The sequence below is a fragment of the Leeuwenhoekiella sp. ZYFB001 genome (assembly GCF_011784865.1).
Taxonomy (GTDB): Bacteria; Bacteroidota; Bacteroidia; order Flavobacteriales; family Flavobacteriaceae; genus Leeuwenhoekiella; species Leeuwenhoekiella palythoae.
Genome location: NZ_CP050460.1, coordinates 235,172 through 350,514 on the forward strand (window position 1 = coordinate 235,172; position 115,343 = coordinate 350,514).

Annotated in this window: 100 protein-coding genes, 2 tRNA genes and 2 pseudogenes (2 of these 104 running past the window's edge); 65 read left to right on the top strand and 39 right to left on the bottom strand. The window is 39.8% G+C overall.

Annotated features, from left to right (window positions below):
* The 6 genes from HCN54_RS00905 to HCN54_RS00930 form a co-directional block, all read left to right on the top strand.
* Positions 1 to 683, top strand: the 3' portion of a protein-coding gene (locus tag HCN54_RS00905; RefSeq protein ID WP_167596198.1) for a formimidoylglutamase. Its footprint begins 484 nt before the window's first position; 683 of the gene's 1,167 nt are visible here — the last part of the coding sequence; its start codon lies off the left edge, out of view; it ends in the stop codon at positions 681 to 683.
* Between the two features lie 107 nt (positions 684 to 790).
* Positions 791 to 2,164, top strand: a complete 1,374-nt coding sequence (gene gldK, locus HCN54_RS00910; RefSeq protein ID WP_167596199.1) for a gliding motility lipoprotein GldK — start codon at positions 791 to 793, stop codon at positions 2,162 to 2,164.
* Positions 2,165 to 2,228: 64 nt separating this feature from the next.
* Positions 2,229 to 2,867 (top strand): gliding motility protein GldL, encoded by a 639-nt coding sequence (gldL, locus tag HCN54_RS00915; protein ID WP_167596200.1) that lies wholly within the window; start codon positions 2,229 to 2,231, stop codon positions 2,865 to 2,867.
* A gap of 47 nt (positions 2,868 to 2,914) precedes the next feature.
* Positions 2,915 to 4,447: a gliding motility protein GldM gene (gene gldM / locus HCN54_RS00920; RefSeq protein ID WP_167596201.1), complete on the top strand. Its 1,533-nt coding sequence runs from the start codon at positions 2,915 to 2,917 to the stop codon at positions 4,445 to 4,447.
* Between the two features lie 12 nt (positions 4,448 to 4,459).
* Positions 4,460 to 5,350, top strand: coding sequence for a gliding motility protein GldN (gldN, locus tag HCN54_RS00925; protein WP_084673177.1), 891 nt, complete (start codon positions 4,460 to 4,462; stop codon positions 5,348 to 5,350).
* A 67-nt stretch (positions 5,351 to 5,417) separates the two neighbouring features.
* The gene (locus HCN54_RS00930; RefSeq protein ID WP_167596202.1) at positions 5,418 to 6,473 is read left to right on the top strand and encodes an NAD(P)/FAD-dependent oxidoreductase; all 1,056 of its coding nucleotides are present in this window, start codon (positions 5,418 to 5,420) and stop codon (positions 6,471 to 6,473) included.
* Here the strand turns inward: HCN54_RS00930 and HCN54_RS00935 are convergent.
* The gene (locus HCN54_RS00935; protein ID WP_167596203.1) at positions 6,448 to 6,864 is read right to left on the bottom strand and encodes a DUF983 domain-containing protein; all 417 of its coding nucleotides are present in this window, start codon (positions 6,862 to 6,864) and stop codon (positions 6,448 to 6,450) included. The genes HCN54_RS00930 and HCN54_RS00935 overlap by 26 nt on opposite strands.
* A gap of 119 nt (positions 6,865 to 6,983) precedes the next feature.
* Here HCN54_RS00935 and HCN54_RS00940 point away from each other — a divergent pair, with 119 nt between their 5' ends.
* The 6 genes from HCN54_RS00940 (at position 6,984) to HCN54_RS00965 (ending at position 15,213) form a co-directional block, all read left to right on the top strand.
* Positions 6,984 to 8,897 carry an ABC-F family ATP-binding cassette domain-containing protein gene (locus tag HCN54_RS00940; protein WP_167596204.1) on the top strand — a complete coding sequence of 638 codons (1,914 nt, stop codon included), beginning with the start codon at positions 6,984 to 6,986 and terminating at the stop codon, positions 8,895 to 8,897.
* Between the two features lie 86 nt (positions 8,898 to 8,983).
* Entirely contained in the window at positions 8,984 to 10,114 is a 1,131-nt protein-coding gene (locus tag HCN54_RS00945) for an efflux RND transporter periplasmic adaptor subunit (protein ID WP_167596205.1), read from the top strand.
* Between the two features lie 4 nt (positions 10,115 to 10,118).
* Complete coding sequence (locus tag HCN54_RS00950; protein WP_167596206.1) at positions 10,119 to 13,316, top strand: efflux RND transporter permease subunit; 3,198 nt, start codon at positions 10,119 to 10,121, stop codon at positions 13,314 to 13,316.
* On the top strand, positions 13,303 to 14,640 hold the full coding sequence (locus HCN54_RS00955) for a TolC family protein (RefSeq protein WP_167596207.1): 1,338 nt from the start codon (positions 13,303 to 13,305) through the stop codon (positions 14,638 to 14,640). The genes HCN54_RS00950 and HCN54_RS00955 overlap by 14 nt, the downstream gene beginning before the upstream one ends.
* Position 14,641: 1 nt before the next feature.
* A complete protein-coding gene (locus HCN54_RS00960; protein ID WP_167596208.1) occupies positions 14,642 to 14,824 on the top strand; it encodes a CPXCG motif-containing cysteine-rich protein in 183 nt (60 codons plus the stop codon).
* 29 nt (positions 14,825 to 14,853) lie between these two features.
* Complete coding sequence (locus tag HCN54_RS00965) at positions 14,854 to 15,213, top strand: STAS/SEC14 domain-containing protein (protein ID WP_167596209.1); 360 nt, start codon at positions 14,854 to 14,856, stop codon at positions 15,211 to 15,213.
* Here the strand turns inward: HCN54_RS00965 and HCN54_RS00970 are convergent.
* Positions 15,210 to 16,775, bottom strand: coding sequence for a DUF748 domain-containing protein (locus HCN54_RS00970; RefSeq protein WP_167596210.1), 1,566 nt, complete (start codon positions 16,773 to 16,775; stop codon positions 15,210 to 15,212). The genes HCN54_RS00965 and HCN54_RS00970 overlap by 4 nt on opposite strands.
* Positions 16,776 to 16,903: 128 nt before the next feature.
* Between HCN54_RS00970 and HCN54_RS00975 the strand changes: the two genes are divergently transcribed.
* From HCN54_RS00975 to HCN54_RS01090, 24 genes are all read left to right on the top strand, one after another.
* Positions 16,904 to 16,976: transfer RNA gene (locus HCN54_RS00975), tRNA-Met, on the top strand.
* Between the two features lie 267 nt (positions 16,977 to 17,243).
* Entirely contained in the window at positions 17,244 to 17,663 is a 420-nt protein-coding gene (locus tag HCN54_RS00980) for an HYC_CC_PP family protein (RefSeq protein ID WP_072985097.1), read from the top strand.
* A 142-nt stretch (positions 17,664 to 17,805) separates the two neighbouring features.
* Complete coding sequence (locus HCN54_RS00985; RefSeq protein WP_072985099.1) at positions 17,806 to 21,591, top strand: efflux RND transporter permease subunit; 3,786 nt, start codon at positions 17,806 to 17,808, stop codon at positions 21,589 to 21,591.
* Positions 21,588 to 22,805 (top strand): TolC family protein, encoded by a 1,218-nt coding sequence (locus tag HCN54_RS00990; protein WP_167596211.1) that lies wholly within the window; start codon positions 21,588 to 21,590, stop codon positions 22,803 to 22,805. Before HCN54_RS00985 ends, HCN54_RS00990 begins: the two co-directional genes overlap by 4 nt.
* Positions 22,806 to 22,807: 2 nt before the next feature.
* Complete coding sequence (locus tag HCN54_RS00995) at positions 22,808 to 23,374, top strand: helix-turn-helix domain-containing protein (protein WP_072985102.1); 567 nt, start codon at positions 22,808 to 22,810, stop codon at positions 23,372 to 23,374.
* A 74-nt stretch (positions 23,375 to 23,448) separates the two neighbouring features.
* The gene (locus HCN54_RS01000) at positions 23,449 to 25,821 is read left to right on the top strand and encodes a multicopper oxidase domain-containing protein (protein ID WP_167596212.1); all 2,373 of its coding nucleotides are present in this window, start codon (positions 23,449 to 23,451) and stop codon (positions 25,819 to 25,821) included.
* 36 nt (positions 25,822 to 25,857) lie between these two features.
* A complete protein-coding gene (locus HCN54_RS01005) occupies positions 25,858 to 26,382 on the top strand; it encodes a DUF3347 domain-containing protein (protein ID WP_233430666.1) in 525 nt (174 codons plus the stop codon).
* Positions 26,383 to 26,399: 17 nt separating this feature from the next.
* A complete protein-coding gene (locus HCN54_RS01010; protein WP_167596213.1) occupies positions 26,400 to 27,017 on the top strand; it encodes a DUF3347 domain-containing protein in 618 nt (205 codons plus the stop codon).
* Positions 27,018 to 27,470: a heme-binding domain-containing protein gene (locus HCN54_RS01015; protein WP_072985110.1), complete on the top strand. Its 453-nt coding sequence runs from the start codon at positions 27,018 to 27,020 to the stop codon at positions 27,468 to 27,470.
* A 20-nt stretch (positions 27,471 to 27,490) separates the two neighbouring features.
* The gene (locus tag HCN54_RS01020; protein WP_167596214.1) at positions 27,491 to 28,045 is read left to right on the top strand and encodes a DUF3347 domain-containing protein; all 555 of its coding nucleotides are present in this window, start codon (positions 27,491 to 27,493) and stop codon (positions 28,043 to 28,045) included.
* Positions 28,046 to 28,501 (top strand): heme-binding domain-containing protein, encoded by a 456-nt coding sequence (locus tag HCN54_RS01025; protein WP_072985114.1) that lies wholly within the window; start codon positions 28,046 to 28,048, stop codon positions 28,499 to 28,501.
* A gap of 565 nt (positions 28,502 to 29,066) precedes the next feature.
* Positions 29,067 to 29,714: a DUF2231 domain-containing protein gene (locus tag HCN54_RS01030; RefSeq protein WP_167596215.1), complete on the top strand. Its 648-nt coding sequence runs from the start codon at positions 29,067 to 29,069 to the stop codon at positions 29,712 to 29,714.
* Positions 29,715 to 29,723: 9 nt separating this feature from the next.
* Positions 29,724 to 31,223 carry an FMN-binding glutamate synthase family protein gene (locus HCN54_RS01035; RefSeq protein WP_072985117.1) on the top strand — a complete coding sequence of 500 codons (1,500 nt, stop codon included), beginning with the start codon at positions 29,724 to 29,726 and terminating at the stop codon, positions 31,221 to 31,223.
* Positions 31,224 to 31,225: 2 nt separating this feature from the next.
* Complete coding sequence (locus tag HCN54_RS01040) at positions 31,226 to 31,774, top strand: ion channel (RefSeq protein WP_167596216.1); 549 nt, start codon at positions 31,226 to 31,228, stop codon at positions 31,772 to 31,774.
* 17 nt (positions 31,775 to 31,791) lie between these two features.
* Entirely contained in the window at positions 31,792 to 32,268 is a 477-nt protein-coding gene (locus HCN54_RS01045; RefSeq protein WP_072985120.1) for a nuclear transport factor 2 family protein, read from the top strand.
* Between the two features lie 9 nt (positions 32,269 to 32,277).
* Positions 32,278 to 33,504, top strand: coding sequence for a permease (locus HCN54_RS01050; protein ID WP_167596217.1), 1,227 nt, complete (start codon positions 32,278 to 32,280; stop codon positions 33,502 to 33,504).
* Between the two features lie 11 nt (positions 33,505 to 33,515).
* Positions 33,516 to 33,809: a hypothetical protein gene (locus HCN54_RS01055; RefSeq protein ID WP_041495861.1), complete on the top strand. Its 294-nt coding sequence runs from the start codon at positions 33,516 to 33,518 to the stop codon at positions 33,807 to 33,809.
* A 1-nt stretch (position 33,810) separates the two neighbouring features.
* The gene (locus HCN54_RS01060; RefSeq protein WP_167596218.1) at positions 33,811 to 36,333 is read left to right on the top strand and encodes a heavy metal translocating P-type ATPase; all 2,523 of its coding nucleotides are present in this window, start codon (positions 33,811 to 33,813) and stop codon (positions 36,331 to 36,333) included.
* Positions 36,333 to 37,043 carry a PepSY domain-containing protein gene (locus HCN54_RS01065; RefSeq protein WP_034260690.1) on the top strand — a complete coding sequence of 237 codons (711 nt, stop codon included), beginning with the start codon at positions 36,333 to 36,335 and terminating at the stop codon, positions 37,041 to 37,043. The genes HCN54_RS01060 and HCN54_RS01065 overlap by 1 nt, the downstream gene beginning before the upstream one ends.
* 21 nt (positions 37,044 to 37,064) lie before the next feature.
* The gene (locus HCN54_RS01070) at positions 37,065 to 37,553 is read left to right on the top strand and encodes a DUF305 domain-containing protein (RefSeq protein ID WP_034260688.1); all 489 of its coding nucleotides are present in this window, start codon (positions 37,065 to 37,067) and stop codon (positions 37,551 to 37,553) included.
* A gap of 31 nt (positions 37,554 to 37,584) precedes the next feature.
* On the top strand, positions 37,585 to 39,327 hold the full coding sequence (locus tag HCN54_RS01075; RefSeq protein WP_167596219.1) for an efflux RND transporter periplasmic adaptor subunit: 1,743 nt from the start codon (positions 37,585 to 37,587) through the stop codon (positions 39,325 to 39,327).
* A 256-nt stretch (positions 39,328 to 39,583) separates the two neighbouring features.
* The gene (locus HCN54_RS01080; protein ID WP_240924921.1) at positions 39,584 to 41,380 is read left to right on the top strand and encodes a ParB/RepB/Spo0J family partition protein; all 1,797 of its coding nucleotides are present in this window, start codon (positions 39,584 to 39,586) and stop codon (positions 41,378 to 41,380) included.
* A 261-nt stretch (positions 41,381 to 41,641) separates the two neighbouring features.
* On the top strand, positions 41,642 to 41,803 hold the full coding sequence (locus HCN54_RS01085) for a hypothetical protein (RefSeq protein ID WP_167596220.1): 162 nt from the start codon (positions 41,642 to 41,644) through the stop codon (positions 41,801 to 41,803).
* A gap of 17 nt (positions 41,804 to 41,820) precedes the next feature.
* Positions 41,821 to 42,657, top strand: coding sequence for a DUF932 domain-containing protein (locus HCN54_RS01090; protein WP_072985130.1), 837 nt, complete (start codon positions 41,821 to 41,823; stop codon positions 42,655 to 42,657).
* Between the two features lie 97 nt (positions 42,658 to 42,754).
* Here the strand turns inward: HCN54_RS01090 and HCN54_RS01095 are convergent, their stop codons facing one another.
* Genes HCN54_RS01095 through HCN54_RS01100 form a run of 3 tightly spaced genes read right to left on the bottom strand, consistent with a single transcriptional unit; the run spans position 42,755 to position 45,499 of the window.
* Positions 42,755 to 43,399 carry an HmuY family protein gene (locus HCN54_RS01095; protein WP_240924922.1) on the bottom strand — a complete coding sequence of 215 codons (645 nt, stop codon included), beginning with the start codon at positions 43,397 to 43,399 and terminating at the stop codon, positions 42,755 to 42,757.
* A gap of 12 nt (positions 43,400 to 43,411) precedes the next feature.
* Positions 43,412 to 43,690, bottom strand: coding sequence for a TonB-dependent receptor (locus HCN54_RS17455; protein WP_240924923.1), 279 nt, complete (start codon positions 43,688 to 43,690; stop codon positions 43,412 to 43,414).
* On the bottom strand, positions 43,691 to 45,499 hold the full coding sequence (locus HCN54_RS01100; protein WP_240924924.1) for a TonB-dependent receptor plug domain-containing protein: 1,809 nt from the start codon (positions 45,497 to 45,499) through the stop codon (positions 43,691 to 43,693).
* A gap of 123 nt (positions 45,500 to 45,622) precedes the next feature.
* On the opposite strand from HCN54_RS01100, the gene HCN54_RS01105 reads away from it, so the two are divergent.
* The 10 genes and pseudogenes from HCN54_RS01105 to HCN54_RS01150 form a co-directional block, all read left to right on the top strand.
* Positions 45,623 to 46,531 carry a DUF6607 family protein gene (locus HCN54_RS01105; protein ID WP_072985132.1) on the top strand — a complete coding sequence of 303 codons (909 nt, stop codon included), beginning with the start codon at positions 45,623 to 45,625 and terminating at the stop codon, positions 46,529 to 46,531.
* A 2-nt stretch (positions 46,532 to 46,533) separates the two neighbouring features.
* The gene (locus HCN54_RS01110) at positions 46,534 to 48,033 is read left to right on the top strand and encodes an ankyrin repeat domain-containing protein (protein ID WP_167596221.1); all 1,500 of its coding nucleotides are present in this window, start codon (positions 46,534 to 46,536) and stop codon (positions 48,031 to 48,033) included.
* A 1-nt stretch (position 48,034) separates the two neighbouring features.
* On the top strand, positions 48,035 to 48,520 hold the full coding sequence (locus tag HCN54_RS01115; RefSeq protein WP_072985136.1) for a DUF2271 domain-containing protein: 486 nt from the start codon (positions 48,035 to 48,037) through the stop codon (positions 48,518 to 48,520).
* A gap of 9 nt (positions 48,521 to 48,529) precedes the next feature.
* Entirely contained in the window at positions 48,530 to 50,725 is a 2,196-nt protein-coding gene (locus HCN54_RS01120) for a PepSY domain-containing protein (RefSeq protein ID WP_167596222.1), read from the top strand.
* Between the two features lie 724 nt (positions 50,726 to 51,449).
* Positions 51,450 to 51,794 (top strand): single-stranded DNA-binding protein, encoded by a 345-nt coding sequence (locus HCN54_RS01125; RefSeq protein WP_072985139.1) that lies wholly within the window; start codon positions 51,450 to 51,452, stop codon positions 51,792 to 51,794.
* Between the two features lie 77 nt (positions 51,795 to 51,871).
* Positions 51,872 to 52,321: a JAB domain-containing protein gene (locus tag HCN54_RS01130; protein ID WP_072985141.1), complete on the top strand. Its 450-nt coding sequence runs from the start codon at positions 51,872 to 51,874 to the stop codon at positions 52,319 to 52,321.
* Between the two features lie 11 nt (positions 52,322 to 52,332).
* Positions 52,333 to 52,530 (top strand): hypothetical protein, encoded by a 198-nt coding sequence (locus tag HCN54_RS01135; protein WP_072316413.1) that lies wholly within the window; start codon positions 52,333 to 52,335, stop codon positions 52,528 to 52,530.
* A 433-nt stretch (positions 52,531 to 52,963) separates the two neighbouring features.
* Positions 52,964 to 53,344 (top strand): BfmA/BtgA family mobilization protein, encoded by a 381-nt coding sequence (locus HCN54_RS01140; protein ID WP_008613719.1) that lies wholly within the window; start codon positions 52,964 to 52,966, stop codon positions 53,342 to 53,344.
* Between the two features lie 11 nt (positions 53,345 to 53,355).
* The gene (gene mobB, locus HCN54_RS01145; RefSeq protein ID WP_008613720.1) at positions 53,356 to 54,387 is read left to right on the top strand and encodes a MobB family relaxase; all 1,032 of its coding nucleotides are present in this window, start codon (positions 53,356 to 53,358) and stop codon (positions 54,385 to 54,387) included.
* 9 nt (positions 54,388 to 54,396) lie between these two features.
* Positions 54,397 to 55,338 (top strand): annotated as a pseudogene (locus HCN54_RS01150) (type IV secretion system DNA-binding domain-containing protein); the annotation flags it as partial.
* A 66-nt stretch (positions 55,339 to 55,404) separates the two neighbouring features.
* On the opposite strand, the pseudogene HCN54_RS17545 reads toward HCN54_RS01150, so the two are convergent.
* The 24 genes and pseudogenes from HCN54_RS17545 to HCN54_RS01270 form a co-directional block, all read right to left on the bottom strand.
* Positions 55,405 to 56,007: pseudogene (locus HCN54_RS17545) on the bottom strand (RteC domain-containing protein); the annotation flags it as partial.
* A 489-nt stretch (positions 56,008 to 56,496) separates the two neighbouring features.
* Complete coding sequence (locus HCN54_RS01160) at positions 56,497 to 57,318, bottom strand: universal stress protein (RefSeq protein ID WP_008613722.1); 822 nt, start codon at positions 57,316 to 57,318, stop codon at positions 56,497 to 56,499.
* 54 nt (positions 57,319 to 57,372) lie between these two features.
* On the bottom strand, positions 57,373 to 57,729 hold the full coding sequence (locus HCN54_RS01165) for an STAS/SEC14 domain-containing protein (RefSeq protein ID WP_008613723.1): 357 nt from the start codon (positions 57,727 to 57,729) through the stop codon (positions 57,373 to 57,375).
* An 18-nt stretch (positions 57,730 to 57,747) separates the two neighbouring features.
* The gene (locus HCN54_RS01170) at positions 57,748 to 57,924 is read right to left on the bottom strand and encodes a hypothetical protein (protein ID WP_008613724.1); all 177 of its coding nucleotides are present in this window, start codon (positions 57,922 to 57,924) and stop codon (positions 57,748 to 57,750) included.
* Between the two features lie 30 nt (positions 57,925 to 57,954).
* The gene (locus HCN54_RS01175) at positions 57,955 to 58,128 is read right to left on the bottom strand and encodes a hypothetical protein (RefSeq protein ID WP_008613725.1); all 174 of its coding nucleotides are present in this window, start codon (positions 58,126 to 58,128) and stop codon (positions 57,955 to 57,957) included.
* Positions 58,129 to 58,130: 2 nt separating this feature from the next.
* Positions 58,131 to 59,129: a sodium:calcium antiporter gene (locus HCN54_RS01180; RefSeq protein WP_008613726.1), complete on the bottom strand. Its 999-nt coding sequence runs from the start codon at positions 59,127 to 59,129 to the stop codon at positions 58,131 to 58,133.
* Between the two features lie 51 nt (positions 59,130 to 59,180).
* The gene (locus tag HCN54_RS01185; protein ID WP_008613728.1) at positions 59,181 to 59,972 is read right to left on the bottom strand and encodes a cation transporter; all 792 of its coding nucleotides are present in this window, start codon (positions 59,970 to 59,972) and stop codon (positions 59,181 to 59,183) included.
* Between the two features lie 29 nt (positions 59,973 to 60,001).
* On the bottom strand, positions 60,002 to 61,375 hold the full coding sequence (gene nhaA, locus HCN54_RS01190; protein WP_167596223.1) for a Na+/H+ antiporter NhaA: 1,374 nt from the start codon (positions 61,373 to 61,375) through the stop codon (positions 60,002 to 60,004).
* A 97-nt stretch (positions 61,376 to 61,472) separates the two neighbouring features.
* Positions 61,473 to 62,876: a dihydrolipoyl dehydrogenase gene (gene lpdA / locus HCN54_RS01195; protein ID WP_167596224.1), complete on the bottom strand. Its 1,404-nt coding sequence runs from the start codon at positions 62,874 to 62,876 to the stop codon at positions 61,473 to 61,475.
* Positions 62,877 to 62,966: 90 nt separating this feature from the next.
* Positions 62,967 to 63,395 (bottom strand): Fur family transcriptional regulator, encoded by a 429-nt coding sequence (locus HCN54_RS01200; RefSeq protein ID WP_167596225.1) that lies wholly within the window; start codon positions 63,393 to 63,395, stop codon positions 62,967 to 62,969.
* Positions 63,396 to 63,430: 35 nt separating this feature from the next.
* Complete coding sequence (locus HCN54_RS01205) at positions 63,431 to 65,959, bottom strand: heavy metal translocating P-type ATPase (protein ID WP_093026604.1); 2,529 nt, start codon at positions 65,957 to 65,959, stop codon at positions 63,431 to 63,433.
* A 1-nt stretch (position 65,960) separates the two neighbouring features.
* Positions 65,961 to 66,392 (bottom strand): MgtC/SapB family protein, encoded by a 432-nt coding sequence (locus HCN54_RS01210; RefSeq protein ID WP_228249894.1) that lies wholly within the window; start codon positions 66,390 to 66,392, stop codon positions 65,961 to 65,963.
* Positions 66,393 to 66,407: 15 nt separating this feature from the next.
* A complete protein-coding gene (locus HCN54_RS01215) occupies positions 66,408 to 67,298 on the bottom strand; it encodes a bestrophin family protein (protein ID WP_008613747.1) in 891 nt (296 codons plus the stop codon).
* 57 nt (positions 67,299 to 67,355) lie between these two features.
* The gene (locus tag HCN54_RS01220) at positions 67,356 to 67,610 is read right to left on the bottom strand and encodes a zinc ribbon domain-containing protein (protein ID WP_008613749.1); all 255 of its coding nucleotides are present in this window, start codon (positions 67,608 to 67,610) and stop codon (positions 67,356 to 67,358) included.
* A gap of 5 nt (positions 67,611 to 67,615) precedes the next feature.
* Positions 67,616 to 68,377 carry a helix-turn-helix domain-containing protein gene (locus HCN54_RS01225; RefSeq protein ID WP_009778859.1) on the bottom strand — a complete coding sequence of 254 codons (762 nt, stop codon included), beginning with the start codon at positions 68,375 to 68,377 and terminating at the stop codon, positions 67,616 to 67,618.
* A gap of 57 nt (positions 68,378 to 68,434) precedes the next feature.
* Positions 68,435 to 68,626, bottom strand: coding sequence for an SHOCT domain-containing protein (locus HCN54_RS17550; protein ID WP_041250021.1), 192 nt, complete (start codon positions 68,624 to 68,626; stop codon positions 68,435 to 68,437).
* Between the two features lie 57 nt (positions 68,627 to 68,683).
* A complete protein-coding gene (locus tag HCN54_RS01235; protein ID WP_009778857.1) occupies positions 68,684 to 69,043 on the bottom strand; it encodes an STAS/SEC14 domain-containing protein in 360 nt (119 codons plus the stop codon).
* A 26-nt stretch (positions 69,044 to 69,069) separates the two neighbouring features.
* On the bottom strand, positions 69,070 to 69,492 hold the full coding sequence (locus tag HCN54_RS01240; RefSeq protein WP_008613756.1) for a Fur family transcriptional regulator: 423 nt from the start codon (positions 69,490 to 69,492) through the stop codon (positions 69,070 to 69,072).
* 15 nt (positions 69,493 to 69,507) lie between these two features.
* Positions 69,508 to 69,846, bottom strand: a complete 339-nt coding sequence (locus HCN54_RS01245) for a P-II family nitrogen regulator (protein WP_008613762.1) — start codon at positions 69,844 to 69,846, stop codon at positions 69,508 to 69,510.
* Between the two features lie 96 nt (positions 69,847 to 69,942).
* Positions 69,943 to 71,193 carry an efflux RND transporter periplasmic adaptor subunit gene (locus HCN54_RS01250; protein ID WP_008613764.1) on the bottom strand — a complete coding sequence of 417 codons (1,251 nt, stop codon included), beginning with the start codon at positions 71,191 to 71,193 and terminating at the stop codon, positions 69,943 to 69,945.
* Between the two features lie 22 nt (positions 71,194 to 71,215).
* Positions 71,216 to 75,649, bottom strand: a complete 4,434-nt coding sequence (locus HCN54_RS01255) for a CusA/CzcA family heavy metal efflux RND transporter (RefSeq protein WP_167596226.1) — start codon at positions 75,647 to 75,649, stop codon at positions 71,216 to 71,218.
* A 119-nt stretch (positions 75,650 to 75,768) separates the two neighbouring features.
* Positions 75,769 to 76,161 carry a hypothetical protein gene (locus HCN54_RS01260; RefSeq protein WP_225597729.1) on the bottom strand — a complete coding sequence of 131 codons (393 nt, stop codon included), beginning with the start codon at positions 76,159 to 76,161 and terminating at the stop codon, positions 75,769 to 75,771.
* 68 nt (positions 76,162 to 76,229) lie between these two features.
* Positions 76,230 to 77,438, bottom strand: coding sequence for a site-specific integrase (locus tag HCN54_RS01265; protein WP_008610523.1), 1,209 nt, complete (start codon positions 77,436 to 77,438; stop codon positions 76,230 to 76,232).
* Between the two features lie 375 nt (positions 77,439 to 77,813).
* Positions 77,814 to 78,743 (bottom strand): sugar phosphate isomerase/epimerase family protein, encoded by a 930-nt coding sequence (locus HCN54_RS01270; RefSeq protein WP_167596227.1) that lies wholly within the window; start codon positions 78,741 to 78,743, stop codon positions 77,814 to 77,816.
* A 163-nt stretch (positions 78,744 to 78,906) separates the two neighbouring features.
* Between HCN54_RS01270 and HCN54_RS01275 the strand changes: the two genes are divergently transcribed.
* Positions 78,907 to 78,981 (top strand) — tRNA-Val (locus tag HCN54_RS01275).
* A gap of 353 nt (positions 78,982 to 79,334) precedes the next feature.
* On the opposite strand, the gene HCN54_RS01280 is transcribed toward HCN54_RS01275, so the two are convergent.
* Both HCN54_RS01280 and gldJ read right to left on the bottom strand, forming a co-directional pair.
* On the bottom strand, positions 79,335 to 80,654 hold the full coding sequence (locus HCN54_RS01280; RefSeq protein ID WP_317171990.1) for a UDP-N-acetylmuramoyl-tripeptide--D-alanyl-D-alanine ligase: 1,320 nt from the start codon (positions 80,652 to 80,654) through the stop codon (positions 79,335 to 79,337).
* Positions 80,655 to 80,696: 42 nt separating this feature from the next.
* On the bottom strand, positions 80,697 to 82,394 hold the full coding sequence (gene gldJ, locus HCN54_RS01285) for a gliding motility lipoprotein GldJ (RefSeq protein WP_072984195.1): 1,698 nt from the start codon (positions 82,392 to 82,394) through the stop codon (positions 80,697 to 80,699).
* Positions 82,395 to 82,587: 193 nt separating this feature from the next.
* Here gldJ and porU point away from each other — a divergent pair, with 193 nt between their 5' ends.
* The 10 genes from porU to HCN54_RS01335 all read left to right on the top strand — a co-directional run bounded on the left by porU (position 82,588) and on the right by HCN54_RS01335 (position 96,050).
* A complete protein-coding gene (gene porU, locus HCN54_RS01290; protein WP_167596228.1) occupies positions 82,588 to 86,487 on the top strand; it encodes a type IX secretion system sortase PorU in 3,900 nt (1,299 codons plus the stop codon).
* Between the two features lie 37 nt (positions 86,488 to 86,524).
* Positions 86,525 to 87,697 carry a type IX secretion system outer membrane channel protein PorV gene (porV, locus tag HCN54_RS01295; protein WP_167596229.1) on the top strand — a complete coding sequence of 391 codons (1,173 nt, stop codon included), beginning with the start codon at positions 86,525 to 86,527 and terminating at the stop codon, positions 87,695 to 87,697.
* 8 nt (positions 87,698 to 87,705) lie between these two features.
* On the top strand, positions 87,706 to 88,188 hold the full coding sequence (gene cdd, locus HCN54_RS01300) for a cytidine deaminase (RefSeq protein ID WP_167596230.1): 483 nt from the start codon (positions 87,706 to 87,708) through the stop codon (positions 88,186 to 88,188).
* Between the two features lie 231 nt (positions 88,189 to 88,419).
* Positions 88,420 to 89,421: a pyruvate dehydrogenase (acetyl-transferring) E1 component subunit alpha gene (pdhA, locus tag HCN54_RS01305; protein WP_072984187.1), complete on the top strand. Its 1,002-nt coding sequence runs from the start codon at positions 88,420 to 88,422 to the stop codon at positions 89,419 to 89,421.
* Positions 89,422 to 89,425: 4 nt separating this feature from the next.
* Entirely contained in the window at positions 89,426 to 91,114 is a 1,689-nt protein-coding gene (locus HCN54_RS01310) for a pyruvate dehydrogenase complex dihydrolipoamide acetyltransferase (RefSeq protein WP_167596231.1), read from the top strand.
* 72 nt (positions 91,115 to 91,186) lie between these two features.
* Positions 91,187 to 92,239: a M28 family metallopeptidase gene (locus HCN54_RS01315; RefSeq protein WP_167596232.1), complete on the top strand. Its 1,053-nt coding sequence runs from the start codon at positions 91,187 to 91,189 to the stop codon at positions 92,237 to 92,239.
* Positions 92,232 to 92,918 carry an SDR family NAD(P)-dependent oxidoreductase gene (locus HCN54_RS01320; RefSeq protein ID WP_167596233.1) on the top strand — a complete coding sequence of 229 codons (687 nt, stop codon included), beginning with the start codon at positions 92,232 to 92,234 and terminating at the stop codon, positions 92,916 to 92,918. The genes HCN54_RS01315 and HCN54_RS01320 overlap by 8 nt, the downstream gene beginning before the upstream one ends.
* 3 nt (positions 92,919 to 92,921) lie before the next feature.
* Entirely contained in the window at positions 92,922 to 93,518 is a 597-nt protein-coding gene (locus tag HCN54_RS01325; RefSeq protein ID WP_167596234.1) for a SprT-like domain-containing protein, read from the top strand.
* A 9-nt stretch (positions 93,519 to 93,527) separates the two neighbouring features.
* Positions 93,528 to 94,619, top strand: coding sequence for a mannose-1-phosphate guanylyltransferase (locus tag HCN54_RS01330; RefSeq protein WP_167596235.1), 1,092 nt, complete (start codon positions 93,528 to 93,530; stop codon positions 94,617 to 94,619).
* A gap of 6 nt (positions 94,620 to 94,625) precedes the next feature.
* Positions 94,626 to 96,050, top strand: a complete 1,425-nt coding sequence (locus HCN54_RS01335) for a DUF389 domain-containing protein (RefSeq protein ID WP_167596236.1) — start codon at positions 94,626 to 94,628, stop codon at positions 96,048 to 96,050.
* On the opposite strand, the gene HCN54_RS01340 is transcribed toward HCN54_RS01335, so the two are convergent.
* Both HCN54_RS01340 and HCN54_RS01345 read right to left on the bottom strand, forming a co-directional pair.
* Positions 96,044 to 96,814, bottom strand: coding sequence for an ABC transporter ATP-binding protein (locus HCN54_RS01340; RefSeq protein WP_167596237.1), 771 nt, complete (start codon positions 96,812 to 96,814; stop codon positions 96,044 to 96,046). The two genes, HCN54_RS01335 and HCN54_RS01340, sit on opposite strands and share 7 nt — an antisense overlap.
* Positions 96,814 to 97,551 carry an MlaE family ABC transporter permease gene (locus HCN54_RS01345; protein WP_167596238.1) on the bottom strand — a complete coding sequence of 246 codons (738 nt, stop codon included), beginning with the start codon at positions 97,549 to 97,551 and terminating at the stop codon, positions 96,814 to 96,816. Before HCN54_RS01345 ends, HCN54_RS01340 begins: the two co-directional genes overlap by 1 nt.
* A gap of 115 nt (positions 97,552 to 97,666) precedes the next feature.
* On the opposite strand from HCN54_RS01345, the gene pafA reads away from it, so the two are divergent.
* From pafA to HCN54_RS01370, 5 genes are all read left to right on the top strand, one after another.
* Positions 97,667 to 99,310: an alkaline phosphatase PafA gene (gene pafA / locus HCN54_RS01350; RefSeq protein WP_167596239.1), complete on the top strand. Its 1,644-nt coding sequence runs from the start codon at positions 97,667 to 97,669 to the stop codon at positions 99,308 to 99,310.
* 440 nt (positions 99,311 to 99,750) lie between these two features.
* Positions 99,751 to 100,800 (top strand): BF3164 family lipoprotein, encoded by a 1,050-nt coding sequence (locus HCN54_RS01355; RefSeq protein WP_167596240.1) that lies wholly within the window; start codon positions 99,751 to 99,753, stop codon positions 100,798 to 100,800.
* Positions 100,793 to 101,326 (top strand): hypothetical protein, encoded by a 534-nt coding sequence (locus tag HCN54_RS01360; protein WP_167596241.1) that lies wholly within the window; start codon positions 100,793 to 100,795, stop codon positions 101,324 to 101,326. Before HCN54_RS01355 ends, HCN54_RS01360 begins: the two co-directional genes overlap by 8 nt.
* On the top strand, positions 101,313 to 102,197 hold the full coding sequence (locus tag HCN54_RS01365; protein WP_167596242.1) for a GLPGLI family protein: 885 nt from the start codon (positions 101,313 to 101,315) through the stop codon (positions 102,195 to 102,197). The genes HCN54_RS01360 and HCN54_RS01365 overlap by 14 nt, the downstream gene beginning before the upstream one ends.
* Positions 102,198 to 102,288: 91 nt before the next feature.
* Positions 102,289 to 104,910 (top strand): TonB-dependent receptor, encoded by a 2,622-nt coding sequence (locus HCN54_RS01370; protein ID WP_167596243.1) that lies wholly within the window; start codon positions 102,289 to 102,291, stop codon positions 104,908 to 104,910.
* Here the strand turns inward: HCN54_RS01370 and HCN54_RS01375 are convergent.
* Together HCN54_RS01375 and HCN54_RS01380 are read right to left on the bottom strand one after the other, a co-directional pair.
* Positions 104,907 to 105,755, bottom strand: coding sequence for a glycosyltransferase family 2 protein (locus HCN54_RS01375; protein ID WP_167596244.1), 849 nt, complete (start codon positions 105,753 to 105,755; stop codon positions 104,907 to 104,909). The genes HCN54_RS01370 and HCN54_RS01375 overlap by 4 nt on opposite strands.
* Positions 105,752 to 106,273 (bottom strand): methyltransferase, encoded by a 522-nt coding sequence (locus HCN54_RS01380; RefSeq protein WP_167596245.1) that lies wholly within the window; start codon positions 106,271 to 106,273, stop codon positions 105,752 to 105,754. The genes HCN54_RS01375 and HCN54_RS01380 overlap by 4 nt, the downstream gene beginning before the upstream one ends.
* A gap of 218 nt (positions 106,274 to 106,491) precedes the next feature.
* On the opposite strand from HCN54_RS01380, the gene HCN54_RS01385 reads away from it, so the two are divergent.
* Positions 106,492 to 107,043, top strand: a complete 552-nt coding sequence (locus HCN54_RS01385) for a sigma-70 family RNA polymerase sigma factor (protein WP_072984163.1) — start codon at positions 106,492 to 106,494, stop codon at positions 107,041 to 107,043.
* Positions 107,044 to 107,281: 238 nt separating this feature from the next.
* Here HCN54_RS01385 and HCN54_RS01390 read toward each other — a convergent pair whose 3' ends face one another.
* Complete coding sequence (locus HCN54_RS01390) at positions 107,282 to 108,079, bottom strand: hypothetical protein (protein WP_167596246.1); 798 nt, start codon at positions 108,077 to 108,079, stop codon at positions 107,282 to 107,284.
* A gap of 123 nt (positions 108,080 to 108,202) precedes the next feature.
* On the opposite strand from HCN54_RS01390, the gene gcvP reads away from it, so the two are divergent.
* Complete coding sequence (gene gcvP / locus HCN54_RS01395; RefSeq protein ID WP_167596247.1) at positions 108,203 to 111,055, top strand: aminomethyl-transferring glycine dehydrogenase; 2,853 nt, start codon at positions 108,203 to 108,205, stop codon at positions 111,053 to 111,055.
* A gap of 55 nt (positions 111,056 to 111,110) precedes the next feature.
* On the opposite strand, the gene HCN54_RS01400 is transcribed toward gcvP, so the two are convergent.
* Together HCN54_RS01400 and HCN54_RS01405 are read right to left on the bottom strand one after the other, a co-directional pair.
* Positions 111,111 to 111,539: a hypothetical protein gene (locus HCN54_RS01400; RefSeq protein WP_167596248.1), complete on the bottom strand. Its 429-nt coding sequence runs from the start codon at positions 111,537 to 111,539 to the stop codon at positions 111,111 to 111,113.
* 105 nt (positions 111,540 to 111,644) lie between these two features.
* On the bottom strand, positions 111,645 to 112,151 hold the full coding sequence (locus tag HCN54_RS01405) for a GbsR/MarR family transcriptional regulator (protein WP_072984153.1): 507 nt from the start codon (positions 112,149 to 112,151) through the stop codon (positions 111,645 to 111,647).
* Positions 112,152 to 112,329: 178 nt separating this feature from the next.
* Between HCN54_RS01405 and HCN54_RS01410 the strand changes: the two genes are divergently transcribed.
* A complete protein-coding gene (locus HCN54_RS01410; protein WP_167596249.1) occupies positions 112,330 to 113,559 on the top strand; it encodes a glycosyltransferase family 4 protein in 1,230 nt (409 codons plus the stop codon).
* Between the two features lie 318 nt (positions 113,560 to 113,877).
* Here HCN54_RS01410 and HCN54_RS01415 read toward each other — a convergent pair whose 3' ends face one another.
* Positions 113,878 to 115,343, bottom strand: partial view of a M3 family metallopeptidase gene (locus tag HCN54_RS01415; protein WP_167596250.1) — the 3' portion only. 565 nt of this gene lie beyond the right edge of the window; the window shows 1,466 of its 2,031 coding nt (coding positions 566–2,031); the start codon falls outside the window, past its right edge; it ends in the stop codon at positions 113,878 to 113,880.

Genomic DNA, 115,343 nt, shown 5'->3' on the forward strand with positions numbered 1-115,343 from the left:
CGCACAAATCTTTTGTAGGTAAAATAATCGTAGATCAGCCTTACAATTTGTTCAATTATTCCAACTTGGGGTATCAAACCTATTATAATAGTCAAGAGGAAATTGACTTGATGGAAAAACTGTATTTTGACTCGTTTAGGTTGGGAAATACGGTGTCTAATTTAAGTAGTGTTGAGCCTGTGATGCGAGACGCTGATGTGGTGAGCTTTGATCTTTCTTCTATTCAAGTTGAAGTTTTAGGAGGAATGCACCCTGAAAAGGTAAATGGTTTCAACGGAAGAGAAGCTTGTGCCATCACCAGGTATGCGGGACTTAGCGATCGTGTAAGTGTTTTTGGGATTTTTGAATATCTATTAGAAGGAAACACAGAGACCGCTTCGGCATTGGTTGCACAATTAATTTGGTATTTTATAGAAGGTGTAAATTACAGAATGACTGAATCGCTAACTGATAGGGATACAGATTTTCTGCATTACAATGTTCCGGTAGATGATGAGCTGTTGAGCTTTTATAAAAGTACCAAGTCAGAACGATGGTGGATAGAAATACCTTTCTTAGAAGGTGTTAATAATAAATTAAAGCGACATACGTTATTACCTTGCACGCAAGAAGATTATGAGAACGCCTGTAATCAGGAGATTCCCGAGCGATGGTATAAGGCAAAACGCAAGAACGAAATTTAATTAACAAAAATTTCTGGGTTTGAATGTTATTTTTATCAAAAAATTGCTTTTTAGCATTTTTATAGATAGGTTTACTGTCTCAAATCTAGATTTAACCTAATTTACTTATGAAGAAGTTTATTGCATTTATTGCGATGGTAAGCTTATTAGTGAGTTGTGGTCGCAATGACCGTGGCGAACTTGTGGGAGTAAAAGGCAAAAAATGGAATCCTGAAAAACCCTACGGAATGACGTTAGTCTCTGGTGGGGCTTTTATCATGGGTAAAAGTGATGATGATATCGCAGCCATCAAGAATGCCCCAACTAAAACTGTTACTGTTCGTTCATTCTACATGGACGAAACCGAAATCACCAATTCAGAATACCGTCAATTTGTAAGCTGGGTGCGAGACTCTGTTATTCGTGCTCGTTTAGCGATCGAAGCTGATCTTATGGGAGAAACCCCGGGGACCGGTGGGATAGGTGAATATGCGTTTCAGGATTATGATCCTGATAATATGACACCTTACGAGCAATATATGTATGATAACTACTATAGCTTAAGTGATGACTATAGTGACCGTAAGTTAAACTGGAATGTTGATCTCATCGAAGATCCTATGGATTACCCTGATGAGTATTACGTTTCCGTGATGGACACGATGTATATTCCTTTAGAAGAAGCGTATAACGGGCAGCGTACGGTAGACGTAGAAAAGCTTGTTTTTAAATACAAGTATCTTGATATGGAGGCTGCGGCCCGCCAAAAGAAAGGTTCTAGAAAAGATTTTATCATTACTGAAGAAACCAAAATTTATCCTGATACTACAGTTTGGATCAAAGATTTCGCTTACTCTTATAATGAGCCTATGCATAATGATTACTTCTGGCATAGTGCTTATGATGATTATCCTGTAGTTGGAGTTAGCTGGCAGCAAGCAAAAGCATTCTGTCAATGGCGAACAGATAATAAGAATTCATATAAGAAACAACGTGGTCAAGAACTTGTAAACCGTTTTAGACTTCCTAGTGAAGCAGAATGGGAATATGCCGCGCGTGGTGGTTTAGAAGGAGCGACTTACCCTTGGGGTGGTCCTTACACTAAGAACGATCGTGGCTGTTTTATGGCAAACTTTAAGCCCTTGCGTGGTGATTATGCAGCTGACCAAGCATTGTACACGGTAGAGGCAGATTCTTATGAGCCTAATGATTACGATTTGTATAATATGGCAGGAAATGTTTCGGAGTGGGTAGGATCATCATACGATCCTAATGCATACGAGTACATTTCTACAATGAACCCTAATGTAAACGATACTAAAAATGAGCGCAAAGTGGTGCGCGGCGGCTCTTGGAAAGATGTTGCTTACTTAATTCAAGTAAGTACACGTGACTATGAATATGCAGATTCTGCACGTAGTTACATCGGCTTTAGAACCGTTCAAGACTATCTTGGAGTAGATCAAGAAGTCAATATGAGAAAAGGCCCGTCTCGACGCTAACCTCTAATATATTTCCCCAAAATATATCTTAACCTAATTTCACAAAAACAAAAAATCTATTAAAATGGCAAAAAAAGGAAAACTTTCAGTGACTAATATGATTTACGGTCTTGGAGCGGCAGTGGTAATTGTAGGAGCACTATTTAAAATTCAGCACTGGCCCGGAGGATCTGAGATCTTAACACTAGGGATGGTTGTTGAAGCTTTGGTATTTGGCTATTCAGCTTTTGAAAGACCAGCCCAAGAATTAGACTGGTCGTTAGTTTACCCTGAACTTGCCGGAGACGCTCCAGCGGTTAAAAAAGCTAAACTTGTTGAAGAGCCAACAGAAGCTAAAGGTTTACTTTCAGAAAAACTAGATGCGATGCTTAAAGATGCACGTATTGATTCTGAATTGATGACCAGCTTGAGCACAAGTATTAGAAGCTTTGAAGGAGCAGCTAAAGGGATGGCTCCTACTGCTGAAGCGATGAACTCTACAAAAAAATACAGCCAAGAAATGTCACTTGCTGCTGCGCAATTAGAATCTTTAAACAGCTTGTACAAAGTACAGGTTGAAGCTGCAGGTCGTCAGGCAGAAATTAATAATGAGGTTGCTAACAACGCCGGAAGACTTAAAGAACAAATGGAAAGTCTAGCGACTAACCTTTCTTCTCTTAATGGCGTTTATGGTGGAATGCTTTCTGCAATGAATAAGCGCTAAGCTGAATTCTTGAAACTAATTTAATAATTCAGTAGAAAAACCACACTATGGCAGGAGGAGGACAGTCGCCAAGACAGAAAATGATCAATCTTATGTATCTCGTTTTTATTGCGATGATCGCGATGAACGTAGATAAAGAGATCTTAAATGCGTTTAAAATATTTGACGTCAAATTCACTAGTTCAAATGCGCGTTTAGAACAAGACAATCAACTGGCAATGGCTGGTTTAGAAGAAAAAGCTACCGAGCAACCGGCTAAGTATCAACCGTTGCTAGGAAAAGCGAAAGAGGTTAAAGAAATATCAGATGAATTCTTTAACTACTTAGGAAGCATAAAGGACACGCTTACAGACGGTATCGATACCAGTAGCTATGCGAACTTAGATAAAACCGCTGTTCTTGATGAACTATGGTTTACCGGAGATCGTTATACAAAACAAGGTGATGCGTTCTTAGCTAAAATCGAGAACTATAAGTCAGAAATGAAAACTGCTTTGGGTCCGGAGTTTAGCGAAGTGAATGCTATTATCGAACGCACATTTGCAGTGGAGCCGCAAACTAACAAAGACGGCAAAAAGATTGATTGGTTGCGCTATAACTTTTTAGGATATCCATTAGCGGCATCAATCACGCGTTTTACTCAGATGCAGAATGATGTACGTACCGCAGAATCTGAAGTGTATTCTTCGCTTTTACAAGGACAGCTTAGTAAAGACGTTTCGTTAAGTAACTATCAAGCTATCGTAATTCCTGAAAAAACCGCTTTTTTCTCTGGTGAGAATTTTAAAGGAAAAGTCGTTTTAGGACGTTTTGATAACTCTTTAAACTTTGATAAAGTTGTAATTAACGGAAATGAGGTAGACAATTTACAAGCAGGTCAAGTTGTTTTAGATTTTCCTGCAGGAAACGTTGGAACACGTAAAATTTCAGGAGAACTTGTATATACCGAAGAAGGTGAGCCAAAATCAATTCCGATTAACAGTGAATACGCGGTAATAAACAAGCCTAATTCAGCTACGATTTCTGCTGATAAAATGAATGTAGTTTATCGCGGGGTTGCAAACCCAATGACTATTAGTTTTGCTGGTGTTGCTGATAATAATGTTAGTGCTAGTGCTCCCGGACTTTCAAAAGGTTCTGGTAGTAGCTATGTGATGAATCCTGGACAAGGTCGTGAAGTAACCATTAGCGTTTCTGGGACATTGGCTGACGGCACTAAAGTAAGTGACTCCAAACAATTCCGTATTAAAGATATTCCAAGTCCTATTGGTGCCGTGCGCGGGGAAGATGGGATACTAAAGATGCAACGTAATTCGTTAGAGATATCTGAGGTAAGTGCAAAACTACCTGACTTTGATTTTGAATTGAATCTAAGAGTAACCGGTTTCAAGTTTAACGTTCCGGGACAGCCTACCGTGCAAGTGAGCGGTAACAAACTAGATTCGCGCGCAAAAGATGTATTACGTAGAGCGCAACGAGGATCTACCGTTCAGATATTTGATATTGATGCTCAAATTGCAGGAAACAGCAGTTACAGACTTAAGAAAGTTTCACCTGTACTGATTGAGCTTACTAATTAAAAAAGAGATTGTATGAAAAGCCAGATGCAAGCTTTTAGCATATTATGTTTGATGATTTTAGGAGGTGCTGCTTCGGCACAAACTAATATTCTCAATGCTAAAATGCCTGGTGAAATGTTTGAGAAAACAGAAAGCCAGATTCAGCTAGATAATGATAAACCTTTGCCTTATGGCTATGTTGATAGCCGTGATGTTTTATGGGGTAAGAATACTTGGGAAATCGTTGATCTTGATGAGCGTGTAAACTTCCCATTGTATTATCCGGTAGATACCAATAATATTGGTTCTGATAGAAGATCATTATATGATGTTCTTGTCAAAAATGTAAAGGAAGGAAAGCTTGATATCTATGCAGATTCATACTTTAATCAAAAAATCGAATTGAATGATATTGCTGCAGCAATGTCGCGTGTAGATACTACAGATCTTGGGATCGAGCAAATCAATGCCGGTTATGAAGTTGATGAGCAATACATTGATCGCAGAGATATTTCAGCAGCTGATATTGAGCAGTACTGGATTCGTGGGTATTGGTATTTTGACAAGCGTCAAGGGGAGTTAAAGTATCGTTTAATTGGGTTGGCTCCTGTGGCACCTGATGTGAACTTTATCGATGATGAAGATCCTGTAATGGTACCATTATTTTGGGTTTGGTATCCTACTGCTCGTGAAGTTTTACACGAAGCTAAGGTATTCAATCCGCAAAACTCTGCACAGCCTATTTCATTTGATCACATCTTGAACTCACGACGTTTTAATGGTGTAATCTATCAAGTAGATAACATTCAAGGAGACAGACAGGTTAAAGAGTATATCGCAGATAATGCGATGATGCAATTGTTAGAATCGCAACGTATCAAAGAGCAAATAAGAAATTTTGAAATCGATATGTGGAATTATTAATTTCACATTCGAGATAAAATAAAAACGCCTTTTTTAAAGGCGTTTTTTTATACCCTATTTTTACCAGATGAAGCAAGTTGATTACATCATTGTAGGTTTCGGTCTCGCCGGGATGGCTTTTGCTGATCTCTTAGAACGCAAGGGGCACACTTTTACTATTATAGATAAGCAAACCGAAGCTGCAAGTCGGGTTGCTGCCGGTTTGATCAATCCGGTGATTCTAAAACGCTATACGATGCCGTGGCAGGGCGAAATGCAATTTGATTTAGCGAATACCTTTTTTAATGATTTGGCTTCCCGATTACAGGTTGAAGCAGTAAAGCGACTCCAGGTGTATAAATTGTTTTCTTCGGTTGAGGATCAGAACAATTGGTTTGAAGCTTCAGATAAACCTATTTTATCACGATTTCTCAATTCACATTTAAAAAGTGATGTTGCGCCTCAAGTGGAGGCAAAGTTGCACTGTGGTGAAGTACGTGAAACCCTGAAGATTGATATTCCGAAGTTATTAGATGTGTATAAAGCATATTTGGAAACCATAGGAGCTTATGTTCAAGAGAATTTTGAGTACGAAGCATTACAATTGCTAGGGGAGCATCAAGTGCAGTATAAAGAGATTTTGGCTAAGAAAGTCATTTTCGCCGAAGGCTACGGAATTCATAAAAATCCTTTTTTTAACAAGCTTCCGTTAGTGGGGAATAAGGGAGAATATATAGATATTCACGCGCCGGGTTTAAAACTCACTCAAGCTGTGAAAGCTTCATTTTTTATAATTCCATTAAGCAATGATATGTATAAAGTAGGCGCGACTTTCAATTGGAAGGATAAAGATTCGATACCCACAGAAGAGGCGCGAAAGGAACTTATTGAGAAATTAAATAAGGTGCTCAAATGTGAATTTGAGGTCGTAGCACAACATGCTGCTGTGAGACCAACGACCGGTGATCGCAGGCCGCTTTTGGGCGTGCATCCACAGTATAAACAACTCGTGCTTCTTAATGGTTTAGGAACTCGCGGAACAATGATGGCACCTTACCTTGCGCAGCAACTTTATGCGCATCTTGAATTGGGTGAGGCGCTAGATGAAGAACTATCAATTATGCGTTTTCCGAAGAAGTTCTAGGTGCTTTATTTGTTTTTTCCGGATCGTAATCAAAGAAAAAATTAATCCAGATATTTCGACTTAGACGCATAATAATAGGTGCAAAAATAAATAGCGTGCCTATGATGGCGAAAAAAGCGGTTACTAAGCCTGTGCCTATAAAAAAATAAGAAATAACAAATGCGGCCACCGCAAAAGCAATACCCACGGCGTAACTCACATACATAGCGCCGTAAAAAAATGAAGGTTCAATTTTATACTTTGTGTGACAATGCGAGCAGCGCTCGTGCATCTTTAAGGTAGAAGATAACTTATACGGATTGCTTTTTACATACATACTTTCCTGTTGGCAAACCGGGCAGCTGCCTGTAAAAATGCTATAGAGCGGATTTCCTTTGAAGATATTTTTCATACGGTAAAAATACGCACTTTCAAAGATTCTATACGTAACACGAGTTACCAAAACCGATTTTATTTAATGCTTTAAAGTCTCTTATTTAATGATAACTTTGCGCCTTAAAATTATGCAAGATGCTTAACATACATAACCTTTCTGTTTCATTTCAGGGAGAATATTTATTTGAAGAAGTAACCTTTAGATTAGGAGAGGGAGACCGCGTAGGACTCGTGGGTAAAAATGGTGCAGGAAAGTCAACAATGTTACGCATTATTTCTCGAGAACAAGAATATGACACGGGCCAGATCGCTACAGATAAAGATATTCAGATCGGGTTTTTAAAGCAGGATATAGATTTTGTAGAAGGTAGAACGGTGCTTGAAGAATCATATCAAGCATTTGAACTGATCAAAACTTTAGAAAAACGACTCGAAGAAATTAACACGCAACTTGCAGAGCGTACCGATTACGAAAGTGAATTTTATCACGACCTGATGGTTGAGCTTAATGAAGTACAGCAGCAATACGAGATTCACGGCGGGTATAATTATCAGGGGGAGACTGAGCGTATTTTGATGGGGCTTGGTTTTAATCGCGAAGATTTTAACCGAATCACCGATACCTTTTCCGGGGGATGGCGTATGCGTATTGAACTCGCAAAGTTGCTGCTTCAAAACAATGATGTGTTACTTCTTGATGAGCCAACTAACCACTTAGATATAGAGTCTATAATTTGGCTTGAAGGTTTTTTACGAAACTATGCCGGGGCAGTGGTGATCGTATCGCATGATAGAATGTTCTTAGATAATGTGACTAATCGTACAATAGAAATTTCTCTAGGTAAAATTTACGATTACCCAAAACCGTATTCTGAATATTTGGTTTTGCGTAAGGAGATGCGCGAGCAGCAAATGGCAGCGCAGAAGAATCAGCAAAAAGAAATTGAGCAGACCGAAAAACTCATCGAGAAGTTTAGAGCAAAAGCTTCAAAAGCAACGATGGCACAGTCACTGATCAAAAAGCTCAATCGCATGGATGTGATTGAGGTTGATGAAGATGATAACAGTGTGATGACGCTCAATTTTCCGGTTTCTGTGGTTCCCGGAAAAGTTGTGATCGAAGCAGACGGAGTTAAGAAAAGTTACGGTGAGAAAAAAGTACTTGATGGCATAGATCTTCTTGTAGAGCGTGATAGTAAAACCGCTTTTGTGGGGCAAAATGGTCAAGGAAAATCTACACTCGCTAAAATTATTGTTGACGAAATCACTCACGAAGGGACGCTAAAACTGGGTCATAATGTGCAGATAGGATATTTTGCTCAGAATCAAGCAGACCATCTTGACGGAAGCAAAACCGTGCTCGACACGATGATCGATGCGGCTAATGAAAAAAACCGAAGCAAAGTGCGCGATATTTTGGGTTCGTTCTTATTTAGAGGGGACGAGGTTGAAAAATATGTACGCGTGTTGTCGGGGGGAGAGCGCAATAGATTAGCGCTAGCAAAACTTATGCTTCAGCCTTTTAATGTGCTGGTGATGGATGAGCCTACCAACCACTTAGATATAAAATCTAAAAATGTACTGAAGGAGGCTTTAAAACGTTTTGAAGGTACCTTGCTCATTGTGTCGCATGACCGTGATTTTCTTCAAGGTCTAACAAACACGGTATACGAATTTAGAAATCACAAGATCAAAGAATACCTAGGGGATATTGATTATTATCTTGAAAAAAGAGCTGTTGAAAACCTTAGGGATTTAGAGAAAAAAGATCCGAAAGCAAAGGTTAAGGCAGAAACCACTGTTACCAAAGATTCCTATAAAGATCAAAAGAAAATCAAGTCGCTAAGTAATCAATTGAGCAATATAGAATCTGAAGTGAATAAGCTGGAGCGCCAGATGAAAACTATGGATGATGAGCTTGCTGCAGATTACGAGAAAACGAGTTCAAACCCTGACTTTTTTGATAAATATCAAGCCAAAAAGAAAAAGGTAGAGCAGCTTATGGAAAAGTGGGAAAGCGTATCAATAGAATTGGAATCCTATAGCTAAAATTGCTTTTTATGCTTTTTTTAACTATTCGACTCGATTAGTCGGGTATTTTTGCGAATAGTTAATTTTTTCATAAAAGGATATAAATGCTTCAAGCTGTACGCGCTATCGTTGCTATTCTCATATTGGGCATAGCAGTCATCATAGGTTATTTTATCGCAACGCGCGATAAAGAAATGCCTACCGAAATCGTTAAAGAGGTTAAAACGGTTTTTGTAAAGGAAGTTCAAAACCGCACGGTACCCATAGTCATTCCGGCAAATGGTAATCTCACAGCCAAAAATAGACTTGAGCTTTATGCAGAAGTTCAAGGTGTTTTTAGATCTAGCGCTCACGATTTTAAACCCGGGCAGCAGTATAGCAGAGGGCAAACTTTACTCAACTTAGATGCTTCAGAATATTACGCTTCGGTGCAGGCGGCTAAAAGCGAATTATTCAATTTGATCACTTCCATAATGCCGGATTTGCGGTTAGATTATCCGGATTATTATGAGAAGTGGCAGCGTTATCTTGATGGTTTTGATATCAACACAAGTACGCCGGAACTTCCGGAAACCGCTTCTGAGAAAGAACGTTATTTCATAACGGGCCGCGGTATCTTTTCCTCTTACTATAACGTGAAAAACTTGGAGCAACGCTTGGGTAAATATCGCATCGTAGCACCCTTCTCGGGAATCTTAACGGAGGCCTTGGTCAATAAGGGAACTTTAGTGCGCTCAGGTCAAAAGCTAGGAGAGTTTATAGATACTTCGGTGTATGAACTTGAGGTTGCTGTAAGTAAGCGCTTTAGTGATTTACTCGAAATAGGAGAAGAAGTGCGTCTTTCTGACCGAAATGACATCGAAAATTTTATGGGTAAAGTTGTGCGCATCAATGGTAGGGTAGATCAGGCTACACAAACTATAAGAGTTTTCATCGAAGTCAAAGGTTCAGAAAAGCTTAAAGAAGGTATGTATCTTCAGGCTAATCTTGAAGCAAGAGATGAACCTGATGCGATAAGTATTCCGCGTCAATTGCTGGTTGATAACTCGCAGATCTATGTAGTGAAAGATAGTGTGCTGGATCTGGTAGAGATAAATCCGGTGTATTTTTCAGATAAAGAAGCCGTGATTAGTGGTCTTCCTGACGGAACAAAATACCTTTCTAAATCGGTTCCCGGTGCTTATGCAGGAATGCGGGTTAAGATTTTTGAAGATCAAGCAACACCATCAGAGTAGGCTTATGAAAAAAATTATAAGCTATTTTATAAAATACAGTGTTGCCGTAAATGTGGTGATACTCGCATTTGTGATTTTTGGAATCATCGGTATACTACGTATGCGTTCCTCTTTCTTTCCGCTTATCGATTCACAGATCATTACGATCAGTGTAGCGTATCCGGGCGCTGCGCCTCAGGAAATTGAAGAAGGAGTCATTCTGAAAATCGAAGATAACCTTAAAGGACTTGTTGGGATAGATCGTGTAACCTCTACTTCTCGTGAAAATGGAGGGAGCGTCACGATCGAAATTGAACAGGGCGAGGACATCAATGTTATTCTTGCTGAAGTGAAAAATGCCGTAGATCGTGTTCCTAGTTTCCCTACAGGAATGGAGCCTTTGGTAGTCGCCAAACAAGAAGCCATACGGGAAACCATTAGTTTTGCGGTAAGTGGAGCTACGCTAGATTTAGCTACGCTGAAGCAAATTGCTCGATCTATTGAGTACGATTTACGGGCGATGGATGGAATTTCTCAAATTGAGATCACCGGTTTCCCTGAAGAAGAAATTGAGATCGCCGTTAGTGAGAATGACTTATTAGCTTACGGTCTAACTTTTCAAGAAGTGGCTCAGGCGGTTTCTAGAGCCAACATCCTGACTACAGGAGGAAATATAAAAACCGAAACGGAAGATTATCTTATTCGCGCGAATAATCGTGCGTATTATGGTAAAGAGCTTACCAATCTTATCGTTCGCGCAGATGCTGATGGCTCTCTTGTGCGTCTAAGCGATGTAGCTATTATTAGAGATCGTTTTTCAGAAACACCTAATGCTTCTTATTTCAATGGGAATTTGGCTGTAAACGTTGAGATCAGCAATACGAATAATGAAGATTTACTTCCCACAGCTGCGAAAGTCAAAGAATATATAGAAGATTTTAATGCGCGTTATGAAGCGGTACAGCTTGATATTACTTCAGATTCTTCGGTGCGTTTAGAGCAGCGTACCAAATTATTGGTGGTTAATGGAGCCGAAGGAATTTTGCTGGTACTGCTGTTTTTATCCTTTTTTCTTAATACGCGTCTAGCATTTTGGGTAGCTGCCGGTATTCCGGTAGCGTTTTTAGGAATGTTCATTTTTGCAGGAGGATTCGGAGTTACCATAAATGTGCTTTCCTTATTTGGGATGATTATCGTGATCGGGATTTTAGTAGATGATGGGATCGTGATTTCCGAGAATATCTATCAGCATTACGAGATGGGTAAAACACCTATTCGTGCTGCGATTGATGGTACTTTAGAGGTGATTCCGCCTATTATCTCAGCGATCATTACTACAGTGTTGGCGTTTTCAACATTTTTATTTTTAGATAGTAGAATAGGTGAATTTTTCGGCGAAGTTTCCACGGTGGTTATTCTTACATTGGTCGTTTCGCTAGTCGAGGCTTTGATTATTTTACCGGCGCATATTGCGCACAGTAAAGCCTTAGTTCACGAGTCTGAAATTGATATCGCATCAAAAAAAGGCATTGACAAGTTTTTGTATAAGCTGCGTTTCTTCAATGAAAAAGGAGATCAGTTTATGAGCTATATGCGTGATAAGCTCTATGCGCCTACATTGATGTACGTGCTGAAAAATCAACTGCTTGCGTTCTGTATTCTTTTAGCAATGCTGGTACTGACCATAAGTTCAATAATGGGTAGTGTGGTAGGAGTGACGCTATTTCCTAGTGTGGCGAGTGACACAGTTAGGATCGAATTACTTATGCCCGAAGGAACCAATCCAGAGCGCACAGACAGTATTATCACGATGGTTGAGAACGCTGCTTGGAGGGTAAATGAAGATTTTACCGCTAGACAAACAGATCAAATGCAAGTGGTAGAAAATATCATAAAGCGCGTAGGTCCCGGAAATAATAAAGCTTCTTTACGTATCAATTTGCTTCCCGGTGAATACAGAGATTTTGCATCACCAGATATTACTAATGCGATTCGGGATGAAGTAGGGCCTGTTTTTGGTGTAGAGCGGCTAACCTTTGGTTCTGGTGGAAATTTTGGAGGAAGTCCTATTTCGGTTTCTTTGTTAGGCAATAATACGGAAGAACTTGAAGCTGCAAAAGAAGAATTGCGAGCGCAGTTAGAGGATAATATTTTACTTAGGGACGTAGTAGATACAGATCCTGAGGGAATTAAAGAAATCCAAATTCAACTGAAAGAGACTGCTTATGCACTTGGGCTTAATCTAAACAGTGTGATGGGGCAGGTGCGTAGTGGATTTTTTGGAACGCAAGCACAGCGTTTTCAGCGTGGTCAAGATGAGATACGGGTTTGGGTGCGTTATGATCGCAGTGATCGTAGCAGCCTAAATGATCTAGATGATATGCGTATTGTGACTCCAACGGGAGATCGCATCCCATTGCGTGAGATCGCGACATACACCATATCAAGAGGCGATGAGTCTATTAGCCATTTAGAAGGACAGCGTGAAATTCAAGTCAATGCAGATATGGCTGATCCTAACGGAAGTGTAACAGATATTATGGCTGATATTCAGCAAAATGTAATGCCTGAGATACTCTCAAAATATCCTACGATTTCGGTTTCTTATGAAGGTCAAAATCGCGAAGCAGAAAAATTGAGTAATTCGGCTAATAAGGTGGTTTGGGTGATTCTATTCTTGATTTATGCAACCATTGCGTTTACCTTCCGCAGTTATAGTCAGCCGTTCTTATTGCTTTTTATGATTCCGTTCAGTATCATAGGAGTTGCTTGGGGACATTACTTTCACGATTTTCCTATCAATGTGCTTTCAGCATTAGGGATTATCGCTTTGATCGGGATTATGGTTAACGATGGTCTCGTGCTCATAGGTAAATTAAACGGTTCGCTTAAAGCGGGAGTCAAATTCGAAGAAGCCTTGTTAGATGCCGGTAAATCACGTTTTAGAGCTATTTTCTTGACGAGTATTACCACTATTGCAGGTTTGGCGCCGCTGCTTTTAGAAAGGAGTAGACAAGCCCAATTTTTAAAGCCTATGGCAATCTCTATTTCCTACGGAATAGGAGTAGCGACAATTCTAACATTACTTATGCTGCCGTTATTGCTTTCTATCTCAAATACGATCAAAACTAAAGCAGCTTGGATACGCACCGGAAAAGAACCAAGCAGAGAAGAAGTAGAACGAGCTATAAAAGAATTAAAAGAGCAAGATGAAGCGCACTAGATTACAATTTACATTGCTTTCCTTGTTATTCGTTTTACAGGGAGTTGTTGGAGTAGCTCAAGAGCAAGTATTGTCTAAAGCAGAAGCAATAGCACAGACTTTAGAAAATAACTATAACATTGCGGTTGCCGGTAATTCGGTATTAATCGCTGAGAATAATGCAGATCTTCTGAATTCAAATTATCTACCTACGGTTTTTGGACTGGCGGGAACTAACTATAGCGTGCAGGATCAAAGTACAGATAGAGATGATGGTGGTTCTTTTGACCTAAATAATGCAAAGTCAGAAACGTATAATGCTTCGGTGAATTTGGAGTATACCTTGTTTGACGGTTTAGGGCGTTTGTATAATTACAGAAGTTTAAAGGAGACTTATAACCTCTCTAAGCTTGAGGCTAGAGAAACCATTGAAAATACGGTGTTGCAGTTGTTTTCTGTGTACTATGAAGTAGCCCGATTGACTAAAAATGTTGAGATTTTAGAGCAGACTCTAGAGATCTCTCGTAATCGTGTGAAGCGGGCGGGTTATCAATTTGATTATGGCCAGAACACGAAGCTTGAGGTGCTGAATGCTGAGGTAGATGTGACTAATGATAGCATCAACCTAATGAATACACGACAGCTCTTACAAAACACTAAACGAGATCTAAATGTGGTTCTTGCCCGGGACCTTAAGGAAGGTTTTGCGGTAGATACTAATGTGGTGTTTATTCCTAAAATTCAGTTAGAATCGTATATCGATATGGCTGAAGAGAACAATGTGCGCATTCTTCAAAGTGAATCTGCAATAACCTTAAGTGAATATGATATTCAATCTTCTAAAGCGCGCTTTTTACCAACGGTAGGTTTGAGCGGTTCTTATGGCTGGAATCAATCTATCTCTCCTGCTTCGGCATTTTTTGGAGGAAGTACACGTCAAAATACAGGCTGGCAAGGTGGGTTAAGCTTACGATGGAATCTTTTTGACGGTGGTACAAGTATCACGCAGTTTAAGAATGCTAAAATTGCTAAAAACAATCAGGAATTACTTAAGCAGCAAATCAAACTAGAAGTGGCACGTGATGTTGCTAATGCATTGGGAAATTACGAAAACCTAGTGGAAGTGTTTGAGATTCAAGAACAGAATGTAATTACCAATAAAAATAATTTTGAGCGGTCTAAGGAGCGTTTCAATCTTGGACAGATTACTTCGATCGAATTTAGGCAGGCACAGATTAATTTGATCAACGCACAAACCAATAAAAATTTAGCTAAATATGAAGCTAAATTTGCCGAACTTCAGCTACTACAACAGATTGGGCAATTGCTCAATATTGAATTTTAAAATGGAAGAACATTTTTTTCAGTGTCCGTATTGTTGGGAAGAAATATCGATGTTATTAGATACTTCAGTACGGCGTCAAGTGTATGTAGAGGATTGCGAAGTGTGTTGTAATCCTATCGAACTTACAGTAGATTATGAAGAAGGCGTCTTGATGACTTTTGAGGCAGCAAGCATTGAACAATAAATTTCTATATTTGTTTAAAACCCCTCTCTGTGTTATTTGATTTCAGTCTTTCTGATAATTCTATTGGTTACATCGTAGAAGGTACGATGGATTATAAGGCCGTTCAAGAACTTAAAGGAGCAATCCTTGATAAGTTTAAAAAGCACGACAGCATCAACCTGTATTTAGAAGATAACAATATTGAGCGTTTCAGTCTCGACGCGGTTTTTATTGCAGGAATTTTCCCGATGCAACACAAAAATCAATTGAATAAAGTAGCCATGGTAACCAATCGAAAATGGATTCACGCTATTGCGAATTTCAATAAAGCGGTCATAGGTAAAGATCTGCGCAACTTTACCATCGATCGCCGTATGGAAGCTATGAATTGGATAGCGAGTCAGGATTAGTCTAGCGCGGTAACGGTTTTAAGCATCCCTTCCTTTAAATTGAGCCATAAATAATTAAAGAATGATTTGTTCTGATCTCTATTTACGTCGCCAGAACCTTCTTTAAAGCCTCCTTCTTCATTTTTACTGGTCTTGGCAATAAAGATATTAGCAAGTGTTGAAACCAGCCATTTCTTGCGTTTCTTTTCCTTGTTTAAGATGCTAACTTTAAAATCATCGTAGGTCATTTGCATATCAATATGCGAACTATAATCTGTGCCATAAATGGTAAAATACGTGCGTGCAACATTTCCTGTCATTTCTACGCCTAGATTAGGGCCGGTAAAAGCTTCAAGTTCGTTTGCCGGTAGATGAGACAAGGTGCCTATCAATTTGAATTTATCTTGAGGATCGTTGATGTCAAAATCCCAGTCGATAGTGATGGGAGCGTGCTGCATAAAGCGCGCATCAATAGCGATAGCGGTCTTTTTTTCGCCCGAATTGTATGTGTTACCTACATTGGTCAATGTCGCATTAAGTTGATCAAACTGAAGTTGGCCTGCTTCGGCTTCGTTATTAACACGTTCAGTATATAAGATCGCACCGTTTTGAATTTTAATCGTGTCAATCATCAAATCAAATTGCAACTCCCGAAGCATTTTAGAATACAAGGGTTTGGTGGTGTAATCATCAGCCACACGTTTGTCGCGGTAAATATTTAAAGCCGGAGTGTCAAGGGTTAATTTTGGGCTGTTAAAAAAGAATTTACCCTCGTTCTGACCGTATTTTAAATCCTTAAAATGAAGCCTTTTTATTTGAAAATTGACGTGATCTCTTTCTTTATCTATGAGCTCGCTCAGCCTACTGCGGGAGACCTCTGTGAGTAATTGTGTTTCCAGTAATTCTAAGGCGGTGCCATTCCATTCCAGATGACCAATCTTTAATGCATCAAAGGCATTTATTTTAAAGTAAAGTGAGTCGGTCTTGATCAAGACATCTTCATATTCAAATGGCCGAAGAATACGCTGGGATTGAGCCGGAGTCACGTTTTTTAAACTGAAATCAAAATGTGCCGTACGCAAGGCTACTTCTGCAGATTCAGGTTTTAAGATCTGTATATAATCTGCGGTAAGCTGAAAATCTTTGATTTTAAATTTTCGATCTAATTTTTCAGCAGCAATAGGGTTGTTAAGGCTGTCATTGTCTTTAGACTTCTTTTGTTCCTTCTTTTTGGGTTGTCTGTAGTGTGTAAGAGTGTCGGCGTGAATCTTGACCTCGTTAAAGTAAATGTCTTTGCTTTTAAAGTATGTCCAATGATTAAAACCGGTAAGTTTTACGGTGGCATTCTTTACTTCGCTTTTAGGTACAGTATCCGTAATATTTATACGCACCGTGGCGTTGCTCAAACTGGCATTTCCTTGCCAGCTGTCTATTTCTAAATCTTTATATTCTAAAGAAAGCGATTGCGGTAATTCATTTTCAATTATTCCTTTTAATTGATTTTCTAGATACGTGTTGAGGTAAATTGCAGCCGCTCCCAGCAGTACAATTAAAATTAAAAGGCCAATTAAAAATTTTTTCATCTTGATAAAGATATCTAATAGTCAGCCTACTAAATGTTATTGAAACGATAATATTACAGGAGTGAAAAAAAACTTTTCAAAACCCCTTGTGAGAACAAAAAAAGGGTTGTATATTTGCCGTCCAATATCGCGGGATAGAGCAGTAGGTAGCTCGTCGGGCTCATAACCCGAAGGTCACTGGTTCGAGTCCAGTTCCCGCTACTAAGCAGAGTAAGGCTTTCGAGAAATCGGAAGCCTATTTTTATGCATTGGGTACAACATAGGTACAACATTTTACAGTTTTCCAGTCCCTAATTCATAATGATACTATACGGTATCAAATGAATATAAAGAACATTTTTTATGCCTTATTTCCATAGCATTTATAGCTTCTAATAAAGAATAAAAGCGTTTTCTTGCCCTACATTAGCAAAACAAATAAATGTTAATCTTAATAATAATTGTTAAATTTTTGTAATTTTGCAATAAATGAAACAAACTATCCACAAATCAATGGCAATGGTAATGGCTGTTGTGGTTCTACTGACCACAATGTCATTTACTGTGGATATGCACTATTGTGGGGATACGTTAGTAGATTTTTCATTCATCCAAGATGTTCAGACTTGCGGAATGGAAAAAGCTGAACCTGCTAAGAGTTGTTCTAACTCAATGATTTCTAAAAAATCTTGTTGCTCAGATGAACAATTAATTATTGAAGGTCAGGACGATTTAAAACAGGATTTTATACAACTTACGTTTGAGCAACAAATATTCGTTGCCTCTTTTGCTTACTCATATATTAGTCTCTTTGAAAGAACTGAATCTAAAGAGATTTCTTTCTCAGATCACTCGTCCCCATTCATTAGGCGGGACTTGCAGGTATTGCACCAGACATTCTTAATTTGATTTATTAAACAGCACCAGTAGCAGTCTAATTGCAACTGGAAAAGCCCAGCGATACATTCGTTTTGGGCCCGTTTTGTTGTTTCTCATTTGTACTGTGAGCAAACCAAAGCATATTTCTATAACTGTTTAATAATCATATCGTATGCTAAATAAGAGCATAAAATTTCTCATAGAAAACAAACTTGTTGCCGTTATACTACTCGCCCTATTCGTAGGTTGGGGCATTGTCAATGCACCCTTCAATTGGGAAACAAGCATTTTACCAACTGATCCTGTAGCGGTTGATGCCATTCCAGACATCGGCGAAAACCAGCAAATCGTTTTCACAAAGTGGCAAGGGCGTTCACCGCAGGATATCGAAGACCAGATTACCTATCCACTTACAACTTCATTGTTGGGAATTCCTGGGGTCAAGACCATCCGAAGCTCTTCAATGTTCGGTTTTTCAAGTATCTATATCATTTTTGAAGAAGATGTAGAATTCTATTGGTCACGTAGCCGTATTCTCGAAAAACTCAATTCCCTTCCCGCAAACTTATTGCCCGATGGTGTAAACCCTGCATTGGGTCCGGATGCTACGGGATTAGGTCAAATTTTTTGGTACACGCTGGAAGGTCGTGATAAAGATGGCAACGTAACTGGCGGTTGGGATCTACAGGAATTACGAAGCATACAGGATTACTACGTAAAATATGGTCTGTCTTCGGCAAGCGGTGTTTCTGAAGTAGCATCAATCGGTGGTTACGTCCAGGAATACCAAGTGGATGTTGACCCTGAAAAAATGCGACAATACAACATCGGCTTGACCGATATTGTAAAAGCTGTCAAGGAAAGTAATCAAGACATCGGTGCGCAGACTTTGGAAATTAATCAAGCTGAATATTTGGTTCGTGGTCTGGGATACGTGAAATCGGTTTCAGATATCGAAAATGCGGTGGTCACTTCTGAAAATTTCACTTCTATCCGAATCAAGGACATCGCAAATGTTCATTTAGGACCACAAACGCGACGTGGTATTTTGGACAAAGAAGGTGCCGAAGTGGTAGGCGGTGTGGTGGTAGCTCGCTATGGCGCAAACCCATTGGAAGTCATCAATAATGTAAAAGATCAAATAGCCGAATTATCATCTGGACTACCCACAAAAACCTTGGCAGATGGTCGTACTTCACAAGTGACTATCGTTCCCTTTTATGACCGCACGCAACTTATACAGGAAACACTTCACACGCTCAATGAAGCCCTTACACTTGAAATCCTGATAACCATTTTGGTCATCATCGTAATGGTGTTTAACCTACGTGCATCCATTCTAATCTCTGGTCTGTTGCCTGTTGCCGTTTTAATGGTTTTCATAACAATGAAACTCTTTAATGTAGATGCCAATATTGTTGCCTTGTCAGGAATTGCCATTGCTATCGGTACGATGGTGGACGTGGGCGTCATACTCGCCGAAAATATGATTAGGCATCTGGAAGATGAAAAATTACGCTTTCGCGAAAGCGGAATAGAATACACTACAAATGAAATCATCTACAACGCCACTGCGGAAGTTTCTGGTGCAATTTTAACCGCTGTGCTCACAACGATTATCAGTTTCCTACCTGTGTTTACGATGATAGGTGCTGAAGGAAAATTATTTCGACCACTCGCATTTACAAAAACAATGGCACTTTCTGCATCGCTTGTAATCGCGCTATTTTTAATACCGCCATTTGCCGCGTTCCTTTTCAGAAAAACAAACATTCGCCAGCGATCTAAACTGTTTTTGAATGGTCTTTTAATCGCACTCGGTATCACAGCACTTGTATTTGGTTACTGGCTCGGGTTGATTTTGATAGCTTTTGGATGTAGTGGTTTATTCTTTTCGCTTAAAGCGAAAAAGGAATACAACCATACCATTGCTGGCTACAGGCTCAACATCAATCAAAATGTAGTAAATATCATCATTTCCTGTATTGCTATCGTCGTGCTGTTAGCCGAATACTGGCGACCACTTGGTTTTGACCGCAGCATTCTAATGAATTTGATTTTTGTAGCAATTATCTGCTTTGGACTGCTTGGTGTGTTTACTGTTTTCCGAAGATACTATGACAGCATTTTGCGCTGGGCGCTTCAAAACCGGTACCTGTTTCTACTAATTCCAACCACGGTGTTGATTTTAGGCGTGGTCATAATGCGTAACACAGGTAAGGAATTTATGCCTGCACTTAATGAAGGTTCATTTCTTTTGATGCCCACATCCTTACCGCACGCAGGTGTCGAAGAAAACAAGCGTGTACTGCAACAGCTTGATATGGCTGTGGCGAGCATACCAGAGATTGAAACCGTGGTGGGGAAAGCGGGTAGAACAGAATCTGCTCTTGACCCTGCGCCACTCTCGATGTATGAAAATGTCATTCAGTACAAGTCTGAATATATGCGAAATGAAAATGGCGAGAGACAACGCTACCGTGTAAACGATGATGGCCTATTTGTTCTGAAAGGTGACAAGTTCATTATCAACCCAAATAATGAAATCGATGATGATGCAAACTATGAAGCGTCACAACTCAAAACAAGTGCAACACGCAATGATTTGATTGAAGATAGCGATGGGGAATATTATCGAAACTGGCGCCCCGAAATAAGCAGTCCTGATGACATTTGGAATGAAATCGTAAAAGTGACCAAATTCCCAGGCGTGACTTCTGCGCCCAAGCTGCAACCCATTGAGACGCGACTCGTGATGCTACAAACAGGTATGCGAGCACCTATGGGAATTAAGGTCAAAGGGCCAGATTTAAAAACCATAGAAAACTTTGGATTGCAATTGGAAGACATCCTAAAACAAGCCGAAGGTGTTAAAGAACAAGCCGTTTTTGCAGACCGCATCGTGGGTAAACCCTATTTGCTAATTGACATTAAACGAGACCAGTTGGCACGCTATGGGATTTCAATAATGGATGTTCAGGAAGTGCTTCAAGTAGCTGTGGGCGGTATGCCACTTACCCAAACAGTAGAAGGCCGTGAGCGCTATGGTGTGCGTGTACGCTATCCACGTGAGCTGCGTGCAAATCCAGAAGACTTAAAAAGTATCTATGTGCCTGTGTCAACTGGAAGTCCGGTTCCTTTGGGCGAACTGGTCGATATTCGTTACGAGCAAGGCCCACAGGTCATTAAAAGTGAAGACACCTTCTTGATTGGGTATGTGCTGTTTGATAAGCTCGATGGCTTTGCTGAAGTCGATGTGGTGGAAAATGCACAAGCGCTCATTCAACAGAAAATCGATAATGGCGATTTGGTCGTGCCACAAGGAATCAGTTACCGATTTACAGGAACATACGAAAATCAATTGCGAGCAGAAAAAACGTTATCGGTAGTTGTGCCACTTTGCTTGCTGGTCATTTTCTTGATTTTGTATTTCCAGTTCAGGTCGGTTTCTACGTCGCTAATGGTTTTTACTGCCATCGCTGTAGCCTTTGCAGGTGGTTTTATAATGATATGGTTATACGGTCAGGATTGGTTTTTCAATTTCAGCTTTTTTGGCGAGAACCTACGGGACTTGTTCAATATGAAAACCATCAATTTAAGTGTGGCCGTGTGGGTCGGTTTTATTGCCCTTTTCGGTATTGCGACAGATGATGGTGTTGTAATGGCAACCTATTTAGACCAATCATTTAAAAGCAACGAACCAGACAGTAAAAAAGGCATACGTCTCGCCACATTAGAAGCCGCAGGAAAACGCATACGTCCTTGCTTGATGACCACTGTGACCACAGTTTTGGCATTGTTGCCAGTACTCACATCTACAGGAAAAGGAAGCGACATTATGATACCGATGGCCATCCCCATTTTTGGCGGAATGATAATCGACGTCACATCCTATTTCCTCTTACCAGTATTATATAGCTGGAAAAAAGAATACCAACTTAAAAGAGCAAACAAATGAAAAATATAAAAATCATAATCTGTCTTTTGTTTGTTTCCGCTTTCGCGAAAGCGCAACAATTACAATCCTATATTGATGAAGCAGAAAATAATAATCCAGAGATTCAGGCTTTTGAATTGCGCTACAATATTGCCGAAGAAAAGGTCAATGAAGCAAACTGGTTACCCAATACTGAAGTAAGCGCAGGCTATTTTGTAAGTGAGCCAGAAACAAGGGTGGGCGCACAACGAGCACGGATAGGCGTAAAACAGATGTTGCCTTGGTTTGGCACCATTAGCGCACGTGAAAATTATGCGACTTCTATGGCCGAAGCTGAATACGTGGAAATCACAATCGCCAAACGGAAATTGGCGCTTTCAGTAGCGCAATCCTATTACAGATTGTATGAAACAAGAGCAAAGCAAAAGGTGCTTGACGAGAACATTCAACTATTAAAAACTTATGAGCGTCTTGCCCTGACTTCGGTAGAAGTAGGCAAGGCATCTGCGGTAGATGTATTGCGGTTGCAGATTCGTCAAAATGAATTACAGCAGCAAAAAGAGGTGTTGGAAGAAGAATTCAATTCAGAACAAACAACCTTTAATAATCTTCTCAATCGGGATGAAAATAGCACGGTTGAAATAGTTGCAAAAATGGAAATTCCAGAGGATGACCCCACATACGGAACAGACGCACTATCGCTCAATCCTGAACTGCTCAAATACGATAAATTGTACGAATCCATAGCACAATCAGAATTGCTCAATCAGCGTGAGAGCCTACCTATGATTGGTTTTGGTGTTGACTACCTGCCAGTTACAGAACGTAGCGATGTCAATTTTAGCGACAACGGTAAGGATGTGTTGATGCCAATGGTTTCGGTTTCCATACCCATTTTTAACAATAGGTACAAGTCCATTTCAAGGCAAAATGAGTTGCGCCAACAGGAAATTGAGACGCAGAAATCACAACGATTGAATGTTTTGGAATCCGCTTTCGCGAAAGCGATATCTCAACGCAACCAAGCCCGAATTAAATTTAATACCCAGACTATGAATTTGAAACAAGCCAAAGATGCCGAGCAAATTCTAATCAAGAATTATGAAACGGGAACGATAGATTTCAACGATGTGCTCGATATACAGGAACTGCAATTAAAATTTCAGATGAATCAAATAGAATCGGTTCAAATGTATTACGTGCAACAATCCATAATCAATTATTTAATTCAATAGCAATGGTAAAAGATTTTTACATAAAAAATATGGTGTGCGACCGTTGCATCAAGGTCTTAAGAGATGAATTGCATAAGGCAAAGATTAGTCTGTTGGATATTGAGTTGGGAAGACTTCGATTGGATATGAATGAAAAAGAACAATTGAGCATACTTACCGAAATTTTAAAAAGAAATGGATTTGCACTCATCGCTTCTACAGAGGATAAATTGACCGAGCAAGTAAAAATTGAATTGATAAAGTTATTGAAAGTAATACCGCTTGAAATTGATGGGAAACTATCAGATTTTCTTGCGGATAAATTACAAAAGGACTATTCCAAAATCAGCAAGGTGTTTTCTATAATCGAGGGCATCACTATTGAAAAATATTTTATCAAACTGAAGATAGAAAAAGTCAAGGAACTTATCCAAACACCTGATTATAATTTCACAGAAATAAGCCAATTGCTCGATTACAGCAATGTCAATCATCTAAGCAAACAATTTAAAAGTGAGACAGGGATGAGCCTAAGCGATTATAAGGATGGTCATAAAAATTTTAGAAATCCTTTAGACAAGATTATATAGATATGAACCAGAATTATAACACAACAAACTGAATATCAATAATATTTTTGTTAAACAATAACAATAAGAAAACTATGAAAATGCTAAGAATTATTACATTACTGCTATTTTCTTCAACAGTATTTGCCCAAGTGGGAACTAACGGACAAGACAGAAAAGAAGAAGGAAGACCTGTTAAAGAGTACAACCTTACCATTGAAGAAAATGAAATGACACTCGCAGGTGTAACCGCTAAAGGAATGACTATCAATGGTAGTATTCCTGGACCGGTTTTGGAATTTAACGAAGGCGACCTTGCCATCATTAATGTAACCAATAAAATGGATGAAGAAACCTCAGTACACTGGCACGGGTTGATACTTCCCAACTTTTATGATGGCGTACCGTATTTAACAACACCGCCAATAAAGCCCGGTACAACATTTCAATATAGAATTCCTATTAATCAATCAGGAACCTATTGGTACCATTCCCATACGATGCTACAGGAGCAAAGCGGTGTTTATGGTTCAATAGTCATTCAACCTAAAGAAAAAACATTGGATTATGACAAAGATTTGATAGTTGTTCTATCTGATTGGACCAACGAGGACCCAATGAATGTATTGCGAAACCTTAAAAGGGGGAATGAGTGGTATCAAGTTAAAAAAGGAACAGCAGTTCCATTAAGTAGAGTCATCAAAGAAGGTGCCTTGGGAGCACAATTTAAGTTCTGGCGCGATAGAATGGAAGGTGCTGATATAGCAGACATTTATTATCCCGCATTCTTGAGCAATGGTAAATCACTTGCCGAATATCCAGAATTTAAACCAGGAGAAAAAGTACGTCTTCGCTTTATCAATGCCTCGGCTTCTACTTACTACTGGGTAGATTTCGGTGGTGGTAATCCATTGTTAGTTGCAAGTGACGGTGTTGATGTGCAGCCCGTTTCTAAAAGTAGATTTCTCTTTGGTATAGCTGAGACGTATGATGTTATCGTTACTATTCCCGAAGGTACTTTAGAGGTTACCGCTACGGCTCAAGATGGCTCTGGTCATACTTCTATACAATTAGGTAATGGCACTCTCTATCCAGCCAAAAGAATTGATAGACCTGATAAGGTAGCGATGATGAAGCAAATGGCCAAAATGGATATGAAAATGGGTGCACCTGCAATGGTAGGAAACAAAAAAAAGAATACACCTGAAGTTTTAATGCAGAAGTATGGAATGAAGATGAATATGAAGGACGGCGAGATGAAAATGGGGATGAACGATAAGATGTCGATGAAAGATGGTAAAATGAATGACCAGATGGATATGAAGATGGATGATGCAATGGGAATGAAAATGGATTCAATGGCAATGAATCACAAAGGAGATTCAGATAAAATGAAAGACCATATGCAGCACGATATGTCAAAGATGCAGAAGGATTCTTCCTCATTTGATTACGAAACTCGTAAAACCTATTTTAATTATGATTTTTTAAAAGCAAAAGAGAATACTACTTATAAAGATGATTTGCCAGTAAACGACATCCTGTTGAACCTAACCGGCAATATGCAACGCTATGTTTGGAGTTTGAACGGTGTGCCATTATCAGAAACCGACAAAATTAATATAAAAGGAGGTGAAGTAACCAGAATTACACTTAATAACCTCACGATGATGCACCATCCAATGCACTTGCACGGCCATTACTTTAGGGTCATCAACGAAAATGGTGAACGTTCCCCATTAAAGCATACGGTAAACGTACCGCCAATGCAGAAAGTGGTCATAGAATTCTATAACGAAGAATATGGAGATTGGTTCTTTCATTGCCACGTACTATACCATATGATGGGTGGTATGGCGCGTGTGTTTAGTTACGATACCCCAAGGGACGAAAGAATGAAAGATTATCCAGTTCAAAAGCTTATCAATGAGACAGACCATTACTATTCTTGGGGATTGTTGCGTGCAGGCTCAAATTTTAACGAACTCTTTTTGATGTCAAGCAATATCAGAAATGGATTTGGTTTAAGGGCAGAGTTCGACTATGACAAGAACCTTGAGGCCGAAGTGAACTATGATAGATATCTAAATGATTGGTTGCGTCTCTATGTAGGGGTAAATACAGAAACAGAAATACCTAATTCCTTCGATGAGTTCAATACTGTAGGATTGGTCGGTGTAAAGTACTTTACGCCATATAGATTTTATGTAGATGTGAGTATGGACCATCAACTGCGCCCAAGAATTCGTCTGGACAGGGAAATCTTGATTTTTCCAAGAATTTTTCTGGAAGGCGAATATGAATATAGGGCAGACTTTGGATGGGTAAATGATATAGGGAATAGCTCTTATGAGAGTGAAACCCAATGGTTGGTTGGACTTTCCTACATCCTATCAAGAAATTTTTCAATACAAGCAAACTATAACAACCGATATGGCTGGGGTGGCGGCTTATTAGCCCGTTTTTAATGTTTAATCAAATACTATATACAAATGAAAACACTAATGAAAACAACAATCGCAGCTTTTGCACTTATAGCGTTTATAGGCTGCAAGGAAAAACAAACTGTAGAGATTAACACACCTGAAGAGGTAAAGACCGCAAAAGAAAACACTGCAGATGTGGCAGACCAAGGCTTTATAGACGGGATGACTGGGAAGGTGTGGCACAATTACCTTGAAATCAAGATGGCGCTGGCAAAAAGCGATGAGAGCCAAGCAAAATCCATTAGCAAGGATATGGCCGCATCATTTGGTGAAGAACGAATGGAGATGAAACAGCTCGCACATCAAATGGCAGATGCTCAAGATATAGAAGAGGTAAGGGAACTTTTTGCACAGTTCACGGAAAAGGCGGGGCCTATGTTTGAAGATGCCTTATCTGAAGGAACCATATACAAAAAATACTGCCCAATGGCATTTAACAATGAAGGAGCCTATTGGTATGCAGCGGTAAAAGAAATTACCAATCCCTATTTCGGAGAGAAAATGCTGAAGTGCGGGTCGGTCAAGAAAACCATTAATAAATAACCCTTAAATATATAATTATGAAAATGATGAAACAAAATGTAATGATTGCCGGACTGGCATTAGTTCTATTAAGTGCTACTGCCTGCAAAGACGGAAACAAAAACGAACCCGCAGCGCCTATGAGCAATGAGATGCATCAAGAATCGATGGATGATATGATGGATGATAAACCAATGAATGAAGATGATGAAATGGCAATGAACAATGGTCAAGACGCAAAAGCAGAAGCTATTTTGACCGACTATTTTAAACTTAAGGACGCTTTGGTGGCTGATGATAATGCCAAAGCCAAAGAACTTGGGGCAAGCCTCGCAACAACCTTAGGAAAGCTCGATATTTCAGAATACACCGATACGCAGCAATCAGATTTAAAGGACATCGTTGAGGATGCGGTAGAACACGCAGAGCACATTTCAGAAAGCGATATAGCACACCAGCGAGAGCACTTTAAAGTATTGAGCAAGGATGTAACAGATATGGTTGCTATTACGGGAACAGAAAACACCTTGTACCAACAGTTTTGCCCAATGTATGATGGCGGTAGCGCTTGGTTGAGCACGAGCAAGGACGTGAAGAATCCGTATTATGGTAGTAAAATGTTAACCTGCGGTAAAGTTCAGAAAGAAATCAACTAAATGAAGATTGTAAAAATCATAGCGGGAATTTTTTTGGTGGCGCTTGTGCTCATTCAGTTTATTCCAGTGGACTATAACCAAAACGATACCGTGCCCCAAACAGATTTTATGGTGGTGCATAAGGTTCCGGAGGCTATTCAGAAAAAGATACAGGTTTCCTGCTATGATTGTCACAGTAACAACACCCAATATCCTTGGTATAATCGAGTTCAACCAGTTGCTTGGTTTTTGGAAGACCACATTAAAGAAGGTAAGGCAGAGCTCAATTTCAACGAATGGGATTCATTGTCAAGTCGCAGAAAGACAAGTAAATTAAGGTCTATCATCAAGCAAATTGAAAGTGGTGAGATGCCCTTGGATTCATACACCTTAATTCATAGAGACGCCAAGTTCTCGAAAGAAGAAACGGAAGAAATCATCAATTGGGTAACACAATTAAAAGACAGTTTATAAATAACCTAAAAATTAGAATTATGAAAAAGATAAAAATGAGTATAGCAGCAATGCTATTGTTAACGGTTTCTTTTGCTTATGCACAGGAAAAAGATAAAATGGACTACAGCAATATGAAAATGGACCATAGTAAAATGATGGATACCAAGACTGATGCAAAGGCAGAAGTGATTTTAAATGACTATTTCAACCTAAAAGATGCCTTGGTGGCTGATGATACCAAAAAAGCGGCACAATTAGGCACTACATTAGTGGCTTCCTTAAAAGCATTTGACAGCAGTCACTATACAAAAGAACAACAAAGCGAGCTGGCAGATATTATAGAAGATGCCACCGAACACGCCGAGCATATTGCCGAAAGCGCCATAGACCACCAACGCGAACATTTTAAAACGTTAAGCAAGGATATCACGGATATGGTGGCCATTACTGGAACAAAAAATACACTGTACCAACAATTTTGCCCAATGTACGATGGTGGTACAGCTTGGTTGAGTACAAAAGAGGAAGTGCGTAATCCCTATTATGGTAGCCAGATGTTAAAATGCGGTAAAGTACAACGAGAAATAAACTAATTGAAAGTTTTAAAAATCATAGCGTGGATAGCATTAATTGCTTTTGTGGTCATTCAGTTCTTTCCGATGGATTATAACCAGAGTGAGACTTTACCGCAAACGGATTTTATGCTTGTCAATAAAGTACCTGCAACGGTCGAGAAATCGTTGCAGGTTTCCTGCTATGATTGCCATAGCAACTATACAAAGTACCCTTGGTACAATAAGGTACAACCCGTTGCTTGGTTTTTGGAAGACCACATTAAAGAAGGAAAAGCAGAATTGAATTTCAATGAATGGGACACCTATTCAGACAGAAGAAAGAACAGTAAACTGCGCTCTATCATTAAGCAGATAGAAAATGGCCAGATGCCCTTGGATAGCTACACGCTTATTCATAGGGATGCCATTTTATCAAAAGAGGAAAAGGAAGCAGTATTGAATTATATGAAAACTTTAAAAGATGATTTAGAGTAAAGTCCTGATACGGGAAGGGAATTTTTTCATTGATGGTTGGTTAGTTAGAACCCCTTCCCATCTCAGGCAAATATTAAGTCCTAATAAGAGAGAAGGCTCATATTTATGATTAGTTACATAACGCCTTTTCTCTTAATTAGGCACAATAAATTTATTGAAAAAGAAAAGTTGATTTGGTTAATAGTAGCCCGAATATGGAAGAGACGATGCATCAATTAGTGATGATGAAGCTCTTCCCTTTCGGGGCAAAATAGAGGATTATTGAAAAAGAGAAGTTTAGTGAAGATTACTTGATTTTGGGAGGTGAGCATTTCAGATTGGTTTATTGGTTAATACCAGTTGGTCTCTCATTTTCAAGTATAGCCTAATAATTTCAGTTCCATAATTTCAAGCTGAAAAATAAATAAAGTTGATGAAGGATTGCTGCAATACAAATAATGGCAAAGCGCAAAATAAAAGTCCATTAAAGAAGTGGACTAACTATATAGTGTATACTATTATTGCTGTCATAGTTATAGGAGCATTGGTGTTGCAATTATCAGGTAAAAATTAATAACCGTAACAAATGAAAACAATAAAAATCTTTTCAATTATTTTGGTCATTGCCTTTTCAGGCAGTTTCACCAATGTTTTTGCCCTAAATGAAAAACGAAACGATTCAGATAAAATTGAATTATCGACTAACATAACATCAATTGCACAATCGGATGACGTAAAAGCAGATTTTGATGCGTTTCCCAACCTGCATCCTATGGTGGTACATTTTCCTATCGTACTGCTCATTATTGCAGTTCTCTTGCAGCTCATACAGCTTTTTACATTGAATCGAACAATGGATTGGGTTATCCTTTTAATGGTAGGGGCAGGGTTTATAGGCGCATATGTAGCCAGCACTTTGGTGCATCCGCACACTGCAGAATTGACCGAAATAGCCCAAAGAATATTAGACCAACACGATAAATATGCGGAATGGACACTGTGGTCCAGCGCTCTTGCTGCGATTTTAAAAATAGTAAGTCTGTTCTGGGTCAAATTAAAGCGCGGTTTCGAAATAGCGGTTTTTTTGGTTATGGCATTTTCGGCATATTCGGTTTCTGAAGCGGGACATTATGGTTCGCAGCTGGTATATATAGAAGGAGTTGGTCCACAAGGAAAATATATCGAGATTGAAAATGAAGAAAGCCAAGGCGAAAGTAACGAACATTCACATTAAACAATACCAATGAGAAGAGGATTTATTGTTACGAGCATCATCTTGATTTTGGCATTAGCTGCCATAATCATTCTATACCCACTTTTGTGGTGGTTGGCTTTGATACTACTTCCAATCCTCGTTTTGGGTCTAATAGATTATTTTCAAAAATCCAACAATATAAGACGTACCTATCCTTTGCTGGGAAGAATTACCAATCTATTGGAAAAACAACGTCACGTCGTTCAAGAAACGGTTTTATTGAATAGAACAGAGGGAAAACCTTTCAATTGGATACAGAAAGAAATTGTTTATAAACGTGCCGAGGACGCGGTCAAAAACCAACCCTTTGGAACGCAGATTCCGTATGACGAAGTTGGTCGCGAATGGTTTACCCATTCCACGTATCCTGCAAAGGAAATCAAAGATGATTTTAGGGTTACCATAGGGAGTTCAAAATGCTCAAAACCCTATTCAGCGAGTATTCTAAATCTGGCAGGGATGAGCTATGGTTCCATAAGCAAAAATGCGACCCTTGCCTTTAATGGCGGTGCAAAAATCGCAGGCTTTGCCCAAAATACTGGCGAAGGTGGATTTACGCCCTATCATCAGGAATATGGAGCCGATGTTATTTTTCAGTTTGGTACTGGATATTTTGGATGTAGAACAGAAGAAGGGGATTTCGACCCTAAAAAATTTGCTGAAATCGCATCCAATGAGGTGGTCAAAATGATTGAGATAAAAGTCTCACAAGGTGCAAAACCCGGTTTTGGGGCCATTCTTCCTGCCAAAAAAAATACCGAGGAAATCGCAAAGTACAGGGACGTAGAAAAAGGAACCGAAATTCTATCGCCACCACATCACGCCGCATTTAGCAATGATTCGGAAATGATTGCCTTTATACAAGAATTACGAAAACTTTCTGGAGGAAAGCCCATAGGGATTAAAATGTGCATCGGGCAGAAAGACGAATTCGAACGAATGGTTCGCACTTTTGCTGAAAAGAAAAACTATCCAGATTTTATAGCCATAGACGGTGCAGAGGGTGGTTCCGGTGCTGCACATATGGAATCGCTACATTGGGCCGGGCTTCCCATAATCGAAGCGATACATTTTGCAAACGGCATCCTTAAAAAGTATGGATTGCGCGATGAAATAAAGGTAATGGCGGCAGGAAAAATAATATCGGCTTTTGATATCTATAGAATGTTGGCACTCGGCGCAGATACTTGTTATAGCGCAAGAGGGATGATGTTTGCCTTGGGCTGCGTACAATCCTTAAAATGCAATCTGGATACCTGCCCTACGGGAATCACCACAATGGAACCTTCAAGGGTCGCATCATTGGTAGTAGAAGATAAAAAGACCAAAGTAGCCAACTACCATAAAAACACCATTGAAGCTTTTAAGGAGCTGCTAAAATCAATGGGGATTGAAAATAGAAGAAGTATCGACAAAAAGTATATAATAAGAAGAATAAATGAGAACGATACAAAGACGTATGATGAGATTTTTATAGATAACAAATAAGAATGGATAAAGAAAAAGACATAGAAACCACAAGGGCGTTTTATGGGCAGCTTTTCAACAGCTCAAGGTATGTTCTATTGGTGCTGCTTATTGCTTCAGTAATCGAACTGTTTGCTCTACCAACTTTGGAAGGGTCTTATGCTATAATTATCCTTCTGGCCCTAACATTACTAAAGATAGGATTCATTATAGCCTTGTCCTTTAACCAACTAATGAAGATAATTGGTCAAAGCCATCTATTGAGCCACGTACTGGTTTTGTTCGGATACCTGATTGTGTCGATAGTTTTCTCGTTTGCAATAGATTACACAGCGTTGCAGTTTGTGGATGCTATTCATTTTAAAATGAACAACAGTATTGGCAATGATGGACTGTCGGTATTTTTTGATTTATCCTATTTCAGTTTGATAACATTCTCATCAGTAGGATATGGTGATATAGTGCCCATTTCCCTACCTGCAAAAACCTTGGTGGTACTTGAAGTGGCACTGCGGTTTTTCGTCCTTGTCTTTGGTATAGCAAATGTGAATAGAATTCGGGTAAATAAATAACCCTTAAAACTTAAAGAATGAAAACAATAAAATTAACTACGGTGGTAATGTTGCTCATAATAGCGACAAGCCCACTATTTGGACAAGATGCAAACACGGAAAAAGAAGCAGTGCTTACAGTAATGAAAACCTATAAGGGTGCCCTACAAAACCTTACGACCGATGGAACTTTCGAATTATTTACCGAGAATTCCGAGGTTTTTGAATCGGGAGGTGTCGAGGGTACGTACAGCCACTATATAGAGCATCATTTAGGACCGGAATTAGGTCATTTTGAAAAATTTGAATTTACAGATTATGAAATCAATGTAAAGGTAGATGTGCCCTACGCCTTTACTACCGAAACGTATATATATACAATTGTCCTTAATCCGGACGATAAGGGAAATAACCGGACTATAAAGAAAAAAGGGGTAGCAACGTCAATCCTTGAAAAAATAGATGGAAAATGGAAGATTACAAAAATGCATTCGTCTTCCAGAAACGTGAAATAAATTGAATATATGACTGATTTCCTAAAACAATGGGGCGAAGCCGCCTATACGACTACCGGATTTTTCTGGATGGCGCTTTGGGCATTCATTTTGGGTTATATCATCAGTAGTATGATACAGATTTTCGTGACCGAAAAGAAGATGCAAAAAACAATGGGCGAAAACGAAGGCAAAAGTGTGCTTTTGGGCACGTTTTTCGGCTTTATAAGTAGCTCGTGCAGTTTTTCTGCTTTGGCAGGTACAAAATCCATTTTTAAGAAAGGGGCAAGTTTTGTGTCTTCCATTGCCTTTCTGTTGGCATCGACCAATCTCGTCATAGAATTGGGGATTATCATTTCCATCTTTTTGGGTTGGCAGTTCGTGGTGGGCGAATATGTAGGTGGTATTCTCCTGATTGGTATTTCGTGGATTCTGATACGACTCATCAATCCTAAAAAACTCATCGAAAAAGCCCGTAAGAATCTCGAAAATGAAGATGATGATGAGATGGACGGTTCCAAAGATTGGAAGAAACAAATCAAGAACGAAGACAGTTGGGCGCGTGTTGCCAAAAAATATAAGATGGAATGGCAAATGGTCTGGAAGGATGTAACCGTAGGTTTTACCGTTGCGGGTATTACAGCGGCTTTTGTGCCAGATTCGTTCTTTCAGACCTTATTTATCAATAGCGGTCAAGGCAATACAGATTTTACTTTTCTCGAAATTCTGGAACATATCGTGGTCGGTCCAGTTGCCGCATTTTTGACTTTTATCGGTTCAATGGGTAACATTCCGTTAGCAGCGTTACTATTCGGAAAAGGCGTGAGTTTTGCTGGCGTAATGGCCTTTATTTTTAGCGATTTGGTGGTTTTTCCAGTACTGGGAATCAATGCAAAGTATTATGGTTGGAAAATGTCATTGTTTATCACGTTTTTATTGTTTACAGCATTAATTGGTACGGCATTGGCACTTCATTATGGATTTGATTTATTGAATATGCTACCAGATTCATCACAAGTGAAGATTCAGGATAGCGAATTTTTCAAGATTGATTATACCTTTTTCTTGAACGTTGCTTTTCTCATCATTTCGGCCTATCTCGTTTATCTGGGTTTTTTCAAGAAAAAAGATGTAGAACATTCAATGAGCGAGATGGCACCCAAAAGCCCTTTACTCGAAAAGATTTTAAAATATGCAGCCTTCATCTGTTATATATGGCTCGCTGGAGGACTGATTGTAAAATTTTTAGTGAACTAAAATTAGTGGCTATGAAAACATTCGATACCCTTTCCCAAACAATGACCCACTTGCAAGAGCAAGGTTATACTTATGATTTTAATTTATGTTCGGGACACATTGAATGTAATGCGCTAAAGCTAAAATTACATCCAGAGGATTTCGATGTAGATGAGATGCATCGTTATGAAGGAATGAGCAGTACCGATGACAACAGCGTTCTCTACGCTATTTCATCAAAAAATGGAATTAAAGGATTATTGGTCGATGCCTATGGCGTCTATGCAGAGAATATTTCTGAAGCAATGCGAAAAAAATTAAGATAAAATGAAACATACCTATCACATACACGGAATGACCTGCAAAGGTTGCCAGAATCACGTCGAAAAAACCCTTTCCAATATAGAGGGAGTAACCAGTGCATCGGTCAATTTGGAAAAAGCAGAAGCCACCATCGAAATGGAATCTCACATTCCTATCGAGACTTTTCAAAAGGTATTAAATGATGACGGCGGTACGTATTCTATCCACAAACCGGGCGAGCATCATCATAAAGATGATTCCGCTTCCGCGAAAGCGAAAAAACCACAACCCAAAGGCAAAGGAACAGGAACCTTCTACTGTCCAATGCATTGCGAAGGAGATAAAACCTACGACAAGCCAGGCGACTGTCCTGTCTGCGGAATGGATTTAGTCGAGGAACAAAATTTAACCGCCACCACTTCCGAGCAATGGACCTGCCCTATGCACCCTGAAGTTGTTAAAGACGGACCTGGAGACTGCCCTATTTGTGGGATGGACCTGGTGCCGATGGAACCAGACCTATCGGCAGAAGAAAAGACCTATAAAAAATTGCTCAAAAAGTTCTGGATAGCAGTCTCTTTTACATTGCCTATATTTTTCATAGCAATGTCAGAAATGCTGTCAGACAATCCCTTGGAAAGTATTCTCGAAATAAAATACTGGAACTGGATTCAGTTTGTGCTTTCCCTTCCCGTTGTTTTCTATGCCACGTGGATGTTTTTTGAACGTGCGTATCGCAGTATCGTCACCTGGAATCTAAATATGTTTACGCTCATTGGGATAGGTACCGGAGTGGCTTGGGTTTTTAGTGTTTTCGGGATGCTGTTTCCGCAGCTTTTCCCCCAAGACTTTTTAACCGAATCAGGAACTGTATTTGTTTATTTTGAGGCGACCACAGTTATTTTAACGCTGGTGCTACTCGGACAGGTACTTGAGGCCCTTGCGCACAGTAAGACCAATTCTGCGGTCAAGGAACTCTTAAAACTTGCGCCCAATAAAGCTATTAAGGTAGTCGATGGAAATGAAGAAGAAGTTTCCATCGACCAGATAGAGAAAGGAGATATACTACGAGTAAAACCAGGAGATAAAATTCCTGTTGATGGCAAAATTACCGAAGGAGAAACTACTGTAGATGAATCGATGATTTCGGGAGAGCCCATTCCAGTTAATAAATCTGTAGATGACAAAGTAAGTAGCGGTACCATAAACGGCAACCAGTCGTTCTTGATGGAGGCCGAAAAAGTAGGTAGCGACACATTACTTTCCCAAATCATCAAAATGGTAAATGATGCCAGTCGCAGTCGTGCCCCTATCCAGAAATTGGCCGATACGGTTTCAGGCTATTTTGTGCCAATAGTCATATTTATTGCGGTCATAACCTTTATCGTTTGGGCAATCTGGGGTCCGGAACCCGCTTATGTCTATGGGTTTGTGAATGCCATTGCCGTATTGATTATCGCCTGTCCGTGTGCATTAGGATTGGCAACACCGATGTCCGTTATGGTGGGTGTTGGTAAAGGCGCTCAGAATGGCGTACTTATCAAGAATGCCGAAGCCCTTGAAAAAATGGACAAGGTAGATACCCTTATTGTTGATAAGACCGGAACAATTACCGAGGGAAAACCCACGGTGGAGAAGGTAGGTTCTTTTGATGATAAACAATTTAGCGAAAGCGAAATTCTACATTTTATTGCATCTCTAAACAGTTCCAGCGAGCATCCATTGGCCGAAGCTACTGTGAAATACGGAAAGCAGCAGAATGTTGAACTATCAAAAACCGAAAATTTCAGCGCAATAACGGGAAAAGGCGTAGAAGGTACTGTTGATGGCAAGAAGCTCGATTTAGGAAACGGTAGGATGATGGAATATGCCAAGGCTACTATTTCATCTGCTATGAAAGATGAAGCACAATCCTTTCAAAAACAAGGGAAAACCGTTTCGTATTTAGCTATTGATGGTAAGGTTTCAGGCTATGTCGTGATAGGCGACAAAATCAAGAAAACAAGCGCCAAGGCCATCAAGGAATTACAGGACAAGGGGATTGCCGTGATAATGCTCACGGGCGATAACCACGATACAGCACAGGCCGTAGCATCAGAGCTAAACCTTGCTGACTTTAAAGCCAGTATGTTACCTGAAAATAAGTTGCAGGAAGTTGAAAAATTGCAGAATGAAGGGAAGGTGGTCGCAATGGCAGGTGATGGCATCAATGATGCACCAGCACTGGCAAAAAGTAATGTGGGAATCGCTATGGGGACAGGTACAGATGTAGCCATAGAAAGTGCGATGATAACCTTGGTAAAAGGTGATTTGCACGGTATCGTAAAAGCTAAAAATTTAAGCCATATGGTTATGCGAAATATCAAGCAGAATCTCTTTTTCGCTTTCATCTATAATACCTTAGGTGTGCCCATTGCGGCTGGAGTCCTATTTCCGTTTTTCGGTTTGTTATTATCACCTATGATTGCAGCTTTGGCAATGAGTTTTAGTTCCGTATCGGTTATTACAAATGCCTTACGATTACGTACCAAAAAAATCGATAGCTAATGGTCAATAGAAAAACAGCAAAATGGATTCGAAAAGCCCACCGCTACTTGGGTATCTTCCTGGGTATTCAGTTCCTGATGTGGACGATTAGCGGGATGTATTTTAGCTGGACGGATATTGACGAGATACACGGCGACCATTTCAAAAAAGAGATTCCTGAACAAACTGCATTTTCAGGTTTGGTGGGAAGTTCTCAACTAAATATTCAGGAACCGATTAAGTCATTAGAATTACTTGAAATAGCGGATGCGCCCTATTATTGGATTAATGAGACTGTGCTTTATAATGCACTTACAGGAACAAAGAAAGACGAGCTCACAGAACAAGAAGCAATCAAAGTGTCAGAACGCTATATGTTGGCAGATTTAGAATTTGACCAAATACGAAGAATTGAATCTGTTGGCGACCACCACGAGTACCGCGGACGACCATTACCTGCTTATGAGATTTCATATAAAACCGATGAAAATCTAAAAGCCTACGTGGCGATTGAGAATGGCGCTTTCCAAACCGTACGTCATCGCGATTGGCGCTGGTTCGATTTTTTATGGATGACCCACACAATGGATTATCAGGGAAGGGATAACTTCAACACTATTGTTTTAAGAGCTTTTTCACTGTTAGGCTTGATAACAGTATTGAGTGGCTTTATCCTTTGGTATATTTCATCACCAACTCTTAGAAAATTAATTAAAAACAATCGTAAATAAGTAACATTAAAATCAACTATTATGGAAAATTCAATGGAAAACAAAAAGAAAAATCAATACACAAAATTTGTAGGAATGCTCGCTGCATCCTTCGTGGCTATGTACATCACAATGTACCTAAACACTTATGAGTGGGATCACGTATGGTTTAGCCTAACCCGCTTTTATATGGTCTGTTTAGGGATTGCAGCGATGGCCATTATTATGTTTGTTGCAATGCGCGGGATGTACAAAAACAAGAAAAAGAATATCGCAATTGTTTTAGGAAGTATAGTATTGTTTGTAAGTGCTTTGACCTTGGTGCGTGAACAAAAATCAACTGTGGGCGATGTGCTCTGGATGAAAGCAATGATACCGCACCATTCAATAGCAATTTTAACAAGTAAAAGAGCAGATATCAAAGACCCTGAAGCTAAAAAATTGGCAGAAGAAATTATTGAGGCACAATTACGGGAAATCGCACAGATGAAAAAAATAATTTACAGATTAGAAAACGAAAAAGAGGAATAGTACGAGTACTAATTTCTATAAAATTATTATTATGAAAAAGAACATTAATTATATAAGTATTGCAGTTATCGCAGGCTTATTGGCAGGATATCTCATATTCGGAAATTCAGGAACAGAACAAAATGCTGTTAAGGATTTATCCGATATGTCAGATACCCACGACCATTCCGGCGAGTCGGAAAACCAAATGTGGACCTGCTCAATGCATCCACAAATTATGCAACCCGAACCTGGCGACTGCCCTATATGTGGAATGGACTTGATACCTGCTGAATCTGGTGCAGATGGTCTTGCAATGAATGAGATTAAAATGACAGAGAACGCAATGGCGCTGGCCAACATTCAAACTACTATTGTGGGTAATGGCTCTATGTCAGAAGATGATGGAATGATTTCGCTTTCGGGCAAAATCGATACCAACGAAGAAAACAATGCCGTACAAGCAAGCTATTTTGATGGGCGTATCGAACGTTTGAATGTCAATTATGAAGGCCAAAAAGTAAATCGTGGTCAAACATTGGCCACCATTTATGCACCAAATTTGGTCGCTGCACAGCAAGAATTGCTCACAACAGCTTCACTAAAAGAATCGCAGCCTGAACTGTATAAAGCAGTGCGCAACAAATTGAAAAATTGGAAGCTTTCCGATAACCAGATTGATGCCATAGAATCCTCTGGAAACGTGCGCGATAATTTCCCTGTATATGCCACCGTTTCAGGAACGGTTTCAGAAGTGATGGCACGTGAAGGGGACTATGTAAAACAAGGTCAGCCCATTTTGAAGGTAAGCAATTTGAATTCGGTTTGGGCAGAATTTGATGCCTATGAAAATCAAATTTCAGATTTAAAAGTAGGTCAGAAAATAAAGGTAGTAACCAATGCCTACGCCAATAAAGAATTTGACGCCACTGTTTCGTTTATTGACCCCATACTCAACAATGCGACGAGAACGGTTACCGTTAGAGCAACACTTAAAAATACAGATGACCTCTTTAAACCAGGAATGTTTGTAACGGGTAAACTCAAAGGGGAAATGATGATGACCAACGAAGTTATAACAGTTCCTGCAAGTGCCGTAATGTGGACAGGCGAACGCTCATTGGTCTATATAAAAACCAATCCCAACGAACCCGTTTTTGAAATGCGTGAAGTAACCATCGGAAACCGAAATGGCGAAAATTATGCTGTAACAGAGGGCTTACAAAATGGCGATGAGATTGTGACCAACGGAACCTTTACAGTAGATGCAGCAGCACAGCTACAAGGCAAAAATTCAATGATGAATCAAGAAAAGAAAGAGGATGCTATGATGCCAATGTCTGAAATGAATATGGAATTTTCAGAGAATTTTCAGAAGCAATTTAAAAAGGCGCTCAAGCCTTATTTACAGATGAAAGATGCTTTGGTAGCGAGCGATGCAAATCAGGTTTCCGCTTTCGCGAAAGCGACATCAACAGCCTTAAAATCCGCAGATATTAAAAGCCTCGGTAGTATGGAACAATCACATATCAAGAAAAGCATCGAAATGCTCGATGCCATCGCGGAAAATGACATTCTGGAAAATCAACGTGACCATTTCGTGATATTAAATGAAAATATGGTGCCCATTGCGATGAGTGTAAATGGAACCGATGCGATGCTATACGTTCAGAAATGCCCAATGGCAAATAATAATAAAGGCGCGGTCTGGCTAAGTGCTGAAAAGGACATACGCAACCCCTATTATGGCGATGCGATGCTCACGTGTGGTAGTGTGATTGAGGAAATTAAGTAGTTTTATTCCTTTAGTATTTTAAGAAGCTAAATACCGAAAACCTTTAAGATACTTTTCAATTTTTTTATAACCCCTTTCGATAGAGAGGGGTTTATTATCATACAATATTCCCGAAAGTTAAACTCGTAAAATACTTCCATCAAAAGACTACGGCATAAAGCCATCGCTTCTGCCACTACTCATTTATTCCGTTTCCTTTTGAGCCAAGATTTTATCTTCCGTTTGGTTTCTGCTCAAATATTGTTTAATCAAAAATTTGAGTATTATTACAACAAAAGCGAGTACCACAAAGAAGCGCAGTAGAGCGAAATCTACTGCCACGAAAGAAGTAAACGGAAAGAAATCACCCGTACTTCAAATTCAGAACTTACCATTGGGCAAAATTAAGACTGACCCTGAACAACCAAGAAAAACTTTCAAAAAAGATGCATTACAGCAACTTTCTGAGAGTATCGAAGAGCACGGTGTATTGCAGCCAATCACGGTAAGGCAGTTAAATGGCCATTATGTCATCGTGATGGGCGAACGCCGGTATCGTGCAAGCAAGCTGGTAGGAAAAAAGACCATACCCTGTATCGTGAGGACTTATGAGAACAATGATGTTTTGGAAGTTCAAATCATAGAAAATCTACAAAGACAGGACGTTGAACCTACAGAAGAAGCTGAGGCGATTGCCTACCTAAGCGAGAAATATACACCCACAGAAATTGCGAAACGATTAGGAAGAACCGACAACTTTGTAAGACAGCGTTTAAAATTAGCAGGTTTGATTGACGGTTTCAAACACTTTATCCGCAATGGCGAAATGACCATTTCTTTAGGTGTAGGTGTCGCACTTTTTGCACCAGAAGAACAACAAATGATGTTGGAAACGATGGGCGAAGACTTTAATGCGCATCAAATAAACAGAATGATTAAAGACCAGACCTACGACTTGGAAAAAGCATCTTTCGATGTAACCGATAAGAAATTGGTACCGAAGGCAGGGTCTTGTGTAGAATGTCCATTTAATGCAGCCAATCAAGGCAATCTGTTCGGCGAGGGTAAAATGGTCTGCACAAAATCAGCTTGTTTTGAAACTAAGAAAACAAAATCGTTCTTGAACTTGATTGAAAAGGCTAAGAAGCAAAACATCCTACTAATTCCTGAAATACGACAGTATTGGGCAGATGACGAAAACAATCAGCTCATTATTTCACAGTTGGAAAAAAGTGGCTTGAAGGTCTATCTGCTGGATGATGTTGAAATCATTGAAAACCCGATTAAGCCAACAATCGAAGCCATCAGGAAAGAGTATCAGCATTACGACTATTCCGAAGATGAACTAAAAGCTGAATTTAAGGAAGCCATTGAGAACTACGAAGAAGAGTTGAAAAATTACAATTCAGCTTCGGACAATGGATTTGTAAATGGTATCGTGTTTCATCCAGACACGTATCAACACAAAACAGTTTTCGTCAAGATAATCGAGAAATCAAAACATAAATCGAGTGAGTATTCAGCACCATTGGCCAACAGAAAAATGGCAGATTGCACACCTGAAGAACAGATAATTAAAATCAACGAAAGAGAAATCCGCAAGAAGCAAATTGAGAACAACAAGCATTTTGAAGAAGTTGTTGAAATGATACGAGAGACCAAATATATAGCTACGAAGAAGACACTTTCGACAGATGAAATGGTGGCATTCTCGATATCGCTCTTTGAAAATAATGTGGACTATATGAGCCAACAAAAGTATTTCTCAAAGTTCTTGGGCGACACTTCCAAAATGACCAAAGTTGAAATGGTCGAGAATTTTAAAAAGAAGTTCAAAAAGGAAGTCTTTCACAAGTTGATACGCTATATGATTACAAAACAAGTGCATTTTGGCGAAAGCAATCACTTAAATAACCTGACGAACATTTCATTCTACAATGCGATGCAAGGATATTACAAATCCAAGATTGCCAGTATTGAGAAAGAATATACCGAGAAGAGAGAAAAGCGTGAAGCACGTTTGAAAGAGCGAATTGCAGTTCTTGAAAAGAAAGTCAAAGAGCTTAACAAGTAGCTTTTGTTGTTTGAAGAAGAGTCGGCATTCGTGCTGGCCCTTCTTCTTTTTTATGATAGTGCCTAAAAATGTATTTACGAGGAAGGGGTTATCAATCAATAGATAGCGCAAAGGTAAACTCGTAAAATACACCCATCAAAAGACTACGGCATAAAGCCGTTGCGCGCATTCCACTTCTCATTTATTCCGTTTCCTTTTGAGCTGAGATTTTAGCTTCCGTTTGGGTACTGCTCAAATATTGTTTAATCAAAATATATCATTATGAAACGAGTATCTGAAAAATCTAAAATTTCGCCACAGGAGGCTGAAATACATTATCAATCGAGTAAAGAAAATTACAACATCGAAGGTGCGGAAAGTCACTTGGCTTATTACAGAGAAAAGCATCCAATCTATTATGCGGTGTTATTACAAAACGTTTAATCTAAAATTCAAAAGCTATGTATTTACAAAATTTGCAACAGGATGAAATCTTCGTTCCATCAGAAATGAAATCCTTAAAAAGTCTGACACAGATGGAATCCCGAAGAGGGCTTGAAAATGCCATCATCTCAAACGGTAAAATCGTCAATGTGGTATCGAACAGCTATGGCCACATTCCGAACCAATTGTTCTTCAAGAAAGCCGAAGAAATGCTGACCGATGCACAACTGAACTTCCACAAGCGTACCATCAACAAAAATGACAGGTCGTTCATTACAGATTTCATTATTGACGATAAGAGTCAGTTTTCTGTAAAAAATAAAGAGGATTTGATACTGCCGATGCTTCGGTTTAAGAACTCGTATGACGGTAGTGAAAAGACCTCTGGTAATTTTGGGTTTTATAGAAAAGTATGTTCCAATGGCTTGCACGTTTCTCAGGCAGAAATTGAGTTTTCCATCAAGCATAGTAAGAACAATACACACCTCATTATGCCAAGACTGAACAACTTGTTCGATAAGTTTCTGGACAACGAGTTTTATACCATCACAAAGAAATTTGACAAGATGAAGGAATTTAAAATCATCGATACCAAGGAATTTGTAAGAGCCATTCTCGACAGAACAAAGCTGTTCCGCTATGAATGTAGCGACAAGAACAACGACCCGTCGAAGAAGTCCCGTGAAGTTCTTGAAATTCTCAATTACGAAGCCCTGTTACTTGATGAGCAACCCAATCTTTGGTTAGGTTACAATGCCTTCAATTCGGTATTGCACAATGTCTTGAAAAAGAGCTTTTGCCAACAGGAACGATTGGACAAAAAACTGTTCGATGAAGTGTATGCCCTGGCATAGATTAAAAAGGTTTATCCAGTACCTTAAACTGGATTTTTAATAAAACAAAGCCCCTTCAACAAAGAAAGGGCCTTGCAATTAAACTAACTCAAACTAACTACTCAAACGAAGTTTCCCCTTCGTTAGGGTTGTATACATAATTAAAAGTATAGTAACGGCTCTCATCGGTCTGCGGGTCCGGTTGCGAGGGGTTGTCCTTATAGTAGCTTAAAATCTCAACCTTGGCATATCGTCCGTCACGGGTGCGGAACACCAAGACCTTGCCCGGAATGGGTGTAACGACATTGACCATCGGGTTGTAATTGTACCAGCCATTGTCACTTCCAGTTGGGATGGCAAAACTTCCATCGGCATCTTGGTCAAAGGTCAAACCTTCCGCAGTCGTTACACTGGCAAAAGTACCCGTAACAATAGTTGCACCAGCTTCGCCATTTCTTGCAGGCTCGTCGTCTGTTCCCGTAACCGTTCCACCATTTACGGCAATGGTCGTACCTCGAAAAGCAATGTCCCAATCCGTATCGCTGGTAGTCTGCATTCCCGTTTCAAAATCGAATTTTGCAAATTCGCCACCTACGGGCTGTCCCTGCCCACCTGTTTGGGGCGCAAATAGATTACTGACCAACTCGGCTTCAATCGGGTCTGGGGTTGGGGTATTGTCATCATCGCTGCTACAAGATGTGAATGCTATACATACCGCAGCAAGCGCGATGGTTTTAAGTGTGTTCATTGTTTTAATTTTCATTGTATTTAAATTTTAAAATTGGTAATTGAGTTTAACGTATCCTTGAATTCCCGGTAAGGTCGGGATGTTGTTGTCCGTATAGTCCAAGAGGTTGTTGGCACCTACCTGTAAAGTGAAATCGTCATAAAAGGTCTTGCTGGCCGCTATATTCGTGGTTACATACCCATCTATAAAACTGGTGTCGTAAGTGTCGATAAGTCCATTTCCGTTTGTATCGAATTGGGCATATTTACTTCTGTATAGCAGACGTAGATTTATGTTCGCTTTCGCGGAAGCGATATCATAGAACACCTAAAAGTTGGCATTGTGCCGTGAGCGGTTCACGAGCCCGAAATAATCGGACTGCGTGACCGCCACGGTCTGATTTGTCGCCGGGTCGCGGGCAAATACCTGACCATCTTCTACTTCTTGTTGTTTCTTTTTATCGTAGGCATATAATAACTGATAGCCTGCACTCAAGTTCAAAGCATTAGTAATTTTATAACCTGTGTTTATTTCAAATCCCGTAGTGTAGATTTCATCGAAATTGACATAGCTGAAAACATTCTGACCATTGGTCTTACGAGCAATAATTCGTGTGTCAATGAGGTTTTTAATATCATTTCTAAAGAAATTCAATTCGCTGTTCCATTTCCCTTCTTTAAAAGTCAATCCTACATTATATCCTACGGAACTTTCCGCTTCCAGCGGATTGTTCAAATCGTCTTCTGAAACCACTACATCGAGGATTTGCCCTTGTTCCCGAAGTTCCCGTAGTTTATCCAACGCCACATTATAGCCCAAAACAGTATACCCCACGGCCGAATTGGTAAAATCGAAATAGAGCTGCCTGAAATCTGGTGCTTTAAACCCATAACCTACTGAACCCTTTACAGAAATGGCATTTGTCAATTTGTAGCGCATCGCCAGTTTTGGACTGAACTGATTGCTGTATTCCGAATGGTTGTCAAAACGGGCACCGGCGATGACGTTCAACCTTTCGACAGGGTTAAAATCATATTGGGCATAGGCATATTGCGAATTGAAACTTACCGTCTCGTCAAAGAATGTCCTGTCGAGCTCATCGTATTGAAAGCCGAATCCCGCTGTGAGCGTTCCTGCATCAGCAAAAGCATAATTCCCGCGAATTTCAGGACGAAACAATTTCTGGTCAAAATCACTATCGCTCAAAACATCTTCGGAAATGGGGTCGGCCAACCGCTCGTTGGCCGTATAGTTGGTATAGTAAAGCTCGTAGGACGTGTCCAACCTATCGTTCCATTTCTGGTCTATCCTTGCGTGGGCGTTCCATTCCCGTTCCTTACTATCGCCTTCAAATGCGACATCATTAAATGTGAACCCGGCGTCTTGCACCTGGTCATAAAATCGAGCGGACGTGAACAGGGACAATTTGTCATTAAAATCATAGTAGATACGCCCATTGACCGTGTAGTTCTCGAACGGATTTACCGTTTGCCCATCCACATCGGGATTGAGGTCATAGCCCTCACTCGAAAAACGATTGGCAAAAAAGACGTAGCGTAATTTTTTGTAGCGTTGTTTGATATCAACATTGATATCCTGTTGGGTAAAACTGCCGAAGCGATAAGATGCATTTCCGTGCAGTTCTTCTGATTTTGGTTTTTCGGTAATAATATTGATGACACCGCCCAAAGCTTCAGAACCATAAAGACTGCTCGATGGTCCTTTGACCACCTCAATCTGTTTGATGTTGCCAACGGTCAGACGGCTCAAATCAAAATTCCCTGCGCTTCTTCCCACCAAGGGTACGCCATCTATGAGAATCAGGATATAGTCCGATGCGATACCTTGAATCTGTACCCCTTCAAAACCGCTTTCGTCCGTCACGGTAATGATACCTGTTTGCTCGTTCAATATTTCATCAAGGCGTATGGTACCCGATTGTAAAATCTTCTTTTTGGAAATTAATGTTACCGGTAATGGTAAGGAAGAAAGTTGTCTTTCGGTACGTGTGGCGGTCAATATGACTTCTTCCAGCTTCTCTACTTTCAGGGAATCCCTAACAGTCTTTTGCTCGTTCTGGCCAATCGAAGTTTGGTAACAAAAAGTGAATAGTATGAAGCAAAAAGTTAGGCGCAAAATCGAGATTATTATTTAGATTCATTCTTAATACGGTGCAAATATATATATGTTATTTTTATTCAATCTAAATAAAAGTTATTATTTTTGTCGAAGAAATTTAATAACGTAAAACCAAAAAAAATGAAAACACCCGCGTACATCGTATTGGCACTGTTATTTTCAATAAATGCCATTTCCCAACCCTCAAAAAAGCAAGAAGACAGGGAAGCCATCAAAAAAATGTGTGGCTGTTACGAAGTGACCTTCAACTTTGCAGAAACCTTCAATTACAGCAATGATTCCCTGTATAAACCATCCAAAACGAAAGTCGATAAAGGATTGGAATGGGCACAGTTGGTTACCGATGAAGACGATAAAATCCAGATTCAGCATTTATTGCAAGTAGGCAATCCGGCCGACCCACATATCGTAAAGCATTGGCGACAGGACTGGCTTTTTGAAAACACCGATTTGTACACGTACAATGCCGACAATGAATGGACTTTTAAAAGAATGCCTGCTTCCGAAGTAGAAGGGCAATGGACACAAAAGGTCTATCAGGTAGATGACAGTCCACGTTACGAAGGTTCTGCTACTTGGGTACACGTGGACGGGAAAAGCTATTGGGAAAATACCACACCTGCACCTTTGGCACGACGGGAATACACCACACGTAGCGATTACAACCTGTTGATGCGAGGCAACCGTCAGGAAATTACGGATTACGGTTGGTTGCACGACCAGGACAATTCTAAAATCATCCGCGAGGATGGTAAGGAAGATGTACTATTGGCAAAGGAAAAAGGCTATAACACCTATAAAAAAGTAGATGACAGCCGTTGTGCCGCCGCTGAAAAATGGTGGCAGGAAAATGAGGAAAAATGGGCAAAGGTACGTGCCAAATGGGACGAAGTATATGGTCGTAACAAAGACCTTGTGCTCGAAGAAAAAGTAGACAACAAGGTGCTCTACAAATACCTCTTTGATGAGGGATATGAAGAAGTGGCCAAAATTGATGAAGTCATAGAATCCTTTGTAAAAAGACCTTGATAATGAAACACCTAACCATTATATGGCTGTTTCTTGCCCTGCTGCTCTCGGTGGGGCAGGTTTCGGCCCAAGAAAATATATTTCTTGACCGTTCCTTTTGGAAAGGGAATCCCGATTTGGAAACCGTAAAACAAAAAATTGTCGAAGGGAACGACGCCACCGCACTCAACCAATTCGCCTTTGATGCCACCATCTATGCGATGCTTGAGAAAGCGGATGATGATATCTTGAAATATCTACTGTCCCTGGAAGGTAACCCCATCGATAAAAACACCCACGACAGCCGAATCTATTTGCATTGGGCCGCTTATGCTGGACTTACGGATATTGTTGAACATCTCTTAAACGAAGGCTCATCGGTAACCAAATTGGACAGCCACGGCTACACACCCCTTGCCTTTGCCGCAAACGCTGGACAGACCAATCCCGAATTATTCGAGGCTTTTGAGAAGTACGGTATAAACCTTTTGGAAGAGAAGAACGACAGCGGTGCCAACCTTTTATTGTTGGCGGCACCGTCATTATCCAATGAGGCTGAACTGGATTATTTTCTCGAGAAAGGTTTTGAACTGGGCAGTAAAGATGACATAGGCAACGGTATCTTTAACTATACCGCAAAAAAAGGAAATGCCGAATTTCTTGATTTGCTCATAAAAAAAGGCGTGGACTATAAATCGTTGAATGCAGCCGGCGGGAACGCTTTCTTATTTGCCGTTCAAGGCGGTCGGGTATATAGTAATCCCCTTTCGGTTTATGAATATCTGCGAGACCTCGGTATCGAACCGAATGTCGTGACCAAAGAAGGCTACACACCGTTGCATCGTCTGGCCTACAGCAATACCGACCCAGCGATTTTTGAATTTTTCTTAGCTGCCGGTGCAGATGTCAACCAAAAAGATGCTGACGGAAATACGCCGTTTCTCAACGCAGTCTATCGCAATGAGTTGGCTATGGTGAAACTACTTTCCAAAGACGTAAAAGATTTCAACATCGCTAATAACAATGGCGAGACCGCCTTGATGCTTGCTGTACAACGTAACAGTCCCGAAGTAGTCAAATTTCTTTTGGATAAGGGCGGTAACGCTTTCGCGAAAGCGGAAAACGGTAACACCGTTGCCTATTATCTTCTGGAATCTTTTGACAGTGGCAATCCTTCAACATTTATTGATAAGTTGAAACTGCTTCAAGACAAAGACGTTCAATTTAATACAACCCAAGCTGAGGGGAATACACTATTGCATCTGGCTGCCAAAGCAAATGATTTGGAACTTTTAAAACGTATTGCTGCTTTTGATATCGACATCGACGCCAAAAATGATGAAGGACTGACCGCATTGCACGTTGCAGCAATGAAAGCTGCAGATGACAAAATGATGAAATATTTAATCTCAAAGGGTGCCGATACCAAGGTAAAAACCGATTTTGAAGAAACGGTCTATGATTTGGCCATTGAAAATGAAATGTTGCAAAAACAAAATACCTCATTGAATTTTTTAAAGTAATATGAAGAATTTATTTAAAATCATTCCTGCAATCGCATTGGCAGGATTCTTACTCACAGCATTTACAACTTCCAATTCCAAAGCCGTAAAATGCCTGATACAAATGACCAACTACACGGGCGAAGGTGCTTATGTAGTAGTATCCTTATTAACCCCGGAAGGGGAATATGAAGAAACGCTTTATGTTCAGGGAAAGGACAGCGAATGGTATAGCGAAATTCCAGAATGGTGGAAATTCTACGGAAAATACCGCCCCGATATCGATGCGATTTCCGGTGCGACCATAAGTGGTGGCGAGCGTACCGTGACGGTATTGCAAATCCCAGAAGATAAAATTGATAAAGGCTACAGCCTGCGTTTTGAAACTTCAGTAGAGGACCAAGAATATTATGCAGACGATATACAGTTTGAACTCACCACCGAAAACCTAAAAGCCAAAAAAGAGGGAAAAGGGTTTATTCGTTATGTACGAATGCTTCCAAATTAACGATGGCCTATGACCCTTTCCATCTGGCGATATAGTCACCTAATACTTGCTGTTGCTTCATCCCTGTTTCTGCTCATTGCGGCTATAACAGGTTGCATTCTGGCGGTCGAGCCCATTTCGCATCAAGCAAAAGGCTATGCCGTGCAGGACTTGGACCAAGTCTCATTGACAACCACCATTGACGCCTTAAAGTCAAGCTACGACGAAGTTTTCTCGCTCGAAGTAGAATCGTCAGGATATGTAAAGGCTTCGGTGCTTACTTCGGAAATCGAAACGCTGGACATTTATGTTGACCCGAAAACGGGTGCGCAATTGGGCGTGGTCAAAGAACGACCCTTTATTTACAGTTTTGCCACCAATCTGCACCGCTCGTTATTTTTGAAAAGCATCGGGCGGTTTTTTGTCGGCTTGATTTCGTTGTTGCTATTACTCATTGCAATTACGGGACTATTGCTTTTGGCCAAACGGCAGGGCGGCTTTAAACGCCTGTTCTCAAAAGTCCAAAAAGATTATTTTGAGCTGCGGTATCACGTGATTTTAAGCAGATGGTTCTTTGTTCCCATTGTTATACTTGCATTTACGGGTGTATATCTTTCTGCGGAAAAGTTTGAGTTACTGCCTGACGCTTCGATTGCACATCAGGAAATCGAAAGTTCCAATGAAACCCAAAATTTTGAAAGCCTCAAGGATATCCCATTTTTCAAACAAACCACCCTTAATGAAGTCCGAAAAGTGGAATTCCCGTTTTCCGAAGATCCTGAAGACTATTTTCATATTGCGCTGAAAGACAAAGAAGTGAGGATCAATCAACAGTCGGGACAGCTCATCAGTATTGCCGAATATCCTTTTGTGCAGTTGGTTTCCCGGTTGAGTTGGGTGTTGCACACAGGGGAAGGAAGTGTGCTGTGGTCCATCGTGCTTCTGCTTGCAAGTGTATCCATCCTGTTCTTTATGTATTCGGGTTTTGCGATGACCTTGAAGCGCAGGAAAAAAGTAATCACAACCGCAGCAATGCCGGATAAGGACGATTGTGAATTTGTGATTTTGGTAGGTTCGGAAACAGGAACGACCTATGATTTTGCCAGACGATTTTACGATAGCCTGACAACCGCAGGCAAAAAGGTGTTTCTGACTGAATTGAATGAATATTCCGCTTTCGCGAAAGTGAAATATATCATCATCTTAACTGCAACCTATGGGGAAGGCGAACCACCTACGAACGCCCGAAAATTTACCACCCTCTTCCCGAACATCAAGCAGCCGAATAAAATTCAATATGCCGTGGTAGGTTTTGGTTCTTTGGAATACCCGGATTATTGCAAGTTTGCGATACAAACCGATGCCTTGTTACAATCCGATTCGAATTTTCAGCCGCTACTGCCACTTTACAAAATCAACAACGCGACCGCAGCAGATTTTAAAAATTGGGTCAAACAATTCAGCGAACGATTGGGGATTCCACTATCTTTTGAAGTCCCAAAAACAAAGAAGTCAAAGAATAAAAAATTCGCTTTTGAGGTAATGGAACGTACCGAATTAAATACAGACGACACCTTTTTAATCAGACTCAAAGCTAAGCGAGACATCAAATTTACCTCAGGCGATTTATTGACAATATTTCCTGAAGAAACCGAGGTTGCCCGTCAATATTCCATCGCAAAAATGGATGATGAAGTTTTATTGAGTGTCAAAAAGCATCCCTATGGCAAAGGGTCGTCATATTTGTTCAATTTGAATACGGGCGACACTATAAAAGCAGTAATTGATGCCAATACTCATTTTCACTTTCCAAAGAAAACATCTTCCGCAGTATTGATTGCCAATGGAACAGGTATCGCACCATTTTTAGGAATGATGAAAGCAAATAACAATACCAAAATCAATCTGTTCTGGGGTGGCCGCACACACAATTCAGCTGACATATATGATGCTGTCTTAAATAGACTGCCTTCTCGATATCAAAATGGGATTGTCCACAAATGTTATTCAAGAGAGGAACAGCGGCAATATGTACAAGATTTAATAATAGACAAAAAAGAGATTGTTCTTGATACAATTGACAACAACGGGACGATTATGATTTGTGGCTCATTGGCAATGCAGCACGATATTCTGGATGTATTGGAAAGCCTGCTCAATGGACATAACATAATCAGATTGGATGAGCTTCAGCACAATGGACAGTTGAGGATGGATTGTTACTAATATAAGCCTGATATTCATAACCCCCTCAGCACATTCCCCTGCATTCCGCGCTTGCCTGCCGAAAAGGCAGGCAACCACTTCATTTCGGGAAAAGAGCTTCACTACAAATATCTTGGACACAATCCCCAATTTCAGCTTTCCATTCCGTTAACCCTTCCCGATGCTCTGGGAAGGAACACTTCATTCCCGAGCCAAAATTGGGAATAGAGTCCGCTTTCTCATCGGAAAGCCATCACTTCGGTTTTCTTAACGATATTTTCGGCGAAGCCTTCTTGAGCCCTCACTCGAAAATCCTTAAAAACCGAACCGCTGTCTTACACATTTTAAGGGGTTTATAATGGATAAAGCCTTTGTTGTTTTTCGGGTCGTCGAAAAACAGGCACGACATAACCAATTCTACATTAAACCCAGCTACTCATTTCGCTTAACTGTCGGTACGCTCAAATCGTAACCGGTTTTAAAATAATTGCTAATGCCCTTATGGAACTTGTCAAGACTGTACGAGTTTTAGTGAAAAATAAGGTATCTACTTCCTTGAATCCGCCTATGGCGTGATTACTACGTCGCAAACACACCTGATTTATTCCCTAAAAGTCTTGACAAAACCCACTCTATCCATTGTGCGATGCACGAAAGAAAAGAACAAACACCCCTTAAAATTTAATCTGAATTGAAAAGGGAAATATTAATCAAGCCTAAAAAGGGCATTTAAAACCATTGTATTATGAGTACTATTAGAAATCACGTACAGTTAATTGGAAACGTTGGTCAAGAGCCAACCGTTACGAACCTTGAAAGCGGAAAGAAAGTAGCCCGCTTCTCACTCGCTACGAACGAGTATTACAAAGACAGCAAAGGCGAAAAGCAAACGGACACCAATTGGCATACCGTTGTGGCTTGGGGCAAGACCGCTGAAATCGTTGAGAAATATGTCGAAAAAGGCAAAGAAGTTGGGATTACGGGAAAACTAAAGACCCGAACCTACACCACCGACGATGGAAACCAACGCTATGTTACCGAAGTGGTAGCCGATGAAATCCTATTACTTGGAAGTAAAAACGACAAGTAATCTTCAAAATTAAAGAGGGCGTTACCCTAGAAAGATGCGCCCTCTTTTTCATTATTCACACATTAAATATATGTACAATGAAAGCACAAGTTAATGAAATAAAGATTAGCTACAAAGGTGGTTTAAAATCATCTATGTGGAAAAAAATAGGTAATTCAAAAGATGCAGCTGAACTGCTTTTTGAAGATTGGGATAAAGACACCATTGGTATTCAAGAAACATTTAAGGTAGTCTTACTAAACAACAGTAACAAGGTTAAAGGGGTGTATCAACTTTCGCAAGGTGGAATTACAAGTACGTTGATAGATATACGTTTATTATTTGCGGTAATTCTAAAATCTTTGTCAGTAGCCATTATTTTAACGCACAACCACCCGAGCGGAAAATTAGAACCGAGTGATGCAGATAAGAAACTTACAAATAAGATAAAAAAAGCATCCAAACTTTTTGATATTACGATTCTCGACCATTTGATATTTGCGCCTGATGGGGATTATTATAGTTTTTCAGATAACGGAATTTTATAAAACCGAAAGCTATGGTATATCTCAATTTTACAGACTTGAGCGAGGAAGCTCAAAACCGACTTTTGGAAACGTCCAAAGAAGATGTGAAACGAAAATTTGGCGATAGTATCCGCAAATATGTAAAAGAAAATTATGGCTGTTTTGAAACGATGATTGAAGAGGAAGCACTTCGGAATTTATATTCCTATACCTACGTTTTCAATATATAGTTTTCAGCAAAAATGAACCAAGCACCTCTATAATTTTAGGGGTGTTTTTGTGTGTAATTAAACCTACATCAAGAAAAAATTACTATCTTTATTTCGCTGAAATTCAGCATTCAAATTAAAGTAAGGCTATCCACTTTTCGACTTTCGCCGATAGCCTTACACATCGAAAAATAACATATCGGAAAATCATTTTCCCTGAAAATGGTAATCGGCTTTTTAGCCGGATTGTATGGATTTTTGTCACGCTTGCGCGTGACGAAAAGGAATAGCAAGAGGGTAACACGCGATGCGATGTTAAGCACTCCTACTTCTTGTTAATCACTTGATTTTTAGTTAATTAAAAATCAAGTGATTATTTGGATTTCTACAATTTGCGACAAATGCCCTGTGAGCGCCCATTTTTAGGGAAGGATTTGCGACAAATCGGCGAATTATGGACTCATTTATCGGCATTAGATTCAAAAAGGAAACCGCCAAGCGTTTCCAGCAATTTTCAAGAGCACACTTCAAATCGCATACCGAGGCAATGGCGGTGATGCTCGATTTTTTCTTCTACAATGAAATCTCGCCACGGGAAAAACTGGGCCCGACCGGGAGGACGATAGAGGCCAATTTAAAGAAACGGATCAATGCGGTAATCGCCATAATGCGGAATATGGAAAAGACCCAGACCAAACCCACCGTGGCGATGATCGAATCCCTTTTTCAGACCGAAGAACCCAAAAAGAAACCGCTGATCTTGGAGAAGAAATTTGTGAAAGAAAAGAAGGAAGTGCATTTTCAAGAAAAACGAAATCTAAATAACGAACTCTAAATTTTTGAGCTATGTATATCACGATCACACCTCAAAAATTAGGAGGAAATTATTCACAAAGTTCGGGCGATTTTGTGGGCTATCTGGAAAAGGAAAATCAAAGTTTGGAACAGGAGGAAATGGAATATTTTTTCAACCAATATGACGATGAAATCTCGGCCGAGGAAGTGGTAAAGGATATTGATGGGAACGGTGCCAAACTGAAAAAGAAAGAGCCAAAATTCTATTCGATTACGGTCAGCCCTTCCAAGTATGAACTGAACAGATTACAGAACAGTAGCGAAGATCTGAAAAAGTACACCCGCGAGCTGATGAAGGATTATGTGGGATCGTTCAACCGGGAAATTAATGGCCGACCGGTAACTATTGACGATATAAAGTATTACGCAAAAATCGAGCACCAACGAACCTTCAAGGGAACAGACAAACAGATCAAAGAAAACCAACCCTTTGCCTCCAAAATATTGCAGCTAAAAAATGAGATCCGAAACATAGAAAACGGCTCGATGGAAGGAAGTGCCAGAAAGCGGGAACGGGAAATTGCTAAATTAGAAAAGCAGGCCCCGCACCAACAGGATGGGAAACGTATTGTCCAGGGAATGCCCAAGGCCGGCAACCAAAGTCATATCCATATTATCGTAAGTCGCAAGGATGCTTCCAATTCGTTCAGCCTTTCGCCGGGGAGTAAATACAAGGCTTCCGATGTCGAGATGAGAGGGAAACAGGTTAAACGGGGTTTTGACCGGGACAAGTTTTTTGAACAAGCAGAAAAAACCTTTGATAAGACTTTTGGCTACCAACGGAACTTTGCCGAAACCTACAAAGCCCGGAAGAATTTCATTAAAAACCCAAAAATCTACTTTGCCTCCCTGATGAAATTGCCGACCAATGAAAAGGCAATCGCTTTTAAACTGATGCGGGAAACGGGCATCCCGATAATGCCAAGTATCCCGACCAACCAGGCGCAGCTTGCCCTAAAGGTTTTCAATAAGCTGCGCAAAGGTTTGGACGTGGCCATCAAATCAAGTTCCATCGGAATCTAAATCTTTGTTATGCAACTGGACAACCTTACAACGACACTCTTAATTATTGGTTTAACAAGTGCGCTATTTTATATGCTGTACAGGTTGACCCGTTATGCCTTTTTTTTAAACGTGGCTTTGCTCGGTGCTTTGGTATTTTACCTATCGAGCAACAATGGACTTATTTTGATTTCATTGATCCTGGTTTGTCCGCTGATGCTGATTAATACAGGACTGTATGTTTTTTTGCACAAAACGGACGAGCCAAAAAATAGAGATAGTAAATATCAGGTTAGTTTTGCAACGAGCAATGGAAACTTTAAACTGGAAAACGTAAAACGTGGGGCATCCATCATCGGATCTGCCGGAAGTGGCAAGACTGAAAGCGTAGTTTATGGTTTCCTAAGGCATTTCCGAAAAGAAGGCTTTTGCGGGATCATCCACGACTATAAGGATTTTGAGTTGACGGAAATGGCGTATCCGCTTTTCAAGGATAGCGATATTCCGTTTAAGGTCATCTCCTTCGATAAGATTATACATAGGGTGAATCCCATCGCTCCACGCTATTTAGAGAACGAGGAAAGCGTAAACGAGGTTTCAAGGGTATTGATCGAGAACCTATTGGAGCAAAGGGAATCCGGCACGAGCGGAACGACCAATTTTTTCAATGATGCTGCGGAAGGATTGATCGGCGGGTTGATCTGGAAATTGAAAAACTCTTACCCCAAATTTTGTACCCTGCCACATTTGATCGCCATTTATCAATATCTGGACACGGACAGCCTTATTCAGTTTTTAGAAACCAATACCACATCAAGGGCAATGGCGGATGCGTTTATTAGCGGAAAAGATTCCGAACGACAAACGGCAGGTGTAAAAAGTACGCTGGCCAATGCGCTCAAACGAATCAGTACCCAGCGTATCTTTATGGCACTTTCCGCAGAGAATTGTGAATGCGAGGTCGGTGACGACCTCCATTTGCACTTTCATTGCAACAACTGTAATGAGACAGTCTGTTTTTGAAGCAGTCCAACTCAGTCGATCGCCGGTGGCCAAGGTGTTTAATTTTCGTGATTTTCCATAAGATAAATTCCTTAAATCGTCCAATTCCTGAATATAGTGGTTGACCAAAAGATCATACGCCATAATTTTGGCAACGGCATTATCGTGACTTGTAGAAAATTCTGCATCGGTATAAAAGTGAGAGGTGTCTGAAACCAAACTGATTTTATCTTTTCCCCGCAAAAAATAAAACTCATCGAGAACGGTAGATCCCTCCCTATAATACTTTATAAAATCCAAATGGCGGCGATTGCTTTCCTGAAGTTTTTTAATCTCATCGTCTATAAACAATTGTTGTGATTTAATCGTTCCGGCCGGCCGATTAATCAGAAAGTTGTAGAGCTTAGCGTAATATTTCAAGCGACTGTAAATATAAGGCTTATGCTTTTTGAAAAATATGATTTCTTCCTCTGGATTTTTGAACTCATTTTCCCTTACGCATACTCGTAATTTCTGTAGATACTGTCTGGAAATCGATATCCCATTTTCAACGATACTGAAATCATTGAGGTTTGATTCTTCTACGGGTTTTATTTCTTTTTTGTAATCGTTTATTATCTTGAGTAATTGTTTTTTCAAATCTGATTTGGGTTTATATGTTAATTAAAATAAAACCCACATTATCAACAACTACAATTTTGGGGTTTAAGAAATTAGGTGGTTTTTTAGTGAGCGAACACATCAAAATTCAATGCTTATGAATGTTCCCTTTTAGCACAAAAAAGTAAAGCGAAAATGAGGCTATGACCAAGAGGACAAGTACGATAATTCCCTTGACCTTATCCTTTTTTGAGATTTGACCTTTCGATGGTTTTTGAGCTTTTTTCTTTCTTCTATTTCTTCTACTTTGGGACATCTTGTTGTACTATTTCCAATCCATTTTCTGTAATTAACTCCAAAAGCACCTAAGATCAGCAGCAACTTAAACACCAACGACAGAGCGATATTGTGCGAAAAGTTTTTTAGCTTTTCTAAAAACATGACCTTTTAGAAATTTAATTTTACAGAAAATAATATTTCGACAGCCTTATAAAATCTATATATTTTATAAAAAAAAGAACTCTGTCATTATTTTAAAATAAGTACAGGTGCTTCTGATTTAAAAATCATTTTTCTTCTCAAACCAAGTTCAGTTAATTTTTCTATAAAATCATGTTCCCTGTATAATAGAGCCAAAACATCGATTATGTTTTCCTTCAGAAAATTGGTTATATTCTCTTCAGTTTTTCCGTCGGAAAAAAGGTGAACAGAAATATTCTCCAGGTTAAAAAACTGCTTATAATAATCTTTAACCTCCTGCTCATTAATATTTTCATCTTTACTTTTAGAAGAATGAAAAATAAAAAGACTGGCATTAAATGCCATTAATAGATTAGCAAGAATACTTAATTCTCTATCAGGCCTGAGATTATCTGAATCCAAAGCGAGACAAATTCTTTTTAAGCCAAAAGTTTCTAAATCTTCAGGTACAACCAGCACGGGGCAGGGCACGTCCATGCTTATTTTTTCACTGGTAGTTCCTGCAAGGTAACCTTCTACCTCACCCGCACCTTCCGTACCCATGATTACTAAATTGACTTTTTCTTCTGTTGCTAATTGAAAAATTATATCCGAAGTTCTTCCAGAGGTTACAATACTCTTATATTTAATTGTGGCCAGACGCGGAAAATTTTCGAGAAATTCCAGCATTTTCTCTTTGTATAAATCCTGGTAAGAACTAAAATTATCGGGGACCGGATAGGCTATAGCTCCATATCCGGCATATTGATAACCTCCAGAGTAGGTATGTACAAAAATGATTTCCGAATTTAAAGATTCGGCCACCTTTGTTGCATACTCTACTCCAATTTTTGAACTTTGACTAAAATCGATCGGAACTAATATTTTCATGATTTTTTAATTTTAATTACACATTCAGTTTTCCATTGTTTAATTTTAAAAAAGTTATTTTTTAATCCATTTTTTTGCAGTTTCTCTATCCTCTAGATCATAATATTTCACTTCTGCATTGGTGAACGGTTTCATAAACTGAGTTATCCAATCCTGCCATTTTTTACCTCCAACCATCACAATTTTTTCATAATCCTGAGCGTGTGTGGTATCTATTTTCAGGTCTTCCCAGAATCCAGGAAGATCCCAGCCCGTAAAGTCTTCCATTTCAAAATACCAGCGTACCTTCATTCCTTTGTCCAGTATAGCGTGGATAAGCGGATGGATTTTTTCCATATCCTCTTTTTTTAATTTACCTGAAGCTTTTGTTGCTATGATATTCCCCCCTGTTAATTCAATTATCTGTAACATACTTTTGTGTTTTAATTATTATCCTCCTAAATCGTAAAACCATTCCTCAGCTTTTACAATAGCCTCAGATATAGCCTTTTTTTCCATGTAATTTTTCTCCTTAACTAATTGCCCGGCAATTTCCAGCGCCTTTTCCCTAACCCTTGGGTCGAGGGAATCAAGATCGGATTTGAAATCTTCGAACATCCAGTCCATCTTGTTATTGAAGTGTTTTTATTATTACGGCTAAATTTTTCTGTTTTCCATCTCTGCTTTTACAATACCACGCTCCAGGGCTTCCTCCTTTGAACATTGGTTTTTTCTATAGTGTTCTTCAGCATATTTTACTGCCAATTCACGGATATTTTCATCCAGAATATTGAACCTTTTTGTGTAATTTTTAAAAAGTCCATCTTTCATCTTCAAAATAGTTTTAGTACGAAAAAAATCATTACCAGCAAATAGACAATGTATGCCGCATCAAACACAAAAATTTGCCAGCGGGAGAAACCGTGCAATTCCTTACTTTGGTGCACAAACAAGATGTATAGTAGTGGCATAAGCCCAACAAAGGCCAGGTTAACCCAAAACAACTGAAAATCTTCGATTGGGGTAGTTACCAGTGCCAATGGAAAAAATGCCACCGTCATCGTGACTGCATTGTCTGCAATAACACTGGTGGTGCCCGCCGTCACCTCTCCTCCTTTTACCACGCTCCAGGTCTTGAAAATTTCCGGTGCCGTGGTCATTATGCCCGTGATGAAAAGACCGCCCACGATTTCCGAAATATTTAAGGCCGCAACAATATTTTCGGTTGCCTTTACAATAAAGAAGGCACCTACGGCTATTGCCAGGGCACCAGCAACGGAAAGGGCTATCTTTTTCTTGTTCCAGGTTACCTTTTCACCCTTTTTTCTTCCTTTTACTATGGCGTGGGTCAAAAACACTCCATATGCCGCCAGCATAATCCACCCGTCTATCGGTTGGAGACCCCGCCAGGCTTTAGGTAAAGTCAAAAGGGCCACAAGGGCGATAATACTTAGATATGGTAGGGAAAGAACGGAAACAGAACGTTTGTTCAATGCCAGAATGTTTTTCTCCAGATGTTTTTGGTGGGTTTTATTTTTTTTGAAGTGTCTCCGGGAAGCGAAATACGCAATGGTTACCATCAGGGGAATTGAAATAATATTGGAACCTAACAAATTTCCAAGCCCAATGTCGGAAACACCCCGTGCAGCACTTGTAATGTTGATGGCTACTTCAGGGCTTGCCGTGACAATGGCAAGGAAAGCAGCACCTGCAGAAGCGGTAAGCCCCCATTGTTTACGGAGCATTTTTAAAGGAGCCAATAACTGATCCGCACCCCAATGGGCCGCCCAGGCGGCAATTCCCAATACTATTATCCAAAGCCAGACATTCATATTTTAAATTTTAATTAATTACTCTCCCATCCATAAATTTTTTGATAAGATCTACTTTGATAATTTTAATATCCTTATGGCCCCGCGCATTACGAAAGTGAACACGATTCCACCAATAACTAAATCTGGCCACTTACTATTTAAAAAATAAACCAGGATTCCCGCTAATATGACACCTCCATTCACTATTATATCGTTGGAGGTAAAGATCGCACTGGCCTGCATATGCGCTTCCTTACTTTTGGCCTTGCTTATCAGCCAAAGGGAAACAAGGTTTCCAATAAGGGCAAAAATGGAAACAATGATCATCCATTGGAATAGCGGTGTTTCGCTATTGGTAAAAAACCTTCTCAATACTTCAATAAATCCAAGTGTCGCTAATGCCATCTGGAAGTATCCGCTGAATTTCGCCACTTTCTTTTTTCTGGCAATAGCACCGCCAACCGCAAAGAGGCTTAACGCATACACAATAGAATCTGCCAGCATATCCAACGAATCGGCAATAAGGCCCATAGAAGAAGAAATCCAACCTGTGGTCATCTCGATGACAAAAAAGCCAAAATTGATTGCCAAAACCCACCGAAGAATTTTTTTTTGTTTGGATTGGTCTTCTTTTACAGGAGGTTCTGCTTCTTCGGTTCCCTGAAGTGTTTCATTGAACTTTAATGCTGAAATTGATGAACGTATCTCTTCGACCGCATCTAAATGGTAGACTTCCAACGTTCTGTTAGGTATATCAAAATCCAAGTATTTAACCTGGGCATAGGCCTCCAATTTCATCCGAATCATTTGCTCTTCGGAAGGACAGTCCATTTTATTTATTATAAAAGTACTTTTCTTCATTTTTGGGTTATTTCGTATTAAATATATTCTCACATAACACCAGGACTAAATTCCTCAACTTCTTTTTTGATTTTTCTTTTGTTAGAAGCTAACAGCAGGATAATTGCACCACCAAGAGCTGCAAGTAAAGAAGCTATTAAAATACTTATCTTTGAAATCTTAATTATTGATTCGTCACTGAAGGCTAGATTGGTTATAAAAAGGGACATTGTAAAGCCAATTCCTGCAATCATACCAATTCCAATTATATGTTTCCAGTTTAGTGTAATATGTAATTCGGAAACTCCAAGTTTTTGCCCAATCAATGTAAAAATACCAATCCCTGTTACTTTACCAATTGCTAATCCCAAAAGGATCCCCAACCCTAAAGAACCGGAAACAACCTCAATTAAATTTACATCGAGCTTTACTCCCGCATTCGCGACTGCAAAAACAGGAATGATAAAGAAAGCATTAAAATCAACAAGGGAATTTTCCAGTTTGAGCAAAGGAGGCCTTGAATTCTCAGTATCTGTTTTAATGGCTTTTAAAATTTTTCGTTGTTTTATATCCTGAAGAGGATTTAATTTTTCTAACTCTGCTTTCTCAAGATCAGTAACGTTTGTGGCAGTCCTTTCTTTGAATTTTTTACTGTCTAATTTGGGCACTATTGGGATGGTAATGGCAAAAAGTACTCCCGCAATTGTTGGATGGATACCTGAATTAAGGAAGCAATACCATAAGATGATACCTATAATAATATACCAAATCAAATTTTTGACCCCAGTCCAATTCATTAATAATAATAACCCAAATGCCCCCATGCCCGATCCAAGGTATATCCAGCTCAACTCGTTGCTATAAAACAATGCTATCACCAATATGGCACCTATATCGTCAGCAATAGCGAGGGCTATTAAAAATGTTTTTAACTGCCTGGGGACATTTTTCCCCAGTAGGCCAATTATCCCTAGTGAATATGCGATATCGGTAGCCATAGGGATGCCCCAACCCTTTATATTTTCAGTGCCTAAATTTAGGCTAATAAAAATGAGGGCCGGAACTGCCATACCACCTAAAGCTGCCAACAAGGGGGCTGAGGCTTTTTTAATTGAAGATAATTCCCCCACCATAACCTCCCTCTTCAATTCAAGGCCGGCAACCAAAAAGAAAATTGCCATTAGGCCATCATTGATCCATTCTTCAATTATTAGCCCAAAACTAAGATGCTCGGAAAATTCAAAAAGCAATTCATCACCAAGAAAATGATGATAGGCACCTGCCCACTGTGAATTAGCTAAAAGAAGGGCAACTATAGTAGCAATTATTAAAAAAATCCCCCCAGCTGTTTCCCTGTCGAGGAACTTTGTTGCCGTTTCCCTGATATACCCAATAGTGGATTGATTTCGAACTGATTGCCCCATTTGATCTTATCTATTTTTTGAGTTTATTACTTAAACCTTAATTTTTCAAAAAGCTCTGTAGCGTCTTAATTTTTAAGAACTTACTGTTAGGTCAACTTTAAATATGCAACGCCCTGTCTTCGGTAGCTGCCAGACAGGCCTCCTTAAAGGTCTCGGAAAATGTGGGGTGCCCGTGTGACATTCTTGCTATGTCTTCGGCAGCTGCCCTAAATTCCATCGCTACCACCGCTTCAGTGTAGCTGTCTGCAATGCGAGGGCCTATCATATGCACGCCCAGTATCTCATCGGTTTCCTTATCTGCGATTACCTTGATAAAACCGTCAGTGTCCATACTTATCTTTGCCCGTGCGTTTGCCTTATAGGGAAAAGAGCCCGTTTTTATACTTCTATTGGTCTTCTTCAGTTCTTCTTCCGTTAAGCCTACACCGGCAACCTCGGGTTGGGTGTACACAATATTTGGGATGAGCGAATAATTGATATGGGGCTTTTGGCCAACAATCCGTTCGGCTACAAAAACGCCTTCTTCGCTGGCTTTATGGGCGAGCATTGCCCCTCGGATTACATCCCCAATGGCATATACATCCTTGACGTTTGTTTCAAGGTTTTTATCTACCGTTACCTGTCCTTTCTCATTGGTTTTTACTCCTATATTTTCAAGGCCTAAACTGGCGATATATGGCTTTCGGCCAATGGCCATAAGACAGTAATCGCCTTCTAAACTCATTTCTTCTTTATCCGAAAGGTTTTCCGCTTTCAATTCTACTTTGCCGTCAGTTGCCGTTGCATTGGTTACCTTATGTTCCAAATAAAAATCAATTCCCTGTTTTCTTAGGGAACGGTGCAATTGATGTCCCAGTGCGCCGTCCATAGTGGCGATTAGGCTATCAAAATATTCTACTATAGAAACCTTTGAACCCAGGCGGGCGAATACGGAACCTATTTCAACACCGATAACGCCACCGCCAACGACCATTAAATGCTCGGGAATTTGGCCTAAGGCAAGGGCTTCGGTAGAAGAGATGATCCGCTTTTTATCGATTTCAATATTGGGCAGTGAAGCGGGTTTGGACCCTGTGGCAATGATGATTTTATCGGTTGCTATGGTTTCCGTTTTATCTTCGCCCTTAATCTCAATCGTGTTTTTATCCCTGATGGTACCGTGACCTTCATATACGGAAACCTTGTTCTTTTTCATCAGATAGTCAACGCCATTGATGATTTCCTGTACCACATCCTGAACCCTTTGGTTCATCTTTAGGATATCTACATTGGCCTCTTTAACATCAATTCCAAATTTTTCGAATTGATGTTTGAGTTTGTAATAATGCTCAGAGGCTTCCAACCAGGCTTTTGACGGGATACAGCCCACATTAAGACAGGTACCGCCCAACGTGCTGTACCTTTCAACAATGGCCACTTTCAATCCCAATTGGGCGCAACGGATCGCACTTACATACCCGCCCGGGCCAGATCCTATTATAGTTACATCAAATTTTTCCATATTCATATTTTTTTTAAGTTAGTTACGGTGGAAAAAACCTTAAGCTTGACCATTGGGGGCTGGGATTCAGGCTTAAGGCACTCCCACCTATTATTTTTTACTACAATTTTTACAAATCCCTTTTAAAACCAGGTTCACATCGTTCACCTCATACTGGTCTGGCAAACTCTCTTCCGATATTTTATTTGGTAAACAGATTGTTTTCTTACAATCGGTACAATGAAAGTGCATATGTAAATCTGTACTGTGTTTAAAATTGGTGTTTTCATCAGAAAGCGCATATTTTGCAAAAGCAGTTCCATCGTCAATTTGGTGCACCATGCTTTTTTTCTCAAAGAGCTTTATCGTCCTGTAGAAAGTGGTCTTATTGGCCGTTTTGATATTTTTATTGATAAAGACTTTTTGCATTTCATTTAAACTTACTGCATAAGTTTTCCTTTTGAGGTATTTGTAAATTTTCAACCTCATTTCAGTGGGACGTATCCCTTTTGACGATAATTTTTTTTCCGTTTTTGTCATTTTATATTCTTTCGAAAAACAGTCTAAGTCCGGATCTAATCTTTTTTATAAGCCAAAAGCCTTAACGCATTAAAAACCACCAGAAGCGTCGAACCTTCATGGATTACTACAGCCACTCCAATATTTGCCAAGCCGAATATGGTTGAAGGTATAAGCAGGGCCACAATACCAAGGCTAACCCAAAGGTTTTGCCTGATAATCGCCTTTGCCTTCCTGCTTAAGCCTATGGCAAAGGGCAGGGTTTCCAACTTATCGGCCATTAGCGCAATATCCGCCGTTTCCAAGGCTACATCACTTCCCGCAGCACCCATAGCTATGCCTACAGTGCTGTTTGCCATGGCAGGGGCATCATTAACGCCATCGCCCACCATTGCCACCTTGGATTCCTTTTCTTTTAATTCTTTTATAGCATCCACTTTTTCTTCCGGCAATAGGCTCCCCCAGGCATCGGTCAATCCTATTTCTTCTGCTACAGCGTCTGCTACCTTCTGGTTATCTCCGGTAAGCATGATCATTCGTTTAATGCCGATTTCTTTTAATTTTTTGAGGGTTCCCTTGGCGGCTTCACGAGGGGTATCCATTAATGCAATGATGCCTATATATTCTTCATTTTTTCGTATAAGCATTGTTGTATTTCCACCACCTTCAAGACCACGCACTTTCGTAGCTATTTTTTCGGAAGGTGTACTCTCATCAAGCCCTTCGTACAGGTCGAGGTTACCTATATAGATTTTATCATTGCCAAACGATGCTTTAATCCCTTTACCCAGAACTGCCTCCAAATTAGAGGCATTTGGGATTTCCTCGCCTTCCAGACGCTCTTTTCCATCACGAACTACAGCTTTGGCCAGGGGGTGATCACTCAAACTTTCCACAGCTACTGCTATTTTGAGAAGTTCGTTTTCAGATATATTTCCAAGTGGCACCACTTGGGTAAGTTTTGGCTTTCCTTCCGTTAGAGTTCCGGTTTTATCAAAGGCGAGGGCGGTAATAACCCCCAGGTCCTCCAGAGGGCGCCCTCCTTTAATTAATACCCCGCCACGGGCAGCTCTGGCCACTCCACTCAATACAGCACTTGGGGTCGAGATTGCCAACGCACAGGGACTTGCAGCTACCAGTACCGCCATTGCCCGGTAAAAGCTCGCGCTAAAGGGTTCGTCAATAACTAAAAAAGCGAACAAAAGAATCCCGACCAAAATAAGGACGGACGGCACAAAATATTTTTCAAATTTATCGGTGAGCAACTGGGTAGGTGATTTTTGGGTCTGGGCCTCGTTAACCAGTTTCACCAATCGGGAAAGCGTTGAATCTTTGGCTGCTTTGATCACTTTAATTTCCAAAGTATTGTTCCCATTGATCGTTCCGGCAAAAACGCGGTTTTCATCCTTGATATCATCTTGCGCCGAATAATCCTTGTCAACATCTTCTACGGGAACTTTATCTACCGGTACACTTTCCCCGGTAATCGGAGCTTGGTTGACACTGCTTTTTCCGTTGACCACAACGCCATCGGCAGATATTTTACTGTTCGGCTTGACCACGATAATATCGCCTATACCCAATTTTTCGATACCCACCTCTTCGGTTTTGCCATCTTTTTTGAGCAAAGCTGTTTTTGGTGCGAGATCGGCAAGGGCCGCTATGGACTTTCGGGCCTTGTTCATTGCATAGTGTTCCAGGGCGTGGCCAAGGCTGAACAGGAACAGCAAGAGTGCACCTTCGGCCCATTCTCCCAGAACAGCGGCACCTATGGCGGCCACCAACATTAAAAAATCGATTTCAAAACCACCTTTGGCAACGGTCTGTATGGCCTCTTTTGCCGTAAAGTAACCCCCAAAAAAGTAAGCACCTATGTATAAAGTAAGACTGACCCAATCTGGGATGGATGCAACATAGGAAAGTCCGAAACCTATCCCGAGAAGGGCGCCGCAGATAATAGAAAAAATAAGCTCCGTATTTTTACCGAAAATCCCACCGTGGGCGTGCCCTTCTCCTTCCTCGTGGGTCTCGCCCTCTTTGTGCTCGTGCCCCTCTGTGGAAGTTTGTTCTTTAGTATCTTCCTTCTTTGAACGCTCCTGTTTTTTGGATGCTTTGGTGTAATCATTTTCGTTTGAAGAACTCCGCTGAATCTGAAGGTATTCTTTTTCAATTTGTTTACTTATTTCATCAAAATTCGTTTGCTTTTTATCAAATTCAAGTCGTACCATTCCAGAGCCTGAAACGGAAACTTCCAAAACTCCATTGATTGCCAAAAGGCTTTTCTCGATGGAACGAGCGTGCCTTGTATGTCTAATCCCCTCAACCTCTAAAAGAAGATGACCATATTTTTCTGTAATTTCTGCCCCGGCATTTTCCGCCAAAGATTGAATTCGGTCAATAGAGATAATGTCCGGATCATAATGAAAGCACAGTTGCGGCACCGTATCTTCCTGATCATCTACTATATGTACTTTTTCAAGACCCTCTTTGGCCTCTAATTCAGCAATGAGCCTTTGCACACAAGTGTCTTTTTCATTTGGCACCTGAGGTAACAGTACCGGAATTTTCAGTTGTAATTTTTTCATTTTAGGTGTTGTTTATTTTATGTTTTTTCAAAAAAGGGAAATGATGTGAAACCAATAATAGAATAAGAAAAGCGGATGTAACACTTCCAATGAGGTACATACCAAACCCAATTGATATACCAACCGCGGCAGTGGCCCAAATTGTAGCTGCGGTAGTCAAACCGGAAATTAAATTTTTCGCGCTATCCCTAAAAATAATTCCTGCACCAAGGAACCCAATACCGGAAACAATATTGGCGACAATGCGGGTTTGGTCAGTTACTTCAATATGAGTATTGATTATTGTAATTAATGCGGCCCCAAGGCAAACGGCTGCATACGTTCTAATTCCTGCCGCATTTCCGTCAATTTCCCTATCGAGTCCTATCAGGACACCTAGTAAAAGAGCGACAAATAATCTCGGTATCAGTGTTATTTCAGTTTGAAAATCCATTGTATTCATCTTGTATTATAAAATATAATAATCTGTTGGCTCTTTCTTTACAGGAACATCTGTTTCACCTATCATTTGTTTAATGTTTATTTCTATCGTTTCGGCCAAATCAGTCATGGGTGTATCCAAAGGGTCGTTTTCAAAGGGATCCTGCATGAGTATGGATGTTTTTTCAATGGCAATGAAAATGACTGGTATAATAAATGTTATAGCGATTTCAACTGCTATATTTTTATCGTCCAATCCAAAAGGCAACATTGTAGCAAAAACGTAGATGATCAAATGAATCAATAAGCTGTGTGCTTTGGGGAAGACAGTATTTTTTATACGTTCGCATTTGCCCATTGAATCACATAACCTGGCTATAGTACTGTCTATCTGTACCTGCTGAAAATCATTGACCATACCAATTTCTTTTGCCTTTAACAAAGTTTCAGAGTGTTGTGACAATAAAGCATTAGGAATATTAAATGCTTTAATCCCATAGGATTCTGAGTATACCTTAACCCGAGTGGAAAAGGGTAGTTTCCTCAACGATTCCCCTAGGGCATAGCACCAGATTACCTGACGATCGGTCATCTCTTTCACCATCTTTTGATAGCCTCCTTGATCCCTTGCAAAAAAAGACACACACTGCCTGACCAGTGTTCTGGAATCATTGACAATAGCCCCCCAAATAATACGGGCTTCCCACCACCGTTCATAGGCTTGATTGGTTCGAAAACCCAAAAGTAGAGCCACCGCAGTACCAAAAACGCCGGTTATTGCAATTGGAATAGAGATTTTTGACAAAAAACCATATTGGTCCATATAGCCAACCAGAATTGAATAACTACCGATAAATATCAGGTCAAATTTTATGGTTTTCAAGAAGTCAAAAATTGATATCCGCTTATTTAAGAGCATATTTAAAAATTATTTAAGTCCGTTCAATAAGTTGTTTGCTTATTCTCATAATGTAAACTATACTTCATTGCCACATTTAGAACAAAATTTTGCATCCATAGGTATTGGTTCTTGACAACTTATGCATTTTACTTTACCTAAAGGCTCGCCATAATGTTGACAAAAAGAAGCATTTTCAGGATTGTCTTTGCCGCATTTTGTACATCTCACAACAACCTTGGGTTCATTAAATCTTGGGTCATTATTTTTACGTTGATGCTTGTTGGAATGATGACCATAATTTCCTCTTAATAAATGTTTTAAAAATCCCATATTGTTTAGTTTAAGTATGTTTCCATATATTCCAACGCCTCGGGCATATCCAACTCGCGGGTTCCGTTCCCTGTTCTGATAAAGAAATGCGAACGATCGCCCAAATTCAAATACACAGGTTTTTGTGATTTGTGAACCCTTACATAACAGATATCCTTTTCTTCAAATTGGTGAAAAGACACTTTAACCAAAGTGCAAAAATGGGTACCCAACTTGAGGGACACCAATTGCATTATATATTGCTCAAACCCGTCCTTGCCAGGTTTTTTTAAAGTACCATAATCCTGTTCCAGCCCCAGAATACTACCTTCATCATCAATTCCGATAATTAAATGCCCTCCTTGGGTGTTCATAAACCCGGCAATTGTTTTTGCTATTACGTCTTCCAAAGCCTTATTCGGTTTAAACTGCCTCAAATCCCATCTCAAGGTAGATTTAAATTCTACTTGCTGGTTTTCTCCTGCCGCAATCAGCTCTCTGATCTCCTCCAGCTTATCTTTTCTTCCGGTCAATTGAAATATTCTTTGCCTGACCATAAACATAAGCGACAAGGCAATGCCCAGCAGTCCAAATAGCAATTTGATTATGGCTTGATCCAAATCCCATACTCTAAATTCCTGCTGATATGAAGCAAGCAGAGATTTCCACCATTCGCCATTATCTCCCTGCATGTCATACATGTGGAGTGAAATAGCCAGGGGCTGTATTATAAATAAGCCAAGGGCTAATCCAATGAATATAAAAACAAATACTTTCCGTTTTTTCATTTTTACCTTCTTTTATATACCATAGGTGCCATCGCTTTCGATGCCTGTGCCTTATAACTACTTCTTCTTATCCTGAAGGACTTTCTTCTTTTGTTCAAATTCCTCATCGCTTATCTCGTCCCGGGCGTATCGATCTCTCAGGGCTTCCATAGCCTTATCCTTCCGTCTGTTTTGTCCCGGGGTGGGATAAGGAATTAAGAATATCCAAAAGATAAGGATTATCCAAAGCCCCCACCATATCCAGTGCATTCCCCCAAAATATCAGTCGTCCATCATAATCTTTCTGTTTAAATTTATTTAACTTTTTTAATGATTTCCTTTCTCCATCCATTCCTTGGCCAAATCTTTTTCTTCAGGGCTAAAGAATTTAATATGTGTCCTTGTAAAGGGAATCAAAACTTCCGTAAACTGTTCCTTCCATTTTGTATTTCCCACCAATGCAACCTTTTTAACGCGTTCTTCATTCGGAAGTTTCAGTTCAATGCCCTTCCAATACGCACTTGCGGTCCACCCCTCAAAATTTTCCATTTCAATATACCAGTACACTTTATGGTTTGCCTGTATATGGTTTTTTAATTGAGATATCAAATTGTCATAATCGGTAGCATCCAATCTATTTTGAGCTACCATATATACCTTGCTTTCTTTCTTATAAATTTTCATCATTGTTCCAATTTTTTAAATCAAAAAACTTAATCCAAGTCATTGCTACATTTCTCACAGACTCCCTTGGCCACCAGATTGATATCCTCTGCCACATAGCCTTCGGGCAGGTTTATCTGAGGGATTTTGTGCTCTGTAAGGCACACGGTTTCCCCGCAACTATTGCAATGAAAATGTAAGTGAAGGTCGTTGCCAACCTCGCATTCACAATTGTCTTCGCACAGGGCATATTTAATGATGCCGGTGCCATCCTCAATTTGATGCACGATTCCTTTTTCTTCAAATGTCTTCATAGTACGGAAAAGCGTACTCCTTTCCGAGCTTTCGAAATCCTTTCCAAGGTCGCCTAAGCTAACGGCCACATTCAGTTGTGCCAGCCGTCTATAGGTCATCAAGCGCATTGCCGTAGGGCGGATGCCTTTGCTTTCCAACTTTTTTACTATTTTTTCCATTTGCTATAAAAGTATTTAGGGGTCGTAACGCTTTATGGATTCCCCGGTTTTTATCTGGAAGGCATCTTCAATATCGGAAAGATAAATTATTCCGTCACCGGGTTCAGTTGTTTTTGCATTCTCAAGGATAATATCTATTGCTGATTGTGCTTCTTCGTTTTGACATACCAGTTCTAACTTTACAACCGGACTGTCTGTTACACGGAAATCTAAAGAAGGTGATGCGCCTTTTGCTTTAAAAGCCCCGGTACCTTCCCCCTGGGAAAGCGTCATACTTTTGAATCCACTTTCACTAAGGGATTCTATCACTTTTTGAACTCGTTTCGGTTTTATAAATGCTTTTATTTCTTTCATTGCTGTAATATTAATTTTAGTATTAAGGATGAACCCTCTGGAATTTTAATTAAGACAAACATTTAACAGAGAGTCCATCCATCTAATTTTTTTAATTTAATGACCATGGGAAGTCTGGCTTTTCTGCATTTCAGAAACCAGATAATAGGCATTATTATAGGCAACCAACGTACCTTCAGGCAGAGGCTCCAGCAGTTTAATTTCAACCCAACCATCTTCATTTATTCCCGTTCTAACCTGCACTGGTTTCAATTCCCATTCGGTTTCACCATCTTCCTGGTGTTTTTGGGCCGTAAAGATGTAGGGATTTCCTTCTTCTTCAATTATTGCTTCTTCCGGTAAGGCAGGAACAGCTTCTTCACCGGTCCTGATTTTTCCGTTTATATACATCCCCGGAATTAGAAAATCTTCTTTATTATCGATTTCTGCATGTACATGAACCGCTTTGGGGTTTTGTTCAAATTGTTTCCCCACTGAATAAATTTCCCCGGTTAAATTACTGCCTGGAACCGATTCCAGTGTAAACGCAATCTTTTGGCCTTCTTTCACCTTATAAATATCTTTTTCAAAAACCATTAGATCGGCATGAACATGTTCAGTATCAACTACCATAAACATACTGGTCTGAGGGTCTACATATTGTCCTACCTGTACCAGTACTTTTTCAATATAACCTCCAATTGGGCTTACTACCGGAATATATTCATATAATTCACCGTCTCTAACCTGGGAAGCATTTAGGTTTAACTGGCGCAATTGCGATTCGTACCCCCGCACTTCACCTTGTACAGACTGGTAATCTGATTGGGTTTGTTGAAAAGATTTTCCAGATCCTACCTCTGCTTCATATAAACGTTTCTGTCTTTCAAATTCCTTTTCCAAAAATTGCATCCTACTATATGCATTAATATAATCAGACTGCATTCTGGTTAAATTTGGGTGAGAAAGATAAGCCAACACCTGACCTTTATTTACCTTATCCCCCTCAATAACCTTTATAGAAGTTATATTACCGCCTAAAATTGCCGTAACGGTAGCTTCATATTGTGGCGGCACTTCTAACTGGCCATTGGCTTCCACAATACCCGACAAAGCTTTTTTAGGCAAGGTATCTACTTTAATCCCCAGACTATTGAATTTCATTTCTGAAAGATGTACCGAACGCATCCCACCTTCTTCTTCACCGTGTTCTTCATCTCCTTCCTCACCGTGATTTTCACCTTCTTCGGTATTAGTAGTTGCAGTTTCACTGGAAGCATCTTCCCCTGCCGCAGGATTTTCTTTACATCCAAAGAATATGCTGAGCGTTAAGGCAAGCATTAGAATATTTATTGATCTTGTATTCATATCGATTTTCTTATTTTAATTTTTAATTTGAATTCTTAAGGTAATATTCCAGTTGGTAGCGGCTGTCGAGATAATCGTTAAAAGCACTCCAGGCATTTACCTCGATTCTAATGGCATCTCTTATATTTTGGAGAAATGTCACATAATCGATAGCGCCTTCCTTAAAGGCCAGCACTGATCCACCTTGTTGCTCTTTGGCCAGCGGAAGTGCTTCATCCCTATAATAATTCCATGAGTTTCTCCATTTGATGTAGTCTTCACGCATATTTTTATAGGCGGTTTCCAGTTCGATTTTATCCTGATAAAAGTTTTGCTCTGCAATCTGTCTATTTACTTGTGCTTCCTGTGTACGGCCTAATTCCGGCCCAAAAAACAGCGGAATTTGAATTCCTATTTGATATTGGAAGAAACCCGATTGCCCGGCTATTTCCTGCCTACCGTACTGACCCTGAAATTTGGGCAAAAATTCAGATTTTCGTTCTCTGGTAACCGCTTTGGCAACATCTATCCTTTGTTCCGAAACCTGTAGCAACGGATGATTTTCAAGCGACTCTACCAGAAAGTTTAAAGGTTCGTCTAAAGTTTCAACAGGCAAATCTGGTACATCATAGATTGTGTCACTAACGAACCATAGGTTTAAACGCTGTATTGATTTCAGGTAATCTCGGTACGATTGTTCCAGCTGTATTTTAACCTCATTCCCCTGATTTGAAGTAGCAAGATACTCCAGTTTAGAGGTAGCTTCTGTTTCATACCTGATTCGTGCTGCTCTTTCAATGTCTTCAAAAATTGAATCCATTTTCTTATATACCCGATACCTCTTTTTACTTGTATAAACTGAAGCCCAGGCCCTGCTTACTTCACGTTCCACTTCTAAGGTATTTAGTTCTAAAGCATTTTCAGCAAGGGCCACCCTTTCTTTCTGTAATTTCAAACGGGGAGCTATTCCAAAAACATCTATGCCTTGTTGTTGAACACCAATTTGGGTATAGATCCCATCAGAGCCATTTCCTACTTCTTCTTTTCCTGTAAAGATTTGGGTATTCCCAAAATCATAGGCGGTTTTACGCAATACTTCCTCACTTTCAATTTCAAGTTGGGCAGCTTTTAATTGTGGAAAGTTTTGGATTGCCATTTCTTTAGCCTCTTCCAAACTAATAGTTTGTAAAGAATCCTGTTGTGAATATTCAGATGACATTGCATCAGATTGTGCATTTACGGAAAAGGTTCCGCCTAAAACAAAGCCAATTATCAAAATTGTGGCTAAAGATCGTGAATTGGAAGAACCAAGCTTGTTCTGTTCCTTTTTCTCTCGTCTCTTCTCTACAAATGTATAAAGGACAGGAAGAACCACCAGCGTAAGTAAGGTAGCCGTAAGCATACCACCTATAACAACTGTAGCAAGTGGTTGTTGAACTTCTGCACCGGCAGATGTGGAAAATGCCATTGGTAAAAAACCGAAAATATCTGTTGTTGCTGTTAACATAATGGGACGTATTCGTTCTTTGGTTCCTGTAAAAATTCTATCTTTTATACTGGTTACCCCTTCTTCTTTTAAGGAATTAAACCTGTTAATAAGCACCAGCCCGTTTAAAACGGCAACCCCAAACAATACAATGAAGCCTACACCAGCTGAAATACTAAACGGCATATCTCTTAACCAAAGAGCAAATATTCCTCCAATAGCCGCCAGTGGAATGGCTATATAGATCATAATTGATTGGGAAAAAGATTGGAGTGCAAAGTACAGAAGCACGAATATCAGAAATAGAGCGATGGGCACTACTATTTGTAAACGCCCTTTTGCTCTTTGAAGGTTTTCAAACTCCCCACCATAAGTAATGTAATATCCTGGAGGTAAATCTAACTCTTCATCCAATTTTTGCTGGATGTCATTTACCACAGATTCCACATCCCTCCCGCGGGCATTAACTCCCACATAGGTTCTTCTAAAGGTGTTATCCCTGGAAATTTGCATAGGACCCGGTACATAACTAATATCAGCTACTTCCTTAATCGGAACCTGGGTTCCATCCGGCAGATCTATATAGAGGGTACGTAAATCATCAATGCTTTGGCGGTGCGCCTCATCAAAACGTATTACCATATCAAACCGCTTTTCCCCTTCAAAGATCACTCCGGCCGTTCCTCCGGCAAAAGCTGCACTTATATAATCGTTAATCTTTTCAATGTCCAATCCATATTGCGCAATTTTTTTACGATTAAACCGCACCGTCATTTGTGGAAGACCAGATGTTCGTTCAGGGTTCACATCTCCTACGCCCGGTATAGTCTGTATTATTTCAGCCATTTTATCAGCTTTTTCAGCAAGAAGGTCTAAATCTTCGCCATATAATTTTACCGCAACATCTTCCCTGACCCCGGTAAGCAGTTCATTAAAACGAAGCTCTACAGGCTGGCTAAAAACCAGGTTGACTCCCGTAAGTTCTTCATTAAGTTTCTCTTTGATCTTTTCTATCAATTCCTCTTTAGAACTTGCCGAAGTCCAATTATCCATATCCTTCTCTAATACAATAAACATATCGGCAATATCCATAGGCATTGGATCAGTAGGGATATCGGCAACCCCAATCCTCGCTACGGCGGTTTCTACTTCCGGGAAATTCTCAAGAAGGATATCTTCTATTTTTGTGGAAACATCGATTGTTTCACTCAACCCACTTCCAGGCCTGATTAACGCCTGCATGGCGATATCCCCTTCATCAAGTTGAGGGACAAATTCCCCTCCCATTCTGGAAAAGATAAAACCGGCTACTATAAGTGAGACAACCGCAGACCCCAATACTATGAACTTCAATCTTAAAGCTCCTTTTAATAAAGGCATGTATCCTTTTTGAATCCCTCCAATAATTTTATCACTAACTTTTTCCAGCCAGCGTTCAAACTTTCCAAACCAGTTCTTTTTATTCTGAATTGGTTTCATAAATAAAGCAGACATCATAGGGACATAGGTAAGGCATAAGAAAATAGCACCTATCATGGCAAAACCAAAAGTAAATGCCATTGGCCGAAACATTTTCCCTTCTACCCCCGTTAGAAAAAGAATGGGCGCAAATACGATAAGAATGATAATTTGTCCAAAAAAGGCGGAACCCATCATCGTACTTCCGGCATCATAGGCTACTTCATCCATTTTAGCCTTATTAAATTTTATTTTGCCGGAACGCATCCGTTTTTGTATTTCATATACCGTACCCTCAATGATGATCACAGCACCGTCTATAATAATTCCAAAGTCAATAGCTCCCAAACTCATTAGATTGGCCCAGACATTAAATTGCTTCATTAATATAAAAGCAAAAAGAAGTGATAAAGGAATGGTAGTCGCTGTTATAAGTCCACCTCTTAAGCTACCTAATAGTATCACCAGGGCAAAAATCACGATTAAAGCACCTTCCAGAAGATTCTGGGTCACGGTACTCGTAGTTCTTTCAATTAAAACACTTCTGTCAAGGAAGGGTTCTATTGATAAACCTTCAGGCAAAGATTGTTCTACCGTCTCCATACGATCCTGAACATTTGCAATTACTTTATTAGGATTTGCACCTTTCAACATGAGCACCATACCGCCAACAGCTTCACGGCCGTCCTGGGTAAAAGCACCATAGCGTACCTGGCTACCAAACTGGACCTCTTCAGCTGCATCTCCAATTGTTACAGGTACTCCATTTTCATTCTTGATAACAATAGATTTTATATCATCTAGTGACCTGATTAAACCCTCACCACGGATAAAATTGGCCATATTATTTTTTTCTATATATGCACCGCCTGTATTAACATTATTTTTTTGCAGGGCATCGAAGACTTGGGAAATAGAAACGTTTAACGCATTCAGTTTTTCGGGATTAATGGCAATTTCATATTGTTTTATAGAGCCCCCAAATGAATTTACCTCTACTACACCTTCGACGAGGGTCATTTGACGCTTTACGATCCAATCCTGGATGGTACGCAATTCCGTAGGGGAATAAACAGTGTCATACTCTTTTTGGGGCTTTATCGTATATTGATAAATCTCACCCAAACCTGTAGTAATGGGCCCCATAGCGGGACTTCCAAATTTTTCAGGTATTTGGTCCCTAACTTCGTTCAGTTTTTCCTGGACAAGTTGACGGGGTTTGTAAATGCCCATGTCGTCTTCAAAAACAATGGTAACTACTGAAAGTCCAAACCGGGAAACAGATCGTATTTCGGTAACCCCGGGTAAATTACCCATAGAAAGTTCTACAGGATATGTTACAAACTGTTCTATATCTTCTGTAGCCAGATTAGGGGATTGGGTAATAACCTGGACTTGATTGTTAGTAATATCTGGTACCGATCCCAGGTTTACGGTAGACATGGACCAGATACCCGTACCTATAAGCGCTAAGGTAAGTAGCCCAATAATAAATTTATTATTAATGGAAAATGAAATGATTTTGTTAATCATAGAAAAAGTATTAATTCAGTTTAAACTGCGCAATGCGAATAGATGCAATGCGTTTATGATGTAATGCTTACTTTAAAAAAGCACCAAGTTAGGACATAGCTATCCTTAAAATAACTGAATTATACTTGAGGGGGTTGGAAAAGCGCTTCCAGATATCTGGAATGGAAGTTGATTTTATAGAAGTTGTTCTGTTTTTCATTTTCAATCTTTAATCGATTGAATAGAGGTATATTGTTGTTAGCTATTAATAATACAGGATGACAACATTGATGATGGGAATGGACTGGCATATTCTCCTTATCCTGATCGTTATGATGCCCTTCATTTTTTGAATCATTATCGATGTAATCTTCAACTACATATTCAAGGAAAGAGTCGCCATAAACTTTATGGTCTTGATAATGGGTAATAACGTTTGAAATTTCTTTAATTGGTCCACAAAAGTCCATATCAATGCTAATTCCCTGAAAAAAGAATAAAATTGACATTGATATGGAAAAAAATATTTTCATAAAGTTTGACAAAGATACAAATTAATCGATGCACAGGTTGTGCAAAAAAAATGCTTGGCGGGTAAAGCTTAAAAGTTGATTACACTATCCAATGCCTTATCCGCATCTTTGTGAATAAAGTTTGCTTGGTAATTTATAGTTGTAGTGATGGATGAATGACGGTAAAGTTTTTGGAGCATTTGAATAGGGATTTTATCGCCTGAGATATTACCAAAACTATGTCTTGCAATGTGCATACTCATCTTTTTGGTTATGCCCAGTTTTGTAGCAACTTTTTTCAAGTGTCTGTTTAGGTTTCGCGTTATGGTCTGTGTTCTTACAGAGACCTTCTGCGAATCGTCTAAATCGATATCTTTAAGGTAATGAAAAATTAAATCGTTATCAAGACTATATTTCTCTCGATATCTATTAAGTATTGCACTCGCCTTGTCGGGTGTTTTAAGCGTAACCAATTTACTGTTTTTGTTCATACGATAAACTAACCTGCCATCATTAAAGTCAGACCATTTTAATTTTAAAACATCGCCAACCCTTATCCCAGCGAAATAAAAACTAATGAGCCATACGTGAACTGCGTTCTGTTGAGCCTCGGTTAAGTCTGTGGCATTTTCTAATTTCTGAATTTCTTTGCGGTTCAGTCCAATCTTTTGTGATTCAGGGATTCTTATCTGCACTTTCCCTTTTCCGAATGGATATCTGCCCCGGTCAACTAAAGATTCAGATATGGCGAGGTTGTAAATAGTTCGTATTAGAATCAGATAGTTCACTACCGTTCTCGGCGAACGTTTTTTATCATGAAGCAAGTAGGTCTCGAATTTTTTGAGAAGTGGGACATTAAGCTCATTAAACGATAACTCATTTTTTCTGAGAAAACTCTTAAACTTTTTAAGACGACCTAGCTCAGTATCGTATTGGTGATGCTTTTCCCTATTCTTTAAGTTTTCAAGATGCATATCTGCCACGGCAAAGAAATTAATTTTTTTGTTTTGCCTAATTTTTTTCTTGATCGCATTGACGGTTTGATAATCTTCGTTATTTTCAGCTTCTAAGACTTTTTTATTTGCCTCAGCAATTTTAGTAATTAAAAAGTTATTGATGATGTTGGCATTGGGGTGGGACTTTCTAATACATCTATTTTTTTCATCCCAATGCTTTTCCTCAATATGTTGCCCGGTTCCCAAATAGGAACTTTTTCTGTCTTTGGTGATCCTGATAGCTATCGGATAACAACCTTCCGGATTTTTTTTCTTGCGGAGTACTGCTTTAACTGTTGCCATAATAATTGCTTTAGATTATAAAGATAATAAAAACAGGTACAACATAGGTACAACATTTTATGCTTTTAATTGATATTATTTGGTTGCATATATTATTAAAAGTAGGTTAAATAATTGGTTATCAATGTTATTGTATATTGTTGATGTTATGCGGTAAAACACTCATAACCCGAAGGTCACTGGTTCGAGTCCAGTTCCCGCTACTAGCAAAGACAAGGCTTCACAGAAATGTGAAGCCTTTTTGTTTTTGGTTGCGCTCTAAACTAATACGACGTTGGGATTTGCTTTGAGAACTTGTTTTTGGGATTCTGGCGGAATTAAAATAAAAAAACCTGCTCGCGAAAGCAGGTTTTTTCTTTAAGTGTTGCTTATGATCTATTCAAAACCAAGTTCTCCTAAAGCCTTGTGGCTGATTTTGATCGCTTCTAGCGGCTCGTGATTGAAGGTTTGATCTTGTTCTACAAAATAGTATTCCATCCCTGATTTTTCCTTATTGGCTAAAATTCTAGCTAAGTCAATACTGCCTTCCCCTACCGGAGCAAAGCGCCCTTGATCATCCATATCCTTAACGTGCCATAGTTTAAAACGACCCGGATACTTCTCAAAATACGCTACAGGGTCAGCACCGGCCTTGGTTACCCAATAAAGATCCATCTGAAAATTCACTAGCTCAGGGTCAGTGTTTTCGAGCAAATAATCAATAGGGATAATACCTTCTGCATTTTCTTTATATTCAAAATCGTGATTGTGGTACAGTAGGGTAAGACCTTGCTCTTTGCATTTTTTACCTAACGTGGTTAAAATATCTGCAAGTTCTTTAGGAGTACCTTCCATGCCTAGAGTTTGAGACTCGGCATCAAAAGTGAACATTCCCATTGGCGGAACCGGTACTACAAAATACTTGAATCCGGCTGCCTTAACATCAGCGATCATTTGATCAGCATTCTCTAAACTAACCGATCCTTGATGCGTGCTCATAGGAGTGATGTTGATGCTGTCTAAAAAGCTTTTAAAAGCCTCTGGTGTCATTCCGTAGAACATTCCATCTTCGTATCCTGCAGCTTCAACATAAGCATAGCCATCTTCAGCAACGGTTTGTAAAGTTCCTTTTGGGTCTTGGCCCATCGCATCTCTCAGCGTGTATAAAGCGAGTCCGCCAAAATTAGATGCTTCCTCAGTTTCGGTTGTGGTTTGAGTGGTCTCTGAATCAGATTTTTTCTTTTCACCACAGGAGATGGCAAAGGTGGTCAGTACTAGTAACAGAAAAAATCTGTTGTAAAAAGTTGTTCTCTTAATAAGTGACATAGTGTATGGTTTGTGTGAAGTATTGATTATTGTAATAAAAGCGTTACTTGAAATTATCAAAAAACGAATTTAAGCGTTAAAATATGACAATTTTTTATTTTTATAAGCTTGTCTTATTTTATTTGATATTTGTCAAAACTACATTAGATTTGCGGCATTTTCCGGGACATTAACTCAGTTGGTTTAGAGTGTCACGTCGACAACGTGGAAGTCATTGGTTCGAATCCAATATGTCCCACTTGAAAGCTTAGGTTTATAGACTTAAGCTTTTTTTATGCATTGTATTTGCCAAAAATACCCGCTATCGGGTATTTTCAATATAAGATATCACAAGTATATTGCATTTGTAATTACAGGTCATTTTAAATTGATGCTTTTATAATTACAAAAAAATCTTGTTGGATTTAGATTTAAAATGGGCTTATAAAGAATAGGGGACTTTATAGGCTCATTTTTATTGGTGCCAAAGGGTATCTGGTAAAAGCATTGTATCTAAATTAAAGTATATCCCGTCAATACCTTATAAACTTCCCTCAGAGATATTCTGCTAATTGAGAAATTGTTCAGTAAATGCTGATTACTTTAAAATTACTAATTGTTGCTTTCTAATAGGTCTAATAAACCTTCTAGCTTCATTCCGCGGGAACCTTTTATGAGGATTGTAGCTTCTTTTAATTTATCCTGCAAAACCTCTGGAAATCCAGACTTTTCAAGGGCTTCAAGATTTTCGTACTTATATCCCGACGTTTTTACTTTACGGAAATTCTTTCCTAAAAATACGGTATAATCAATATTAAGGTTTGCACAGGTGTCTGCTACGATCTGATGCTCTTCGTGCGCGGTATCTCCCAATTCAAACATATCACCAAGAAAGGCGATTTTATTCGCTCCCTTTAAGGCTGAAAAATTCTGAAGCGCCGCAGCCATACTGGTAGGGTTGGCATTATAGGCATCAAGTATGATGGTTTGCTTGCCTTTATTGATGATCTGCGACCTGTTATTTGTGGGTATATAAGATTCCAGAGCTTCTTTAATAGCTGTTTTATCAATTTTGAAGAACATCCCAATAGTTGCAGCTGCGGCCAAGTTGATGGTGTTGTATTGGCCCATCAGATTGCTTTGCACGTGCAAAGCATCAAATTCAAAATTGGCAAAGGGCTGCGCTTCTTGATAGACGATTTTTGTATCGGCGTCTTCAAATGCGCTGAAGCAAAAACTGTGCGTGCTTTTTACTTTTTTTGCCTGAATAGGATCATCCAGATTTAAAAACAACGTGCCTTTATGTGCTATGAGATATTCATAAAGTTCGCTCTTTCCCTGAATTACACCTTCAACACTACCAAAACCTTCTAAATGCGCCTTTCCAAAATTAGTGATGTATCCAAAATCTGGAGCTGCAATTGCTGCGAGTTCTGCAATTTCACCAATGTGATTAGCGCCCATTTCTACAATACCTATTTCGGTGTTTTTAGTCATAGATAGGAGGGTGAGCGGTACGCCTATATGGTTGTTGAGGTTGCCCTGCGTGGCTGTCGTATTAAATTTTTTAGAAAGGACTTTATTAATTAGTTCCTTGGTGGTGGTTTTTCCGTTACTTCCGGTAAGTGCCAGAATGGGAATGTCTAAATATTTTCTATGGGTGTAAGCCAGTTCCTGAAGCGTTTTTAAAACATCGGTTACCAAAATGGTCTTATCACCGGTGTCGAATGCTTCTTCATCAACAATTGCATAAGATGCGCCGGAGGCTAAAGCTTGATCAGCAAAGGTGTTTCCATTAAAATTGGCGCCTTTGAGGGCGAAAAAAAGTGTGTTCTTACGAATCGCTCTGGTATCGGTGCTTATTCCGTCGCTTTTCAGGAATAAGTGATGAATCTCTTGAATAGTCATATGCAGGAATAAAAAAACGCCCAAAGCTAGTGAACTTAGGGCGTTTAAATAAGATTAGTACTTTATTTAGTTACGCGGACTTTTATTCTTTGTAGATTTTGAGCCTACGCGAGACATCGCGTTTCTAAATCCAATATCGTCTGTAGCCATTGTTTGTGGTAAATATCTACGCTGCGCCGGGTCTAACCAATATTCTCGGTCTCTCCAAGAGCCTCCTTTATAAACTCGAACTTCGTCATCTACAAGGGTAGTACGATCGTTTTGTTTATCATATTCTTTAACCATCCCTTCTTCTCCCGCAGAAATACGGTTTACCGGAGAGTCATACATACGATCATTGTCAGACTCTGTGTCTGAGAAACTCTGGTAATATCTTGATGATTGTTTGTCACCATCTCTAAAGTTTCGGTTGTCGCTTTCAGAAAACTGGGTTCTTAAATACGTTTCTTCATCATCAACAGGAACCTGTAAAATTTCTCCCGGAAGATTGCGAGCTACGATCTTTCCATTTTCTAAAGTGTCGTAAACGATGTCTTCAGTAGTAAGGATCTTTACGGTGCCATCTTCGTTGATCGCGTTTTTAGTATACACGTTACCACGATAGTAGTTAAAGTCATTATACTCATCGTCAACAATAGGTCTGTACACATCGGCAACCCATTCCGAAACGTTTCCGGCCATATCATAAAGCCCAAAATCGTTAGGTTCATATGACTTAATTTCAGCAGTAATATCAGCATTGTCGTCAGACCATCCTGCAATTCCGCCGTAGTCACCATCGCCTTGCTTAAAGTTGGCTAATTGATCACCGCGTGTTTTGCGGTTTCCAGAGCGTGTGTAAGCACCATCCCAAGGATATTTTTTTCTACCGCGGTACACATTGTACTCTCTTAAGCCTACAAGACCTAATGCGGCATATTCCCATTCAGCTTCGGTTGGAAGACGGTATTTTGTAGTTGAAATAATACCATCTTTCATTTGAACATAAATATCTTTCGCCTCTGTTCCTGCGCCCGGATTGTTCGGGTTAGCACGAGGAGTATTGTTCTTTTCGCGCTGCGCTGAAGCTTTTCCACCTCTGATTACGTCATCTTGACCACCATAAGTTAAGCTAGGCGCCTGTAAGTAGGTGTCTGTGTCAAAAGTAGATTGTGCATCTACATTATATTTTGCTCCTTTTTGCGTAAAACCTTCTTGCTCTAAAACATACTCGTTGTAACGGTTGGTTCTCCAAGTACTGAATTCAACAGCTTGAATCCAACTTACACCTACTACCGGATATCGCGCATAAGCAGGATGTCTTAGGTAGTTCTCGGTCATAGTTTCGTTAAAACCTAATCGGTTACGCCATACTAAAGTATCTGGCAATGCACCGTAATAAATGTTTCTGTAGTTTGCTTCTTCGGGTGGGAAAACACGTTTAAGATAATCTAGATATTCAAGATACATAAGGTTAGTAACCTCAGTTTCATCCATGTAAAAAGATTGTACGTGCTGTTGTGTAGGGGTGTTGTTCCAATCGTGCATTACGTCGTCTTGAACACGACCCATGGTAAATGTTCCACCTTCAATAAAAATAAGACCTGGTGCAGCCTCTTGCTCTTTGTAATCTGTATTGGCCTGAAAGCCTCCATCGCGGTCATTGATACTCCAACCGGTGGCACGGGAACTGTTTTTGTAGTCTTTGCCGTTGCGGCCACAGCTAACGAAAAGTATCGTCGAAAGGCCAAAAACAAGCGTTCTAAACACAAGATTCCTATTCATATGTGTAAATTCTTAAGAAGATTTGGGACTGCAATATACTATAAAGTGCCCAAATTGCAATAAATAATTCATTTTTGCAAATGCTTAATCTTTATGATTCATTGGGGTTTACAAGGCTATTAACGAAAATCACAAGCGTTTAGTATAGTAGTCTGATTTAAAAGGTTTATGTTAGTTTTAAGAACGCGATTGCATGCAGAATAACTACTTAAAATTTTTCCTGTTTTTTGTCCTTTTAAGTGTGCTGAATACTGAGGTGTTTTTTGGGCAAGAAAAAACTCATGAGATTTCTTGGCAAGATGCAGTGAATGTTTCTTTTAGTGCAAAACCGCATCAAGTACCCGGTTTTGCGCCAGAACATTTTGTGTATGCTGCACCGTCTGGTGTACGATACGCAGACAAATGGAAAACCAATGAAACTTTTGATCTGAAATCTGTAAGGTTAGAGCGTGTTGTTTACGAGACACTTTCTCTGTCAGCACTAAAGCAGCTGCGTTTAGAGCAAGTTCCGGAATCGCACGACTTACAAGTTCAGTTCTCAGGAGCTCGCGGAACTCGGTATTTTGAGTATAGTTTTGCGCCTATCATTCAGCAAAATGGAGTCGTGAAAAGGGTGAAGCGGTTCACTATCGCTTATGATCGCAACCGCAGTACTATTTCAACACAGCATAAAAATCCGCAACGCAGTAACTCTATTTTACGATCGGGGACTTTTTATAAGTTTTATGTAGATACTACCGGGGTTTTTAAGGTGGATTATGATTTTTTGCAGCGTTTGGGATTCAACCCTCGTACGATCAATCCGCAGGCATTAAAAATTTACGGGGATGGTGGTGCGATGCTTCCGCTCAAAAATGAAGATAATACAGTTTTTGACCCACAAGAACTTGCGATTAAAGTAGTGGGTGGTGAGGATGGAAGCTTTGATCGTGAAGATTATATTTTATTTTATGGGGAAGGGACGCGGCAGTTTAATGCAGAAAGTTTAACTCACGTCAATGCATACGATGATCGCTCGTATTACTTTATTACTGCTGATGGAACTTCCGGACTCCGCGTACAGTCCTTAGTAGAGCCGACAACCGCAGCAACGAGAACCATCTCAACTTTTAGGGACTACCAATTTTACGAGCGGGATGAGTATAATCTTTTAAATCTAGGCAGGCGATGGTTTGCAAGGCGGTTTGATGTTGAAAATCTGCAGGATTTCGAATTTAATTTCCCCAATCGCGTTGTTGATGCACCTATGGATTTACGGGTATATACAGCCGCAATTTCAGAATCGTCAACCTCTTTTGCGGTGCGTGTAAACAATCAGCCTGTGGCGAACTTGAATATTTTGCCAATCAACGAATCTGTATTAGCTCGGGAGGCTTTTTATGATAGTTATGCCTATCCGGCTGCGAATCCTGCGGTTACTACTGCGGGAGATAATATTAGTGTTCAGTTAGAATATAACAATAGCGGAAATCCTTCAAGCGAAGGTTATCTGGATTTTGTTGGGATTGGAGCTACTCGTAATTTATCAGGAACCGGAGGTCAACTAAAATTTAATGGGATTGCTCCTGAAGTTTCAAATGAAATAGGGCGATATCAATTGCAAAATGCTTCAGGGTTTGCTGAAGTTTGGGAAATTACCGATCAATCCACAGTGCGCGTAGTGGATAATAGTGAAGCTTTGGCGACTTTGACGTTTCAGACGTATTTGAATGCGGCTAAAAAATATGTAGCGATTCATCCTGATGATTATTTTGAACCGCTTATTGACCCCGAGAATACTTCCGTAGCCAATCAAGATTTAAAAGGAACTATTTTTCAATCTTCGGGGAGTTTTGAGGATGTTGATTACCTGATAATTACTAATGATCTGCTGCGTTCTCAAGCTGAACGATTGGCAAATCACAACAGGCTGTATCGTGGCTTGCGTGTAAAAGTTGTTGCCTTAGATGAAATTTACAACGAGTTCAGCTCCGGGAAGCAAGATATTGGTGCGATTCGCAATTTGGTGCGTTATGTTTATGCCAATGCGTCATCGGCTGAAAACAGGTTGAAGTACCTCTGTTTGTTTGGGGATACTTCTTTTGACTACAAAGATCGGCTAGATCGCAATAATAATATGGTGCCTACTTTTAACACCTATTATAGTTTTTCGCAATCGCAATCCTATATGAGTGATGATTATTTTGGGGCTATGGATGCAACAGAAGGTGTGATTGAAAACAACAGTCCGGCCGGGAGTGGTGGTTCAGATCGTCTGGATATAGCAGTGGGGCGAATTCTTGCCGATACGCCGATGCTTGCTAAGACAGCGGTTGATAAAATTATAAGCTATGACGAAAGGGCTTCTTTTGGTCGCTGGCGAAACAATTTTGTGTTGGTTTCTGATGATGTAGATCAGCCTTGGGAGTTTGAAGAATTGCAATCCACTATTGATGCTCTGGGCGATCAAATTCAACAAGAAAAGCCATTTATTAACGTCAAGAAGATTCACGCAGATAGTTACCAACAGCAATCCTCTGCAGGTGGAGATCGCTATCCTGAAGTCAACGAAGCTATTATTGATGCTTTAGAATCAGGTGCTTTGGTAATGACCTATTTGGGGCACGGGGGTGAAAACACACTGGCTTCAGAATTTATATTTACGCGTGAAAATGCGCAAAATCTGGCTAACGGTGAACGGCTGCCATTGATTGTGACGGTGACTTGTGAGTTTACGCGTTTTGATAATCCTAATCGGGTGGCAGCAGGAGAAGAATTGTTTTGGAATGATCAAGGCGGGGCGGTCGGTCTGGTGGCGACCACGCGAGAAATTTCGGTGCGCTTGGGAGTTTTGTTTAATGAATCCCTAGCGTCTAATCTTTTTTCCTTCGGAACTAATACCATTAAAAGTGTTGCTGAAAATCTTCGGGAAACTAAAAATCAAATCAATGATGACAACCGTCGGGTTATTTTCTTTATTGGTGATCCCGCGATGAAACTGGCGTTTGCTAAACCGGATATTCGCCTGACGGCGATCAATGACACGCCCATTACGCAGCAAGTAGATACGCTCAAGGCTTTAAGCCGAATGAAAATGAGTGGAGAGGTCGTTGACGAAAATGGGCAATTACTCACTGGTTATAACGGGAAACTTTCGGCAACCGTTTATGATAAATACATCAATCAGCAGACGTTGGGTAATGATGGTGTCACCGATGCTAATGGTAACTTGTTGATTCTTGATTTTAAAACTTTGGGTGCTATTTTATATCGCGGTCAGGCGAGTGTTGATGATGGTTTGTTTGATTTCGAATTTGTGGTTCCTAGAGATGCAGCGATTCCTTTAGGTAATGGGCGCGTGAATTTTTACAGTGTAAGAGACGGGGTTTTAGAAGATCGAGCGGGAGCTAATGAACAGATTTTAGTGGGCGGTTTAAACGAGAATGCCACAGAGGATAACGAAGGGCCAATCATTAATCTTTATATGAATGATGAGAATTTTGTGAGCGGAGGAATAACAAATACTTCGCCCACACTGTTGGTGAAACTAGAGGATCTAAGCGGAATCAATACCGCTGGCGGAATTGGTCACGATCTGATCGCCATTCTTGACGACGATGAAGAGAACCCTATAATTCTCAATGATTTTTATGAGAGCGACGTAGATAATTTTAATATCGGGCAAGCGCTGCGTACGCTGCGTGATCTTGAGCCGGGATTACATACAGTTACGGTCATTGCTTGGGATACGTATAATAATTCATCTACGGCTGATCTGCAATTTGTGGTCGCCGGAGATGAAGAGCTTAAGCTGGAGCGTGTGCTTAATTATCCTAATCCGTTTGTAAATTATACTGAATTTTGGTTTAACCATAACAGGCCTTACGAGCCGCTAGAAGTGCAGGTGCAAATCTTTACTATTTCAGGGAAAGTGGTTAAAACGATCAATCAGGTGGTGACCACGACGGGCTTCTTATCAAGAGAGATCACCTGGGACGGACTGGATGATTTTGGTCAAAAAATAGGAAAAGGGGTTTATGTATATAAGATTACTGTGAAATCTACGTTAACGAACAAGAAGGTTGAAAAGTTTGAGAAATTAGTCATCCTCTAAGGTTTATCTATATATTTGTCAAAAGACCCTTTTTTTAATGAATAGATCATTACTTGTTTTAGGCTTTTGTTTTACCGTTCTTCAAAATTTAAGTGCACAAGAGGTTGAAGGGCGCCCCATCACTACCGGAGTTCCTTTTCTAGCCATAGCCGCAGACGCGCGTGCTGCAGGAATGGGAGATCAAGGGGTGGCAACACGCCCTGATGCGTATGCGCAACAATGGAATCCTGCCAAGTATGCTTTTATTGAAAAACAGCAAGGGGTTGGGTTTAATTACACGCCTTATTTGAGTCAGATCGTTGATGATATCTTCTTGGGTCAGATCACTTATTTTAATCGTATTAACGACCGAAGCGCTTTTGCAGGTAGCTTGCGCTATTTTAGCCTCGGGGATATTGAGTCTATTCAAAGCAGTAATCCTTCTCAAGCCGAATTAGAAAATCCGCTTATTCTTAGTCCGAACGAATTTACGCTTGACGTTTCTTATGCATTGCGTTTGGGAGATCGCTTTTCAATGGCAGTTGCAGGGCGCTATTTGCGCAGTAATTTAAAACTACAGATCAACGATGAAGATGCCAGTGCGGCGAGTTCTATTGGTGTTGACATTGCGGGATTTTATCAATCTGAAGAAATAAGTTACGACGACTTTAACGGGCGCTGGCGTGCGGGATTCAATATTTCAAATATTGGTCCTAAGATCAAGTATGACGAAGCGGGTCAAGAAAATTTTATTCCCACCAATATGAGGCTGGGCGGAGGTTTTGACTTTATTCTTGATGCATACAATGTAATTGGCGTCGGGCTCGAATTTAATAAGCTACTGGTGCCTTCTCCGCAGGATTTTAACGGGGACGGCGTGATTGATGGTTCTGACACCGAAGAATATCAAGCTATAGGCTTTTTTGAAGGAATGTTTCAGTCTTTTGGCGATGCACCTAATGGAATAAGTGAAGAAATAAAAGAGGTTACCTGGTCTTTGGGTGCAGAATATAAATACGATAATGCGTTCGCTTTGCGTGCAGGTTATTTTAATGAAAGCGATTTAAAAGGAGCGCGTAAGTTCGCCACGCTTGGACTTGGCTTTAGATATTCGGCGATAGACATCGATGTTTCTTATTTATTCTCTACAACTCAAGTGCGCAATCCTTTAGAAAACACACTGCGTTTTGGCATTACCTTCAATTTTGGTAATGAATACATAGAATACTAAATTTCAGTATGAAAAAAATAAAAATCGAATCTGAACTCGAGGTTTTTGAAGATTTTTCAGAATTGCCTCAGGAGATTCAGCGATTGATGGAAGCTGCTTTTGAAGCACGCGATTCGGCCTACGCACCGTATTCAGAATTTCACGTAGGAGCGGCCTTGTTGCTCTCAAACGGTAAAGTTATCAAAGGGAGTAATCAAGAAAATGCAGCTTATCCTTCAGGTCTTTGCGCTGAGCGAACAGCGATCTATTATGCAGGAGCTAACTTCCCTGATGAAACGCTAGAGGTGATGGCGATCTCAGCTACCGCAAAACACAAGCCTACAACTACGCCCATACCACCTTGCGGTGCGTGCCGTCAAGCTATTGCAGAATATGAAGTCAAGCAGAAGCAACCTGTGGTGATCTATTTTATGGGAGCTAGTGGTAAAATTTTTAAAAGTGATTCTTTGAGCAATTTGTTACCCTTTCTTTTTACCCAAGAATACCTGTAAGTTCTGGCTTTGATAGTTGCACAAAACCTACGTGTAATCGATTCAATTTTTTCTTCAAAGATTTTCACGCTTCGTCCCGAATATACTATTTTTGTTCTCCGTCTTTTTGGGCGGTAAAATTATGCCGGTAAAAATCTCGGTATGTTTAATAAAATAACGATTTGAACAAAGCTTTCAATTCGTTCTAAAACTCACGCTGTGAGTAAAGTGTATAGATAAATCTATAATTTAATGAAAGAAATCACAAAAGAGGTATACCTGAATTGGTATGAAGAGATGTCCTTCTGGCGCAAGTTTGAAGATAAACTGGCACAAGTTTATATTCAGCAAAAGGTTAGAGGATTTTTGCATTTGTATAATGGTCAAGAGGCTATTCTTGCAGGAGCCCTTCACGCAATGGATCTTACAAAAGATAAGATGATTACGGCTTACCGTAACCACGTGCAGCCAATAGGTATGGGAGAAGATCCTAAACGCGTTATGGCTGAACTCTACGGAAAGAAGACAGGTACTTCTATGGGATTAGGTGGTTCTATGCACATCTTTTCTAAAGAGCATCGTTTTTACGGAGGTCACGGTATTGTAGGGGGGCAGATTCCTCTAGGAGCCGGTCTTGCCTTTGGTGATAAATATTTTAAGCGTGATGCAGTAACCTTAACCTTTTTTGGAGATGGTGCTGCACGTCAAGGTTCGCTACACGAGACGTTTAATATGGCGATGAACTGGAAACTTCCGGTGGTGTTTTGCGTTGAAAACAACGGGTATGCGATGGGAACTTCAGTAAAGCGTACGGCAAACCACGAGGATATCTGGAAACTTGGTCTTGGGTATGAAATGCCTTGCGGACCGGTAGACGCTATGAATCCGGTGGCTGTGGCAGAAGCTTTTGACGAGGCGATCGCTAGAGCACGTCGTGGAGACGGGCCAACGTTCTTAGAATTAAAAACCTATCGTTATAGAGGACACTCAATGAGTGATGCTCAAAAGTATAGAACAAAAGATGAGGTAGCAGAATACCAGAAGATCGATCCGATCACTCAGGTGAAGGATATCTTATTGGAGAAAGAATTCGCTACAGAAGAAGAATTAAAGGCAATTGATAAGCGCGTTAAAAAGCGTGTTGCCGAGTGTGAGAAATTTGCTGAAGAAAGTGACTTCCCAGAAAAAGAAGTTATGTATGATGTCGTTTACGAGCAGGAAGATTATCCATTTTTAGCACATAAACCAGAATAATATTATGGCAGAAGTAATTAAGATGCCCCGCCTTAGTGATACAATGGAAGAAGGAACCGTTGCATCTTGGCTAAAGAAAAAAGGTGATAAAGTAGAAGAAGGTGATATCCTTGCTGAGATCGAAACAGATAAAGCAACGATGGAGTTCGAGTCATTTTATGAAGGAACGCTGTTGCATATTGGTATTGAAGAAGGCGAGACTGCAAATGTTGATGCACTTCTTGCGATCATTGGTGAAGAAGGAGAAGATATTTCTGGTTTGATCGACGGAAGCGCTGATGCAGATTCAGGATCTGAAGGTGAAGAAAAAACTTCAGAAAATGATAGTGCAGATGATGCTGAAGCCTCAAGTGAAGAAGAGAGCGATGATACATCAGAAGAAGAAGCTTCTGATGACGCCGGTTCAGAAATTCCTGAAGGTGTTGAGGTGGTAACGATGCCACGTCTTAGTGATACGATGGAAGAAGGTACTGTTGCTTCTTGGTTAAAAAAAGAAGGAGACAGCGTTGATGAAGGTGATATTCTTGCAGAAATAGAAACCGATAAAGCGACAATGGAATTTGAGTCGTTTTATAAAGGAACTTTACTTCATATCGGGATTCAAGAAGGCGAAACTGCAAAAGTGGATGCACTTCTTGCGATCATTGGTGAAGACGGAACCGATGTTTCTGGAGTGATCAGCAATTTCAAATCTGGAGGAGCTAAAAAAGAAGCGCCTAAGAAAGAAGAAAAGCCTAAAAAGGAGGCTTCGAAGAAAGAGGAAGCTAAGAAAGAAGCTCCTAAAAAGGAGGCTCCTAAAAAAGAAGATTCAAAACCTACAAAAAATACTTCATCTAGCGATGGCCGTATTTTTGCTTCACCATTAGCTAAGAAACTAGCTGAAGAAAAAGGTATTGATCTTGCTAAAGTTCCGGGAAGTGGAGAGAATGGTCGTGTAGTGCGCAAAGATATTGAGAACTATACTCCGGCAGCTTCAGGAGCAGGTGTGCAGCAATTTGTTGCTACAGGTGAAGAAAGCTATGAGGATGTAAATAATTCTCAAATGCGTAAAGCGATCGCCAAGTCTCTTGGTAAATCTAAATTCACAGCACCGCATTACTACTTGAATGTAGAGTTTGACATGGAAAATATGATTGCCTTCCGCAGTCAGTTTAACCAGCTTCCGGATACTAAAGTGTCGTACAATGATATGATTATTAAAGCGGTTTCTATCGCTTTAAAACAGCATCCTCAAGTGAACTCTCAATGGTTTGACGATAAGATGCGTTTAAACAAACACGTGCACATTGGTGTTGCAGTTGCTGTACCAGACGGACTTGTAGTTCCTGTTGTTGAATTTGCAAATGAGAAGTCTTTACAGCAAATCAATGCTGAAGTAAAAGAGCTTGCAGGTAAAGCACGTAACAAAAAACTGAAGCCAGAAGAAATGCAAGGAAGTACCTTTACCATTTCTAACCTGGGAATGTTTGGTATTACAAACTTTACTTCGATCATTAATCAGCCTAACTCAGCGATCTTATCAGTAGGTTCGATCATTGAGAAGCCGGTTGTGAAAGATGGTAAAATTGTAGTAGGTAATACGATGACTTTATCTATGGCTTGTGATCACCGTACTATTGATGGTGCTACAGGTGCTCAGTTTTTACAAACATTGAAAACCTATATCGAGAATCCGGTATTGATGTTGGCTTAATTAAGCAAGCATTTTAAAAATAGATAACTTAAAAACCCATCAGTATTTGATGGGTTTTTTTATATTGAACGTATGAATAAGATTATTTTAGGTCTAATTAGTTTGACCGTTTTAAGTTGCGGAAGCACTCCCGAAGTGCGTCAGGTAGATGCAGCGGCAGCAGCAAATGCTTCAAAAGGATATGTCGTTTCAAATGAGCCTGCAGAAAGCATAACAACATCGGCGGCGCCCAATCCTAATGCTGTTACTTTTAAAAAGAACGTTAGCGCTTCAGCTATTAAAAAACACATTGAATTTTTAGCTTCAGATGCCCTTGCCGGAAGAAAAACAGGAACAGAAGGAATCGATGAGGCGGCTAATTATATCATTAAAGAATTTCAACAAGCAGGAGTAAAGCCTTATTTTACTTCGTATCGGGATAAGTTTGATGCTAAAGGTTTAGATGGATATAATGTAGTCGGTATGCTTGAAGGAACCGATGCTGAGTTGAAAAACGAATTTATTGTCATTGGGGCGCATTACGATCATATCGGTACTGCTGATACTGTTGGAGCTGATACCATTGCAAATGGTGCTAACGATAATGCATCAGGAACTTCTGCAGTTATTGAGTTGGCGAAGTATTTTGCACAATCAAAGACCAATAAGCGCAGTATTATTTTTGCACTCTTTTCTGCTGAAGAAATGGGCTTGCTGGGATCAGCGCATCTGGCGGAGCGCCTAAAAACAACGAATATCAATCCGTATGTGATGTTTAATATAGAGATGATTGGTGTGCCAATGACTGACAAAGATTATTCGCTTTACCTCACCGGTTATGAGCACAGTAATATGGCACAAAAATTCAATGCGTATGCAGGAGCTAAAGTGATGGGTTTTTTACCACAGGCAAAGCAGTACAATTTGTTTAAGCGCAGTGATAATTATGCTTTTTATGAGCAGTTTAAAATTCCGGCGCAGACGGTTTCAACTTTTGATTTTACCAACTTTGATCATTATCATAAAGTTGGAGATGAGGCAGCTGCTATGAATTTTGAACACGTGGCGAATATTGTGAATCAGTTGATTCCGGGAGTTGAAGGTATGGCAAATAGCGCGTCTCAAGAAATTATTTGGAATGAGTAAGAAGATAATAATTACCGGAACGAGCCGTGGAATTGGTTTTGAGATGGCTAAACAATTTGCTATAGAAGGGCATCACGTATTGGCCTTGTCCCGCAATGAGAAGCCTTTAAAAGAACAAGCATTAGAGCGCATTGAGGCTCTTCCCTTTGATATATCTAAGACTGAAGATTTACATAAAGTAGCGTCTTTTGTAAAGACTGAATGGGGAGGTAGTGCTGATGTTTTGATTCATAATGCCGGAGCATTGATTAATAAACCCTTTGAAAGTCTTACACAATCAGACTTTCAGAAAGTTTATGAGGTTAATGTTTTTGGAGTTGCAACTTTGACGCAGGCCGTATTACCTTTTATGAAGTCAGGAAGTCACGTGGTAACAGTGAGCAGTATGGGTGGCATACAAGGCAGTGTGAAATTTGCCGGTCTTGCGGCTTACAGTTCGAGTAAAGGTGCGGTGATCACTTTAAGCGAGTTGCTTGCTGAAGAGTATAAAGAAAAAGGAATCGCATTTAACGTATTGGCTTTAGGTGCTGTACAAACCGAAATGCTAGAAGAAGCCTTTCCGGGGTATCAAGCGCCACTTTCTGCTCAGGAGATGGCAGCGTATATTAAAAACTTTGCGCTTACCGGAAACGCATTTTATAACGGAAAAGTTTTACAGGTTTCGGCTTCTACGCCATAGACTATGAAGCAGATTTTACGGAAATACATACCAGAACAAGCGGTGGATCCCGTTTTTGAGTTGATCAAGAACTTTGGTGTTCACCTTAAGATTGTTGATGAGCGTGTTACCCGTCACGGGGACTATAGGCGTTTGCCGAACGGCGGACATCAAATCACCGTGAATACCAATTTAAATTCGTATCGTTTTTTGATAACCTTAATTCACGAGATCGCCCATTTAGTGGCTTTTGTGAAATTTGGTAACCGAATTAAGCCTCACGGAAAAGAGTGGAAGTACACGTTTCAGAATTTAATGCTGCCGTTTATACGACCTGAGATCTTTCCGAAGCAACTCTTACCGGTTATCGCCAATCACTTTAAAAATCCCAAAGCGAGTAGCGATACAGATGCTAAATTATCTTTGGCGCTCAAGCAATTTGATCCTCCCAACGATAAAAACTATATATTTGAAATTCCGAGAGGTAGTCTCTTTAAACTCTACAACGGCAAAGTTTTTAAAAAAGGAGAACGTCGCATAAAGCGGTATGAATGTGTAGAGACCGCTACAGGAAAAGTATACTTGTTTCAACCTAACGCCGAGGTTGAACTTTTAACTTAATAACACCAGATGACAAACCACAACTACTATGCAATTATAATGGCCGGGGGCGTAGGTTCCCGTTTTTGGCCACTGAGTAAAGCAAGTTATCCTAAGCAATTTCATGATATTTTAGGTGCCGGAGAAACCTTGATCCAGCGCACTTTTGGACGCTTGTCTCAAACCGTACCTTCAGAAAACGTGTTGGTTTTAACTAACAAAAAGTACAAAGGCCTGGTAAACGAGCAACTGCCTGAAGTTAGAGATGAGAATATCGTTCTAGAACCTGCGATGCGCAATACCGCACCTTGTATTTTGCTAGCTGCGTTAAAGATCTATAAAGCCAATCCTGACGGAGTAATGATCGTGGCACCGAGCGATCACTGGATCGAAAATGAGAAAGCCTTTTTAACGGACTTAAATACAGCTTTTGAAGCGTGTGCCAAAGATGCTTCGGAAGAAAAATTGCTGGTTACCTTGGGTATCGAACCTACATTTCCGCATACCGGCTACGGCTACATTCAGTATAATGCTTCAACTGCCGCTGTAAAAGGGGTGGAGGCTTTTAAGGAAAAACCGGATTATGAAACGGCTAAACAGTTTTTAGCAGAAGGAAATTATTCCTGGAATGCTGGAATCTTTATCTGGAGCGCCAGAGCCATTATCGAAGCTTTTGAGAAATACCTTCCGGAAATGTATGCGTTGTTCAATTCAGGTTTTGAGGCTTTAAATACCGAAGCAGAGCAGCAATTTATTTTGGACAACTATGCCAAAGCAGAGAATATCAGTATTGATTACGGTATTCTTGAGAAAAGTGGTCACGTTGGGGTGATCCCGGCAACATTTGATTGGAGTGATCTAGGAGCTTGGGGCGCACTTTACGACAACTTAGAAAAAGATCAGGATAAAAATGTCATTGTAAATGCTAAAACGGTGTTGCGTGAAGCGCAAGGCAATCTTATTCGTTCAGAAAAAGGAAAAGTAGTTGTCGTAGAAGGACTCAAGGATTATATCGTGGTAGATAGCGATGAGGTTTTGGTAATTATGCCCAAAGCCAAAGAGCAAGACGTAAAAATTATACGTGCTGAAGTTGAACAACAATTTGGGTCAGACTTGGTTTAATATTCCATGGAAGAACAAAAGAAAGTAGAGGATAATGTTTCTAATGAGGCGGTAAAACGTGATGCTAAGAGCCTATGGCGCAGCGTACGCGTATTTTTATCAGAATTATTAGACATTCGGAGCGATACCGATCGGGATTCAACCATTGAGGCGGTAAAAAAGGATATATCGTTCAAAGGGCATAACGCCTGGATTTTGATCTTTTCCATTTTTGTTGCTTCCATTGGTTTAAATGTGAGCAGTACCGCGGTGGTAATAGGAGCGATGCTTATCTCTCCACTTATGGGACCTATTGTAGGTATCGGACTTTCTCTTGCTATTAACGATATAGAAACGCTAAAGCGATCACTCATTAACCTTGCGGTTATGATCATTCTAAGTGTGCTTACCGCTACGCTTTATTTCGCAGTTTCTCCTATCTCTGAGCTCACTCCTGAACTTGAAGCGCGAACCTACCCAACCATTTTAGATGTTTTGGTGGCTATTTTTGGTGGGCTAGCCCTTATTGTTGCTAAAACTAAAAAAGGGACTATCGCCAGTGTGATTTTTGGTGTAGCGATCGCGACGGCTTTAATGCCACCGCTTTGTACAGTGGGTTATGGTCTTGCTATGGGAGAATGGCATTATTATGCGGGGGCGTTTTATCTCTTCTCGATCAATGCCGTTTTTATAGCGCTTTCTACGTTTTTGGTAGCTAAATTTTTACGCTTCCCAATGGTGAAGTATGCCAATTCTAAACGCAGACGCTTTGTGACTCAAATGGCGTCTTTGATCGCATTGGTGGTGATGATTCCAAGTTTGTATCTGTTTTATATTCTGTATAAAGAGCAAGTGTTTACTTCAGCAACTAAAGATTATGTCACCCGCGTAATACGTTATGAAGGTGCAGAGGTGGTTAAGTTTTCGCAGGATTATAAATCAAAACGAATAGATGTGTACTTGATCGGTGCTTTGGTTCCGAAAGCGAAGATCGAAGAATGGTACACGCAATTAACCGAAGATGCCTCTCTTGCTGATGTAAGTTTGAAAATTCATCAAGGATCAGATCAGTCGTCGCAAATGGCAGAGCAGCTTTCTAGCGCCGTAAAATCTGGTATTCTTGAAGATTTGTATGTAAACAATCAGCAGGCGTTGGCAGATAAGAATTCGCAAATACAGTTGCTGGAAGATGAGATCAATCGGCTTAAAGCTTCGGCTTTGCCTTTTCAGAGCTTGAGTGAAGAGGTGCATATAAATTATGAGAATATCGCACGCTTTGGTTTTTCAAATACGATCAATACCAATTTTGAAAAAGCAGATACGATACCTACATTTTTGATAGAATGGAAACCTTCACTTTCAGAGCGCACAAAACGTAATGAGGAGGCAAAATTGAAAGCTTGGTTAAAAGTGAAATATAATCTGGATACCCTTTCGGTAGCGCGTTATTGATTCTCTTTAAGAACCGCTTCGCGCACTTTTTTAAACAGATCTGAAGAATATACAAAATTGGTCACGTCATCATTGTCGGCTTTAAAGATGGTTTCTTTAGAACCTTCCCAGGCCAGATGTCCTTTTTGTAGAAAAACGATCTTTTCACCAATTTCCATCACCGAGTTCATGTCGTGCGTATTGATGATGGTGGTGATCTCATACTCGTGTGTGATCTCTTGAATAAGGTTGTCAATGAGTGTCGCGGTACGTGGATCTAAACCAGAGTTTGGTTCATCACAAAACAAATACTTTGGGTTGTTTACAATGGCGCGTGCAATCGCAACACGCTTTTGCATCCCTCCTGAAATTTCTGACGGAAGCTTATTATTAGCATTGATTAAGTTTACTCGTTTGATTACTTCATTGGCACGTTCCCGGCGTTCTGCTTTACGTTGTTTGGTAAACATCTTTAGCGGAAACATAATGTTTTCTTCAACCGTCATCGAGTCAAACAAAGCGCTGCCTTGAAAAACCATTCCCATTTGCTCGCGTAACGTGCGTTGCTTTTCTGAAGATAATTCAGAGTACGCTTGCCCATCATATAAAATTTTACCTTCCGTAGGTCTAAAAAGACCTAAAAGGCATTTTAAAAATACGGTTTTACCAGAACCACTTTGACCAATGATCAAGTTGGTTTTTCCTTTGTCAAATGTGGTAGAGATTCCTTTTAAGACTAATTCATCTCCGCCAAATCCTTTCTTTAATTCTTTAACTTCGATCATTAGCTTAGGAGTAATTGGGTGATTAGATAATTTGAAAGAATGATGAATACACTCGTCCATACAAAAGATGTGGTACTTGCTTTACCTACTTCAAGCGCGCCACCTTTCATATAATACCCAAAATACGATGGGATAGTAGCCAATAGAACTGCAAAAACAAAAGTTTTTATAAACGCATAAACCAGCTGAAAGGGAACAAAATCTTCCTGTAAACCTTGAATAAATTGATCTCCGGTAGCAAAACCACCTAAAACTGCCGCAGTGTATCCGCCGAGAATTCCTAAAAACATAGCAATTGCGATCACAAACGGATAGAACAACATCGCGACTATTTTAGGAAAAACCAGATAATTGAGGGAGTTGATCCCCATAACTTCTAATGCATCAATCTGCTCGGTAACACGCATCGTACCTATGCTGGAGGTGATAAAAGAACCCACTTTACCTGCCATAATGATAGAAATGAATGTTGGAGCAAATTCTAAGATTATAGATTGTCGCGAGGCAAAACCAATGAGCGACTTAGGAAGAATAGGGTTGTCCATATTCAATGCGGTTTGAATTGCAACCACACCGCCCACAAAAAAGGAGATGAAACAGACAATACCTAAAGAGCCAATGATAAGGTCGTCGATCTCTTTAAGAACTAAATTACGTAGAACAGATGTTTTGGTGGGCTTGATAAAAACACCCTTAAGCATCATAAAATAAAGACCTATCTCTTTCAGGTATCCCATAGTTATTTTTTCAGGTCTAAAAATAGCAAAAATAGGCGGGATGCATATTTAAGATTAACTTAAACTTACATCTTGCCTCTTATGCTTTAGCTTTGTGTGTCTAAAAATTTAACTAATGAATTTATTACCCTTAAAGTCGCTGGCGCTTGGTTTTGTCGCTTTAGCCGGTACTGTATCATTTGCTCAAGAAGCTTCGCAAAAGCCTAAACTTGTTGTAGGTATTGTGGTTGACCAAATGCGCTACGACTATCTTACACGATTTGAAAATCAATACGGAGAAGACGGATTTAAACGCCTCCAGAATGAAGGCTTTGATTGCCGAAACAACCACTATAATTATATGCCAACCAAAACGGCACCCGGGCATACTTCGATTTACACGGGAACTACTCCGCAAAATCATGGGATCATTTCAAACAGTTGGTATAATAAATTTGAGAAAAAGGATGTGTATTGTGCCGAAGATACCACTGTAGCTTCTGTTGGGACAACCGATGTTGGTCCCGGACAAATGTCTCCACGACGTATGCGCACTTCTACGATCACAGATCAAAATAGATTGCACACTCAAATGCGCGGAAAAACCATCGGGATTTCGATTAAAGATCGTGGTGCGATTCTTCCGGCAGGGCACACTGCAAATGGCGCCTATTGGTTTCAGGGAGGAGACGAAGGCGTTTTTATCACCAGCACCTATTATATGGATGAATTGCCAAAATGGGTGAAAGATTTTAATAAGAAAAAGCCGGCTAAGGCTTATATGAAGGATTGGGATACCTATAAACCAATCAAAACTTATATAGAAAGTGGTGAAGATCTTAATGCTTATGAAGGAGGTTTTAGAGGAAAAGAAACAGCAACATTTCCTTATGACTTAAAGAAATTAGGAAAAGAGAATGGCGGTTACAGTATTTTGAAAACAACGCCTTACGGAAACTCGATCACTACAGATTTTGCACTTGCTGCTCTAGATGGCGAAGATCTTGGCCAAGATGCAGATACCGATTTTCTTGCAGTAAGTTACAGCTGTACCGATTATGTAGGACACAATTTTGGAGTGAATTCTAAAGAGGTTCAAGATACCTATGTGCGTCTGGATCTTGAGATCGCAAGACTCTTAGAGGCATTAGATAAAAAAGTAGGTAAAGGAAATTACTCCGTATTTCTAACTGCTGATCACGCGGCGGTTCATGTTCCTTCTTTTTTAAGTGATAATAAAATTCCTTCAGGCTATTTTGATATGCGCAGTTTTAGAAAGGAATTGGAGGCTTTTATTCAGCAGAAATATGGACGTGATGATTTGATCGAGGATATTTCTAACGATCAGGTATTTTTTAGATATACCGTGCTGGCTGATGAAAGTATCGACGCCGAAGCTTTACAGAAAGACATAAAGCATTTTGCACTTCAGCATAACAACATCAGCAAAGTGTATACGCGCGCTCAAATGGAGCAAGGATCTTACGATAGCGGTGTAGCTGCTTTGGTACAAAAAGGTTTCGATCAAGAGCGTAGTGGTGATGTGTTCTTTATTCTTGATCCGGGCTATTTAACCGGTGGTCCTACAGGTTCTTCTCACGGAACATCGTACAGTTATGATACGCACGTACCTTTGTTATTCTACGGAAACGGAATTAAAAATGGTCATACATTTGAGCAAACGGTAATCACTGATATCGCTCCAACCGTGGCTGCACTTTTAGGAATTCAAGACCCTAACGGCGCCACCGGAACAGTGATTTCTGAAGTGTTGAAATAGGGAAATACCTGAAATGGATGAAAATTCACGCTGACAATTAACTATTTTAACAATATGTTAACATTATGAATTATAATTCATAATTCATAATTCATAATTCATAATATTGTTTATTATTAACATTTAAAATTTTAATTATGAGGTATTTAAACATGAAAAATACTATAATGGCACTAATGTTGCTGTTTAGTTTCACAATTGCCAGTGCTTTAACTGTTTTTACTGAACGAACAGCGAATAATTGTTCATATACCGGTGAAGACACTGATAGTTGTACAGTTAGTGAGGTTTATAGAAACGTTGTTGTCATGAGATGTACTTCTGGTGAAACATCATGCTATTATGATTCACCACCTTTAAAGGGCGACCAATAGTATTAGTTTGGTGTTTTTAATTTAGAGCATTTCTAATATTTTAGAAGTGCTTTTTAATTTTAGAGTATGAGATTTTTTTTTGTGTTTGTGTTTATCCAATTTTATTCGTGTAATTCTCAGAAAAGTTCTCTAGATGCATGGTCTACTACTTTTGAAAAGTTTCCAGTTAATAAATCAATTGAACTTGAGGAGTTCTTTTCTATAGGCGATTTTTCTGTAGATCGATTCAACATCTATAATGATTCCTTACTGGTAATAAAAATTGCGAATGAATCAAATAACCTTATTAAGTACGATTTGGTTACTCAAAAAGCTATAGGGGAGTTTGTGAAGTCGGGTAGAAAATCAGATGAAGTATTAGGCTTTATGAGGTATGATTATTATGCAAATGATATTTGGATTCATGATGTTGTAAAAAGTGGTCTTATGATGTATAAGTATTCAACATTATATGACAGTAGTTTTAAACAATCTCGATTTTACAAATTACCTGATAATTACTATGATGTACAACTGCTTGATAGTAATACGCTATTAACAAGTGGTAATTATAATTCTCCCTATTGGCTTGAAGAAATTAATTTACTAAGCGGTACAGTAGAAAAGCGGTATGTGCCTTACTCAGAAACCTGGCCAGATCAGTCCGTGACAAAAGCAGAGAAAACTGCTTATGAGAGTTTTTTATATGTAAAACCGGATAAGTCTAAGGCTGTTTTAGCTGCACGATATGCAGATCGCATACAAATAGTTAATCTGTCTGATGGCAGTTATAAAGTAATAAAAGGGCCTGATAATTTTGATCCTGATTTAATTGTAATGAAAGGCTATGATGACGCAAACATCAGCGCAAGGGGGAACGATACGAGATATGCTTTTGTAAGAGGTAAAACAACCAATGAATATATATACCTTTTATATTCAGGTAACAACCATGAGGGTATAAATCGCTCATACGGGAAGTATATTTATAAATACGATTGGGATGGAAATCCTATAGAGCGTTTAGAATTACCGGAGTATTCCCGTGACTTTGCAGTGACTAGTGATGATCGTACAATTTATACATATGATCCTAAAGGGAAATTGATTAAAAAGGGCCAACTGACTGATGAGTAGATTTTTAATACTTGCTAGTGTAATTCTTCTTATAGCATCTTGTGCCAATGGTGCAAGCAATAGCAAAATAGAGAATGTTAAGGTCCCCGTAGAAATAATTAAATATAATACTCAAACTCTGGAGGAGAAATTAATAGAATTTGAATCTATTCACGAAGGTTATAGAGTTTATACTTTGATTGATGTAAGCTGTGCCACTTGCTTAATTAATATTGAAAAGTGGAATACTGTTGCTTTGGAATTAAAATCAAAAGGAGTTTCTGTTTTACCCATTTGTTATTCAAAAGACAACTTTGAGCTTTTAAAATATCTGGTTGAGAGTGATAAATTAGGGGCTATTTCAATTCCACTATATTTAGATATTAATAATGTATTTATTCGGCAAAATGATTCTTTGATAAGTGAGCACGGGAAGTTTACTGCGTTGACAGATACATTTGGTAAAATTCTTGCTAAAGGTGACCCTACAAAGGATTCAGATGTCAAAAGGAATTATTTAAAGCTAATAAGTCATGAACCAGAATAAGAGTAAACTTATGGTGAGGTTTTTAATATTTACTGGATTATTTTTCAGTATTTTATTTCAGGTTAAGGGGCAGGAGACAACCGTGCTCAATGTTGTTTATGAATTTAAACACGTGCGTGATCTTTCCAATCCTGAATCTCCTTACGTAGCAGATATGGTACTGTCCCTCGCTAAAAATACGAGTCGGTATACAACCCTTTACGTTTATAACAATAATAAACCTGCATTACTAGCCCAGCAAGAACAGTTGCAAAGCACTGCGTCTGCTTCTTCTACAACCACCGTAGTAGGCGGGTTGGGTTTACTGGTGAATAATGGAGGTGTGTTTTTACGCGAAGAAACCTTAAAAAACCTAAAAGAACAAGCGCTAACACAGTACACCTTTTTAGGTAATAAAACCTACTTATTGAACAGTAAGATACCAGACATAAATTGGAAGATTACAAAAGAGAAAAAAGAACTTGGAGGCTATAGCTGTCAAAAAGCTTTAGGTGATTATGCTGGTCGTACCTACGAAGCTTGGTTTACCACAGATTTACCTTTTCAAAATGGACCTTGGAAATTGGGAGGATTACCGGGTTTGATTCTGGAGGCACGAGATTTAAAAGAAGAAGTACAATTTATATTTAAAGAATTAACGCGTACTACAGATCCTGAAGAAACTACAGAGACTTTTCAGTTAAATCCACAATTGGCAATACCTGTTAACGCTAAAGAATTACACAGGTTAGAACTTTCATTTATTAAAGATCCTATTGGCGTTTTAAATGCAGTTTTTCCAGACACTCAGGTTGCCATAATGAATATGGAAGATCCCAGCAACCGTTCTCTTGATAAGATAGAAGAATACAATCCTTTAGAATTAGACTAATATTTTACGACAGGGCTATATCATACAACTCATTAAGAGAACTGTTCTCCACATTTCCTTTGTGGGGATTTTTTTTCTGGGATTTATAGCAATGGCACAAAATAGATCAATAACCGGAACGGTCACCGGTGAAAATTCTGAGAGGCTTGATAGAGCAAGTGTTACTTTAGTGTCAAATGATTCTGGTGATATTCTAGCCTATACCATTTCAGATAATCAGGGCTATTTTGAGCTGGTGCTTCCCGTATTAAATGGTGAATCGCAAATCTTTTTAGAAGTAAATTATTTAGGTTTTAAGACCCAACAAATAGAACTGGCTGATGCTAAAGATGAGTATCGATTTGTTCTGGAGCCTGATGCTACTGCATTAGATGAAATCGTAATAAAGAATAGGCCGGTAGTTAAACGCAGTGGCGATACTTTAAAATACAGAGTTTCTAGTTTTCAGAAGGCAGAAGATCGTAGTATAGGAGATGTGTTAAAGCGTATGCCGGGAGTACAAGTAGGTGATGACGGTGCGATTTATTTTAATGGAGAGAAAGTTTCAAATCTTTATATTCAGGGAGATGACCTAATGGATGGCAGATATGGTCTCGCGACTAAGGCAATACGCAAAGAGGATATTCAAGGGGTAGATGTCATTAAAAACCATCAGCATATCAAGGTGCTTCAAGAAAAGGTGCTCACAGAAAAAGTTGCAATGAACCTTGTTCTTAAGGACGAGAATAGTATGGCGGTTTCTACAAAAGCAGACCTTGCCGCAGGCGCGCCTGGGCTTTATGATCTTTCAATTACACCTATACTACTCAATAAACGTATAAAAATGCTCAATACGGTTGCGATTAATAATGCGGCGGTTGATTACCGGGCAGATTTTAAGCGATTGGGCGATGCAGACTTACGTTCTGATATCAGCCAGGACCCTGCTGCTTTTTCTTTATCACTGGGTACGGTAAGCGCACCAGATGTACCTTTATCAACCTATTATTTCAATAAATCTAAAGTTGTTAATCTAAATAACCTGTATACTACAGATAGCGGCTTACAACTTAAATTAAATGTACAGGCGTTTACTGATACTAATGTTTTGAGCTATAACAGTAGGGTTGCAAATTTTACTGCGACAGATACGCTATCCTATTCTGAAGATCAACGCATTACCCAAAGGCCTCTTTTGTTTAATAGCACGTTGAATATTCTGAAAAACAAAGAGACCAGTTTTTTTCAAAACAAGTTGAGCTTTAATGTTGATCAAAAAAACAGTGATGCAGGGATAGTTTCTAACCGCCAAAACTTTGCTCAGGAACTCCAACAAAAATCTTGGATGTTTTCTAATGATTTTAACTGGATACCTCAGTTAAAAAATGAAGGGGTGTTTGAGGTTCGCTGGTTATCCCAATACAGTACAAACGATAAAGAACTGAGTATAGGAGAGGGTTATAATTCTGAAATACCCGGATTTATGGGGATGAATGATGAGGTGAATCAATCGTTTAGATTACCCACTTTTAATTCAAATGCTTATGTGTCCTACATAAAAGGAAGTAAAATTTTTAAGCAACAATATCAATTAGGCTATTTGATAGAAAGTCAGCGTTTAGAAAGTGGTTTGAGTTTTAGGAATAATGATCAGGTTGAAGAGTTTCAAATGGATTCCGGGAACAATCTGCAATGGTTGAGGCAGCAAGTTTATTTCAAACCATCCTATCAGTTTGCTACTACAAATTTTGAAGCCTCATTAAATATACCTGTAATATTTCAGACACTTTTTTATCAGGATAAAGCTTACGAACTGGATAAAAAAAAGACAGACTTTTTTATCAATCCAGAAGTCAGCGTTAAGTACAAAATAGCTGCTGAAGAAGAACTAACAGCGCGTTATGCATATGGAAAAACCTTTGGAAACATTACACAAGTCTTTAGAGGCGCTGTTTTACGCAATTACCGGTTTTTAGAATCAAATGAGGCTGATCTGCAGGAAACCCGGAGACAGTCGTATGGTCTCAATTATAAATTTGAAAAGTCTGTAGCACTGTTGTTTTTAAATGCAGGATTGTCTTACGAGAAAAGTCAAACAAATTCGATATTGAGTTATACCATTGAAGATGATATACAGACCATTGTCAGTTTACCCATAAGTAACGAGACGAAGACGTATAGTGCAAATTTGAGTTTCAGTAAATATGTGTTTGCGCTAAGAAACGCGCTTTCTTTCAAATCTGGGTATAACCATTCAATCTTTAACAGGCTAATTAATGATAAATTAGTGCCTTTTACAAATAACTCATTTATTTTATCAACACAGTTCAATAAAAAGTTCTTCAAGAAATTGACTTTTACTTACAAACCACGCTTAATTTTTAGTACAACTAAAGTAAGCGAGGGATCTAGTGATAACTTAAACTATCAAACTTTTAGAGTAGATCAGGAAGGGAGTTTGAGTATTCAACCTTTTCAAGGTTTTCAGCTAGGAATTGATTTAAAACACAGTTATATGGATCAAGGCGAACAGGAAGCGCTGCAATATTTGTTTTGTGATCTAAATTTGAAATATGCCTTAGCAAAAAAAGATGTCGATATCAGCTTAGCACTCAATAATATATTTAATATTAAAGAGTATCAGTTGTACGCTGTAAACGAGAATCAACTACTGTCTAGTTCATACACGCTTCGTGGGACTATGGCACTACTCAGAGTAGAGTGGTTTTTTTAAAATAATTTCTCCTTGATCTTTTTCCAGCGGAGCTTTCTTATAAAAGCACCTTCTTCTTGGGTAACCAAAAACGGAAGGTGTTTTTTTTGTGCCTTAAAATAGCCGTTGAGGTAGTCTCTAAAGAGCTTGAAGCTTTTCTTTCTAAACGCCAATTTACCTGAAGCGATTGCAGTAAGCGCGAGTCCGTAACGCATCCCGTAGAAGGCCTCGCCTTGCTTATATTTTGCTTTTGCTGAATACGTGTGCCCGGTAGGTTTTAAATGTTTTACGTGCAGCGTTTCATTCGTAGCAACTTCCCAGCCGTGATATTGCGCCAGCAACTCGTCTAAAGTATCCCATCCCATCGCTGTTTTGAGTCCGCCAATGGCTTCAAAACAAGCTTTTCGATAACTTTTGAGCGCGCCGCGGATGTGATCTTTATTAGTAAGGTTTTCGAGTTCCCAAGAGCCGTTGCGCTCCACATAGCAAAAACCACCGTACATGCCCAGATTTTGATTTTGTTCAAAAGCCTTTACGACGGTTTCTAAATAGTTTTCAGGAAAAATCAAATCTGCATCAAACTTGCACAGTATGTCATAATCAGTATCTAAACGCTCCAAACCGTAATTAAATGCCTGCACGACTTTGCTTCCGGGTAAATGGGCAGCTTCAGAAGATTTCTGTATCAGTTGAATGGAAGGATTCTTTTCAGCGTACTTCATAACGACATCAGGAGTTTGATCTGTGCTTCCGTCATCAACAATGATTATTTTTTCTGCCGAAAAACATTGTCCCAGAAGCGAGTCTAAGGTTTTGCCGATTAGTGCAGCCTCATTATATGCCGGTATGATGATTACTAGTTTCATTTTCGCTCTGCGTAAATAAGGTAATAGCGTGGGGTAAAAAGTCGAAGTAAAGGTCTAAAACCTATTTTTTTTACCGGATGTGTAAATTTTTCCCGCTTTTTGATGTCCCAACCTGATTTTTCTAAAAGCCAGTCAAACTGCCAATCTTCAAACTCGTGATAATGCCTATCCCACATATCGGTTTTACTACGATATGCGGGAGCAAACCAGAGCCTGAGTGGAATACTTGCCACAAGCTTAGTAGCCTTAATGTCTTTTAAAACCTGATACGGTGCCAGCATATGTTCAAAGATCTCAAAAGCAGTCACCACCTCAGCGTTGGTGTTTTTAACGGCAGACGTATCAAGATCGAGATCTTCTCCGCCCGTGTTTTTAACCGAATATCCTTCAGCTTTCATAATTTCAGAAAAAGGATTACTAACTCCCAAATCTAATATTTCAGCCCCTGTTGGCACTGCATTTTTTAAGAAGCGCGCTGTGATCGCATAGCGTTTATTGGGAAAGGTTTTTTCGTACACCGTAACTATATTGAATTGCTAAAGCAGCAAATGTAACAGATTAGGTTGATTTATTGACGCCGCCAAAGGGTGTAATGCTCTGAGGCTTGCCCTGAGGTAGTTTTCTTAGATGGATATAAGGCTTTCTTATGTTACTATTGACGAAAATAATTTTACTTTTAGCCTACTGTTGAGAATTACGTAAATTTGCGGCTTGTTCTATAACTGACTTACCAATTATGGCAGACCACCAACTCGATCCCCAAAAATGGGTGGATAAATACTCTGATTACCTCTACAATTACACGATTGTAAAGGTGAACGATAAGGAGGTGGCCGAAGATATAATTTCTGAAACCTTTTTGGCAGGATTGAAGTCAATGAAAAATTTTAAAGGAGAAGCCAGCGAGCGTACGTGGCTGATTTCTATTTTAAAACGAAAAATAATTGACTATTATCGCAAGATAAATTCAAAAAAAGGAAAAGCCGAAGTGCGTATGAATTACGCCGATGATGAGGAAGGCGGGGACTGGCTAGAAGAGCGTGTTGCTGACCCTTTTGATCGTACTGCTGAAGATGAACTAGAAAATACTGAGCTGGGCGTGGCGATCTATGCCTGTTTAGGGAAGTTGCCTGAAAAACAGGCGGCTATTTTTAGAAAAAAAACCATCGAAGGGCAGGATACTGAAACTATTTGTAAAGAATTTGATATTACGCCGTCTAACTTGTGGGTGATCATTCACAGAGCCCGTACAGCACTGGCGAGTTGCTTAGAAGAAAACTGGTTATAAAGCATGAAACTATTTATTAATTGTAAGGAGGCTAGACAAATTTGTGATAGAGGTCAATATGAAGAGATCTCTTTTATGGAGAAGCTAAGCGTAAAATTGCACCGATCTATATGTTCAAAATGCGTTAAGTATTCTGAGCGTAACGCCAAGCTTACTCATCTGCTAAAAGACTCTAAGTGCAAGCATATGACTCCTGAGTGTAAGAAGCGCATTCGTGAAGAACTAGAGCGTGAACTGGCTAAAACGCCAGAATAAAAATTCCCCAAAGAATAGGGATTCCTTCCACTACAAAAGATGCATAATAATGAGGCTGCTTACTGTTGGATCTAATGATCGCTAAAGCTGTAAGAAATAGAATAGCATAAGTGCTGAATGCATTGGCTTTAAATGCCTCAAGAACCATACATCCCAAAACCATTGATAAACCAACTAGCTTGGTTTTTTTTATGCCTAATACCTGCGGAAGTGTCCCCAACGCGTTAGAGTCGTAAGTTAGATCGCGTATTTCAAATGGAATAATTAACGCGAGTACCAGCATAAAACGTTGTGCGAGTTCGAGATAAAATTCCGTAGAAAAATTAGTGGTATTATAAACGACCGGTAAATATACCGTCACGCCTGCCCAGACTGCGGCGATGATAAATATTTTAATTGATGGTACTTTTCTTAAGTTGGTTTTATGCGGTAAAAAAGGGATTGCATAAAGAACAGTAAGTAAAGCCAAGGGAATACAAGAAATCCAGAAGCTAACCGTAAATTGATAAGCCACATACATTAAGCCTATAAAGTAAATAAATGAAAACGTCTGTATCATTTTAAGCCTATCAGTAAGGTTTCTGTGATGCAGACCGGCGAGAGCAGCGTATTTCACAAAATTATAGCCGGTAATGGTTCCTAAAAAAATAAAGAGATTGAAGTAGAGATCTAGTTCAAGATCCAGTTGTTTTTCGGTAATCAATGCAAGCGCGAGCACAGCAAAGGCCACGTGTATACTGCTGTTGATATAAAAATCAAAAAGGCCTTTGAGAGATTTCATCAGGTAAATATACAGCAACTGTTAATAAGTGCTTTAAGTGGTTAAAAAAGTAGGAGGTATATCGCTCAGAATATATATCTGAAATTGTACTTTTGCGCCATTCTAAACACACATAAATTGCATATGAGAACAGATGTTTTTTCACTAAGACACATTGGTCCAAGACCTGAGGAGAAGGAGGAGATGTTGAAAGCGATCGGGGCAGAAAATATAGATCAATTGATCTACGAAACCCTGCCTGACGGAATTAAATTGAAAAAAGCCCTTGATCTGGAGCCGGCGCTTAGTGAATACGAGTATGCCACGCACATCAATGCTTTGGCCAATAAAAACAAGCTGTTTAAAACATACATAGGTTTAGGATATCACGAGTCTAAAATTCCTGCGGTTATTCAGCGTAATATTTTAGAAAATCCGGGTTGGTACACGGCTTACACGCCGTACCAAGCAGAGATCGCGCAAGGTCGTCTAGAAGCTTTATTAAACTTCCAGACGATGATAAGTGACCTGACCGGGATGGAACTTGCCAACGCATCTTTGCTCGATGAATCTACAGCAGCAGCAGAGGCGATGACGCTTCTTGCAGCAGTGCGTAGTCGTGATCAAAAGAAAAACGATGTGGTTAAATTCTTTGTTGATAAAGAAGTGTTACCACAAACTTTATCAGTTTTAGAAACACGAGCCCTTCCGGTAGGTGTAGAGTTGGTTGTAGGAAATCCACAAGAGTTTGATTTTAGTTCAGAATTCTTTGGGGCGCTGTTACAATATCCATCTGCATCAGGCGAAGTTCACGATTATGCCGGCTTTATTGCTAAAGCTAAAGAAGCAGACATTAAAGTTGCTGTTGCAGCAGATATAATGAGTTTGGTGCTCTTAGAATCACCAGGGCATTTAGGAGCAGATGTTGTTGTGGGTACTACCCAGCGTTTCGGAATTCCGTTAGGATACGGTGGGCCGCACGCTGCTTATTTTGCAACACGTGAAGAATTTAAAAGAAATATTCCGGGACGTATCATTGGGGTGACCAAAGATCGTAATGGAGACCGTGCGTTACGTATGGCACTTCAAACCCGTGAGCAACATATCAAGCGCGATAAAGCGACTTCAAACATTTGTACCGCGCAAGTACTTCTTGCAGTGATGGCAGGAATGTATGGGGTGTATCACGGACCAAAAGGTCTTGAATATATCGCGACCAAAATTCAGCGTACCGCAGCAACCCTTGCTGATGCGTTAGAAAGTTTAGGATTGTATCAGTTGAACTCTGCGTATTTTGACACCATTCGTGTAAAAACAGATGCGGCAACAGTGCGCAAGTATGCAGAAGCAAACGAAATCAACTTCTACTATCCGGATGCTGAAACTGTATCAATTGCGGTAAACGAAGCAACAAGCCTTTCTGATCTCAATAAAGTTATTTCGGTTTTTGCTGAAGCTTTAGGTAAAGAATTTACGCATTTAGAAGCTTTAGTTGACGAGATTACGATCCCGGAAGCTTTAGGTCGTAAAACTGAATTTATGACCAACGAGGTGTTTAACAGCTATCATTCTGAAACGGAGTTGATGCGTTACATCAAACGTTTAGAGCGTAAAGATCTGTCGTTGAATCACAGTATGATCTCGTTAGGATCGTGTACGATGAAGCTGAATGCTGCTGCCGAAATGCTTCCGCTAAGTGATGCACGCTGGGGCGGAATTCATCCGTTTGTACCGGTAGAACAAGCCGAAGGATATCAAACGGTGCTTAAAAAATTAGAAGATCAATTAACCGAAATTACCGGTTTTGCGGGAACGAGTCTTCAGCCTAATTCCGGAGCACAGGGAGAATATGCAGGATTGATGGTGATCAAAGCCTACCACGAAAGTAGAAATGATCATCATAGAAATATTTGCTTAATTCCATCTTCTGCACACGGGACAAACCCTGCAAGTGCTGTAATGGCCGGGATGCAAGTAGTAGTAACCAAAGCTACTGAAGCAGGAAATATCGACGTTGACGATCTTCGTGAAAAAGCTGAAAAATATAAAGATAACCTTGCTGCGTTGATGGTAACTTATCCATCAACGCACGGAGTTTATGAAAGTGCAATTCAAGAAATCACTTCGATCATTCACGAGAATGGTGGTCAGGTGTATATGGATGGTGCCAATATGAATGCGCAGGTTGGTTTGACCAATCCAGGTAAAATTGGTGCCGATGTTTGTCACCTTAACTTGCATAAAACTTTTGCAATTCCTCACGGTGGTGGAGGACCAGGCGTTGGACCTATTTGTGTGGCAGAGCAGCTGGTTCCGTTTTTACCTACGAATCCTGTGATCAAGACCGGAGGCGAACAAGCGATTTCTGCAATTTCTGCAGCTCCTTGGGGATCTTCTTTAGTGTGCTTGATCAGTTATGCCTACATCAAAATGTTAGGGGCAGACGGATTAAAACAATCTACGGAAGCTGCCATTCTAAACGCAAACTATATTAAAGAGCGTTTAAAAGGTGCTTTTGAAGTATTGTATTCTGGAGAAAAAGGACGTGCGGCTCACGAGATGATCATCGATTGTCGTCCATTTAAAGATAACGGGGTCGAAGTGGTTGATATCGCTAAGCGCTTAATTGATTACGGTTTTCATTCGCCTACGGTATCGTTCCCGGTTGCAGGAACAATGATGATCGAGCCTACAGAGAGTGAAAGTAAGCAGGAGTTAGATCGTTTTTGTGATGCAATGATCAGTATAAGAAAAGAGATCGATCAGGCAACTGCAGATAACGAGAATAATGTGCTTAAGAATGCACCGCACACGATGCATATGCTAACTGCTGAAACTTGGGATTTTCCATACACGCGTCAGCAAGCAGCTTATCCGCTGGAGTATGTTGCAGATAACAAATTCTGGCCTTCTGTACGTCGAGTAGATGATGCTTACGGGGACCGAAATTTAATCTGTACCTGTGCTCCAATTGAAGAGTATATGGAAGAAGCGTAGTCTTCTAAAACATAAATTAAAAAGCGCCATTCATAACGAGTGGCGCTTTTTTAGTTTAGAGCAATTGATAAAGATTGAAAGCGCAAAGAGCAGTGTAAAGTGTCGCAAAGAATACAAAAAGTGTATTCATACCGTAACTTCCTAATTTAAAGATTGGATTTTTAGGAATGTCATACATTGGGTAGTATGCGATTTGAGTGGCAACTTTACCTACCCAGTAAGCAGCAATAAGAGAAGTAAGTGCCAATGCTAAGGCGCTTCCATTAGCTAAATGTTTCGGGATTACAATTGCGATCAAACCAAAAGAAAAATTCAGACCTTGAATATAATGTCCATATGTTTTAGCGATCTCTTGGTTCAATGGTTTGAGTTGTTTCACATCATTGTACCAATCAAAAACGCGATGTCTGATGTAGGGATAAATCAACGCAGTGAAAATTTGACCAAATCCTCCCGCGATAATAAAATAATTAAGTGCATTCATATCTTTATTTTTAAACTTTCAGAAAATATTGAAATTTATAGTCATGAATATTTAAGGGAAAAGCTTCTTAGCCTGAATTTATTCTCTAGAAACCTAAGCTTAGATCTAGGTCATCAGCTTCATGATAGTTTTGGTGATCCAGTTTTCTTTTTGATTGACGATTTTTTCAAGCATTGTATCTGCTTTATTTACAAAATCGTGAAGCTCTTGGGTTTTCATTTTAAATTTTAAAGCTTCCGGACTTTTGTCGGTTTCGTCAAAGTTTTTTACGCCTTCTAAAACCCGAATTGCCGGTTTGATTTCTCGCTTGCTGCGTTCCACAGCAATCTTGCGGGCCAGCGAATCTACGTCTTGATCCGCTTTAAAATACTCCCGACGCTCGCCGGGCTTATACTCTTTATATACAATTCCCCAATCTATAAGTCCGCGCAGGTTCATACTGGCATTACCGCGAGAGATCTGCAACTCTTCCATCACATCTTCCATCGATAGTGAATCTGGAGAGATCATTAATAACGCGTGAATTTGCGCCATGGTTTTATTAATGCCCCATTGCGAGCCTAATGCGCCCCAGGTTTGTAAAAATTGTGCTTTTGCTTCATTGAATTCCATACTCAAATATAATTAAATATTTTAAAGTTTCAGTAATTATTGAAACTTATTTTAATAACGCCCTCAATAGGTATAATATCTAAAGGCTTGATTCGAAATTGGTAGCCCTGTTTCTGAGTAATTCCTCAAGGACTTGCAGTGAGGTTGTTTCCTGCTGTAGTAAAACTATCTTTGCGCTATGAACGCATTAATTATAGGTAATGTTTGGCCGGAGCCGGTTTCGTCAGCGGCAGGAACACGAATTATGCAACTGCTCGAGAGCTTGCAAGCGCAGGGCTATGTCGTGAGTTTTGCTTGCGCCGCGGGTAAAACACCCTACGCTGAAGACCTGGATGCACTAGGTGTCCAAACCCACAACATTCAATTGAACAACGCTTCATTTGATGTCTTTATCAAAGAACTCAATCCCGATCTGGTGTTGTTTGACAAGTTTGTGATCGAGGAACAATTTGGTTGGCGCGTAAAAGAGCAATGTCCGGGTGCGCTACGTGTTTTAGAAACGATAGACTTGCACGGTTTGAGAAAGGGGAGAGAAGCTGCTCTAAAAGCGAATGAAGCCTTCTCTGAGAAACATTTGCATACCGATTACGCAAAGCGCGAGCTTGCCAGTATCTATCGGTGCGATCTCTCGTTAATTATTTCGGAGGCTGAAATGCAGTTGTTGCGAGCGTTTTTTAAAGTGCCCGATGCGCAGTTGTTGTACTTGCCGTTTATGGTTGCACCAATTACCACGAAAGAGCAGCAGGCTTGGAAACCTTTTGAGACGCGGAAGCGTTTTGTAACGATCGGTAATTTCAGACATGAACCCAATTGGCTTTCGGTACGGTATTTAAAAACGGAAATCTGGCCGCTCATACGTAAGCAATTGCCGGATGCCGAAATGCGTGTTTATGGTTCGTATCCCGCAGAAAAGCATACGCAATTGCACAATCCTAAAGAGCATTTTTATGTTTTGGGCAGAGCCGATAGCGCGCATGAAGTTATTGAACAAGCTAGAGTATTGCTCGCACCTTTACTTACGGGAGCTGGTTTAAAAGGAAAGCTGCTCGACGCGATGCAATGTGGAACACCAGGAGTAACCACAAGCGTAGGTGCTGAAGGAATGCACGGCGAACTAGACTTTAACGGTAGCGTTATCGATGATCCTAAGGCCTTTGCAGATGCTGCAATCACATTATATAAGGACAAGAATAAATTTAGCGAAGCGCAAGCTAATGGGGTAAATATTGTGAATAAGCGCTTTTCTAAAGAAGCGTGGAATTCTGTTTTCAAAAAACGCTTAAGTGATTTACAAGTCAATTTGGAAACCCATCGTATTTCAAACTTTACAGGAGCGATGCTTTGGCATCAATCGCTTCAAGCCTCTAAGTTTATGAGTAAATGGATCGAGGAAAAGAATAGGATTTAGTAGTTTTTAGAAGTGATTTCGAAAGAGAAATAAGAGACGGCAATAGTGCTCAATATTAAGGCTACAAGAATTGTAGTACAACCGCTTATCATAACTTTCATACCGATTGTTTCATTTGAGAATGCGTAAGCAGCGAAACTTATAAAAAGTGTTATGCCAATAGAGAGCCCTCCATACAGCCTATTTTTAGAAGTATGAGCTAAAGTCACACCACAGGATAGACAGGTTATATTACTATAACTATTAAAACTCCAGAAACTCTTTAAGAGCTTTCTGGAGTTTAATTTATGACTACAATTTGGACAGGCTGGCATATTTTTATTGTATCAATCCGGCTCTTTTTAAAAGTGCTTCAGGATTAGGTTCTTTTCCGCGGAAGCGCTTGTATAAAACCATAGGATCTTCGGTGCCTCCTTGAGAGAGTACGTGATCTTTAAATTTCTGCGCGACTTCAGCATTAAAAATACCGTTTTCTTTAAAGTAAGCAAAAGCATCAGCATCCAAGACTTCTGCCCATTTGTAGGAATAGTATCCGCTAGAATATCCACCTTGAAAGATGTGAGAGAATGAAACACTCATACAGTTCTCGGCAACATCCGGGTAGAGTTTGGTATTTTCAAAAGCAGCTTTTTCGTGTGCTTTTACATCGGTTATTCCGCTAGGGTCTGCGCCGTGCCAAGACATATCTAGGATACCAAAACTCAACTGACGAAGCGTTTGCATCCCTTCTTGAAAGTTGGCTGCTTTTTTGATCTTATCGATCAATACCATCGGGATGGTTTCTCCAGTCTCGTAATGCTTGGCAAATAATTCTAAAGCCTCAGGCTCGTAACACCAGTTCTCTAAAACTTGACTTGGTAATTCAACAAAATCCCAGTAAACAGATGGTCCAGACAGGCTAGGATAGGTGGTGTTCGCCAGCATTCCGTGAAGTCCGTGGCCAAACTCGTGAAACAGCGTAGTAACCTCGTTAAAGGTTAACAAAGACGGTTTTGAAGCCGTTGGTTTTGTAAAATTGCACACATTAGAAACGTGTGGTCGTTCATTCATTCCGTCTTTTTTAAACTGACCTTTGTATTGCGTCATCCAAGCTCCTGCACGTTTTCCGGCACGTGGATGAAAATCAGCATAAAAAATGGCGATGAAATTATCCTGGTCATCAAAAACCTGATAGGTCTTTACATCTTTGTGATACTTTGGAATGTCTTGTACTTCAACAAAACGCAGTTTGTATAATTTCTGGGCAATGGTGAAGACACCATCAATAACATTCTCTAACTTGAAATACGGCTTCAATTGCTCGTCGTCCAATTCAAAAAGTTCTTGCTTTAATTTTTCAGAATAAAAAGCGCTGTCCCATTTTTGAAGTTCTTCAATGCCATCGCGTTTCTTAGCGAAGTTGGTAAGTTGTGCAAACTCGCGTTCTGCTGCAGGTTTTGCTTTCTCCAATAGATCTTGTAGAAAACGCTCTACATTTTCAGGGCTTTTGGCCATGCGTTCTTCAAGTACAAAATGTGCGTGCGTTTTATAGCCTAAAAGATTAGCACGTTCCTGACGTAGCTTAACAATTTTAAGCACGTTCTCCTGATTGTCTAGTTCGTCATTATGAAAACCTTTTGCACCGAAGGCTATCGCCATTTTTTTACGCAATTCGCGATTTTCGGCATATTTCATAAACGGAATATAGCTTGGGTATTCAAGCGTAAACACCCAGCCTTCTTTACCTTTTTCTTCAGCGGTTTGTGCGGCAGCTTCTTTGGTACTTTCGGGAAGACCGGCAAGAT

Coding starts and splice junctions, on each gene's coding strand:
- gldK (WP_167596199.1), top strand. CDS start 791: ATGAAGAAGTTTATTGCATTTATTGCGATGGTAAGCTTATTAGTGAGT.
- gldL (WP_167596200.1), top strand. CDS start 2,229: ATGGCAAAAAAAGGAAAACTTTCAGTGACTAATATGATTTACGGTCTT.
- gldM (WP_167596201.1), top strand. CDS start 2,915: ATGGCAGGAGGAGGACAGTCGCCAAGACAGAAAATGATCAATCTTATG.
- gldN (WP_084673177.1), top strand. CDS start 4,460: ATGAAAAGCCAGATGCAAGCTTTTAGCATATTATGTTTGATGATTTTA.
- HCN54_RS00930 (WP_167596202.1), top strand. CDS start 5,418: ATGAAGCAAGTTGATTACATCATTGTAGGTTTCGGTCTCGCCGGGATG.
- HCN54_RS00935 (WP_167596203.1), bottom strand. CDS start 6,864: ATGAAAAATATCTTCAAAGGAAATCCGCTCTATAGCATTTTTACAGGC.
- HCN54_RS00940 (WP_167596204.1), top strand. CDS start 6,984: ATGCTTAACATACATAACCTTTCTGTTTCATTTCAGGGAGAATATTTA.
- HCN54_RS00945 (WP_167596205.1), top strand. CDS start 8,984: ATGCTTCAAGCTGTACGCGCTATCGTTGCTATTCTCATATTGGGCATA.
- HCN54_RS00950 (WP_167596206.1), top strand. CDS start 10,119: ATGAAAAAAATTATAAGCTATTTTATAAAATACAGTGTTGCCGTAAAT.
- HCN54_RS00955 (WP_167596207.1), top strand. CDS start 13,303: ATGAAGCGCACTAGATTACAATTTACATTGCTTTCCTTGTTATTCGTT.
- HCN54_RS00960 (WP_167596208.1), top strand. CDS start 14,642: ATGGAAGAACATTTTTTTCAGTGTCCGTATTGTTGGGAAGAAATATCG.
- HCN54_RS00970 (WP_167596210.1), bottom strand. CDS start 16,775: ATGAAAAAATTTTTAATTGGCCTTTTAATTTTAATTGTACTGCTGGGA.
- HCN54_RS00980 (WP_072985097.1), top strand. CDS start 17,244: ATGAAACAAACTATCCACAAATCAATGGCAATGGTAATGGCTGTTGTG.
- HCN54_RS00985 (WP_072985099.1), top strand. CDS start 17,806: ATGCTAAATAAGAGCATAAAATTTCTCATAGAAAACAAACTTGTTGCC.
- HCN54_RS00990 (WP_167596211.1), top strand. CDS start 21,588: ATGAAAAATATAAAAATCATAATCTGTCTTTTGTTTGTTTCCGCTTTC.
- HCN54_RS00995 (WP_072985102.1), top strand. CDS start 22,808: ATGGTAAAAGATTTTTACATAAAAAATATGGTGTGCGACCGTTGCATC.
- HCN54_RS01000 (WP_167596212.1), top strand. CDS start 23,449: ATGAAAATGCTAAGAATTATTACATTACTGCTATTTTCTTCAACAGTA.
- HCN54_RS01005 (WP_233430666.1), top strand. CDS start 25,858: ATGAAAACAACAATCGCAGCTTTTGCACTTATAGCGTTTATAGGCTGC.
- HCN54_RS01010 (WP_167596213.1), top strand. CDS start 26,400: ATGAAAATGATGAAACAAAATGTAATGATTGCCGGACTGGCATTAGTT.
- HCN54_RS01015 (WP_072985110.1), top strand. CDS start 27,018: ATGAAGATTGTAAAAATCATAGCGGGAATTTTTTTGGTGGCGCTTGTG.
- HCN54_RS01020 (WP_167596214.1), top strand. CDS start 27,491: ATGAAAAAGATAAAAATGAGTATAGCAGCAATGCTATTGTTAACGGTT.
- HCN54_RS01030 (WP_167596215.1), top strand. CDS start 29,067: ATGAAAACAATAAAAATCTTTTCAATTATTTTGGTCATTGCCTTTTCA.
- HCN54_RS01035 (WP_072985117.1), top strand. CDS start 29,724: ATGAGAAGAGGATTTATTGTTACGAGCATCATCTTGATTTTGGCATTA.
- HCN54_RS01040 (WP_167596216.1), top strand. CDS start 31,226: ATGGATAAAGAAAAAGACATAGAAACCACAAGGGCGTTTTATGGGCAG.
- HCN54_RS01045 (WP_072985120.1), top strand. CDS start 31,792: ATGAAAACAATAAAATTAACTACGGTGGTAATGTTGCTCATAATAGCG.
- HCN54_RS01050 (WP_167596217.1), top strand. CDS start 32,278: ATGACTGATTTCCTAAAACAATGGGGCGAAGCCGCCTATACGACTACC.
- HCN54_RS01055 (WP_041495861.1), top strand. CDS start 33,516: ATGAAAACATTCGATACCCTTTCCCAAACAATGACCCACTTGCAAGAG.
- HCN54_RS01060 (WP_167596218.1), top strand. CDS start 33,811: ATGAAACATACCTATCACATACACGGAATGACCTGCAAAGGTTGCCAG.
- HCN54_RS01065 (WP_034260690.1), top strand. CDS start 36,333: ATGGTCAATAGAAAAACAGCAAAATGGATTCGAAAAGCCCACCGCTAC.
- HCN54_RS01070 (WP_034260688.1), top strand. CDS start 37,065: ATGGAAAATTCAATGGAAAACAAAAAGAAAAATCAATACACAAAATTT.
- HCN54_RS01075 (WP_167596219.1), top strand. CDS start 37,585: ATGAAAAAGAACATTAATTATATAAGTATTGCAGTTATCGCAGGCTTA.
- HCN54_RS01085 (WP_167596220.1), top strand. CDS start 41,642: ATGAAACGAGTATCTGAAAAATCTAAAATTTCGCCACAGGAGGCTGAA.
- HCN54_RS01090 (WP_072985130.1), top strand. CDS start 41,821: ATGTATTTACAAAATTTGCAACAGGATGAAATCTTCGTTCCATCAGAA.
- HCN54_RS01095 (WP_240924922.1), bottom strand. CDS start 43,399: ATGAAAATTAAAACAATGAACACACTTAAAACCATCGCGCTTGCTGCG.
- HCN54_RS01105 (WP_072985132.1), top strand. CDS start 45,623: ATGAAAACACCCGCGTACATCGTATTGGCACTGTTATTTTCAATAAAT.
- HCN54_RS01110 (WP_167596221.1), top strand. CDS start 46,534: ATGAAACACCTAACCATTATATGGCTGTTTCTTGCCCTGCTGCTCTCG.
- HCN54_RS01115 (WP_072985136.1), top strand. CDS start 48,035: ATGAAGAATTTATTTAAAATCATTCCTGCAATCGCATTGGCAGGATTC.
- HCN54_RS01120 (WP_167596222.1), top strand. CDS start 48,530: ATGACCCTTTCCATCTGGCGATATAGTCACCTAATACTTGCTGTTGCT.
- HCN54_RS01125 (WP_072985139.1), top strand. CDS start 51,450: ATGAGTACTATTAGAAATCACGTACAGTTAATTGGAAACGTTGGTCAA.
- HCN54_RS01130 (WP_072985141.1), top strand. CDS start 51,872: ATGAAAGCACAAGTTAATGAAATAAAGATTAGCTACAAAGGTGGTTTA.
- HCN54_RS01135 (WP_072316413.1), top strand. CDS start 52,333: ATGGTATATCTCAATTTTACAGACTTGAGCGAGGAAGCTCAAAACCGA.
- HCN54_RS01140 (WP_008613719.1), top strand. CDS start 52,964: ATGGACTCATTTATCGGCATTAGATTCAAAAAGGAAACCGCCAAGCGT.
- mobB (WP_008613720.1), top strand. CDS start 53,356: ATGTATATCACGATCACACCTCAAAAATTAGGAGGAAATTATTCACAA.
- HCN54_RS01160 (WP_008613722.1), bottom strand. CDS start 57,318: ATGAAAATATTAGTTCCGATCGATTTTAGTCAAAGTTCAAAAATTGGA.
- HCN54_RS01165 (WP_008613723.1), bottom strand. CDS start 57,729: ATGTTACAGATAATTGAATTAACAGGGGGGAATATCATAGCAACAAAA.
- HCN54_RS01170 (WP_008613724.1), bottom strand. CDS start 57,924: ATGGACTGGATGTTCGAAGATTTCAAATCCGATCTTGATTCCCTCGAC.
- HCN54_RS01175 (WP_008613725.1), bottom strand. CDS start 58,128: ATGAAAGATGGACTTTTTAAAAATTACACAAAAAGGTTCAATATTCTG.
- HCN54_RS01180 (WP_008613726.1), bottom strand. CDS start 59,129: ATGAATGTCTGGCTTTGGATAATAGTATTGGGAATTGCCGCCTGGGCG.
- HCN54_RS01185 (WP_008613728.1), bottom strand. CDS start 59,972: ATGAAGAAAAGTACTTTTATAATAAATAAAATGGACTGTCCTTCCGAA.
- nhaA (WP_167596223.1), bottom strand. CDS start 61,375: ATGGGGCAATCAGTTCGAAATCAATCCACTATTGGGTATATCAGGGAA.
- lpdA (WP_167596224.1), bottom strand. CDS start 62,876: ATGGAAAAATTTGATGTAACTATAATAGGATCTGGCCCGGGCGGGTAT.
- HCN54_RS01200 (WP_167596225.1), bottom strand. CDS start 63,395: ATGACAAAAACGGAAAAAAAATTATCGTCAAAAGGGATACGTCCCACT.
- HCN54_RS01205 (WP_093026604.1), bottom strand. CDS start 65,959: ATGAAAAAATTACAACTGAAAATTCCGGTACTGTTACCTCAGGTGCCA.
- HCN54_RS01210 (WP_228249894.1), bottom strand. CDS start 66,392: ATGGATTTTCAAACTGAAATAACACTGATACCGAGATTATTTGTCGCT.
- HCN54_RS01215 (WP_008613747.1), bottom strand. CDS start 67,298: ATGCTCTTAAATAAGCGGATATCAATTTTTGACTTCTTGAAAACCATA.
- HCN54_RS01220 (WP_008613749.1), bottom strand. CDS start 67,610: ATGGGATTTTTAAAACATTTATTAAGAGGAAATTATGGTCATCATTCC.
- HCN54_RS01225 (WP_009778859.1), bottom strand. CDS start 68,377: ATGAAAAAACGGAAAGTATTTGTTTTTATATTCATTGGATTAGCCCTT.
- HCN54_RS17550 (WP_041250021.1), bottom strand. CDS start 68,626: ATGCACTGGATATGGTGGGGGCTTTGGATAATCCTTATCTTTTGGATA.
- HCN54_RS01235 (WP_009778857.1), bottom strand. CDS start 69,043: ATGATGAAAATTTATAAGAAAGAAAGCAAGGTATATATGGTAGCTCAA.
- HCN54_RS01240 (WP_008613756.1), bottom strand. CDS start 69,492: ATGGAAAAAATAGTAAAAAAGTTGGAAAGCAAAGGCATCCGCCCTACG.
- HCN54_RS01245 (WP_008613762.1), bottom strand. CDS start 69,846: ATGAAAGAAATAAAAGCATTTATAAAACCGAAACGAGTTCAAAAAGTG.
- HCN54_RS01250 (WP_008613764.1), bottom strand. CDS start 71,193: ATGAATACAAGATCAATAAATATTCTAATGCTTGCCTTAACGCTCAGC.
- HCN54_RS01255 (WP_167596226.1), bottom strand. CDS start 75,649: ATGATTAACAAAATCATTTCATTTTCCATTAATAATAAATTTATTATT.
- HCN54_RS01260 (WP_225597729.1), bottom strand. CDS start 76,161: ATGAAAATATTTTTTTCCATATCAATGTCAATTTTATTCTTTTTTCAG.
- HCN54_RS01265 (WP_008610523.1), bottom strand. CDS start 77,438: ATGGCAACAGTTAAAGCAGTACTCCGCAAGAAAAAAAATCCGGAAGGT.
- HCN54_RS01270 (WP_167596227.1), bottom strand. CDS start 78,743: ATGTCACTTATTAAGAGAACAACTTTTTACAACAGATTTTTTCTGTTA.
- gldJ (WP_072984195.1), bottom strand. CDS start 82,394: ATGAATAGGAATCTTGTGTTTAGAACGCTTGTTTTTGGCCTTTCGACG.
- porU (WP_167596228.1), top strand. CDS start 82,588: ATGCAGAATAACTACTTAAAATTTTTCCTGTTTTTTGTCCTTTTAAGT.
- porV (WP_167596229.1), top strand. CDS start 86,525: ATGAATAGATCATTACTTGTTTTAGGCTTTTGTTTTACCGTTCTTCAA.
- cdd (WP_167596230.1), top strand. CDS start 87,706: ATGAAAAAAATAAAAATCGAATCTGAACTCGAGGTTTTTGAAGATTTT.
- pdhA (WP_072984187.1), top strand. CDS start 88,420: ATGAAAGAAATCACAAAAGAGGTATACCTGAATTGGTATGAAGAGATG.
- HCN54_RS01310 (WP_167596231.1), top strand. CDS start 89,426: ATGGCAGAAGTAATTAAGATGCCCCGCCTTAGTGATACAATGGAAGAA.
- HCN54_RS01315 (WP_167596232.1), top strand. CDS start 91,187: ATGAATAAGATTATTTTAGGTCTAATTAGTTTGACCGTTTTAAGTTGC.
- HCN54_RS01320 (WP_167596233.1), top strand. CDS start 92,232: ATGAGTAAGAAGATAATAATTACCGGAACGAGCCGTGGAATTGGTTTT.
- HCN54_RS01325 (WP_167596234.1), top strand. CDS start 92,922: ATGAAGCAGATTTTACGGAAATACATACCAGAACAAGCGGTGGATCCC.
- HCN54_RS01330 (WP_167596235.1), top strand. CDS start 93,528: ATGACAAACCACAACTACTATGCAATTATAATGGCCGGGGGCGTAGGT.
- HCN54_RS01335 (WP_167596236.1), top strand. CDS start 94,626: ATGGAAGAACAAAAGAAAGTAGAGGATAATGTTTCTAATGAGGCGGTA.
- HCN54_RS01340 (WP_167596237.1), bottom strand. CDS start 96,814: ATGATCGAAGTTAAAGAATTAAAGAAAGGATTTGGCGGAGATGAATTA.
- HCN54_RS01345 (WP_167596238.1), bottom strand. CDS start 97,551: ATGGGATACCTGAAAGAGATAGGTCTTTATTTTATGATGCTTAAGGGT.
- pafA (WP_167596239.1), top strand. CDS start 97,667: ATGAATTTATTACCCTTAAAGTCGCTGGCGCTTGGTTTTGTCGCTTTA.
- HCN54_RS01355 (WP_167596240.1), top strand. CDS start 99,751: ATGAGATTTTTTTTTGTGTTTGTGTTTATCCAATTTTATTCGTGTAAT.
- HCN54_RS01360 (WP_167596241.1), top strand. CDS start 100,793: ATGAGTAGATTTTTAATACTTGCTAGTGTAATTCTTCTTATAGCATCT.
- HCN54_RS01365 (WP_167596242.1), top strand. CDS start 101,313: ATGAACCAGAATAAGAGTAAACTTATGGTGAGGTTTTTAATATTTACT.
- HCN54_RS01370 (WP_167596243.1), top strand. CDS start 102,289: ATGGCACAAAATAGATCAATAACCGGAACGGTCACCGGTGAAAATTCT.
- HCN54_RS01375 (WP_167596244.1), bottom strand. CDS start 105,755: ATGAAACTAGTAATCATCATACCGGCATATAATGAGGCTGCACTAATC.
- HCN54_RS01385 (WP_072984163.1), top strand. CDS start 106,492: ATGGCAGACCACCAACTCGATCCCCAAAAATGGGTGGATAAATACTCT.
- HCN54_RS01390 (WP_167596246.1), bottom strand. CDS start 108,079: ATGAAATCTCTCAAAGGCCTTTTTGATTTTTATATCAACAGCAGTATA.
- gcvP (WP_167596247.1), top strand. CDS start 108,203: ATGAGAACAGATGTTTTTTCACTAAGACACATTGGTCCAAGACCTGAG.
- HCN54_RS01400 (WP_167596248.1), bottom strand. CDS start 111,539: ATGAATGCACTTAATTATTTTATTATCGCGGGAGGATTTGGTCAAATT.
- HCN54_RS01405 (WP_072984153.1), bottom strand. CDS start 112,151: ATGGAATTCAATGAAGCAAAAGCACAATTTTTACAAACCTGGGGCGCA.
- HCN54_RS01410 (WP_167596249.1), top strand. CDS start 112,330: ATGAACGCATTAATTATAGGTAATGTTTGGCCGGAGCCGGTTTCGTCA.